98 protein-coding genes, 4 pseudogenes, 3 riboswitches and 1 other annotated feature (1 of these 106 running past the window's edge) are annotated in these 115343 nt (G+C 27.2%); of the genes and pseudogenes, 10 read left to right on the forward strand and 92 right to left on the reverse strand.

Annotated features, from left to right (window positions below; all coding sequences use genetic code 11):
* Together EGD97_RS05235 and EGD97_RS05240 are read right to left on the reverse strand one after the other, a co-directional pair.
* Positions 1-1596, reverse strand: a pseudogene (locus EGD97_RS05235) (iron-containing alcohol dehydrogenase); the annotation flags it as partial.
* A 493-nt stretch (positions 1597-2089) separates the two neighbouring features.
* A complete protein-coding gene (locus tag EGD97_RS05240; RefSeq protein WP_078681170.1) occupies positions 2090-2584 on the reverse strand; it encodes a hypothetical protein in 495 nt (164 codons plus the stop codon).
* Positions 2585-2791: 207 nt separating this feature from the next.
* Between EGD97_RS05240 and greA the strand changes: the two genes are divergently transcribed.
* Positions 2792-3265 carry a transcription elongation factor GreA gene (gene greA / locus EGD97_RS05245; RefSeq protein WP_127836667.1) on the forward strand — a complete coding sequence of 158 codons (474 nt, stop codon included), beginning with the start codon at positions 2792-2794 and terminating at the stop codon, positions 3263-3265.
* Positions 3266-3537: 272 nt separating this feature from the next.
* A complete protein-coding gene (rocF, locus tag EGD97_RS05250; RefSeq protein WP_127836668.1) occupies positions 3538-4437 on the forward strand; it encodes an arginase in 900 nt (299 codons plus the stop codon).
* Positions 4438-4793: 356 nt separating this feature from the next.
* Here the strand turns inward: rocF and EGD97_RS05255 are convergent, their stop codons facing one another.
* Positions 4794-6203, reverse strand: a complete 1410-nt coding sequence (locus EGD97_RS05255) for a hypothetical protein (protein WP_180376929.1) — start codon at positions 6201-6203, stop codon at positions 4794-4796.
* Between the two features lie 160 nt (positions 6204-6363).
* Between EGD97_RS05255 and EGD97_RS05260 the strand changes: the two genes are divergently transcribed.
* The 3 genes from EGD97_RS05260 to EGD97_RS05270 are packed head-to-tail and all read left to right on the forward strand — an operon-like array spanning position 6364 to position 8874.
* Positions 6364-7191, forward strand: a complete 828-nt coding sequence (locus EGD97_RS05260; protein ID WP_078681173.1) for a 5'-methylthioadenosine/S-adenosylhomocysteine nucleosidase family protein — start codon at positions 6364-6366, stop codon at positions 7189-7191.
* Positions 7163-8176 carry an SPL family radical SAM protein gene (locus EGD97_RS05265; protein ID WP_127836669.1) on the forward strand — a complete coding sequence of 338 codons (1014 nt, stop codon included), beginning with the start codon at positions 7163-7165 and terminating at the stop codon, positions 8174-8176. Before EGD97_RS05260 ends, EGD97_RS05265 begins: the two co-directional genes overlap by 29 nt.
* Positions 8173-8874 carry an SDR family oxidoreductase gene (locus EGD97_RS05270; protein WP_078681175.1) on the forward strand — a complete coding sequence of 234 codons (702 nt, stop codon included), beginning with the start codon at positions 8173-8175 and terminating at the stop codon, positions 8872-8874. Before EGD97_RS05265 ends, EGD97_RS05270 begins: the two co-directional genes overlap by 4 nt.
* 7 nt (positions 8875-8881) lie before the next feature.
* Here EGD97_RS05270 and EGD97_RS05275 read toward each other — a convergent pair whose 3' ends face one another.
* The 24 genes and pseudogenes from EGD97_RS05275 to EGD97_RS05390 all read right to left on the reverse strand — a co-directional run bounded on the left by EGD97_RS05275 (position 8882) and on the right by EGD97_RS05390 (position 33381).
* On the reverse strand, positions 8882-9277 hold the full coding sequence (locus EGD97_RS05275) for a hypothetical protein (protein WP_127836670.1): 396 nt from the start codon (positions 9275-9277) through the stop codon (positions 8882-8884).
* Between the two features lie 231 nt (positions 9278-9508).
* Positions 9509-10864, reverse strand: coding sequence for an APC family permease (locus tag EGD97_RS05280; RefSeq protein ID WP_127836671.1), 1356 nt, complete (start codon positions 10862-10864; stop codon positions 9509-9511).
* Between the two features lie 31 nt (positions 10865-10895).
* Entirely contained in the window at positions 10896-11468 is a 573-nt protein-coding gene (locus EGD97_RS05285) for a class I SAM-dependent methyltransferase (protein ID WP_164850162.1), read from the reverse strand.
* Between the two features lie 79 nt (positions 11469-11547).
* A complete protein-coding gene (locus tag EGD97_RS05290) occupies positions 11548-11922 on the reverse strand; it encodes a zinc ribbon domain-containing protein (RefSeq protein ID WP_127836672.1) in 375 nt (124 codons plus the stop codon).
* Positions 11923-11953: 31 nt separating this feature from the next.
* Positions 11954-13495 carry a TFIIB-type zinc finger domain-containing protein gene (locus tag EGD97_RS05295; protein ID WP_127836673.1) on the reverse strand — a complete coding sequence of 514 codons (1542 nt, stop codon included), beginning with the start codon at positions 13493-13495 and terminating at the stop codon, positions 11954-11956.
* Positions 13496-13591: 96 nt separating this feature from the next.
* Positions 13592-14656 carry a magnesium/cobalt transporter CorA gene (corA, locus tag EGD97_RS05300; RefSeq protein WP_127836674.1) on the reverse strand — a complete coding sequence of 355 codons (1065 nt, stop codon included), beginning with the start codon at positions 14654-14656 and terminating at the stop codon, positions 13592-13594.
* 143 nt (positions 14657-14799) lie between these two features.
* Positions 14800-15030, reverse strand: a complete 231-nt coding sequence (locus tag EGD97_RS05305) for a DUF3892 domain-containing protein (protein ID WP_127836675.1) — start codon at positions 15028-15030, stop codon at positions 14800-14802.
* 81 nt (positions 15031-15111) lie between these two features.
* Positions 15112-15660 (reverse strand): phosphodiesterase, encoded by a 549-nt coding sequence (gene yfcE, locus EGD97_RS05310; protein WP_078681183.1) that lies wholly within the window; start codon positions 15658-15660, stop codon positions 15112-15114.
* Between the two features lie 101 nt (positions 15661-15761).
* Positions 15762-17780 carry a glucose PTS transporter subunit IIA gene (locus tag EGD97_RS05315; RefSeq protein ID WP_078681184.1) on the reverse strand — a complete coding sequence of 673 codons (2019 nt, stop codon included), beginning with the start codon at positions 17778-17780 and terminating at the stop codon, positions 15762-15764.
* Positions 17781-17950: 170 nt separating this feature from the next.
* A complete protein-coding gene (locus tag EGD97_RS05320) occupies positions 17951-18775 on the reverse strand; it encodes a PRD domain-containing protein (protein ID WP_078681185.1) in 825 nt (274 codons plus the stop codon).
* A 166-nt stretch (positions 18776-18941) separates the two neighbouring features.
* Positions 18942-19856, reverse strand: coding sequence for an aldo/keto reductase (locus EGD97_RS05325; RefSeq protein WP_078681186.1), 915 nt, complete (start codon positions 19854-19856; stop codon positions 18942-18944).
* Between the two features lie 96 nt (positions 19857-19952).
* A pseudogene (locus EGD97_RS05330) lies at positions 19953-20176 on the reverse strand (MBL fold metallo-hydrolase); the annotation flags it as partial.
* A gap of 93 nt (positions 20177-20269) precedes the next feature.
* Positions 20270-20884, reverse strand: coding sequence for a V-type ATP synthase subunit D (locus EGD97_RS05335; RefSeq protein WP_127836676.1), 615 nt, complete (start codon positions 20882-20884; stop codon positions 20270-20272).
* Position 20885: 1 nt separating this feature from the next.
* Complete coding sequence (locus tag EGD97_RS05340; RefSeq protein ID WP_127836677.1) at positions 20886-22268, reverse strand: V-type ATP synthase subunit B; 1383 nt, start codon at positions 22266-22268, stop codon at positions 20886-20888.
* A gap of 5 nt (positions 22269-22273) precedes the next feature.
* Positions 22274-24034 (reverse strand): V-type ATP synthase subunit A, encoded by a 1761-nt coding sequence (locus EGD97_RS05345; protein WP_127836678.1) that lies wholly within the window; start codon positions 24032-24034, stop codon positions 22274-22276.
* A 12-nt stretch (positions 24035-24046) separates the two neighbouring features.
* Positions 24047-24658 carry a V-type ATP synthase subunit E gene (locus EGD97_RS05350; protein ID WP_127836679.1) on the reverse strand — a complete coding sequence of 204 codons (612 nt, stop codon included), beginning with the start codon at positions 24656-24658 and terminating at the stop codon, positions 24047-24049.
* A 67-nt stretch (positions 24659-24725) separates the two neighbouring features.
* A complete protein-coding gene (locus tag EGD97_RS05355; RefSeq protein WP_127836680.1) occupies positions 24726-25034 on the reverse strand; it encodes a V-type ATP synthase subunit F in 309 nt (102 codons plus the stop codon).
* Between the two features lie 18 nt (positions 25035-25052).
* Positions 25053-25478, reverse strand: coding sequence for an ATP synthase subunit C (locus EGD97_RS05360; RefSeq protein ID WP_127836681.1), 426 nt, complete (start codon positions 25476-25478; stop codon positions 25053-25055).
* Between the two features lie 25 nt (positions 25479-25503).
* Positions 25504-27471 (reverse strand): V-type ATP synthase subunit I, encoded by a 1968-nt coding sequence (locus tag EGD97_RS05365; RefSeq protein WP_127836682.1) that lies wholly within the window; start codon positions 27469-27471, stop codon positions 25504-25506.
* 24 nt (positions 27472-27495) lie between these two features.
* Positions 27496-28518, reverse strand: a complete 1023-nt coding sequence (locus EGD97_RS05370) for a V-type ATPase subunit (protein ID WP_127836683.1) — start codon at positions 28516-28518, stop codon at positions 27496-27498.
* Positions 28519-28530: 12 nt separating this feature from the next.
* A complete protein-coding gene (locus tag EGD97_RS05375) occupies positions 28531-28845 on the reverse strand; it encodes a hypothetical protein (protein WP_127836684.1) in 315 nt (104 codons plus the stop codon).
* Positions 28846-29078: 233 nt separating this feature from the next.
* Complete coding sequence (locus EGD97_RS05380; RefSeq protein ID WP_127836685.1) at positions 29079-30917, reverse strand: ABC transporter ATP-binding protein; 1839 nt, start codon at positions 30915-30917, stop codon at positions 29079-29081.
* A 1-nt stretch (position 30918) separates the two neighbouring features.
* Positions 30919-32646 (reverse strand): ABC transporter ATP-binding protein, encoded by a 1728-nt coding sequence (locus EGD97_RS05385; protein ID WP_127836686.1) that lies wholly within the window; start codon positions 32644-32646, stop codon positions 30919-30921.
* 168 nt (positions 32647-32814) lie between these two features.
* Complete coding sequence (locus EGD97_RS05390; protein ID WP_127836687.1) at positions 32815-33381, reverse strand: DUF4231 domain-containing protein; 567 nt, start codon at positions 33379-33381, stop codon at positions 32815-32817.
* Positions 33382-33535: 154 nt separating this feature from the next.
* Between EGD97_RS05390 and cax the strand changes: the two genes are divergently transcribed.
* Entirely contained in the window at positions 33536-34582 is a 1047-nt protein-coding gene (gene cax, locus EGD97_RS05395; RefSeq protein ID WP_127836688.1) for a calcium/proton exchanger, read from the forward strand.
* A 218-nt stretch (positions 34583-34800) separates the two neighbouring features.
* On the opposite strand, the gene zupT is transcribed toward cax, so the two are convergent.
* The 6 genes from zupT to EGD97_RS05425 all read right to left on the reverse strand — a co-directional run bounded on the left by zupT (position 34801) and on the right by EGD97_RS05425 (position 43308).
* Positions 34801-35601, reverse strand: coding sequence for a zinc transporter ZupT (zupT, locus tag EGD97_RS05400; RefSeq protein ID WP_078681200.1), 801 nt, complete (start codon positions 35599-35601; stop codon positions 34801-34803).
* A 217-nt stretch (positions 35602-35818) separates the two neighbouring features.
* A complete protein-coding gene (locus EGD97_RS05405; RefSeq protein WP_127836689.1) occupies positions 35819-37030 on the reverse strand; it encodes an MFS transporter in 1212 nt (403 codons plus the stop codon).
* A gap of 86 nt (positions 37031-37116) precedes the next feature.
* A complete protein-coding gene (locus tag EGD97_RS05410; RefSeq protein ID WP_127836690.1) occupies positions 37117-37974 on the reverse strand; it encodes a DUF368 domain-containing protein in 858 nt (285 codons plus the stop codon).
* A gap of 280 nt (positions 37975-38254) precedes the next feature.
* Positions 38255-39904, reverse strand: coding sequence for a hydroxylamine reductase (gene hcp, locus EGD97_RS05415; RefSeq protein ID WP_078681203.1), 1650 nt, complete (start codon positions 39902-39904; stop codon positions 38255-38257).
* 337 nt (positions 39905-40241) lie between these two features.
* Entirely contained in the window at positions 40242-41537 is a 1296-nt protein-coding gene (gene lysA, locus EGD97_RS05420) for a diaminopimelate decarboxylase (protein WP_127836691.1), read from the reverse strand.
* A 232-nt stretch (positions 41538-41769) separates the two neighbouring features.
* Positions 41770-41940: riboswitch (Lysine riboswitch) on the reverse strand.
* Positions 41941-42006: 66 nt separating this feature from the next.
* Positions 42007-43308, reverse strand: a complete 1302-nt coding sequence (locus tag EGD97_RS05425; protein ID WP_127836692.1) for a M18 family aminopeptidase — start codon at positions 43306-43308, stop codon at positions 42007-42009.
* A 338-nt stretch (positions 43309-43646) separates the two neighbouring features.
* Between EGD97_RS05425 and EGD97_RS05430 the strand changes: the two genes are divergently transcribed.
* Positions 43647-44831, forward strand: a complete 1185-nt coding sequence (locus EGD97_RS05430; protein ID WP_078681206.1) for a cation diffusion facilitator family transporter — start codon at positions 43647-43649, stop codon at positions 44829-44831.
* A 117-nt stretch (positions 44832-44948) separates the two neighbouring features.
* Here the strand turns inward: EGD97_RS05430 and xylB are convergent, their stop codons facing one another.
* The 4 genes from xylB to EGD97_RS05450 form a co-directional block, all read right to left on the reverse strand.
* A complete protein-coding gene (xylB, locus tag EGD97_RS05435; RefSeq protein WP_127836693.1) occupies positions 44949-46448 on the reverse strand; it encodes a xylulokinase in 1500 nt (499 codons plus the stop codon).
* A 33-nt stretch (positions 46449-46481) separates the two neighbouring features.
* Positions 46482-47633, reverse strand: coding sequence for an ROK family transcriptional regulator (locus tag EGD97_RS05440; RefSeq protein WP_127836694.1), 1152 nt, complete (start codon positions 47631-47633; stop codon positions 46482-46484).
* Between the two features lie 62 nt (positions 47634-47695).
* A complete protein-coding gene (xylA, locus tag EGD97_RS05445) occupies positions 47696-49015 on the reverse strand; it encodes a xylose isomerase (RefSeq protein ID WP_127836695.1) in 1320 nt (439 codons plus the stop codon).
* Positions 49016-49254: 239 nt separating this feature from the next.
* On the reverse strand, positions 49255-50433 hold the full coding sequence (locus tag EGD97_RS05450) for an iron-containing alcohol dehydrogenase (protein ID WP_127836696.1): 1179 nt from the start codon (positions 50431-50433) through the stop codon (positions 49255-49257).
* Positions 50434-50700: 267 nt separating this feature from the next.
* On the opposite strand from EGD97_RS05450, the gene EGD97_RS05455 reads away from it, so the two are divergent.
* On the forward strand, positions 50701-51801 hold the full coding sequence (locus EGD97_RS05455) for a PRK06851 family protein (RefSeq protein WP_127836697.1): 1101 nt from the start codon (positions 50701-50703) through the stop codon (positions 51799-51801).
* A gap of 171 nt (positions 51802-51972) precedes the next feature.
* Here the strand turns inward: EGD97_RS05455 and EGD97_RS05460 are convergent, their stop codons facing one another.
* The 18 genes and pseudogenes from EGD97_RS05460 to EGD97_RS05545 all read right to left on the reverse strand — a co-directional run bounded on the left by EGD97_RS05460 (position 51973) and on the right by EGD97_RS05545 (position 70589).
* A complete protein-coding gene (locus tag EGD97_RS05460; RefSeq protein ID WP_127836698.1) occupies positions 51973-53757 on the reverse strand; it encodes a methyl-accepting chemotaxis protein in 1785 nt (594 codons plus the stop codon).
* A 408-nt stretch (positions 53758-54165) separates the two neighbouring features.
* Entirely contained in the window at positions 54166-54384 is a 219-nt protein-coding gene (locus EGD97_RS05465) for a hypothetical protein (protein WP_127836699.1), read from the reverse strand.
* A 4-nt stretch (positions 54385-54388) separates the two neighbouring features.
* Positions 54389-54565 carry a YjfB family protein gene (locus tag EGD97_RS05470; protein WP_127836700.1) on the reverse strand — a complete coding sequence of 59 codons (177 nt, stop codon included), beginning with the start codon at positions 54563-54565 and terminating at the stop codon, positions 54389-54391.
* 11 nt (positions 54566-54576) lie between these two features.
* Positions 54577-55144 (reverse strand): annotated as a pseudogene (locus EGD97_RS05475) (dTDP-glucose 4,6-dehydratase); the annotation flags it as partial.
* A 66-nt stretch (positions 55145-55210) separates the two neighbouring features.
* A pseudogene (gene rfbA, locus EGD97_RS05480) lies at positions 55211-56089 on the reverse strand (glucose-1-phosphate thymidylyltransferase RfbA).
* 100 nt (positions 56090-56189) lie between these two features.
* On the reverse strand, positions 56190-57323 hold the full coding sequence (rffA, locus tag EGD97_RS05485) for a dTDP-4-amino-4,6-dideoxygalactose transaminase (protein WP_127836701.1): 1134 nt from the start codon (positions 57321-57323) through the stop codon (positions 56190-56192).
* A gap of 64 nt (positions 57324-57387) precedes the next feature.
* Entirely contained in the window at positions 57388-58173 is a 786-nt protein-coding gene (locus EGD97_RS05490) for a class I SAM-dependent methyltransferase (protein ID WP_127836702.1), read from the reverse strand.
* Between the two features lie 63 nt (positions 58174-58236).
* Positions 58237-60369: a glycosyltransferase gene (locus tag EGD97_RS05495; protein WP_127836703.1), complete on the reverse strand. Its 2133-nt coding sequence runs from the start codon at positions 60367-60369 to the stop codon at positions 58237-58239.
* Positions 60370-60412: 43 nt separating this feature from the next.
* On the reverse strand, positions 60413-61528 hold the full coding sequence (locus EGD97_RS05500) for a LegC family aminotransferase (RefSeq protein WP_127836704.1): 1116 nt from the start codon (positions 61526-61528) through the stop codon (positions 60413-60415).
* Positions 61529-61553: 25 nt separating this feature from the next.
* Positions 61554-62546 (reverse strand): NAD-dependent 4,6-dehydratase LegB, encoded by a 993-nt coding sequence (locus EGD97_RS05505; RefSeq protein WP_127836705.1) that lies wholly within the window; start codon positions 62544-62546, stop codon positions 61554-61556.
* A gap of 14 nt (positions 62547-62560) precedes the next feature.
* The gene (locus EGD97_RS05510) at positions 62561-63202 is read right to left on the reverse strand and encodes an acetyltransferase (protein WP_127836706.1); all 642 of its coding nucleotides are present in this window, start codon (positions 63200-63202) and stop codon (positions 62561-62563) included.
* Positions 63203-63215: 13 nt separating this feature from the next.
* Positions 63216-64367 (reverse strand): UDP-N-acetylglucosamine 2-epimerase, encoded by a 1152-nt coding sequence (neuC, locus tag EGD97_RS05515; RefSeq protein WP_127836707.1) that lies wholly within the window; start codon positions 64365-64367, stop codon positions 63216-63218.
* 8 nt (positions 64368-64375) lie between these two features.
* Entirely contained in the window at positions 64376-65401 is a 1026-nt protein-coding gene (neuB, locus tag EGD97_RS05520) for an N-acetylneuraminate synthase (RefSeq protein WP_127836708.1), read from the reverse strand.
* On the reverse strand, positions 65385-66107 hold the full coding sequence (locus EGD97_RS05525) for an acylneuraminate cytidylyltransferase family protein (protein ID WP_127836709.1): 723 nt from the start codon (positions 66105-66107) through the stop codon (positions 65385-65387). The genes neuB and EGD97_RS05525 overlap by 17 nt, the downstream gene beginning before the upstream one ends.
* 16 nt (positions 66108-66123) lie before the next feature.
* The gene (locus EGD97_RS05530; RefSeq protein ID WP_127836710.1) at positions 66124-67173 is read right to left on the reverse strand and encodes a nucleotidyltransferase family protein; all 1050 of its coding nucleotides are present in this window, start codon (positions 67171-67173) and stop codon (positions 66124-66126) included.
* Between the two features lie 22 nt (positions 67174-67195).
* Positions 67196-67549, reverse strand: a complete 354-nt coding sequence (locus EGD97_RS05535; protein ID WP_127836711.1) for a hypothetical protein — start codon at positions 67547-67549, stop codon at positions 67196-67198.
* Entirely contained in the window at positions 67546-69267 is a 1722-nt protein-coding gene (locus tag EGD97_RS05540) for a motility associated factor glycosyltransferase family protein (RefSeq protein WP_127836712.1), read from the reverse strand. The genes EGD97_RS05535 and EGD97_RS05540 overlap by 4 nt, the downstream gene beginning before the upstream one ends.
* A 65-nt stretch (positions 69268-69332) precedes the next feature.
* Positions 69333-70589, reverse strand: a complete 1257-nt coding sequence (locus EGD97_RS05545; RefSeq protein ID WP_127836713.1) for a flagellin N-terminal helical domain-containing protein — start codon at positions 70587-70589, stop codon at positions 69333-69335.
* 244 nt (positions 70590-70833) lie between these two features.
* A riboswitch (cyclic di-AMP (ydaO/yuaA leader) is annotated at positions 70834-70956 on the forward strand.
* A gap of 3 nt (positions 70957-70959) precedes the next feature.
* Between EGD97_RS05545 and EGD97_RS05550 the strand changes: the two genes are divergently transcribed.
* On the forward strand, positions 70960-72015 hold the full coding sequence (locus tag EGD97_RS05550; RefSeq protein WP_127836714.1) for a M23 family metallopeptidase: 1056 nt from the start codon (positions 70960-70962) through the stop codon (positions 72013-72015).
* Between the two features lie 107 nt (positions 72016-72122).
* Here the strand turns inward: EGD97_RS05550 and EGD97_RS05555 are convergent, their stop codons facing one another.
* The 34 genes from EGD97_RS05555 to EGD97_RS05715 all read right to left on the reverse strand — a co-directional run bounded on the left by EGD97_RS05555 (position 72123) and on the right by EGD97_RS05715 (position 111251).
* Complete coding sequence (locus EGD97_RS05555) at positions 72123-72827, reverse strand: ABC transporter ATP-binding protein (RefSeq protein WP_078681218.1); 705 nt, start codon at positions 72825-72827, stop codon at positions 72123-72125.
* A 50-nt stretch (positions 72828-72877) separates the two neighbouring features.
* Positions 72878-73693, reverse strand: a complete 816-nt coding sequence (locus EGD97_RS05560; protein WP_127836715.1) for an ABC transporter ATP-binding protein — start codon at positions 73691-73693, stop codon at positions 72878-72880.
* Entirely contained in the window at positions 73671-74624 is a 954-nt protein-coding gene (locus EGD97_RS05565; RefSeq protein ID WP_127836716.1) for a branched-chain amino acid ABC transporter permease, read from the reverse strand. Before EGD97_RS05565 ends, EGD97_RS05560 begins: the two co-directional genes overlap by 23 nt.
* 11 nt (positions 74625-74635) lie before the next feature.
* On the reverse strand, positions 74636-75520 hold the full coding sequence (locus tag EGD97_RS05570; protein WP_078681221.1) for a branched-chain amino acid ABC transporter permease: 885 nt from the start codon (positions 75518-75520) through the stop codon (positions 74636-74638).
* Between the two features lie 100 nt (positions 75521-75620).
* Positions 75621-76775 (reverse strand): ABC transporter substrate-binding protein, encoded by a 1155-nt coding sequence (locus tag EGD97_RS05575; protein ID WP_078681222.1) that lies wholly within the window; start codon positions 76773-76775, stop codon positions 75621-75623.
* A gap of 147 nt (positions 76776-76922) precedes the next feature.
* Positions 76923-77180, reverse strand: a binding site (T-box leader).
* 194 nt (positions 77181-77374) lie between these two features.
* Positions 77375-78229: a 4-hydroxy-3-methylbut-2-enyl diphosphate reductase gene (gene ispH, locus EGD97_RS05580; protein WP_127836717.1), complete on the reverse strand. Its 855-nt coding sequence runs from the start codon at positions 78227-78229 to the stop codon at positions 77375-77377.
* Between the two features lie 106 nt (positions 78230-78335).
* Positions 78336-78917 (reverse strand): 5-formyltetrahydrofolate cyclo-ligase, encoded by a 582-nt coding sequence (locus EGD97_RS05585; RefSeq protein WP_164850164.1) that lies wholly within the window; start codon positions 78915-78917, stop codon positions 78336-78338.
* A 62-nt stretch (positions 78918-78979) separates the two neighbouring features.
* Complete coding sequence (locus tag EGD97_RS05590; RefSeq protein WP_127836719.1) at positions 78980-79996, reverse strand: SDR family oxidoreductase; 1017 nt, start codon at positions 79994-79996, stop codon at positions 78980-78982.
* A gap of 205 nt (positions 79997-80201) precedes the next feature.
* Positions 80202-80354, reverse strand: coding sequence for a hypothetical protein (locus tag EGD97_RS12370; protein WP_164850165.1), 153 nt, complete (start codon positions 80352-80354; stop codon positions 80202-80204).
* Positions 80355-80395: 41 nt separating this feature from the next.
* Positions 80396-81655, reverse strand: coding sequence for a phosphoribosylamine--glycine ligase (purD, locus tag EGD97_RS05595; RefSeq protein WP_127836720.1), 1260 nt, complete (start codon positions 81653-81655; stop codon positions 80396-80398).
* A gap of 24 nt (positions 81656-81679) precedes the next feature.
* Positions 81680-83179 (reverse strand): bifunctional phosphoribosylaminoimidazolecarboxamide formyltransferase/IMP cyclohydrolase, encoded by a 1500-nt coding sequence (purH, locus tag EGD97_RS05600; protein WP_127836721.1) that lies wholly within the window; start codon positions 83177-83179, stop codon positions 81680-81682.
* Positions 83180-83337: 158 nt separating this feature from the next.
* Positions 83338-83946 carry a phosphoribosylglycinamide formyltransferase gene (gene purN / locus EGD97_RS05605; protein WP_127836722.1) on the reverse strand — a complete coding sequence of 203 codons (609 nt, stop codon included), beginning with the start codon at positions 83944-83946 and terminating at the stop codon, positions 83338-83340.
* The gene (gene purM / locus EGD97_RS05610; protein ID WP_127836723.1) at positions 83934-84929 is read right to left on the reverse strand and encodes a phosphoribosylformylglycinamidine cyclo-ligase; all 996 of its coding nucleotides are present in this window, start codon (positions 84927-84929) and stop codon (positions 83934-83936) included. The genes purN and purM overlap by 13 nt, the downstream gene beginning before the upstream one ends.
* A 65-nt stretch (positions 84930-84994) precedes the next feature.
* Positions 84995-86416, reverse strand: a complete 1422-nt coding sequence (gene purF / locus EGD97_RS05615) for an amidophosphoribosyltransferase (protein WP_323052676.1) — start codon at positions 86414-86416, stop codon at positions 84995-84997.
* Between the two features lie 26 nt (positions 86417-86442).
* Positions 86443-87156 (reverse strand): phosphoribosylaminoimidazolesuccinocarboxamide synthase, encoded by a 714-nt coding sequence (purC, locus tag EGD97_RS05620; protein ID WP_127836725.1) that lies wholly within the window; start codon positions 87154-87156, stop codon positions 86443-86445.
* On the reverse strand, positions 87156-87635 hold the full coding sequence (purE, locus tag EGD97_RS05625; RefSeq protein WP_127836726.1) for a 5-(carboxyamino)imidazole ribonucleotide mutase: 480 nt from the start codon (positions 87633-87635) through the stop codon (positions 87156-87158). Before purE ends, purC begins: the two co-directional genes overlap by 1 nt.
* Positions 87636-87646: 11 nt before the next feature.
* Positions 87647-91411 (reverse strand): phosphoribosylformylglycinamidine synthase, encoded by a 3765-nt coding sequence (locus EGD97_RS05630; RefSeq protein ID WP_127836727.1) that lies wholly within the window; start codon positions 91409-91411, stop codon positions 87647-87649.
* A 96-nt stretch (positions 91412-91507) separates the two neighbouring features.
* Positions 91508-91609: riboswitch (purine riboswitch) on the reverse strand.
* A gap of 105 nt (positions 91610-91714) precedes the next feature.
* The gene (locus EGD97_RS05635) at positions 91715-93862 is read right to left on the reverse strand and encodes a heavy metal translocating P-type ATPase (protein WP_127836728.1); all 2148 of its coding nucleotides are present in this window, start codon (positions 93860-93862) and stop codon (positions 91715-91717) included.
* 313 nt (positions 93863-94175) lie between these two features.
* Positions 94176-95666 carry a UxaA family hydrolase gene (locus tag EGD97_RS05640; RefSeq protein WP_127836729.1) on the reverse strand — a complete coding sequence of 497 codons (1491 nt, stop codon included), beginning with the start codon at positions 95664-95666 and terminating at the stop codon, positions 94176-94178.
* Between the two features lie 15 nt (positions 95667-95681).
* Positions 95682-97130, reverse strand: a complete 1449-nt coding sequence (locus tag EGD97_RS05645) for a tagaturonate reductase (protein WP_127836730.1) — start codon at positions 97128-97130, stop codon at positions 95682-95684.
* A 2-nt stretch (positions 97131-97132) separates the two neighbouring features.
* On the reverse strand, positions 97133-98707 hold the full coding sequence (locus EGD97_RS05650; RefSeq protein ID WP_127836731.1) for a glycoside hydrolase family 28 protein: 1575 nt from the start codon (positions 98705-98707) through the stop codon (positions 97133-97135).
* Positions 98708-98729: 22 nt separating this feature from the next.
* Complete coding sequence (locus EGD97_RS05655) at positions 98730-99635, reverse strand: carbohydrate ABC transporter permease (RefSeq protein ID WP_127836732.1); 906 nt, start codon at positions 99633-99635, stop codon at positions 98730-98732.
* A complete protein-coding gene (locus EGD97_RS05660) occupies positions 99632-100516 on the reverse strand; it encodes a carbohydrate ABC transporter permease (RefSeq protein ID WP_127836733.1) in 885 nt (294 codons plus the stop codon). The genes EGD97_RS05655 and EGD97_RS05660 overlap by 4 nt, the downstream gene beginning before the upstream one ends.
* Before the next feature lie 97 nt (positions 100517-100613).
* Positions 100614-101927 carry an ABC transporter substrate-binding protein gene (locus EGD97_RS05665; RefSeq protein ID WP_127836734.1) on the reverse strand — a complete coding sequence of 438 codons (1314 nt, stop codon included), beginning with the start codon at positions 101925-101927 and terminating at the stop codon, positions 100614-100616.
* Positions 101928-102023: 96 nt separating this feature from the next.
* Entirely contained in the window at positions 102024-103103 is a 1080-nt protein-coding gene (locus tag EGD97_RS05670) for a glycoside hydrolase family 88/105 protein (protein WP_127836735.1), read from the reverse strand.
* Between the two features lie 84 nt (positions 103104-103187).
* A complete protein-coding gene (locus EGD97_RS05675; RefSeq protein WP_127836736.1) occupies positions 103188-104186 on the reverse strand; it encodes a LacI family DNA-binding transcriptional regulator in 999 nt (332 codons plus the stop codon).
* Positions 104183-105598, reverse strand: coding sequence for a glucuronate isomerase (uxaC, locus tag EGD97_RS05680; protein ID WP_127836737.1), 1416 nt, complete (start codon positions 105596-105598; stop codon positions 104183-104185). The genes EGD97_RS05675 and uxaC overlap by 4 nt, the downstream gene beginning before the upstream one ends.
* 298 nt (positions 105599-105896) lie before the next feature.
* The gene (gene kduD, locus EGD97_RS05685; RefSeq protein ID WP_078681243.1) at positions 105897-106679 is read right to left on the reverse strand and encodes a 2-dehydro-3-deoxy-D-gluconate 5-dehydrogenase KduD; all 783 of its coding nucleotides are present in this window, start codon (positions 106677-106679) and stop codon (positions 105897-105899) included.
* Between the two features lie 18 nt (positions 106680-106697).
* A complete protein-coding gene (gene kduI, locus EGD97_RS05690; protein ID WP_127836738.1) occupies positions 106698-107528 on the reverse strand; it encodes a 5-dehydro-4-deoxy-D-glucuronate isomerase in 831 nt (276 codons plus the stop codon).
* A 156-nt stretch (positions 107529-107684) separates the two neighbouring features.
* Entirely contained in the window at positions 107685-108674 is a 990-nt protein-coding gene (locus EGD97_RS05695; protein WP_127836739.1) for a LacI family DNA-binding transcriptional regulator, read from the reverse strand.
* Positions 108675-108701: 27 nt separating this feature from the next.
* Positions 108702-109247 (reverse strand): phosphatase PAP2 family protein, encoded by a 546-nt coding sequence (locus tag EGD97_RS05700; RefSeq protein ID WP_127836817.1) that lies wholly within the window; start codon positions 109245-109247, stop codon positions 108702-108704.
* The gene (locus EGD97_RS05705) at positions 109222-109902 is read right to left on the reverse strand and encodes a DedA family protein (protein WP_127836740.1); all 681 of its coding nucleotides are present in this window, start codon (positions 109900-109902) and stop codon (positions 109222-109224) included. The genes EGD97_RS05700 and EGD97_RS05705 overlap by 26 nt, the downstream gene beginning before the upstream one ends.
* Positions 109903-110155: 253 nt before the next feature.
* Positions 110156-110572, reverse strand: a complete 417-nt coding sequence (locus tag EGD97_RS05710) for an EamA family transporter (protein WP_127836741.1) — start codon at positions 110570-110572, stop codon at positions 110156-110158.
* A gap of 103 nt (positions 110573-110675) precedes the next feature.
* On the reverse strand, positions 110676-111251 hold the full coding sequence (locus EGD97_RS05715; protein WP_127836742.1) for a phosphatase PAP2 family protein: 576 nt from the start codon (positions 111249-111251) through the stop codon (positions 110676-110678).
* 371 nt (positions 111252-111622) lie between these two features.
* Between EGD97_RS05715 and EGD97_RS05720 the strand changes: the two genes are divergently transcribed.
* The gene (locus EGD97_RS05720; protein ID WP_127836818.1) at positions 111623-112777 is read left to right on the forward strand and encodes an MGDG synthase family glycosyltransferase; all 1155 of its coding nucleotides are present in this window, start codon (positions 111623-111625) and stop codon (positions 112775-112777) included.
* 197 nt (positions 112778-112974) lie between these two features.
* Here the strand turns inward: EGD97_RS05720 and EGD97_RS05725 are convergent, their stop codons facing one another.
* The 3 genes in view from EGD97_RS05725 to EGD97_RS05735 are tightly spaced (at most 2 nt apart) and all read right to left on the reverse strand, a layout consistent with a single transcriptional unit that may run on beyond the window.
* On the reverse strand, positions 112975-113649 hold the full coding sequence (locus EGD97_RS05725; RefSeq protein WP_127836743.1) for a LysE family translocator: 675 nt from the start codon (positions 113647-113649) through the stop codon (positions 112975-112977).
* A gap of 2 nt (positions 113650-113651) precedes the next feature.
* Complete coding sequence (locus tag EGD97_RS05730; protein WP_127836744.1) at positions 113652-115028, reverse strand: sensor histidine kinase; 1377 nt, start codon at positions 115026-115028, stop codon at positions 113652-113654.
* Positions 115029-115030: 2 nt separating this feature from the next.
* A protein-coding gene (locus EGD97_RS05735) for a response regulator transcription factor (RefSeq protein WP_127836745.1) crosses the window boundary here: on the reverse strand, positions 115031-115343 show its final stretch. The gene runs 368 nt beyond the window's last position; 313 of the gene's 681 nt are visible here — the last part of the coding sequence; its start codon lies off the right edge, out of view; its stop codon occupies positions 115031-115033.

Below are 115343 nucleotides of genomic sequence, written 5' to 3' on the forward strand. Positions count from 1 at the left end.
CTTCAAATCTTACTTCTGGATGTTCATATAATACCCACATTATTTTTGCTGCATCCATTGGTGAGCCACCGCCTACTGCTATTATTGTATCTGGCTTAAAGCTCTTCATTTCTTCAGCACCTTTTCTAGCAATTCCTAATGTTGGATCTGGTGCAACATCAGAGAATATCTTAAAGTCTATACCATTTTCTTCAAGAACTTTTGTAACTATATCTACAAATCCTAATTCATAAAGAACTTTATCTGTTACTATAAATGCCTTTTTCTTACCCATATCTTTTAATTCTTTTAATGCTACAGGAAGGCATCCATATTTAAAATAAACTTTTTCAGGAACTCTAAACCAAAGCATATTTTCTCTCCTCTCAGCTACACTCTTAATATTTAATAAGTGTTTAACTCCTACATTTTCTGATACAGAGTTACCTCCCCAGCTTCCGCAGCCAAGAGTTAGAGATGGAGCTAACTTAAAGTTATATATATCTCCTATAGCACCTTGTGATGAAGGCATATTTATTATAGTTCTNGTCTTGCAGCCTTTTGTAATGCTTCATCAAAGCTATAAACTCTATACATTCCAAGAACTGGAGATAACTTTTCGCGTGAGAATGGCTCATCAAGTTCTACTGATTCAACCTCTCCTATAAGAACTTTAGTATTTTCAGGAACATTAACTCCAGCAAGTTCAGCTATTTTTGTTGCAGGTTGTCCAACTATTTCTGAATTTAAAGCTCCATTTTTGAATATAGTTTTTCTTACCTTATCCAGTTCTTCTCCTTGTAAGAAGTAAGCTCCTCTTTCAATAAATTCTTCTTTAACTTCATCATAAACCTCATCCATTACTATAACTGTTTGTTCTGATGCACATATAACACCATTATCAAAAGTTTTTGAAAGAAGTATAGAACTTACAGCCATCTTTATGTGTGCTGTTTCATCTATAATTGCTGGAGTGTTACCAGCTCCAACTCCTATAGCAGGTTTACCTGAAGAATATGCAGCTTTAACCATTCCTGGACCGCCAGTTGCAAGTATTATATCTGCCTCACTCATAACCATTTGAGAAAGCTGTACTGTTGGTTCATCAATCCATCCTATAATTCCTTCTGGAGCTCCAGCTTTAACAGCAGCTTCTAAAACTATTTTAGCAGCTTCTATTGTAGATTTTTTTGCTCTTGGATGTGGTGAAAATATTATTCCATTTCTTGTTTTTAAAGCAATTAGAGCTTTAAATATTGCTGTTGATGTTGGATTTGTAGTTGGAACTATAGCTGCAATAACTCCTATAGGTTCTGCTACTTTTACTATACCAAATGATTCATCTTTTTCTATAACTCCACAAGTCTTTTCATCTTTATATTGATTATATATATATTCGGATGCAAAATGGTTTTTTATAACCTTATCCTCGACTATACCCATACCAGTCTCTTCAACTGCCATCTTGGCTAAATATATTCTTGCATTATTAGCTGCCATAGCTGCTTGTCTAAAAATTTCATCTACTTGTTCTTGTGTATAATTTGCAAATTTTCTTTGTGCTTCTTTAATTTCTTGAATTTTTATTTTTAGTTCTTCCATATTAGTAACTTTCATAGTACAGCCTCCTTTTTATTTAAATTAATTTATTTTTTATAGGCTTCTATATTAAACTTAACTTATTTTATTTATTAAAAATTTTAAATTTTGCAATTTAAAATTTTTAATAAGTCAAGTTGTCATAAAGAAATCCTATATATGATTTACAATATAATTTGTTAAAGTTTTAACTACATTCACATTATATATTTATTTTAATAAAAAAGCAATAGAATTAATAAAAAAAATATAAAGTTTTTATTGTATTATTCTTTAATATATTATCATTTTTATGAAAACGTTATATGTTTTTGTTTGATTTTTCATTTTAATTATTGTGTTTTTTTTAACAATCATTTTCTGAATTTAATATTTAAATAACTAAAACATACCTATAAATAGCAAAAAAACAGCTATATTTTAGCGATTTAAGCTGTTTTTTTTGCATATATTAATTAGAAAAATTTCTTATTTGAATTTATTTTTAACAAATAAATTATTTGTCTGTAAATTAAAAAATATTAAAATTTTTTAATTTAATTGGAAATTTTATTACATCGCCTGGGTTATCATCTACAAGTTTATAAAAATTTTCATTTTCTGGTGAAGGATAATAATAACTTAAATTTTCACCATTATTAACATATTCAATTACTCCAAACACTGCTGGTTTAAATCCTATATCTATTAATTTTTCAAATATATTTTCTTTTATTATAATTTCTACAGAGTCTGGTGTAAAACTTTTATTCCAAAGCTTAAGCCAGCTCTCTTCAAAATCAAATTCAGAAATTGTTTCATAATTTAATTTTTCACAGCCTTCTACCATACCATAAATTTCACTAACTTTTATTTTCCCAAAACTTTTTATTACATAATTATACTTAAACTTCCCTTTTAATTTATAATAAAATTTATCTTTTTCTTCTACGTTCCACCCACCTTTTATAAGCTGAGCATGTGTATATGCAAAACTCATATTAACTTTAAAATACACTATCTTCATTTGATTTTCTCCTTAAATATAAAAATTTATATAAAATAATAACTTATACAATTATAGCAAAAATAAAAAAATTTTTTAATATAAATTTACCAAATAGATTTAATGTAATAGCACTTTGTTATATATGGAAATTTTTCACTTATTATGTTACTATGATGTAAAATAAATAATAAGTATTTTTATAATTTAAAAGAAAGAGGGATTATTTTGCATAATAAACTTACTTTAGATGCTATAAATAAACTTAAAGAAGAGATTGAATATAGAAAAGTTGTTGTAAGAAAAAAAATAAATGAAGATCTTAAAGAGGCAAGAGCTCAAGGAGATTTAAGCGAAAATTTTGAATACAAGGCAGCCAAAAGAGACAGAGCAAGAAATGAAAGCAGAATTCGTTATCTTGAAAGAATGATTAAAACAGCTGTAATTATATCAGATGATACTTTAGAAGATGAAGTTGGTATAGGTAAAAAAGTAACTGTAAAATTTCTTAAGGAGGATGAAATAGAAGAATTTAAAATAGTAACAACAGTAGAAGCAGATCCTCTTAAAAATATGATAAGTATAGAATCTCCTCTTGGAAAAGTTTTATATAAACATAAAGTTGGTGAAATTTTAAAAGTAAACTCTCCTGAAGGAGAATACACTATAAAAATTGAAAAAATTGAAACTAATAATAAATAATAAATTTTAAATAATAAATCTTAATAAATATAAACAACTTATTATATTATATTTATAATATTCAACATAAAAATAAATATAGTCTATAAAAATATTAATATTATTTTATAAATTACAAATAATATTAATATAATTTCAGATAAAAGTATTTTTATTGAAAATTAATCAATATATTTTAATTTTTAAACACTTTAATTTATATAGTAAAAATCAATTTACAGCTTATTTTAATTAAAATATGAATTTTATAAAATAATAAGGTGGTATTAAATATGGATGTTGCTATAATAGGGGTTCCTATTTTTTATGGGGCAGATAAACATGGACCGGAATATGGTCCTGATAAATTACGCGAAAAAAAAGTTGTAGAAATAATAGGAAGACATAATCATAGAGTCTTTGATTTTGGAAATCTTTTTATTCCTAATGTTAAAGAATGTAATAAGTTTTTTTCTCATCCCAATATGAAATATCTTGATCCTATAATACAAGTTAATAATAACCTTGCACATATTGTGTATTCTTCTATTAAAGGTAATAGTTTCCCTTTTGTAATTGGGGGAGATCATTCTTTAGGACTTGGAAGTGTAGCAGGATCAAGCAGAGCTTATAATAATTCTGCAGTTGTTTGGATAGATGCTCATGGAGATATAAACACACAAGAAACTAGTGAAAGCGGTAATATACACGGAATGTCTTTAGCTAAAGCAATGGGACTTGGATATAAAGATTTAGTTGATGTTTATTATAAAGGTCCAAAAGTAAAAAATGAAAATGTTTTTATAATTGGTGCAAGAGATTTAGACAAAGGTGAATATGAATTAATAAAAAAGGAAAATCTTCATGTATATACTGCGAAAAGAATTCATGAATATGGTATTGAGTATGTAGTTAATGAAATTATTAAAGATATTAAAAGCAGAAATATATCTTCAATTCATTTAAGTTTTGATTTAGATTTTATTGATGCAAAATTTGTTCCTGGAACTGGTACCCCAGTATCTAATGGTATGTCTATAGATGAAACAAAAACTCTTTTGAAAATGTTTGCTAAATCAAATCTTGTAAAATCTATGGATTTTGTTGAACTTAATCCTCTTTTAGATAAAAATGATGTTACATCTAATATAGCTATAAATTTAATTGATTGGACTTTTGAATATTTAAATTAAATAAGGACTGTTGCAAAATATATTCTAATCCTATGAAGCTTCTTAAGCAATAACATTTAGTTTACTGCATTGTAACTTCAAACTATCTTTCATTTTGCTACAGCCCTTTATTTTTATAAAAGATTTTTGAGATTATATAATAATATTATCTCAAAAAGTATTTTTGTTAAATATTGATACCTATATAGATATAATATAAATTTAGAAACATTATAAGATTACAACCAAAATAGGTGAATCTGCAGATAATTCTATAGAAAATCCTTATACAAAAGCACCTGCATCCATAATAACTTGATCTTCATAATAAATTATATAGTGGAAATTAATTTATAATTTATTATGGTTTAATCATATTAAAGAATAAATATAGCTGTAATAGTGGTAACTATAAGTCCTATAATTACCGGTTTTATATTTTTTTTCGCAAGTTCAAAAGCATCTACACCGCAAATAGCAGCTACAGGTATTACTGCCCAAGGAACTATTGTTCCTCCACCTACCCATATACCAGCTATTTGTCCTAAAGCCGTAAGAGTTGCTACTCCTTTACCTAACGCAGCTGAAAATATTTTAGCAACAGAACCTACTAAAGATATGCCAGAAAAGCCTGACCCATCAATTCCTGTAATGGCACCCACAACTGTAAGTGTGCTTGCCGAAATAACTGAATTAAGGGGAACTATATTTGCAAGAGCAGCACCTAAATCATTAACAATACCATTGGAGTTTTGCGGAAGTACATTACCGAATATATTAGTAAAAGCCGAATCTCCTAAATAAAAGAAAGCTGCTATAGGTATAACAATACCAAATATTTTAAAAGCAAATTGCAATCCTTTAACTAAATCATCTGTAATTTTTTCTAAGGCCTTTTTTCTATAAGCTAATATTGAAATTATGCTTAATATAAATACAGCAGTACCACCTATAAGAGCTGTAGCATCTCCTCCTTGAAGTTTTGATTTATACATTATAAAAATATCCAATGCAAATAATATAACTATGAATAAAGCTAAAATTTTTCTAAGTTTTTTAGAAGTAATTAACATTCTTTCTTCTAAATTATTTTCAGTTACCTCTTCAATTTTATACTCTTTATACTCACTTGATAATATACCTTGTTTTATATCCTTTCTAATAATATAAAAACCTGCTGTAGTAGTTACAATCCCCATTACAATTACAAGAGGAACACTTGCCGATATAACATCAGCTGCAGGTATCCCGGCAGCATCTCCAGTAATTTTAGGTGCAGCTTGAATTATATAATCACTAGATAAAGCTATGCCATGTCCAAAAAGATTCATAGACACAGCAACTCCCATAGCTGGAAGGCCAGCCTTTTTTGCTATAGGAATAAATAATGCTCCAATAAGTGCCACAGCTGGTGATGGCCAAAAGAACCAAGATAAAATCATCATAACTATACCTATAACCCAATAAGCAATCCAATAATTTTTAATAATTCTTTTAAATGGCGATATCATCTCATCGTTTATACCTGAAACTATTATGGTATTGCTCATAGCAGTTATGACAGATATTATAAATATTGTAGGCATGAGTTCTTTTGCTGCATAAACAAAACTGTTAAATATACCCATTGCTGATTTATAAACCGAACCTGTAGCAAAAATACCCAATACAAAAATGCCTATAATACAAATAAGTGATATATCTTTCTTCCTTATCATAGATACTATTATTACAATAATAAAGATAAGATATATATAGTGAAGTGATGTTAATGTTACATTAATCATATACTCCTCCAATTAAAATTACTATATTATTAAATTATGAAAAAATACATACTTAGTTACTAAATATTAAGTAATAATTTATTTCTTTATTTATAAAAATTTTACACACATAAATACCTTTGTTATAATTTATCTATAATTTTATAAGGAGGTTTTAACTGTGATTTTCATTATAACTGCACTAATGGCAGAAGCTGCTCCTATTATTGAGCATTTTAAATTAAAAAAAGATATAACTAATAATACATATCAATTATATAGAAATTATGATATTGTACTAATAATAAGCGGAGTTGGAAAAATAAAAAGTGCTATGGCAGCTACATATCTATTTTCTACTTATAATTCTAAAGAAAGAAATTTTTTAATAAATATAGGTTTTTGTGGAACAAACAGTAGCAAATATAGACTTGGCACCCCTTTATTAATACATAAAATTACAGATGTTGATACTAATTATGATTATTATCCTGATATATTTATTGACAGTACTTTGCCTAGAGAAGCTTTATACTGCTATTCAAAGCCAGTAAAAAAAGAGAATATTAATACTAAAGAAGATATTTTTTGTGATATGGAATCTTCTGGAATTATGGAAGTTTCTAAAAAATTTACTTATTCTCACGAAGTAGTAATAATAAAAATAATTTCAGATTATTTAAGTATAGAAAATTTAAATCACGAAATTTTGAAAAATTATATTAAAGATAATATATTATATATAGAACAAATTATAAAACAATTAAAATCATTAAATTACAGCTTTAATGAACTTTTTATGGAAGAAGAAGAAAATTTCCTTGATATTATTTCAGACAATTTAAGATTTACTACTTCTATGAAACAAATACTTTTAAAAAAAATAAAAAAAGCAAAATTAGAACATAAAGAACCTTTAAAAGTACTTAAATTGTTTACGGAAATAAATGTTAATTCAAAAATAGAAGGGAAGAAGATTTTTGAACAGATTATCGATAAACTCAAATAAAAAACTATTTAACACTATTTACGTTGAAGAAGAAGCTTATAAATATCCTCTTACAAAACAAATACTTAATAAATATAAAGATTCTTTTGTAATTACCATAAAACATTACAAAGATGTTTTTAATCGTACAAATCAAAATTTTAATATTCAAAAGCAAAATCAATCTTTAATTTTAGCAGTAAAAAATGTTCCATTTTTATATAATGGTCCAAATATATGCCAGAATTTTGGATATTCTAAATTTTATTATACTTCTTTTTTATTAAATTGTATTTTTGACTGTAAATATTGTTATCTTCAAGGCATGTATCCATCTGCAAATATAGTGGCTTTTGTAAATATAGAAGATTTTAAAAATGCAATTTTAAATATATCTAAAGATGACTCTATTTATTTAGCAGCTTCTTATGATACTGATTTAATTGCTTTTCATAATATTATCCCTTATTTAGATTATTTTTATGATTTTTTAAAAACCCAAGGTAATATTTTTACTGAAGTTCGCACTAAAAGTGCTAATACAACATTTTATAAAAATCATGAACCTTTTAATAATTTAATAATTGCTTTTACACTTGCACCAGAAGAAATTATAAAAAAATATGAAAATTATACTCCATCTTTAAAATCACGTATTGAAGCAATTAAAACGGCGATATCTCAAGGATTTAATATAAGAATTTGTTTTGATCCTATATTTATTAATACTGAAACAGATTCTTGTTATGAAGCATTTTATGATGAAGTTTTCAGTGAAATAAACCCAGATAAAATAATAGATATAGGATATGGATTTTTTAGAATGTCTAAAGAATTTTTTAAAAGAATTGAAAAACATAGAAATGATTGTTCACTTTTTTTAGAAGATTATTCTGTAAGTAATAATGTAGTATCTTATGATGAAAAGCTCCAAAAAAATATAAAAGAAAAACATTTTAAAATTTTAACAAAATACATAGAAAAGGAGAAAATATTTACGTTATGAAAACTGCAATTTTAACAGGTGCATCAAAAGGAATTGGTTTATCTATAACTAAAAAATTAATTTTATTAAACTATAAAGTGTATGGAATATCCCGTTCATTTAAAAATACATATTTTTCTCACGAAAATTTTATTCCATTAGAATGTGATATTTTAGATACAGCTAAACTTATTAATACAATCAATTTTATAAAATCTAAAGAAAAAGAAATAAATCTTTTAGTAAATAATGCAGGAGTTGGATATTTCGGCCCTCATGAAACTTTAAAGGTAAAAGATATTCAAACTATGATTCGAACAAATTTAGAGGCTCCATTAATTCTTTCTAATATTCTTATTAGAGATTTAAAAAAAAGTAAAGGAAACATTATATCAATTTCTTCAGTTACTGCAAAAAAAATAAGTACACACGGGTGTGCTTATGGAGCTTCAAAAGCTGGACTTTCGCATTTTTTTGAAAGTCTTTTTGAAGAAATCAGAAAATCAGGTGTAAAAATTACAACTATACATCCAGATATTACAAAAAGCAATTTTTATGATAATCTTGATTTTACATACGAAGATGAAAATGATACAGTTTTACTATCTGATCAAATAGCTGATGCTGTAGAATATATTTTAACAAGGGCAGATAACCTTGTAGTAAATGATATTACTCTTCGTCCGCAAAAGAACAGAATTAAGCGAAAAAAAGTTTAATATTTTATTATACTAAAAGTGAGCCAGTAATAGATGAGTCCCATTGTGCACTAGGAGTTTTTGGAGCAGATATACCTTGTGCTTTAAGTGAAACTTCAATAATAAGAGCTAAATAAGATAAAATTCCAGAAATAAGACCTATAGATGAACTTATTACCTTAAGCTCATTAGCTAAAGTAGTAACACCAGGTGCAATCTGCTGCTCACTTGCTTCTTTTAATGCTGCTTCTTTAAATAGAAAATTTGTTATAAGACCTATAGTACCTGCTACAACATAAATATCATCTCGTTTTGCTGTAGCTGTATTTAAATTATTTATTATAGAGGAAATTAAAACTAGAAAACTGGCTGCTGCTGCTATATCTTGTGAACTTAATGTTTGATTAGCTGTATCTTTTTTCAAGGTAAATACCTCTTTTTATTGCTTATATTTCATTATATTTATAAATTACTTTCTTTGTTCCATTTTTATTTATAAATCATAATTTTATTTATAAGTATTAAACCATAATAAGCTATAAATTAATTCCATTATACATTATACAATTTATAGTGTTTATACTATTATGTTCATATGATATATATGGCTTAATTTTTAATAAAAATAATTTTTACAGTATAATCATTTTATTTATTATAATTCTTTCTTTTTTAAATAAAAATAAATTGGAAGCCCTATTAAAGTTATAATTATACCATAAACTGCATTAAATGTATCTGTTATAAAAGTACTTATTAATATATAAAAACCACCTAATATACCAATTAAAGGAGTAACCGGATAAAAAGGTACTTTATATGGTCTTTCTAAATTACTATGCTTTTTCCTTAATATAAAAACACCTGCTACAGACATAATAAAAAATATCCACATTACAAAAACAACTAAATTAGTAAGCGTATCAAAAGAACCACTTAATATATATAATATTGATAATATTGATTCTAAAACAATTATATTAGCTGGAGTTTCAAATTTTTTATTTATTCTTTTAAAAATTGTAGCAAAAGGAAAAATATTATCTTGTGACATAGCAAAAGGTATTCTAACTCCTGTCATTAAATATCCATTTAATGTTCCAAAAATAGATATAATTATTCCTATTGTTATTAAAGCTGCCCCTTTTTTGCCAAATAATATAGTAGCTGCATCAGAAGCTGCCTTAGAGGATTCTATTACACTTTTTACAGGCATTATATTTATAATAGCAACATTTACCAAAATATAAACAGTAATAATAACTAACATACCTATTATTATAGATTTAGGCAGATCTTTTTGAGGATTTTTAAGCTCTCCAGCCATATTCCCTATTCCTGCCCATCCATCATATGCCCATAAAGTTGCTAAAATAGCAGAACCAAATCCTGCAATACCTGTCGTTGATACCGTTGCATTTGTATTATGTACAGTTAAACTATGTGCATCTCCATTTATTAATCCAAATACAACAATAACAAATATAGGTATAAGCTTAGCAATTGTAATAACTAACTGCATTTTACTTCCAAGCTTTGTAGATATCATATTTATACTAGCTATAAATAATAGTACTACTATCGCTAATAATTTTTGCTGTAAAATTGTCATATCTTCTATAAAATACGTTAATTGAGTTACAAAAATTATAGCTAATGCTGCTGTAACTCCAGGTACATAAATTATTGCCTGCATCCATCCAAATAAAAAAGCCCACTTTTCACCATATAATTCTTTAATATATACAAAGATTCCACCTGTTTTAGGAATTGCTGCTGCAACTTCTGCAACAGTTAAAGCAGAAGCCATTGTTATTAATCCTCCCACAATCCAAGCTAGTATTCCAAGTGCTGGAGAACCTGCACTTTTAAATACTGAGGAGGCTTTAAAAAATATTCCAGAGCCTATTACTACTCCTATTACTACAGTAATAGCTTCAGATAATCCTATTTCTTTTTTTAGTTCTTTATTTATTATGTCATCTCCATTTTGTAACTTTTGTACTTCCATTAACTCCATCTCTCCAATTCAATACATTTTATTAATTGCATATTTTTTCTATACATATAAGTTCCGGTGGATTATTAATTTGATTAGTAAAAGAAATATTAACCACTGTATATTCTTTTTGATTTAAATTTAATGTAAATTCATCTAAAGCCTTTTTTTCCTCCATTCCATTTTCATGTCCTTTATATACAACAAGCAATATTATACCATTTAATTCAAGTAAATTTAAACTCTTTTTTAATGCTTTAATTGTAGTTTCTTTTTTAGTAGTTATTTCATGATTTCCTTTAGGAAGATATCCTAAATTAAATATAATAAGTTTAACTTTTTCTTTTATATATTTATCAATATTTTCATGACCATCAAGTATTAATTTTGCTCTATTAAATAAATTTAATTCTTTAAGTTTATTGGTAGTATTAATAACAGCACTTTCTTGAATATCAAATGCATAGACCATACCATTTTCTCCAACTAAACTGCATAAAAACGCAGTATCATTTCCATTTCCCATGGTGCAATCTATTGCTTTATCTCCTTTTTGTAATTTTAATTTACATATTCTTTTTGATATTTCTACTGCATTTGTAAAAAATTTATCCATTATTTTGCCTCTCTTTAAATGATTATTTTAAATTGCTCTAACAAAAATTAAATTTTAAAATAAATTAAAATTAATATTATTATTTTAAAGGTGAAGCACATTTAGGACAATATTGAAAATTTTCTTGAGTTTCAAATCCACAATTAGGACATCTCTTTACAAAATTAACTGTTCCATTTTTAATTAAATGTAAATCTTGATCTTTTAAAAATATATTTTCTCCACTTTCAATTCTTTTCCCAATTTCTTCATCAATTGAATAAATACTACCACAGCAACTACTTACAGCATAATATTTTTTATTCCATTTTAAAATTGGAATAAAAAACAAATTTAAATATTCATATCTCATAATTATTTCATAATGACCGTATTTACCACAATTAGGACAAATAATTGTTTGATTAAAATCTAACTTTTTTTCTTTTGAAGATATTCCTCCTATAAAAATCATATAATCAGCTCCATTTTATATAATTTTATATTTAAGATATATACATTTTGTAATTTGGAGAATCTTCCCCAATTATTCTATCTAATTTCCAATAATATCCTTTTGAATTATCATATACTAAATAATAAAAAGCTATTAAATTAATAGTTTTTAAATCTTTCCCATCATTATAAGCAATGCTTCCATATACATATTTTATATTTCTTAATCCTTTAGGAGAAGATATTTTATTAGTTTTAAAAGTTTTTGATTCTTCAGTTGTTATTTTGTGTTTATTGTAATACCAAAAAAATAAATTATTTCCTTCTATCTCTGCCCCTTCAATAGTAGATGTTACAAAATCTTTTGATATTTCATTTACATTAATACTATCAACTGTAGTTTTAGATTTTTTTAACAACTCTATATTATTAAAATATAACTTAAATACATAATCTGTTGATAATACTGATTTTAATTCTCCTGATAAATTCTGCCTTTTTGCAGTAACATTAAGATTTTGATTCTGTGGATTAAAATCTTTATTCTCTATATTAATACTTTTTGTAAATGTATCATTTATATAAAATCCCTTCCCGCCAAATATATCAGGATGAGTTACCATCTGATTTTGTGTATCTTTTTTTATAATTTCAATAATTTTATCTTCAGAAAAAGATGGTGATAAAACTAATTTAAAATCTTCATCGCTATTTTTTTCAATAGAAACAATTTTCCATAATTCATCTTCAAAAATTAGATTAACCTTTATCTTACCTGAAGATGAAATAATACCACTATCTATATTTGTATCTACTAAAACTTCTTCTTTAAAATTATTAAAATCTGGTTTTCTTGAAATTATCTCTAATTTTTTAACATCATTATCACTTAATGATTTTGAAATATTGAATATAAGAATATTAGTTTTTTTCACTTCATTTAAAATCTGATTTTCATCCATTCCTACTAAAGGTTTTACAACAGTATTTCCATACAATTGTACTTTATCATTTATCTTCCATACATTATTCCCAGTATATACATATTGTAATAATAATAAAGTATTTACTTCAATAATTCCATTGTTTAATGTAATTTCAACTTTTATATCATCTTTTTCTTTCTTTTTAGTATTTCTTTCTTTTATGCTAAGACTTTTAATATATCCTTCTTTAATGTCAAATTTTGTTCCTTTAGGAAGTGTTATTGTTTTATTTATTATATCTTCTTTTATTTTACCTTCATCTACAGGTCTTCCTACAAGAAATATGTATCCAAATCCTCCTATAGATATAAGAAAAAATATAGTTAATATAGTTATTATTACTTTTGATTTCTTTAACAACTTAAATTTTTTTTCTTTTTTATATTTATTTATTTGCTTATCTGTTATAACAGGCATAGGTAAAGTATCATATTTGTTTTTATTATTTATATCATAAACTGTTTCTTTTTTTTCTTCATTATTATAATTTTCTTTAATTTGTTCACCATTAGATTCAATAGTTTCTTCTATGTTTGTTCCACAGTATGGACAATATTTTAATCCATCAATAATTTCAAATTCATTTTTACATATATTACAAATCATCAATGTCCTCCAAAAAATTTATCTAAATATATGTTTTAAAGTCAATATTATAAGAACATTGTAACATATTATCTACTATCTTGAGAATAATTAAATTTATAACCATTTTTTATTTTTAAAATATTTTATCATTGTTATAATAATAATAATAGTTACTACCCAGAATGCTGGATAAGCCCAAACAAAATTAAGTTCAGGAAAATATTTAAAGTTCATGCCGTAAATCCCCGCTAAAAAAGTTAAAGGAATAAAAATACTTGAAAATATAGTTAATATTTTCATAACTTCATTAGTTTTATTACTTATACTTGATAAATACGTATCAAGCATTCCAGAAAATATATCTCTATAAGATTCTATAATATCAACAATTTGTATTATATGATCATGTACATCTCTTAAATATACTTTGGTATTTTCTTTTATAAGAATAGAATCTGTTCTAGTTAAGTTACCAACAACTTCTCTTAATGGCCATATAGAATTACTTAAATATATCATTTCTCTTTTTAAATCATATATATTATGAAGTACTTCTTTTTTAGGATTTTCCATAAGCTGTATTTCAATCTTTTCAGAATAATCACCAATTTCTTCTAATATAAAAAAATAGCTATCAACAATAGAATCAATAAGAGAATAAAGTAAGTAATCTACACCTTGCTTTCTTATATTCCCTTTAGCAGTTTTTATTCTTTCTCTTACTTCATCAAACACATCTCCTTCAAATTCTTGAAAAGAAAAAATATAATTATCTATAAGTACAAAGCTTACTTGCTCAGTTACAATTTCCCTTATATGTTCATTGTAATAAACCATTTTAATTATGACTAAAATATAATTTTCATAATCATCTATCTTAGGTCTTTGACTAACATTTACTATATCCTCAAGCATTAAAGGATGAAGACTAAATTTAGTTCCTATTTCCTGTATAATACTTACATCGTGAAGTCCTTCAATATTTACCCATTTTATATATTCTTTATTGTTATCATCAAAACATTCCTTAATATCATTTAAATCTATTTTTTCATAAAAATCTTTATTGTATTTAATCATTGTAAGTTTAATTTCATCTGTTTTATATTCCCCATTGTATACTAATGTACCTGGAGATTCTCCAATTTTTTTAAAAGATTTTTTTATAAATTTACTCACTATTATCACCTGCTTTTATAAATATATAAAAATTATATACCTAAACTCCATTATTCATAAATTATTTTTTATTATATTATTTAATTTAATTATAAAAAAAATTTTAAAGCCGTACCTTATAAAATGGTACGGCTTTAAGTTTATTAAAATATAGGAAGATTATCTAAATTATCTCCTTCTTTATCGTTTGGATTACTTCTTAAATATTCTCTTCCATTTTTAGATTTTCCAACATTTACCCCTTCAATTAAACCATCTTTAGCCATTGTTATAGCCTCATTTATAGAATATACATTACCATTTTCAAGCATTACATCTGTTATATCGCCTTCAGGATTTTTCTTAATCTTTTGTATTCTTAATTTATTATCCATATTTTATCCCCTCTTTTTTATATTTTTGATTTTATAGTATTATTTGCTATATTATCTTTTTTATACTATTAATAAAATGTATTAGCAATTTTTTACTATAATTTCTTCCCCATTTCTTATATCTATAAATTTTACTTTACCATTTTCATATAAAGCTATAGATGGTATATCATCTCCCTTAGGAACAGATATACTTCCCGGATTTATATATATAGTTTTACCATCTATGTCTAACTCTCTTATATGGGTATGTCCGCTTATTATAACATCTGCTTTATAGTTATTAGCTATTTCTTTAAGTCTTATTTTATCAGTATTATGTCCGTGAGTAACTATAAAACGAACATTATCTTTTTCAAAAAATATATATTCTGAGATAATTGTTGATTTAAGTACCATTAAATCAACATCAGCATCACAATTCCCACGTGCAAAAAGAATTGGAATAGAATTTTTTTCAATTTCTTCAATAAGCTTTTGAGGATTATAACCTTCTAAAATTGGATTTCTTGGTCCATGATAAAGTATGTCTCCTGCACAAAGTATCATTTCACAATCCTTAAAAAAAGAAAGAGCTTTATTAAATTTTTCAGGATATCCATGTATATCACTTAATATTCCTATTTTCATATATTATTACCTCCCTTAATTTATCTTTAAAATATATTCTACTATTATTTTAATAAAAAACAAAGCCAGATTTAAATTTTTATAAATCTGGCTTTGTTTTTTTACTTAATTGTAACTTCAGCTACTTTATCTCCATTATTTTTTATACCTGTTTCTACATTTATTTTTTCAACTTTATCCATATTAGTTATTATAACTGGAGAAATAACACTTTTAGCTTTTTCTTTAAGGAAATCTAAATCTAATGTTAAAAGTAAATCACCTTTTTTTACTTTATCTCCTTGTGCAACATGAGCTGTAAATCCTTCACCATTTAAGCTTACAGTATCTACTCCAATATGGACTAAAACTTCAAGTCCTGCTTCTGTAGTTATAGCTACAGCATGTTTTGTTGGGAAAAGCACAGTAATTTCTCCATCTATAGGGGAATATACTTTGTTCCCTTTTGGCACCACAGCAAAACCATCTCCAAGCATTTTACTTGAAAAAACTTCATCTGGAACTTTTGAAAGTTCTACTATCTCTCCATCAATTGGACTTGATAATATATAAGTACCAGATTTTATATCTTTATTTTCATCTACTTTAGCCTGTTCTTCTTTAGGAGCATCAGAATCTTCAAATTCAATATTTTCATCTAAAGCACCGCTTGCGATTATAGCTTTTATATCTTCTTTAATTCTTTCAGCTTCTGTTCCAAAAATTACTTGAACGCTATTTCCTGCAACTAAAATTCCTGCAGCTCCAAGTGCTTTAAGAGTAGATTGTTGTACTTTTGAAACATCTTTTAAAGTAAGTCTTAATCTAGTAACACAAGCATCTAAAACTTCTATATTTTCTTTTCCACCTATAGCCATTAATACTCTGCGTGCTTTTTCACTGCCTTTAACATTTATAGGCATTGGTGCATCAGCATCTTCATCTTCTCTTCCTGGAGTTTTTATATTAAGTGCTTTTATAACTGAATAAAAAACTACAAAATATAAAGCAAAGAAAGCTAATCCAACAGGCCATATAAGCCATGGATTTCCAGCATATTTAAAACCTAATAAATAATCAATAAATGAAGCTGAAAAAGTATAACCTAATCTAATTTTTAAAATACTTGTAATAATTCCTGATAAAAATGCTGCTAACACATGGAATACAAATAACATAGGTGCTACAAATATAAATGAAAATTCAATTGGTTCTGTAATACCAGTTAAGAAAGCAACAAAAGCTGCAGAAATCATCATACCAGAAACTTTTTTTCTATTTTCTTTTTTAGCTGCTGCAATCATAGCAAGTGCTGCTCCTGGAAGTCCAAACATTAAAATTGGATATTCAGAAGCCATAAATACTCCGGCAGTTGGATCTCCTTGGAAATATCTCGCAGAATCTCCAAAATATTTTACGCCATTAGAAACATACTCCCCAAATTGATACAAAAATGGTGGATAATACATATGATGAAGTCCAACTGGAATTAAAAGTCTCTTACCAGCTGCATAAAATGCTGGTCCAAAAATAGAATTACTTGCCCATTGTGCAGCAACATTTATTCCATTTTGAATTGGTGCCCAAATTGTAACTCCAATTATACCAAAAGCAAGTGCTGCAACAGAAGTTATTATAGGTACAAATCTTCTTCCTCCAAAAAAACCAAGAACTTGTGGAAGTTTTATATCATGAAATTTATTAAAAAGATACCCAGCTATAAGACCTATAGCAATACCTCCAAAAACGCCCATATTTATGGTAGTTTTTGAAACTATATCTGAATAAGCTGGAGTAGCCATAAAATCTTTTAATGCCATATTTTGAGCTGCAGCAGTTTTTTGAGCAAGTGCTGTTGCTGCATTACTACTTGCAACTTTTATAACAGCTTGTAGTATAAACTGACCAACTACAGCAGCTAATGCCGCTACTCCTTCTCCTCCTGAAAATCCTATGGCTACACCAACTGCAAATATCATAGGAAGATTACTAAATATAGCATCTCCTGCTTGAGCCATATATGGTATGTTTAATAAATCTGGCTGCCCAAATCTTAGCAAAAGACCAGCTGCAGGTAAAACCGAAACAGGAAGCATTAAGGATTTACCTATTTTTTGAAGTGTTGCGAATAATTTCTTCATAGAAAGTCCTCCTTTTTTAGTATTTATAAAATATTAAATTTTTTATATTTGTTTTCTATTATTCCTTTTATGCTTAATATAAATTCAAAAAAATAAAGCACAAGCAAAAAATAACTACAAATAATATAGTAGTCATTTTAAGCTCGTGCCTAATTTAATAGTAACACTGCTTATATTTCTGAAAGCCTCCTAATATGGAGTGCAATATAACCAATTTCATCTTCAGGAATTTTTATAGAAAACAAATTTTCAATTTTTAAAGCAATCTTAATTGCTAAATCATACTCATTATACATTTCTTTTTTTATGCTGTCAAGAAGATAATTTTTAATAGTTTTTTTCTTTATAACTCTTTGAAGCATAAAGTTTATATGTGTAACAGTCCTTAAATATTCTATTGAATTTTTATCAAAATCTTTTTTTAAAAGTTTTGATATAAGTTCCATAACTTCTCCTATTTTTTTTGTATATGATAAAGCACTGCTTACCTCTTTATTATTTAGAGCAGCATTTATATGCATACATATAAAACCTATTTCAGTTTCTGGAAGATTAACATCAAGTCTTTTATTTATCATATCTATAGCTTTTTTAGCTAAACTATATTCCTTAGGATAAAGTGCCATTAACTCATGTAAAAATGGGTTCTCTATTTTTATACCTTGTTTTATTCTATTAATAGCAAAATTTATATGATCTGGAAGAGATACATGTATAGCTTCAGTAAATTTTGCTTTTAATTCATTTTCACAAAAAGAAATTATTTCTTCTGAAATACCCACTATTTTATTATCAACACTTTCTAAAATCTTGTTGAAATTATTTTCTTCCTCTGTCTGTTTCACAAATATGCTTTCAATTTTATCTTCTGAAATTTTGGAGCCTTTTCTTGAATTAAATCCAATAGCTTTTCCTACTAAAATAAATTGCTTTTTATCTTTTTCTGCTACTACTACATTGTTATTTAGTACTTTTTTTATTGTATACTCTTCCATAAATTCCTCCTAATTGTGAAGTTAACATAGCCTAAAATATAAGACTTTATGCTTATTTCACACAGGCTTAATTTAGTATGATAGTTATACCTTTATATTATACTAAATTATATTAACTAAAATTTTTATCTAAGTAAAAATAAAAATTTTATCTAAATAAAAAATTTTAAGGGAGCCTGTTTCCTGCTGCTTTATATATTTCATACCATTCTTCTCTTGTAATCTCTACATTAGAAGCCTTACATATATCTTTTAAACGCTCACTATTTGTTGTACCTACTATTGTTTGTATTTTAGCAGGATGCCTTAATATCCATGCAACTGCAATAGCACTATTTGATACTCCTTTATTTTTTGCAATTTCATCTATTTTTTTATTAAGCTCTGAAAATTTTTCATTATCTAAAAATACACCTTCAAAGAATCCATACTGAAAAGGCGACCAAGCTTGAATTGTTATATCTTTTAATCTGCAGTATTCTAATACACTTCCATCTCTATCTATAGAAGAATCTACTTTCATATTTACATTAATTCCAGAATCTATCATGCCAGTATGCATTATACCAAATTGAAGCTGATTTATTATAATTTTTTGATTTAAATATTTACTTAAAAGTTCAATTTGCATTGGATTTTGATTGCTCACTCCAAAATATTTAACCTTACCACTTCTATGCAATAAATCAAAAGCTTCTGCTACTTCTTCTGGTTCCATTAATGTATCTGGTCTATGAAGAAGTAATATATCTATATAATCAGTTTTTAATCTTTTTAAACTTCCATCTACAGAATTTAATATATGTTCCTTTGAAAAATCATAAAATCCCTTTCTTATTCCGCATTTCGTTTGAATTATAAGTTTTTCTCTTATATTTGAATTCATGCCTAAAGCATCAGCAAAAATTTCTTCTGATTTGCCACCACCATAAATATCTGCATGATCAAAAAAATTTATTCCTTCCTCTAAAGCAGTATTAATAAGTTTAGCTGCTTCATTTTTAGAAAGCTCTGCAATTCTCATACATCCTAATGAAATTTCTGGAGCCTTTAATATTCCTCCAATATTTATATTTTTCATATAGCCACCTCTTTTTATGTATTTATATATTTATTTTACCATATTAATTTATAACCGGTTAACTTATGGAATTCTTTTTTTATTTTTTAATATTTCTTCATTTAAAATCTTTGGAAGTGCTCCACTATGAGCCATATGAGCATGACTTAGTATAATTGCATCTAATCCGCCAATTTCTTGAATAGTCCTAAAATTGGGAAGTATATCCTTAGAATTTCCTTGTCTTATACCACAATCTAAAATTATTTTTTATCTTGAATTTTTAAAAGTATACAACTTGCTCCTACTTCTTTTGCCCCTCCTAAAAAACTTATGTTCATTTAATTCACCTAATTTCTATTATATAAACTTATCAAAATATTAATCCTTATAATAAATAATTTGCAATAACTTATTATAGCACAAAATATTAATTATTTTTTATATTTCTTCTTTACTACTTTTAACCTGAAAAAATCTTCTCTTTCCTTTTCTTCAAGAACTTCAGTAACAAATTTTACTATTTCCTCAAATTTAGGTATTTGAATATTTGAAAGTGCATTAGTTCTTTTTTGAGTTTTCTTAACTTCCATAGCAAGTCTATATACTGCATTTTCTACTTCTGTCAATTCATAAGTTAAATATTTTACTTTATTAAATTCAACCATAGCCTCATCTATAGCAGCATTAGTCCTATAAAAGCCATATCTAGGTTCTATTTCTTTTTCTTTAAAAATTACTTTTGGTACTTCTACTCCCATAACGCTTTTAAATAAAATATCATAATCATTACTTTCTTCTATAGTCATAGCTATATCTTCTACATTAATAATTCCTGTAGTTATATTAGCATTTTCTAAAGCCTTATAAGCTTTAGAAAATGTTATAAAAATTTCTTTCTGAAGCTTATATGCCTTTGATACATAAGACATCATTTCTTTTATAAGTACATTTCTTTTTTTATCTAAAAGTTCATATCCTTTTTTAGAAAATTCTAAAGAACTTTTTGCTGATAATAAAGTAGATTTGGTTGGTGCTATATTATCCATATCATTTCACCGCTTCATTATAATATTTATCTAATATTTCTTTAGATATTCTATCTAACTCATTTTTAGGCAATATACTTAAAATATCCCAAGCTAAATCTAAAGTTTCATTTATATTTCTATTTTCATCATAAGACTGTTTTAAAAATTTTTCATCAAACGCTCTTCCAAATTGTAAATATATTTTATCTATATTTGATAGTTCATCTTCACCTATAACTTGAGAAAGTGCCAATACTTCTTGCACTCTAGAATATGCCGCAAATATTTGATTTGAAACTTCAGCATGATCTTCTCTTGTAAAACCTTCACCAATTCCATCTTTCATAAGTCTTGAAAGAGAAGGAAGTATATTTACTGGAGGATAAATTCCTTTTTGTTCTATTCCTCTGCTTAAAACTATCTGTCCCTCTGTTATAAAACCTGTTAAATCTGGCACGGGATGAGTTATATCATCATTAGGCATAGTAAGTATAGGTATTTGAGTTATGCTACCTTCTTTTTTATGCATCATTCCTGCTCTTTCATAAAGAGAAGCTAAATCTGAATATAAATATCCTGGATATCCTTTTCTGCTTGGAACCTCTTCTTTTAATGAAGATAATTCTCTTAATGCTTCACAATAGCTTGTCATGTCAGTAAGTATAACTAACACATGCATTCCTTCTTCAAAGGCTAAATATTCTGCAGCAGTCAATGCACATCTTGGAGTTATAATTCTTTCAACTATTGGATCATCTGCCAAATTTGTAAACATTACAACCTTTTCTAATGCGCCTGCTTCTTCAAAGCTCTTTTTAAAAAAGTTGTAATCATCATATTTAATTCCCATGGCTCCAAATACTATGCAAAACTTTTCTTCCTCATCTCCTGAAATTTTTGCTTGCCTTATAATTTGTGCAGTTAATTCATTATGGGACATACCACTTCCAGAAAATATAGGAAGTTTTTGTCCTCTAATTAATGTAGAAAGACAATCTATAGAAGATATTCCTGTTTGTATATAGTTCCTTGGATATTTTCTAGCTACAGGATTTATTGGTCTTCCATTTACATCATATTTTTTTAAAGAATAAACTTCTCCTCCATTATCTCTTGGTTCACCTATACCATTAAATTCTCTTCCTAAAATATCTTTACAAAGAGGTATTTTAAAAGGTTCTCCTCTAAATTGTACAGAAGTATTATTTACAGACATTCCAGTAGTAGATTCAAAAACCTGAATTATAGCCTTATCTTTATATATTTGAACAACTTTACCCTTTTTTCTTATATTTTCATCTACAATTATATCTACAATTTCATCATAAGCAGCATTTTCAACATCAGAAAGTATAATCAAAGGTCCTTGTACTTTATCTAGCATTAAATATTCTTTTTTCATTTAGATCACTTCCTATATTTTTCTATAAGTTTGTCAAAAAACTCTGCTATATCTTTCTTTAAATCATCTATAAGAGAAAAATCATTATTAGGAACGTTATATTTCATTTTATAAATTTTTTCTAATATATCTTTGTTAGCTACAACTGAAATTGGAACACCAATCTTTACAGCTTCACTTCCTTTATCATAAAAACTTTCAATAACTTTAAGCATTTTATATTGTTTATTTAAAGGTACATAAGTATCCAAGTCATTATAAGCATTTTGCTGAAGAAAAGCTGATTTTAAACATTTAGCTGTTTCTATAATAAGTCTTTGATCATCTGGTAAAACATCTTCTCCTACAAGCTTAACTATTTCTAAAAGTTGGTTTTCTTCATATAAAAGCTTTAACATTTTTTCTCTTAAAATAATTACATCTTCAGCCACATTTTCTTCATACCACTCTTTTAAAAGAGGTAAATAGCTACTATAACTTGAAAGCCAATTTATAGCAGGATAGTGCCTAGCATAAGCTAAATTTTTATCTAACCCTAAAAATGCAGAAACAAATCTTTTAGTATTTTGAGTAACAGGTTCTGAAAAATCGCCACCTGCTGGAGAAACTGCACCAATTACAGTAACAGAGCCTTCTGTACCATTTAAATTTGTAGAGTAGCCTGCTCTTTCATAAAATTCAGCAATTCTTGAAGGAAGATACGCAGGATATCCTTCTTCTGCTGGCATTTCTTCAAGTCTTCCTGAAATTTCTCTAAGTGCTTCTGCCCATCTTGAAGTTGAATCTGCCATTATAGCCACATGATATCCCATATCTCTAAAATATTCAGCAATAGTTATACCTGTATAAATACTTGCTTCTCTTGCAGCAACTGGCATATTTGATGTATTAGCTATAAGAACAGTTCTGTTCATAAGCGGCATATTAGTTCTAGGATCTATAAGTTTTGGAAAATCTTCAAGAACTTCTGTCATTTCATTTCCTCTTTCTCCACATCCTATGTAAACTATAATATCCGCATCAGACCATTTCGCAAGTTGATGCTGAGTCATTGTTTTTCCTGTCCCAAATCCCCCTGGAATGGCACAAGTTCCACCTTTAGCTAATGGAAAAAATATATCTATTATTCTCTGTCCAGTAACAAGAGGCTTAAATATACTTTTCTTTTCTTTTACAGGTCTTGGATTTCTTACAGGCCAATATTGATAAAGCTTAAGCTCATAAATTTTATTTTCTTGTTTTAAAGTAACTATTGTTGTTTCTATATTATAAAAACCACTTTCTTTTACATCAATTACAGTACCAAATACATTTGGAGGAACCATTATTTTATGGACTATTGCATTAGTCTCTTGAACACTTGCATAAATATCTCCTTCTTTAAGTTCGTCTCCAATATTAACTTTAATTTCTACATTCCAAAGTTTTTCTTCATCTAAAGAAATAAGACCTATACCTTCAGGTATGAAGCCATAAGATATTTCATTAATTTTTTTTAGAGGTCTTTCAATTCCATCAAATATTCCTCCAAGTATTCCAGGACCAAGTTTTAAAGAAAGAGGACTGCCCGTAGAAACTATAGGTTCTCCTATTTTAAGCCCACTCGTTTCTTCATAAACTTGAATTGTGGCAAAATCGCCTTCTAATATTATTATTTCTCCTATGAGTTTTTTAAAGCCAACCATAACCATTTCCCTCATCTTAAAGCCCTGCATATGCAGAGCTTTAATAACAGGGCCGTTTATTAAAACTATTTTTCCTTCCATGCTTCTATCCCCCTAAGCAAGCATTTCCATAACTATAATACCAACTAATTCTTCGCTTTCTTTTAATTTTTTCGCTATACTGTAATCTATTTTAAATTTACCTTCTGCATCTTTTAAAATTATTCCACCAATAAAATCATCTTCAGATATAACTAGATTTATTTTTTTATTTTTGTAATTAGAAATTATATCTTCAATGTTATTTTTAAATTTTTCATAATCATCTTTTAAAACTGTAATATAATAGCTCCCATCTTCAATATCTTCTAAAACTTTTTCTAAAGTATCAAAAAGATAATTTTTGTATTCTTCTTTTGTTGTATAAATCTTTAACTTTTTCTTAACTTCTTCCATAGTAAATTTTACAAGATTGTCTTTAAGAGTTAAAATTTCTCTTTGTTTATTAATTTTCTCTTTTGCAATTATTTCGTTTGCTTTTATATTAGCTTTTTTAGTAGTCTCTATTATAGTATTTTTCTTAATTTCTTCTAATTTTTCTTTTTCTTTATTTATTTTATTTAATGCCTCATTTTCATAAGCTTTAAGTCTTTCTTCTTTTTCTTCATTTAATTTATCATATATTATCTTAGAAAATAAGTTTATCTTATCTTCAATAGTTGTCATATAAACCTCTCCTTATATAATAAGTTTATAGTTAAATTGCCTCTACAAACTTAAAACTTATTTATTTCTAAATTTTAAGACCTATGGATTCTTTAACATACTTAACTATATAGTCCCCTTCTTTTATTGAACCATGTCTATCTGGTATTTCAACTAAAAGAGGTCTTTCCTTAGAAAGCTTAATTTGCCTTACTTCATCTTCTATTAAAAGTCCTATTTTTTCTGTAATTATTATTATTCCTATATTTTTATCTTTTTTTAATTCATCTATTTTTTTTAACACATCTTCCTTTTTATGAAGAACTATTCCATTAATTCCTGCCATCTTCATACCTACATAAGTATCTATATTATCACTTATCAAGTAACTAATCATAAATTTTCTCCTTTTATTTTAAATTCTTGAAAGTATCATTATAGATATTATAAGACCATATATAGCAATACCTTCTCCAAGCCCAACAAATATAAGTGTTTTTCCAAGTATTTTAGGATCTTCAGATACAGCTCCTAAAGCCGCCGAACCAACAGCACCAACAGCATATCCTGCTCCAATAGTTGCAAGACCAGTTGAAAGTCCTGCTGCTATATATCCAAGTCCTGCTGCTGGATTAGAAACAGCTTCTCCTGCAGCTTTTGCCACAGTTGGAATATTCATTATTAGCCCTATTGTTATAACAGGCACAAATGTTCCTAAATTTATCTTTAAAGCTTTTTTTACCTTCTCTTTCCCTAATATTTCTTCTTTTGCTCTTTGAGTAAATCCATAAGTTAAAGTAATTATAACAATACAAAAAGTTAACGCTAAAATTATAACCATATTAACACTCCTCTATTTTAATTTATTAATAAATATTGATTTTTACGGGTTCAAAAGGGATACCCATTCCCTCATAATATTTGCTGAATAATTCATAATATTGAAGTCTTAATCCTTGAATAAAAACTATTAATCCTTCAAGTCCTATAATTATCAAATTACCAAGTATTAATATAAAAACTGAAGCACTCTCATTTTGGCTCATATTTGCCATAGCTGAAAAAGCAACAAATAATCCAACATGATTTAAAGCAAAGGCTCCTACTCTTATAAAAGAAAGAGTATTTGAAAACATAGATAGTATAGTTTCTACTACTTCAAAACCAGACTCTATAAAATAATCTTTAGGACCTTCATCAAAAAGAACTTTTTTACCTAATATAATATTAGCTAAAGGCTGTTTTAAAAGAATAATAATTAAAAAGAAAATTAAATATACTATCCATAAACTTACAGGCATTATTTTTTTATCAAAAGCTATAGAAGCTACTAAAGTTAATGCTCCAATGTAGAACATAAATCCTGCCAAACCTTCTTTTCCAAAAAGTCCTCTCTCTAAATCTTTTCTTCTTAAACTATTTATAATTCCAAGTATAAATCCTAAAATCATAAATACACAACCAAAAACTACAGCTCCAATTAATACATCATTTATATCTTCCATAGGTCTTATAAGTATGGCTCCTATTAAATCTTCAAATCCAAATACACTCCCATATAAAAATCCAAATATTACAGAACTTATGCCTAATCTTTCTAATACTCCCCCTAAATTAATTCTACGCATTTTATGATTTAATAAAAAACCAGCTAAGAAAAGTACAGCTCCTTGTCCTACATCACCAAACATAGCACCAAACATTAATGTATAAGTTATAGCTAAAAAAGCTGTAGGATCTATTTCGTTATAACTTGGTATACCATACATCCCAACCAAACTTTGAAATGGTTTAAAAAGTTTATTATTTTTTAAAAGCGTTGGTGGAACTATAGATTTATTTACTATTTCATCTGGATTTTTATAAATAAAAATAATTCTATCTTCAAAATTTTTAATAATTTTTTCAAGCTTTTTAATAAAATTTTGAGGGACCCACCCTGAAATATAAAAAAAATCATTAGTATACGCTGCTGTCTTTTTAATTTCTTCTGCTTTTTCTTCTAATTTATAACTATTATATAGTATTTGTATAGATTTAGAATTTTTTATTAAAAAATCTTTGATTTCTATAGTAACTTCTTCAATAGAATTATGTATTTTATCAATTTCTTCTTTAATAAATTTTAAAACTTCTTTTGGAGTACCTTTATAATTATTAGGAAGCATTACATATTCACAATTTGCAGATTTAAAAATTTTTTCTGTTTCTCCAATTAAAAGCATAGGCGTAAAAGATATAAATATTACAAAATCTTTTTCTTTATATACGATTTGTATAACTGAAGGTATATTTTCATAATTAGCCTTTAATTTAATCATATTTTCTTTAGATACTTTATAAATTTCTGTTTTAAAATTTTTCATACATTGTATATCTTCTATATTAATAGATATATCTTTTATAAATTGCAAAGCTTCATAAGCATTTTTTAGCTGCATTTTTGTTTCATTTAAATTTTCAAGATTTTTGTTTAAAGTTTTATATTCTTTATAAATTAAAGATAAATTTTCTTCCATTATATTAAAATCAAAAATTATATCTTTTATATTTTCTTTAGGTATTCCAAAACTTTTTTGAGCTTTTATAAGCTTTTCAATGTGCTTTATACTTAAACTATAATCTCTATTTGAAGTATAAGGTCTTATAAAATTTACATCCATTAAAGCTTCAATATTATCTTTAGATGTTTTTAGCATAAAATTTGAAGAATTTATTTCCTGAAGAGCACTAACAGGCTGCATAATCCCCTCTAATGCTATAAGTTTTGTAAGCTTATCAAAATCATAAAAATCTCCAACTAAATTAACCATATTCATTTTTTCTATGGCCACATCGTCACCCCCATAAAGTATAGATTAAACTATACTTTTACTCATATCTATAATGTATCTTTTTTGCTCTAATATAGATATGATATCTTTTATTTCTATACCATATAAAATAAAGTAACTCATTACTACACTTAAATTATTTTTATTTTCTTTAATGATTCTGGAAAAATATTCTCTTTCAAATTCTCTTTCTCTTTTTTCAATAAAACTTAAATTGTCATTTTGATATATAAATGAATATTTACTATCTTTCAAAAGTTTTTGAAACTCTTCATTACTATTTACATAACAAAGATTTTTTATAGTATCTTTTGAAAGTTTAAAACTATCATATATAGTATAATTAAATAATTCCTCAGGAGGTATTTTGTAAAAAAATTTTCCTCTATATATCCAGTTTAAATTTAATAAATCTGCCTCTATACCTATTATTGAATAAACAGCCTCTTTATTTTCTTTGTCAAGATGCTTAATTTCTTTTCTTATAGAAGAAAAATAAAGAAAATCAAGTTCTGTTTCCAATCTAAATAATCCTTTTTTATCTATATCTTTAACTAAATTTTTAAGGGGCTTATAATAAATAGTTTCTTTTAAAGCTTCCAAAATTTCTTCTGCATCTTTTAAAGGCAGAAGATAATCATAATTTATGGTATTTAAATTACTATTTGCTATTAATCTATTTTCTATTTCATCTCTGCTCTTTTTTAAATACTTTCCACGTATAATTATTTTTAAATCTTCTATTTCCCATCTTAAAAATAAATTTTTTATAATTTTTCTATACTCACCGCTGAAATAATTTAAAAACTTACTATAAATATTTATATAATATCTATCTAAAATAATTTCTAAATCTTCTCTATGGATAGTATCTAAATTATAATCACTTAAAATTCTGCCATAATATGTTTCTTCTTTTAAAACATTTACAGCATCTTTAAAATTTTTACTCTGCTGAAGTTTTAAATATTGTTCTTTGTTTAGCATTTTACCCTTCAAAGCTTTAACTTTAGAATTTACAGCACTAAATTTAACAATGCTTCCCATAATAATTTTCTCCTAAACAACTCCTATTATTTTTTCAAATACTTCATTTATTATTTTTTCTTTGCTGCTTTCATATTTGTTATTAATTTGGTTTATTTGTAATTCTTTTTCTTTTCTAATTTCTTTAGCTCTTTCTTCTGCTTCTTTTAACTTAGATTTTAATATATTTTCTTTTAACATTTTTATTTCATTTTGATAAGTATTCCTTAATTCATCTATTTTTTCTTCTGTATATTTTTGCTTTTCTTGAAGTAATATATCAATACTTTTTCTATAATTTTCAGCATCTTTATCAATGCTCATTATTTTATTAATTACAAACTCCACATATATCCCCCCAATACTCATTTATAAATACTTTATAAATTTTCTAAATATTCTTTAATTATAATCCTAAAATTTTATATTGTCTAAATCTGTTTTTGCTTATTAACAAACACTTATTCTAAATTTTGTTATTTTTTAAATTGTTTTCTTGTTTTACTTTATATTTATTAATTATATTAAGCTATACTTAAAAATATTTTTTAATGGCAAAAAAATATTAAAGCAGCAGGAACTTAAAATTCTTGCTGCATTTCAATATTTTTAAATTGACTATAATACATATTATAATAAACTCCTTTTTTCTTAATAAGGCTTTGGTGATTTCCTTTTTCTACTATTTTACCTTTATCTATAACCATAATTATGTCTGAATCTTTTATAGTACTTAATCTATGAGCTATAATAAAGCTAGTTCTTCCTTTCATTAATTTTAGCATAGCTTCTTGAATATGAAGTTCTGTTCGAGTATCAACGCTGCTTGTTGCTTCATCCAAAATCAATATAGAAGGGTTAGCAAGTATTGCTCGGGCGATAGCTAAAAGTTGTCTCTGTCCCTGGCTTAAATTACTCCCGCTTTCTGTAAGAATAGTTTCATATCCTTTAGGAAGTTTTTTTATAAATGCATCTGCATTTGACATTTTAGCTGCTTCTTCTATTTCTTTATCGGAAGCTTCCAATCTTCCATATCTTATATTTTCTTTTATAGTTCCAGAAAAAAGATAAGTATCTTGAAGTACTATTCCAAAACATTTCCTTAAATAATCTCTTTCATAATTTCTGATATCGCAGCCGTCTAACAAAATTCTACCTTCTGTTACATCATAAAATCTAGTAAGTAAATTTACAATAGTAGTTTTACCAGACCCTGTAGGGCCAACAAGGGCAATACTTTCTCCAGCTTTCACTTCAAAATTTATATTTTTAAGCACAGGTATATCTTTATTATAACCAAAACTTACATTTTGGAAAACTACATGTCCTTTTGGATTTTTTAATGTTTTAGCATTATCAATGTCTTCTGCTTCTTCTTCTTCATCTAACACTTCAAAAACTCTTTCAGCTCCTGCAATAGCTGATTGAAGTGTGTTAAATATAGTTGCAACTTCATTTAACGGCCTTGAAAACTGCCTTGAATAACTTATAAAACTTGCTATTGTACCTACTGTTATTAAATCTTTTACCGCTAAAATTCCTCCAACTCCTGCTACAGCTGCAAATCCTATATTATTTATAACATTCATAAGTGGCATCATATATCCTGATAAAATTTGAGCCTTAATTCCTACTTCTTTAAGTTTAGAATTTGTTTGTTCAAAATCTTTTATAATTTTATCCTCACGATTAAAAGCTTTAATAATTTGAATACCTGAAATAGTTTCTTCTATCTGACCATTAAGCTCTCCAAGAACAGCCTGCTGCTTTTTAAAAAGTGGCTTTGTTTTTTTAGCTATACCTTTTGTAAGAATAAAAACCATAGGTATTGTAATTACACTAGCCAATGTTAATATAGGACTTTTTATAAGCATCATAATAAAAGAACCTGTTATCATTATAATATTTGACATCAATTGAGTTGTAGATTGAGATATAGTAGAACTTATATTATCTATATCATTAGACAATCTGCTCATTATATCTCCATGTGTATGAGTATCAAAAAAAGAAATTGGAAGTTTTTGAAGCTTACCAAATAATGAACTTCTAATATTTTTAACTATTCTTTGCGATACTCCTGCCATAAAATATCCTTGAAGAAAAACTATAAAAGCATCTACAATATAAGATACTAAAAGTACTACAACAACTACATTTAGTGCGTAAAAATTAACTTTTGATTTATTTAATGACATTGTATCTATAGCTTTTCCTATAAGTAAAGGTACAATTAAAGCAATAATATTGCTTATAATAAGAAAAATAAAAATGATACTAATCATTCTCTTTTCATTCTTAAAATACTTCCAAAGTCTTTTTATAGTTTTTTTAAAATCTTTAGGCTTTGCAACAGGAGCAAATCTATGCATTCCTCCTGGCATTTTATTAGCCCCTTGACCAAATTTTTTATTTTCCATGCTACATAAACTCCTTTCCCATTTGGGAAGCAAAAATATCTTGATAAATCTTACATTTTTTCATAAGATTGTCGTGAGTATCAACTGCTGCAACCTTCCCATTATCTAAAACTATAATTTTATCTGCTCTCATTACAGAAGTTATTCTTTGAGCTATTATAATAGTTGTAAGATTCATTGAATATTTTTTTAAACCTTCTCTAATTTTAGCTTCTGTATTTACATCTACCGCACTGGTGCTATCATCTAAAATAAGTATTTCAGGTTTCTTAACAAGTGCTCTGGCTATAGCTATTCTTTGTTTTTGTCCTCCAGAAAGATTTACTCCTCCTTGACCAAGCTCTGTATTATAACCTTCTTTAAAATTAACTATAAACTCATGAGCCATAGAAATTTTAGATGCAAAAATAACTTCTTCTAAAGTTGCATCTTCTTTTCCCCATTTAATATTATCTAAAATAGTTCCTGAAAAAAGGACAGATTTTTGAGGTACAATAGCTATTTTTTCTCTTAATTTCTTAATATTATATTCTTTTACGTCTATTCCATCTACTTTTATTTTTCCAGATAAAGTATCATAAAACCTAAGTATTAAATTTACCAATGTACTTTTACCTGAACCCGTAGCTCCTATAATCCCTACGGTTTCTGAAGGATTAATAACTAAATTTATATCTTTAAGTACGGGCTCACTACTTTCATTATTATAAGAAAAACTTACATTCTCAAATTCTATACTTCCTTTTGTATTAAAATTGTCTATGTATTTTCCCGAAGATTTAATAGTATTTTCTTCTAAGAATATAGAACTAATTCTTTCTGCAGAAGCTTTTGCTCTTATAAACATCATAAAAACATTTGAAATAGTCATTAATGAGAATAAAATTTGAGTCATATAATTGACAAAGGCTATAATCTGACCTACTTGTACTTCTCCTTTGTTTACTTTTATTCCTCCAAGCCATAAAACAGCTGCTATTCCAATATTTACGACAAATGTTATAAAAGGATTAAATAATGCCATAACTCTCATAGCCTTTATGTTTTGATCTGCAAGTTCTTTATTTTTCTCTTCAAAGCGGTCAGTTTCATAATTAAATCTATTAAAAGCTTTAACTACCCTTACTCCAGATAAATACTCTCTCATAACTTCATTTAATTTATCTAACGCTTTTTGAACTTTTGTAAAATATGGATATCCAGTTTTCATACTAAAATAAATAATTATACTAACTATAGGTACAACTATAAAAAGTATTACAGCCATTTTGGGATTAAGAATTGAAGCCATTACAATGCTTCCAACACATACTATAGGTGATTTAACAAATACTCTCATCATGCCATGCACAAATCCTTGAATTTGTGTAACATCATTAGTAAGTCTAGTTATAATAGAGGCAGGTTCAAGTTTATCTATATTTTCAAAAGAAAGGCTTTGAACTTTTTTAAAAAGATCTAATCTTAAATCTGAACCAAAACTTTGTGATACATTGCTTGATATTATATTTCTTCCAACAGCCCCAATTGCCCCAATTGCAGTTATTATAAGCATTAAACTTCCATATTTAATAACATTGTCCATATTTTTGTAATATACACCATCATCTATAAGTTTAGACATTATAGTAGGCTGCATTAAATCAGCAAAAGCCTCAATTACTAAAAAGCATAAAGCTATTAAAAAAGGCTTCCAATATTTTTTTATATATTTTTTAAATGCATACATAACTTTTTACATTCCTCCAATAACATAAAAATAAAATGGATAAAAAATTTATCCACTTTATTTATTATATCACCAAATATTTATAACAACTAATAATTAACATAATTATAATTTTCATTTTGGAAATTTATACATAAAACGATTTACCTTCATGTTTAATATAATTTCTTAATTATTATTTTCACTACTTGTCTCTTTATTTAATATTTTTTTATTTCTAAAACTATTTACATCTATATTTAATTGGTCTGCATTTTCAGAATTTGAAGTTTGTTTATTTTGTTCTGTAGAATCTACCTTTTGCCTTATTCTAAGCCATTGCTTTATATCATCTTTTAATATTTGCTGCATTTTATTTAAATACTCATCTAATTTAGTTTGTGAAATATCATTACTTTCAGAACCTGCAGCATAAAAATCTAATTCTCTTTTAAGTTCCCTAAGTCTAGCTAATGTTACTGTATTTTTTACCCATAAAGCACCAAAATTATAAAATGCATCTATGGCATTTATTATAGTAACCACTGCCCCTAATAAAATTGCAATCATTCTAAAAGTTTCTGCTAAATCGCCGCTATTTAAACCTAAAACTACAGTAATAAGAGCACTAAAAGTTACAGATGTAAATTTAACAGTATTAGCCCTTTTTTTAGTTTTCTTCTGTTTCTTTTCAAAATAATCTATTGTGCAAGCAAGCTCATTTCTTAAAGTATTAAGTTTAAGCTTTAAATCCATTCTTCCTTCCCCTTAATAATACTTTTTACTATTAACTATTATATGAAATTAATTTTTAAACTGATACTAATTAGCATATACTTTTATTCCGTAACATTTTATTATTTTTTGAATAATCTATTAAAGAGATTAATAATAACAAGGTGTAGTTTATATGAAAAAATTTTATATTTTTATATCAATATCATTAATTTTTACTATAATTAAAACTTCCTCAATTTTATTAAATTCTTTATTATATTCCATAGCTATAATTTTAATTGCTATTTTACTTGGTGATTTTACTTATGATATATCTGAATTAATAGGAGAAAAAAAAGGAGGACTTTTAACAGCTACTATTGGAAATCTTCCTGAACTTATGATGGGACTTCTTTCTATTCAATATGGAATGATTCCAATGGTAAAATCATCTGTTATTGGTTCAATAATAGGAAATATACTTCTTGTTTTAGGGATTTCTATATTTTTTGGAGGGATTAAATATAAAGAACAAGTATTTAATAAATTAACAGCTAGGACAAATTTTAATATGCTTCTTCTTGCTATGTCTGCTATAATAGTCATGACTTCATTAAATAAATATAGTACATTAACAATAACATCTGCATCTAAAATAAGCGTAAAGGTAGCAATAGTACTTATATTAGTCTATATTTTAGGTCTTATATTTTCACTTTATACACATAGCAATTTATTTATAGTTAGTGACACAAAAGAAATTAAAGAAACAAAAAAAGGCAAAAATATAAAGATATTATTTTTAGGTATAATAATAGAATCTATACTACTTTATATAATAAGTGAAAAACTTATTGTAAATGTTAAATATATAGTTAACACCTATAATATTTCTCAAGAATTTTTAGGAATTATACTTATACCTATACTTGGAAATATTGGTGAAAATATTTCTGCAATAATGAGTTCTCTTAAAAATAAAATAAATTTAAGTTTAGAGATAGCCATAGGTTCCAGCATACAAATGGCTCTTTTTGTAACTCCAGTATTAGTTATATATGCTTTTTTTACTGCAGTACCTATTACACTTATATTTACTACATTTCAAATTATTATTGCACTTATTGCAGTAGGTATGTCTTATTTTGTATTCCAAGATGGAAAAACTTATTGGTTAGAAGGTGCTATACTTATTGCCATTTATATTATGATTACACTTGCATATTATCATATTTCATAATTAATTATTAATGTGAACTTACCTAACCTAAAAGTAAATTGGGCTTAACAGATATTGCGTCTATTTTTTTAGACATTCATGTTGATTTTTAATGCCATTTAAAACTATACATTCAAAATTAAAAGTTAGTGTAATATTAAGTTAGGGGAGTATAGAACTCCCCTAACTTAAAAAATTTACATTCTCGACCACAATGGTATGAAGTTTTACAATCTAAATTATAAAATTATTAAACTTATTGCCATAACAATCATTCCTGATATAACTCCATATATAGATAAATGATGCTCTCCATATTTTTCTGCTGCTGGTAAAAGTTCGTCTAATGATATATAAACCATAATTCCAGCCACCATTGCAAAAACAATTCCTAAAGTAAAATCATTGAAAAATCTCATAAATATTAAAAACCCTACTAAAGCTCCTATAGGTTCTGAAAGTCCTGAAATAAAAGAATATAAAAATGCCTTTTTTCTATTACCTGTAGCATAATAAATAGGAATAGAAACAGCTATACCTTCTGGTATATTATGAATAGCTATAGCAGCTGCAATTGGTATACCAAGACTTGGATCTTTTAATGATGCTGTAAATGTTGCCAATCCTTCTGGAAAATTATGAATTCCAATAGCAAGTGCAGACATAACTCCCATTCTTAATAAATTATTATTTTTTTGTATATCTTCTAAATCTTCTACACTTTGCATAGAATGTGGGTTTTCAAAATCTGGAACTAATTTATCTATAATTGCAATAATAAACATACCACCAAAAAAAGCAAGTACAGTATAAATATTTCCTATTTTTTCTCCTGCTTGCATTGATAAAGATTTTTGAGCTGTAGAAAAAATTTCAACAAATGAAACATAAATCATAACTCCTGCTGAAAATCCTAATGCTATTGATAAAAATTTTGTATTTGTTTTTTTAGCAACGAAAGCTATTAAACTTCCAATCCCCGTAGATAACCCTGCTAAAAGAGTTGTAGCAAAAGCAAATAAAATAGTTTGTGTTGACATATATTCCCTCCTTTATATATTATATAAATATCCAGCATATAAACTAAATATAACAAAATGATAATTCTATAATACTATGAGTTTGTTTTTAAAAATAATTTTATTTATATATAATATATTTGATAATAATTATTGTTAAATATATTATACTTTATATTTATAAAAAAATAAACTTCCTATAAATTTAATAATTAAATTTATAGGAAGTTTATATAATTTATTTTTTATTTATTTTTTCGCATTGATGTATACATTTACCATATAAAACATGTTTTAATTTAGATAAAAAGTATCCAGATATCAAAGGAAGTATACATATAAATACTAAATATATTCTAAGTACAGATATATTCTTAAATATAATTAAAAGTACTATTAATATTACAGCACTAATAGCTCTGCCACTGTTTATAGCAATATCTTTATTAATCATATATTCTATTCTCATATCTTCATCATGATTACTATTTATAACATTAAAAGTTGAAGAAGATAGCTGTATTAAAAAAAATGGAAGAAAAAATGCATCCATAATAACATAAAAGAACAAAGTACTATAAGTTATCTTAAAAGTTATACCTAAAACTGATATAAAAGATCCAATAGTGCCTAAGAATATAGCAAATTTTCTTTTAGGCGGCTTTATTATCTTTTGTACAAGTATATAAGATGCTGAAGTTAAAAGTGAAGCAATAAAAGTAAGTTTTCCAAGAGAAAGTTCACTTTTTGTTGTTTCTATTATTAATATATTCACTATAAAAGCTATTATAACATCTCTAAATCCCCAAAAAAAAGTAGATTTTCTTATTATATTCCATTCTTCACAATTTCGTGAAAAAGCTTTTTTCATATTAAGTTTATCGCCATAACTTTTACATTTTAAAGTAAAGCTAATAAATATTAATATTATAAATAATGATAATGTACATATAAATACAAAATTATACCCTTTTGTACCATTAAATCTGCTTATAATATAAGCAGCAGTTATAGGAGCTACAGCTGCAGCTGCTCCTGTACAACTCCCATTGAAACCATTAAAAGTATCTCTATTATCCATGCAAGTAAAATCAAAACTTAATGTATTAAAAGCAAGCCAATAAAATCCTGCTGCCATACCTAAAAGCATGCCTACAAGATAAATATAAATGCCGCCGTTTTTACCTAAAAATAAAATAAATGCATAAGAAACAGCATATATAAAAAGGCCTATCCTTAAACACCAAATGCCATTTTTCTTTTTAGCTATAATTCCTCCTGCAATAAAAGCAAAAGGTGTTAAAATATACTGTATTAAATTAAATAATACAATAATTATAAAATTTGATGTTTGTTTCCAAAAAAATACATTAACAAATATAGATGATAATCCTATAGCAAAGGTAAATAGAGTACTTACAACTAGTAGTATCTTTGCTTCTTTACACATAGTTCCTCCTATTTAGTTGGATCAATATTATTTTTTAATCTATATAAGTTAATATATCTTACTTTTTAAATATTATACTTAAATTTTTATTTTTCTTCTATTTCCTTTTTACTTAACCAAGTTATTGATAAAAATCCTATTATTAAAACCCCAAGAGAAATTATTAAACTAAATATGCCTTGCTTTAAAGCTTCAATTGAAGTATTCATATTTAAAATTTCTTTAGGAATGCCAGGAAATACAGGAATTAGTGAACCAATTACAAATCCCAATATAAGCATATATGTTTTTCCTGGATATTTAATAAGAAGTTTCTCTATGGCTCTTGCAGTTGCCAAAGTTCCTACAACTACTCCTATACCAAGAGGGACTAAAAAAGGTATATTCCTATTATTAATAGCACTTAATGTAATATTATATAAATTTAAACTTAAAAGCATAAAAGATGCACTTATTCCAGGCAGAATTAAAGCTATTGCTATAATAATTCCTCCAATTAATAAAAAAACAATACTTAAAAATCCTTTAGATGTAGCCAGTGCAGTTGTTGTTTCAGAATCTCCAGACATAATTAAAACAATTATAAATCCTAATATTAAGAAAATAAAATCCTTCCAATCATTTTTTTGTTCTGTTGCTTTTTTATATAATACAGGCAGACCTCCACATATTATACCTATGAACAAAAATCCCATAATTTCAGGATACTTTTCTATAACATTTTCTAATAATCTACTAAAAAGTAAAAGTGCTAAAAGAGCTCCTAACCCTACTTCAAATAAAAAAATTGTATGCTTTTTTATATCTTTGAAAAAAGAAGCAACAGCATGTATTAAATCATCATATATACCTAATACTATCGCCATTGTTCCTCCACTAACACCAGGTACTAATGTAGCTATTCCTACAACTATACCTTTAAAAAAATTTACTATATGTTTCATTTTCAACTCCTCCAAAACTTATATTTAAATAATACATATAAAAATTATAAAGGTATAAATTTTATTTGTAAAGCTTGTATACTAATTATATACTAATACTTTTACTTTATAAGTATGTTCATATATTAATTACACTTATCTATATATTAATCAATATATAAAAATATAGTTAATATTTTGCTATAAGATAATGTTAAGTTATTAAATTGTATTTTAATAAACATACAAAAAAAACGATTAAAGCAATATAAATTAACTTTAACCGTCTTTTTTAAATTATTTATTCACCCATAAACATTTTAATATCATCTTCAACATTTGTTATTCCAGCAATTCCAAAGTTTTCAACTAAAACTTTAGTTACATTTGGAGATAAAAATCCTGGTAATGTTGGGCCTAAATGGATGTTCTTTACTCCCAAATATAAAAGTGCTAAAAGTACTATAACAGCTTTTTGTTCATACCAAGCAATATTATAGGATATTGGAAGTTCATTTACGTCATCAAGTCCAAATACTTCTTTAAGCTTTAATGCTATAATAGCTAAAGAATAAGAGTCGTTACATTGACCAGCATCTAATACTCTTGGTATTCCATTTATATCTCCAAGATTTAATTTATTGTATCTATATTTTGCACATCCAGCTGTTAATATTACTGTATCTTTAGGAAGATTTTCAGCAAATTCTGTATAGTAATTTCTGCTCTTCATTCTTCCATCACATCCAGCCATAACAAAGAATCTTTTTATAGCACCAGTTTTAACTGCCTCTACAATTTTATCTGCAAGTTGTAAAACTTGAGCGTGAGCAAAACCACCTACTATTTCTCCGCTTTCAATTTCTGTTGGAGCTGGTAATGTTTTTGCAAGTTTAATAAGCTCTGAAAAGTCTTTTGTTCCATCTTCTCTCTTTTCTATATGTTTAACTCCAGAAACTCCTGTTGCACCAGTTGTAAACATTCTATTAATATATGAAGCTTTTGGAGGCACTATACAGTTAGTAGTCATTAATATAACGCCGTTAAAACTTTCAAATTCCTTATCTTGATTCCACCAAGCATTACCATAATTACCTGCAAAGTGTGAATATTTTTTGAATTTTGGATAATAATGAGCTGGAAGCATTTCTGAGTGAGTGTATACATCTACTCCAGTTCCTTCTGTTTGCTCAAGTAGCATTTCTAAATCTTTTAAATCGTGTCCACTTACAAGTATTCCTGGATTATTTCTAACTCCTATATTAACTTTAGTTATTTCTGGATTTCCATAAGTAGAAGTATTAGCTTTATCTAAAAGTGCCATAGTATCTACTCCATACTTGCCGCACTCTAATACCATAGATACATATTCATTAACACCTAAATTGTCATCAGTTGTTGCTGCAAGTCCTCTTTGCATAAATTCATATATATTTTTATCTTCAAATCCTAAATTAAATGCATGTTCTGCATAAGCAGCCATACCTTTTATTCCGTAAGTTAAAAGTTCTCTTAAACTTCTTATATCCTCATCTTTTGTTTGAAGAATACTTACATCTCCTGATTCAGCTTTAGCTTCTAATTCTGCATCTGTTTCTCCAGTCCAAGTTAAACCTTCATAGTTACTTTCTATAACTCCTCCTGCACTTTTAACTGCAGCTATTATTTCATCTCTTAATTTAATACCTTCTCTAATTTCATTTAAAAATCTTGACTTATCCCAATTTGCATTTGTAATAGTCATAAACAATCCATTAAACACAAACTTATCTGTAAAAGGTTTATTAACTCCAAGCTCTCTTGCTTTTACATTGGCAACAGATATACCTTTTAATATATACATTAATAAATCCTGCATATTTGCTAAATCTGAAGTTTTACCGCAAACTCCTTTAAATGTACAGCCCTTTCCTCCAGCTGTTTCTTGACATTGATAACAAAACATACTCATTTTTATCTCCTCCTCATATTTATGTAATAAAATTTTTAACCTTTAAATAATTTCTGTAACTTACATAATATAATATTATCAAATAGCTAAAAATTTATCCGTAACATATATTACAGATTTTATATTTTTATATAAATATTTTTAAAATTAATATTAACAATATGATTAATCTGCAATAAGCTGTAAATTAATTTCCACCATGCAATTTATAATGTTTCTAAATTTGCATTATTTTATATATAGTAGTCAGCATTTAATAAAAAGGCCTTTTGTAAGATAATCACAATATAGTAAAATAATAATTTTACATAAAAAAAGACAAGGTATTTCCTTGCCTTTATAATAATTCATTATTTATTATATCTTCATAGCTTTGTCTTTTGCAGACTAATTTAGATTTCCCATCTTTTACAAATACTACTGCTGCTTTTGGTATTTTATTATAGTTACTTGACATAGAATATCCATAAGCACCTGTAGATAAAACTGCAAGAATATCTCCACTTTTTACTTTTGGTATATTAACATCATTTAATAATATGTCTCCAGATTCACAGCATTTGCCTGAAATTGTTACCTTTTCTTTTAAATCATCTTCAACTCTATTTGCTATAATACATTCATATTCTGCTTTGTAAAGAGCTGGTCTTATATTATCAGTCATACCTCCGTCTACTGAAACATATTTTCTTATTTGAGGGATTTCCTTTATAGAACCTACTGTATACAAAGTAGTTCCTGCCTTACCTATTATAGATCTTCCTGGTTCTATAGTTAAAATAGGAATATTAATATTTAAATTTTCAGCCATTTCATCTACTTTATTTATTATTGCTGAGCAAAAATCTTCTATGCTTTTTGGATTATCACCGCTTCTGTAATGAATTCCAAAACCTCCACCTAAATCTAATTCTTTAAGTTCATAGCCTAACTCTTTTTTTATGTTTGATATTAAAGACATCATTATTTCTGCTGCATCTTCATAAGGCTTTATATCAAAAATTTGAGAACCTATATGACAATGAAGGCCTACAAGTTCTATATTAGGAAGCTCAATTGATTTCTTTACTGCATTTAAAGTATTATCATTTAAAATAGTAAACCCAAACTTTGAATCTATTTGTCCTGTTTTTATATACTCGTGAGTATGAGCTTCAATTCCTGGAGTAACTCTAAGAAGTATTTTTTGTACTTTATTATATTTAGCTGCAATTTCATTTATTTTTTCTATTTCATAAAAATTATCTACAACAAATCTGCCTACTCCATTTTTTATTCCCATATCAATTTCTTCTAATGTTTTATTATTACCATGGAAATAAACCTTAGAAAGTGGAAAACCTGCTTTAATTGCAGTATAAAGCTCTCCTCCAGATACTACATCAAGGCAAAGTCCTTCCTCATTTATAAGCTGACACATAGCCAATATTAAAAAAGCCTTACCTGCGTAAGCAACTCTATTACCTCTTTCCTTAACTTTAAAAGATTTAAAATATCTTTGACATTTTCTTCTTACAAAAGCTTCATCTATAACATAAAGCGGTGTACCATATTTTTTCGCAAGTTCAACTGTACTTATTCCGCCTATATAAAGCTCATTATTTTTTATTTCACTAGTTCCAAAAAGTTCCATAAATATTACCTCTCCTATATTTAAATTTTTATATAAGTATGATTAACCCACAATAAGCTGTAAATTAATTTTTACTATTTATAATGTTTTTAAATTTCTATTACATCCATATATAATAGGTAAATCTTTAATAAAAAGATTTTTATAATATAATCATTTATAATTAAATATATTATAAATGCAGCAAAGGGACACCTTTGCTGCATAAAAGTATTTATACGCAACCTTTTGTGTACCTTGTAGCTCTCCATCATTTTCATGATGACAGCATTGTATATATTTTATACAATGCCAGGGAAAACTCTTGCAGATATTTTCCCTTCGGCTGTAGCTCCTTTCCCTATGCTTCTTTGCCCGCCAGCTCAGCATAGATACTATTAGTTACAGCACCTCTACCCTAGGTAAAGCTATAAACTTTATTAAATTAAAGTAAGTTTAACACAATATAATAAATATTTCAATAATTTTTTTATAATTTATAAAATTCTTCAAAAGATTTAGATACATAAGTGTGATCTAAAACTCCTCCTAATTCTCTTATAGAATGCATAGCAAGTATAGGTGTTCCCATATCCACACAACGAAGGTTTATATGTGTCGAAGATATTGGACCTATAGTTGATCCTCCCCGAGCATCAGAACGATTTACAAATTTTTGAACAGGAATTTCTGCCTTTTTACAAATTTGCTCATAAACTGCTAATGAATCAGCATCAGTAGTATAACTTTGATTGGCAGCTAACTTTATAACTGGTCCTTTATTTATAATTGGTTTATTTATAGGATCAGCTTTTTCTCCTGCATTGGGATGAACAGCGTGGGCTAAATCAGAAGATATCATAAAACTTCTTGCAATTGTTCTAAAAAAGTCCTCTCTGTCTCCTCCTAAATTTAAAACTATTCTCTCTAAAATATTGGCAAGAATTTCTGAATTTGCTCCCTGCTTTGTTGAGCTTCCTACTTCTTCGTTATCAAAACAAGCAAGCACATTAAAATTTTGACTCTCTTTAGTATTTACAAATGCATAAAGAGCAGCATGAACCATAGCTAAATCGTCTAATCTTGAACTTGATATAAATTCATCATTTGGTCCTATAATTTTTCCTTTTTCATATTCATATAAGAAAATATCAAAATCTAAAATATCTTCTACATTTATTTTAAGCTCAGATGCTATAATATTTAATAAATAATTTTCTTTTTCAAGCTCATTATTTATAACTGAAACAAGAGGAAGTGTGTCCTTTTGAGTATTAATTTCCATACCCTTATTAACATCTTTATTCATATGTATTGCAAGATTAGGAATTATTAAAATTGGTTTATTTATATTAACAAGCTTTGTCTTTGGATAAAATATATTTTCTCCCTTTACTATAACTCTTCCAGCAATAGATAAAGGTCTATCAAACCAAGTATTTAATATAGGTCCTCCATAAACTTCTGTGTTAAGCTTTATATATGCATTTTCTGAAATAATCTCTGGATTAGGTTTTATTCTAAAGCTTGGAGAGTCTGTATGTGCTCCTATAATTCTAAAGCCTTTTTTAGTAATACTTCCACTTCCAAGTATAAAGGCAAATAAAGCAGAATCATTTTTAGTTACAAAATATTTTCCATTCTTCTCAAACTTCCATCTTTCTTCTTCTTTAAGTTCTTTAAAACCATTATCTAAAAGAACTTTTTTTACACTTTCTACAGCATGAAAAGCAGTTGGACTTTCATAAATAAAGTCTATTAAATTTTGTGCAAATTTTATTTCATTTGTCATATATTTTTCCTCCTGATATAGTGAATATAAAATAACTTAATTTATACTTTAGCACATTTATAGATTAAATTGTTTTAATATTATTAATTACACATTAAAATACATTAAAGCATTTAATATTATAAAAACTTTTTATAATATTATTTTACTAATCTATATTTAGTTTTAATTATTAATATCTAAAAGTTATTCAATTACATATAATACATATAAATAATAAAATACATTTAAAGTATATCAAAATTCCATAATATTTTTCCAGTATTTTGTTTAATAATATTGAAATATTTGTATTATATGATATATTAAAAATATTATAATTTTTAGGAGTGTTAAAAATGCTGTCTCAATTTTTAGTATCAAAATACATTAAAGATTATAAAAATACAAAAGATGAAAAAGTTAGAACTGCCTATGCTTATTTAGGTGGAATAATAGGCATTATAGTTAATGTTATTTTATTTACTATAAAGCTTTCAGTAGGTATTATTTCTAAAAGTATAGCTGTAACTGCTGATGCTTTTAATAACCTTTCTGATGCTGCATCTTCAGTTATAACTATAGTTGGTTTTAAACTTGCAAATAAACCTGCTGATCAAGAGCATCCTTTTGGCCATGGAAGAATTGAATATTTATCTGCACTTATAGTTTCTTTTATGGTAATGCTTGTTGGTTTTCAATTTATTAAATCTTCCTTTGATAGAATAATTAATCCTAGTTATGTAAAATTTGAGTTAATTCCTTTTATACTTATACTAATATCTATATTAGGTAAAATATGGTTAAGTAAATTTAATAAATTTATAGGTAAAGCTATTAATTCTGGAGCTCTTGAAGCATCTTCTTTGGATGCTCTTGGAGATGTTTTTACTTCTAGCTGTGTAGCTTTTTCTCTTTTAATATCCAAATGGACTACTTTACCTATTGATGGCTATATAGGAATTTTAGTTGCTTTATTTATACTATATTCAGGTTTTTCACTTACTAAAAATACTTTAAATCCTTTACTTGGAGAAGCACCAGATCCAGAACTTGTTGAAAATATAAAAAAAGGAGTTTTAAGTTATAATCACATAAGTGGTGTTCATGATTTAGTTATACACAACTATGGTCCAGGACGCTGTATGGCTTCTATTCATGCAGAAGTACCTTGTAATATTTCTATAGTTGAAATACACGAAATAATAGATAAAGCTGAAAAGGAGCTCTCTAAAAAACTTAACATATTTTTAGTTATACACATGGATCCTATAAATACAAATAGTGAAGAAATAAATAAAGCTAAAGAAGAATTAGAAAATATAATTAAAAAAATTCCTATGGTTAAATCTCTTCATGATTTTAGAGTAGTTGGAGATGGTGATTATAAAAATTTAATTTTTGATGTTGTTGTACAGCATACAAAAGGTTTTAAAGATGAAGATGAAGAAAATATTAAAAATAAAATAAATTCAGAACTAAAAAAAATTCATCCAAAATATAATGCATTAATAACTATTGATAAAGAATTTACTGTATTATAAATACGCACTAAATAAAGCCTCTATAATATATTATAGAGGCTTTATTTATATTATTGAAGTTTTAACCAATCATCAAGATAAAAAAATTTTATTTGAATTATAGAGGCTTTATTTATATTATTGAACCTTACTTATTTCTTTAAAAGATTCTTTTAATGATGGATATAGTTTTTTATATATATCATAATATTTATTATATTTTTCAACATTTTCTAAAATTGGATCTATTGAGTCTGTAACTTTAATAAGTTTTTCACAGGCTTCATCTACTGTAGAGTACAATCCACAGCCAACTGCTGCTAATATAGCTGCCCCATAAGCTGGACCTTCTTTAGAACTTATAAGTTGAACCTTTACACCAAATATATCAGCTAAAATTTGTCTCCATAAAGGACTTTTTGCTCCTCCTCCACTTACTCTAACAGCTTCAATTGGAACATTTAAGCTTTTTAATATTTCAAGAGAATCTCTAAGTCCAAAACAAACTCCCTCTAAAACTGCTCTTGTCATATCTCCTCTAGTGTTTGTCATATTAAGTCCAAAGAAAACTCCCTTAGCATCAGGATCGCTATATGGAGTTCTTTCTCCCATTAAATACGGAAGGAAAATAACTCCATTACTTCCAACTGGTGATTTTTCAGCTTCATTTAAAAGGTTATCAAAAGAATCACTTTCTAATTTTTTATTTATGTTTTCTATCCACCATTTCAAGCAAGAAGCTGCTGAAAGCATAACTCCCATTTGATGCCATTTCCCATTTGAATGGCAAAAAGAATGTAATCTATTTTCATCATCTACTTCGTAATTATCACTGCTTGCAAATACTACTCCAGAAGTCCCAAGAGTAATTAATAAATTCCCGCTTTTTACAACTCCAGTTCCTACTGCACCTGCTGCATTATCCCCAGCTCCAGCAACTACTATAGTATCCTCTGTAAGCCCAGTATATTCTGCTACTTCCTTAGTAATATTACCTGTAGGTTCCCAAGATTCGTAAACTTTAGGAAGAACTTCTTCTTTTATTCCAAGTATGTCAAGCATTTCTTTTGACCATTTTCTTTCTTTTACATCAAGCATAAGCATTCCTGATGCATCTGATGCATCTGTTGCAAATTGTCCTGTTAATTTATATCTTATATAATCTTTAGGTAATAGTATATGTGCTATCTTATTAAATATCTCTTTTTCATGTTTTTTTACCCACAAAAGCTTTGGTGCAGTAAAACCTGTTAAAGCTTTATTACCCGTATAAAGAGATATATTTTTTTGACCAATTTCATAATTTAAATAATCACATTCTTCTTGTGTTCTTTGATCACACCAAAGAATAGCTGGTCTTAATACATTCCCATATTTGTCCAAAAGTACAAGTCCATGCATTTGTCCGCTGAAACCTATTCCTTTAATACTATCCCCATCTGTATTTGAATTTTTAATAACCTCTCTTATTCCATCTTTTGTAGCATTCCACCAGTCTTCTGGCCTTTGTTCAGCCCAGCCTACCTTTTTATAAATTACATCATAATCTTTTGAAACTGATGCTGTTACTTGACCTTGTTCATTCATAATAACTATTTTAACCGATGAAGTTCCTAAATCTATTCCTAAAAAATTCATAATTAACCTCCACCTAATATAATTTAATTTATATTAAAAACCAAATTTATCCAAAATAGGTATAAGTGCTGCTCCTAATATATTTGAATCATCTCCTAAAGAAGAAAATAATATATTTACATCTCCTTCTTTATAAAATTCATTGCTATTAAAAACTTTATTTGAAATTTTTTTACTAAAGATATCTGAATACTTGCTAATTTCTCCTCCGATTACTATATAATCTGGATTAAATATAAAAATAAGATTTTGTATTCCCTCTGCTAAATTATCTATATATTCTTCTATTACATAAATAGCATTTTCTTCTCCAAGATTATATCTTTTAATTATTTCATTTATACTTTTTACAGTTTCACTTGATTTTTTATTATAGTCTTTTATTAAAGCACGATTAGATGCATAAGTTTCCCAACATCCTTTTCTTCCACAGTTGCATTGCCTTCCATTTTTAATAATACACATATGTCCAATTTCGCCAGCTCTTTTATCTTTACCTTTATACATACCATTATCTATAAATATACCTCCGCCAACTCCTTCGGTAATAGATACGTATATAAGATTTTTAAGATCTTTTGCTATACCAAGCTTAGATTCTGCAATAGCTCCTGCATTTGCTTCATTTTCTAAAAATATTGGAATATTAAAATAGGAATTAAGCTCTTTAAATGATATATTTTTAAGTCTAAAATTAGTTGCAACTTCAAGCGTAAGTTCATCTTCATTTATAATACCAGGCAAAGAAATTCCTATACCTAAAAGCTTATCTTTTATATCTTCTTTAAAATTCATTAAGTGTTCTATTAACATTTTAATAATGTCTAAAATTTCATTTTCTGTAAGTACAGTTAACTCTTTTTTTGTTTCCTCAATTATTTTGCTATCTAAATTAGTAAGAACAGCTCTTATATAGTCTTTTTCTAAATTTATACCAATACTATATCTTGAATTAGGTAAAAATCTTATTATAACAGGTTTTCTTCCGCCTGTAGATGTTGCAACTCCAGCTTCTTCTACAATGCCTTCTTCTATAAGTTCTCCTACAATAGTTGTTACAGTTGGAACACTTATATCTAATTTCCTTGAAATATCAAGTTTTGTAAGTTCTCTTTCTTTTGATAAGAGATTTATTATTCTTTTTTTATTGTTTGTTTTAATATCACTATGATCTAAAGCTATCATCTCATCACCACTTATAAATATAATGTAGAGACACTTTTGCCTCTACATTATATTATACTATTTTATTCATTTAATATATATTGATTTAATTTAGATTCTAAAAATTCTTGTCTTCCAGATTTATTCTTAATAACAGGATTACTTAATGCATATTTTTCTAATGACTCAAAATCAGCTTTTCCTTCAATAATATCTTTACCAATTCCTTCACTAAAGCTTTTATATCTTTCTTTAACTGTATTTTCAAATTCACCTTCTGATAACATTTTATAGGCAATTTTTAAACCTTTAGCTAAAGTATCCATACCTGCGATATATCCAAAGAATAAATCTTCTACTTCAAATGAAGCTCTTCTAACTTTAGCGTCAAAGTTTAATCCACCTGGAGCTATACCACCATTTTTCAAAACTTCATACATAAGTAAAGTTGCATCATAAATATTAGTTGGGAACTGGTCTGTATCCCATCCTAAATTTGGATCTCCTTGATTTATATCTAAGCTTCCAAGCATTCCATTTATTCTTGCTAAAGCTACTTCATGCTGGAAAGTATGCCCTGCTAATGTAGCATGGTTAGCTTCTATATTTACTTTAAAATATTTATCTAAATCATATTTTTGTAAGAAAGACATTACAGTAGCTACATCAAAATCATATTGATGTTTTGTTGGTTCCTTTGGTTTTGGTTCTATTAAGAACTGTCCAGTAAATCCTATCTTTTTAGCATAATCTACAGCCATATGGAAAAATCTAGCCAAATTATCTTGTTCAAGTTTTAAATCAGTATTTAATAAAGTTTCGTAACCTTCTCTTCCTCCCCAGAATACATAGTTTTCTCCACCAAGTTCTTTAGTTACTTCTAAAGCTTTTTTAACTTGAGCTGCTGCATAAGCATAAACATCAGCATTACAAGTTGTAGCAGCACCATGTACAAATCTTGGATTAGTAAACATGTTTGCAGTTCCCCATAGAAGTTTTTTATTATTTTTTGCCATTAATTCTTTGCAATATGCAACTATTTCATCTAAATTTGCATTAGTTTCAGCTAAATCTTTTCCTTCTGGAGCAATATCTCTATCATGAAAAGCAAAATAATCTATGCCTAGTTTATTCATAAATTCAAAAGCAGCTTCCATTCTCATTTTAGCTACTTTCATTGGGTCAGTTTCTCCATCCCAAGGTTTTTCGTAAGTTCCTACTCCAAATGGATCTGATCCATTTGCAGTTAAAGTATGCCAATAAGACATTGTAAACCTTAAATGCTCTCTCATAGTCTTTCCACCCACAACTTCTTCTGGGTTGTAATATTTAAAAGCAAAAGGATTTTTAGAATCTTTCCCTTCGTATTTTATTGTAGGTACATTTTTAAAATATTCGTTCATGTTTAAACCCTCCATATCGTAATTTGAAATTGTTTTCATTCTTTATGTTTTTATATTACTATATTTTAATTATTTTTTCAATAGTTTTTAAAAATATTTTTAAAAGTATTTTTAAAAATATTTTTAAAAAATTAAAATAGCCGCAAATATTAATGTTTTTCCTTTGTTTAAATCTTTAGTAATTTTAAGGAAAACATTTCATTTGTGGCTACTTTAAATAATATAATGCTGAAATAAAATTATTTATATGCTTTGGTCATAATTTCTATAGTTTCTTCTAATGATAATTTATATGGATCTATTTCAAATAATCCTCCCATAGTACTACGTGCATTTTCAGCTAAATTAGCAATTTCATCTTTTGAAATATCATAATCAGACATTTTAATATTTTCTACTTTGCAGTCTTTTTGAAGCTTAACTAATGCTTTTACAAATGCCATTGGACGGTCTTCTTCTTTAATAGCATCTACATCAACACCCATAGCTTTTGCCATATTAATAAATCTTTCAGGAACTTTAGATGCAAAAAATGTATAATATGATTCAGATAACATAATAAGCCCTGCGCCATGAGGAAGATTAGGATGATTTGCACTAAGAGCATGTTCCATAGAATGCTCAGATGTACAGCTTGATATTGACTCTACCAAACCAGATAAAGTATTAGCTAAAGCTACTTGAGTACGTGCTTCAATATTATTACCGTCTCTTACACATATAGGAAGATATTTTGCTATTAATTCTATACTTTTAAGAGCAAAAGCATCACTAATTGGATTAGCTATTTTTGCAATATATCCTTCTGTGGAATGAAAAAGAGCATCAAACCCTTGATAAGCTGTAAGATGACTTGGAACTGTAAGCATAAGTTCTGGATCTACTACTGATAATGTTGGGAAAGTACTTGGTATACCAAAACCTATTTTCTCATTTGTATCTTCTTTTGTTATAACGGTCCAAGGATCTGCCTCAGTACCTGTTCCAGCTGTTGTTGTTATTGCAACAATAGGAAGTACCTCATTTTTTACAGGAAGTCCTTTCCCTGAACCTCCACTTACATAATCCCAATAATCTCCTGGATTTTTTACCATAACAGCTATACTCTTTGCTGAATCAATACTACTGCCTCCTCCAAGTCCTATTACAAAATCGCAATTTTCTTTTTTAGCAATTTCTGCACCTTCCATAACATGACTTTTGATAGGATTAGGTAATATTTTATCAAAAATAACATATTCAATTCCTTTTTTATTTAATATTTGTACTAAACGATCAAGATATCCATTTTTCTTCATAGAATTTCCTGAAGAAATAACTATTAAAGCTTTTCTTCCAGGGAGTGTTTCTTTTTCAAGTTCATTTAATTTTCCAGGACCAAATAGTATTTTTGTTGGTATATAATAATTAAAATTCATAAAAATTGCCTCCTTTAGTATTTAACTTTTATTTATCAGAAAAATCATTCCTATTTTTTATTAAACGAATACAATCAAGGAAAAACTTTCCACAGTTTTATTATACTTATTGTTTTTTATTTATTCAATATTTTTATATAATTTTTTAAATAAGTTTTAAAATTAATTTAAAAAATACATTATTTATTAATATTGAAAATTTTTCCATGCACACTTTTTTCATATATTCATATAATATAATGATTTGATTTTTAGGAGTGTGATTTTATGAAAGGTAAAACTGTTGATTATTTTGCAGGAGGCAACACTTCCCAGGGTTTTTATTCTTTTTACAGGTATATACTAAGCCAAGAAGAAGCTAGAAGAATTATATGTATAAAAGGTGGTCCAGGTACAGGTAAATCTTCACTTATGAAAAAACTTGCAGCTTATTTTAATGAAAAAGGATATGATATAGAATTACATCATTGTTCTTCAGACAATAATTCTTTAGATGGAGTTGTTGTTAAAGGCTTAAATGTAGCAATATTAGATGGAACTTCTCCTCATGTAGTAGATCCAATAAACCCTGGTGCAGTAGATGAAATACTTAATATGGGACAATATTGGAACGAAGAAGGTTTTAAAAAATATAGAAATAATATTATAGAAATAAATAAAGAAATTGGGAAAAAATTTAAAAGAGCTTATAGATTTATAGCTGCTGCAAAATCAGTTCATGATGATTGGACTGCATTTAATAATGAGGCTTTAAATATTGTTAAACTTAATAAACTTACAGATGAACTTAAAGATAAAATTTTTACAGATTCAAAAGATGGATATGGTTTTGATAGACATTTATTTATAACAGCATTTACTCCTAATGGTATAGTAACTTACATTGATACTATATTAGAATATTACAAGAATATTTATGTTTTAAATGGAGGCCCTGGAACTGGGAAAACCAAAGTACTTGATTTTATTTCTAAAGAAGCATTAAAAAGAGGTTATGATGTTCAATTTTTACACGATCCTCTTATTCCTGAAAGAATTGAACATATATTTATTCCTGATCTTAGTACAGCAGTTGTAACATCAAACGAAATAAATAACAAAAAGCTCGAAGGACATCAAATATATATGGATAATTACTTAAATTCAACAGTATTAATTAATAACAAAAATGAAATAAAAGAAGTTTCAGATACATTTTATGAACTTCTTAATAAAGGTCTAAAAATAATATCTTCTGCAAAAGTTCTTCATGATGAGATGGAAAAATACTATATTCCTAATATGGATTTTGATAAACTTAATAAACTTACAGATGAAATGATAAATAAATTTTTATCTTACGAAAAAGACTATTTAAATCAAAAATAAATATCTTTTACCTATTTATTTTAATGATTTTTATTATTTTTTAAATATTATATAATAAAAAAAGGAGAACAATAAATAAATTGCTCTCCTTTTATTATAAGCAAAATTCTAATCATTGAATTTAAAGGCTTTCAAATACTGTAACACCATTTTGCAATAGTCTATTATAAATTAGTCTAGTTTAAATTCATTAATAAGTTTATTTAATGTATCAGACATTTCAGCTTGATTTATAGCTGTTTTAGATATTTCATTTAAAGCTTTTGCAGTTTCTGAAATGCTTGAAGATATAAGCTCTGAATTTTTCAAATCTTCTTCAGTAGTAGATGAAACATTTTGCATAGCATTTCCTATTTGTTCTATTGATAAAGCAATTTCAGAAGCTGATTTTGCAATTTCATTAGATACATTACTTATAAGTTCAGCATCTTTAGCATATTGATTACTTGAATTTACAAATAACTTATAATCTGTCATTATATCCTCTGTTATATATTTTAATATATCATTTGAAGCATTAGCCAAATTATCAAATGCACTTTGAACTCTTTCAACTATACTTTGAATTTGAATAACAGTTTTAGAGGATTGATCTGCAAGCTTTCTAACCTCATCAGCTACTACTGCAAATCCTTTCCCTTGTTCTCCTGCACGAGCTGCTTCTATAGCTGCATTTAATGATAATAAATTAGTTTGTTTTGCAATCTGTCCTATGGTATCTGCCATCATCTTAACTTCACTAACTATTTTACCTTCATTAATAGCATCTATTATTTTTTGTTGATTTACTTTATATAAGTTATCTGCAACATTTAAAGATTCATTTGTCTTTTCTTTAATATCTATTGCTCTTTTTTCAATATCTTTAGATATTTTGTTTCCAAGCTGTGATTTTTCAGATAATTTATTTATAATTTCTTTAGATTCTAAAGTTGATGCAGTTACTTCTTCTGTTAAAGCATTTAGTTCCTCAGAACCTTTTACTATTGTTTGAGTATTTATATTTATTTCATCCATTTTAGAAGTTATTTCCTCAATTGTTGCTGATAATTCTTCGCTTGAAGCCCCCATCTCTTGAGAAGTAGTAATAACATTTTCTATAATATCTTTAATACTTTTCTTAGTTTCTAATAAGGCTTCTAAAATTTTTGAAAATTCATCTTTACCATTAATTTCAATGTCTTTGCTTAAATCCTTTTCTTTTAATACATTAGCAAAATTTAAAGTCTTTTTAAGCTGTGAATTAATGTTATTTGAAATAACAATTAATATAACAATTAATAATATTATTGATCCAAATAGTACTATAAAAGATACTCTTATTACATTATTATAAATTTCATTATTATATTTATTAGCTTCATCCGCCTGCTTTTGATTGTAATTTATTATACTTTCTAATGTTAAGTCTACCTGATTTGCATAATTTTTTAATATTGATACTTTTACAGCATTACTATCACTATTTTTACAGTTTTCAATAAATTCTTTTTTACTTTCTTTATATGGTCTAAAACTTTCAATAAGTAAATTTAATAATTTCTTATTTGACTCATCTTCTGAAAGAATTTGAATCTCTTTTATAAGTTCATCTAACTTTTCTTCGCTTTTCTTTAATTTATCTATATTCATATCACTTGCATATATAACTAAATTATCCATTACACTTAAATCTAAAAAAATACTTTCTCTTATGCTGTGTAATATATCAATACTTTTTAAATTCTTTTCATACATTTTTTTTGACTGCATATTTATTTTATTAATATTTGATATACCTATAGAATTTATTATAATGCTGCAGATTATAGATATTGCAAAAGCTGTATAAAGCTTTGACTTTAAAGTCATAGAATTTATGCCTTTAAATTTAAATTTTTTAAAATTTAAATGAGTTTTAGATTTTGTTTTAGTTTTAGCTTTATTGTTTTTTTGCTTAAAAATCTTTATGCTCACTGTTCCTTCCCCCTAAATAGTAAATTTGACACTTTTAAGTCATTTTATTTTGCAAACATTTACTTTATTTATAATTCGACACATATTCTTAAAAACCTTTTTATATTTTAAATTTTTAATTTAATTTTTTATAAAGTAGCATAGCCATTACCTCAACATCCGTCTATATCAAAAAAATATTTTATTCACAAAAATATTTTAACATAAATTTTAAAAATTAAATAAAATTTTCCCTTATTATATTCTATACATCCACCCATTTTCCTTCTTTTGCTAACACTTTTTTGCATCATATTCCCCTCGCATCCAAGTAAATTTCTGCTACAAAAACAAAAACCCTGATTTCTCAAGGCTTCTATCTATCGTATCAATATGTTGTTCAAATTTGGTGGAGACGAGTGGGATTTATTATACTTCCCTACTTTCCTCATCTAATGCGTTTATCTCATTAACTAACTTTTCTATCCTTTGATTTATTTCTCTTATTTCATTTTCATTAAATTTATTATCTCTTGCAATTTCAGCTAATTGCCTCATAATTAATAGTCGTTCCTCTATCATATCAAGGATTTGTATTCTATATTTTACTCTTTGAAGCTCTTGTATTAATTCTTCTTTTTCATCCATATATTCACACACTTACATCTATTATCTTTCCTAAGTTTGGGTCTATGCTCTCTTCTATCATCTTTACAGTTTCATTTGCTGTTTGTTTACCTGTATCCATCGCAAGCTTCATTACTGCAAGGCTTGTTTCTTGAGCTACTTTTGCTTGATTTAGGTTAATTGATAGGGCAGCTATGTCCATGGTAATGGCTGATATAGCCCATAGTTATTTGAACATCTTGATATTGTTACATGTAGTTTGTAGGTTCTGTAATAGGCTAAAACTAATAGGTCGGCTGCCGCCTTTGACGCTGAATATGGTGATGATGTATGCAATGGTGTTTCTTCTGTAAAGAATAGTTCTGGCCTATCAAGTGGAAGATCCCCATATACTTCGTCTGTTGATACCTGATGATACCTTTTTACTCCAAACTCCCTTGATGAATCCATCAACACTTGTGTACCTATTACATTTTACATTTGTTTTTAAAAATATTCCTGGGTCTTCTATTGACCTGTCGACATGTGATTCTGCAGCAAAATTTACAACTATATCAAATTTTTCTTCTTTAAATAAGTTAAATAAAACATCTCTATCTGCTATATCACCTTTAACAAATCTAAAATTTGGTTTTTCCATTGCCTTTTTAAAAGTTGACAAGTTTCCTGCATAGGTAAGTTTATCTAATCAAACTATTCTATAATCACTATATTTATTTAGCATATAATATACAAAGTTACTTCCTATAAACCCTGCTTCACCTGTAATTAAAATATTCATTATTTCCCTCCACTTTACAAACAAAATTATAATCAATATAATTTAAACTTTATTAAATCCATACCTTTAATATCTAATTTTATCTTCTATAACATTTAATAAATGTTTTCCATACAATGAATTTCTATATCTTTTAGCTGATTTTATCAAATCAGCTTTTGAAATCCAATTATTAATAAATGCAATTTCTTCTGGTGCTGATATTACTATGCCTTGTCTTTTTTGAATTGTTTTTACAAACTCAGTTGCTTCGACAAGGGAATCTACTGTTCCTGTATCAATCCACGCATATCCACGCCCAAGAAGTTTTACATCAATTTTACCCATTTCCAAATATATTCTATTTAAATCTGTTATTTAAAGTTCTCCCCTATCACTTGGTTTTAGAGATTTTGCATATTTTACAACATTTGTATCATAAAAATATAATCCAGTTACAACATAATTTGATTTTGGCACTTTAGGTTTTTCTTCTATAGAAATTACTTTTCCCTTATCGTCAATTTCTATTACTCCAAACCTTTCTGTGTCATAAACATAATAACCCAATACAGTTGCTCTATCTTTATTATTTACTGCTTCTTTTAAAACTTTTGTAAAGTTATTACCATAGAATATGTTATCACCTAATATCAAGACACATTCATGATTTTCTAAAAAGTCTTCCCCTATAATAAATGTTTGAGCTATTCCATCTGGTGAAGGCTGTATGGCGTAACTTAAATTTATTCCAAATTGGCCCCCATTCCCTAAAAGTCTTTTTAAATTTGGTAAATCATGTGAAGTAGATATTATTAATATTTCTCTTATACCTGCTAACATTAATGTTGAAAGTGGACAATATATCATATGTTTATCATATATTGGTAATAATTGTTTGCTTGTAGCAAGTGTAAGTGGATAAAGTCTAGTGCCTGAACCACCTGCAAGTATTATACCTTTCATATTTTATACACAGCCTTTTTATTTTTAAAAATGAAACCGATTATATATATTGATTATTTCATTATTAATTTATATTAAATTATAACCATATTTCTTTAAATTACTTTATTAGAATATCAAATATGCTTTGTATTATGTAATTTATTTCTTTTTCCTTTAACTCTACATACAAAGGTAACCTTAATATTCTCTTACTTAAGTCTTCTGTTTTCGGCAAATCTCCGTATCTATAACCAATTTTTAATCCAATAGGTGAAGTATGAAGAGGTATATAATGAAATACTGCAGATATACCCTTTTCTTTTAATTTGTACATCAACAAATCTCTTTCTTTTTCAGAATTAAGAATAATATAAAACATATGATAATTACTATTACAATTTTTAGGTATAAAAGGAAGCCTTAAATATCCTCTTTTTTCTAATTCTTTTAAGCCCTCATAATAGCAATAGTATATTTTTTCTCTGGCATTTTGTATTTCATCTAACTTTTCAAATTGTGCATACAACATAGCTGACAAAATATCCGAAGGTAAATAACTTGAACCTATATCTACCCAAGTATATTTATCTACCTCTCCTCTAAAAAATTGACTTCTATTGGTTCCTTTTTCTCTTATAATTTCTGCGCGTTTTGCTAATTCTTCGTCTCCATTAATTAAAATTGCTCCTCCTTCTCCACAAGTATAATTTTTAGTCTCGTGGAAACTGTAACAACCTATATCACCAATAGTACCTAAATATTTACCATTATATTTAGAATTAACTGCTTGAGCTGCATCCTCTACAACTTTAATAGCATATTTCTTAGCAATACTCATAATACTATCCATATCACATGATACTCCTGCATAATGCACTGGAAAAATTGCTTTTGTCTTATCTGTAATTTTGTTTTCTATATCTTTAGGATCAATATTTAATGTATCTTCACATATGTCTGCAAAAATAGGCTTAGCTCCTCTAAGAACCACAGCATTTGCTGTAGATACAAATGTATAAGAAGGAAGGATTACTTCGTCTCCTTCCTTCAAATCTAAAAGGATTGCAGCTATATCAAGTGCAGAGCTTCCTGAAGTTGTTAATAAAACTTGTTTTGCTTCAAATTTATTTTCCATAAATTGAGATACAAGCTTTGTATAATAACCATCACCGTGAATATGTTTTTTACTTAAGCAATTGCTTATATACTGAATTTCTTTTTCCGTAATATATGGTTTATTAAATGGTATCATAGATAACATTTTCTCCTTTGTATATTATTAAAAATAATAATAAAACAATATTCTTATATTTTAATTATTTAAAAATTATATATGCTTGCTGAATTCCAAAACCTCCACCTGAATATTCTTTTTCTAGATTATAAAAATATTCATTTATTGGATTGGAGTATCCTGGATATTTATTAACATCTGTTATCAATTCCCTTAAGAACCTTGAACCTAAATAATATACTGATGAGAAATCCTCATTTATATATTTAAGTTCTAATTCATTTAAATATTTTTCTAAATTACTTTTTCTTAAATATCTATTAAAATCATGTTCAACTAGTGGATCTAATTTTGTTAAAATTCTAATTGAATTAAGTAACATCAATGGCTCCCAAAATGCTTCAGAAAAAATAATTTTTCCTCCTTTTTTAGCAACTCTTATACATTCATTTATACCTTTTTTCTGTTCATCCCAATTAGGTAAATTAATCAATACTCTTGTTGTATAGACAATATCAAATGTATTATCATCAAATGGTAAATTCCTAATATCAGCTTTAATAAAACTTATATCTTCATTGTTTATCATCAAATTCTCTTTATTTTTTTGAGCATGCTCAATCATGTTATCAGAATAATCTACTCCAGTTATTTTAATACTCTTATTTTTCTCCCATTGTTTTATAGTAGAATATCCATTAGCACATCCAACATCAAGTACCTTGTCTTCATTTTTTATATTTTTACTTATATTATCAATTTCTAAATTAATAGCAAATTTATCTCCCCAAGATGCTTCATATGATGTTTTGAATTTTTTAGCATTTTCATCCCAAACCTTTTTAATATAATCTACCATTTTTTTCATCCTTCCTAATTAAATTTATATTCATTAATCACAGTCAATTTATAAAATAACAACTTATTATTCTTACATAGTGCTATTATTTAATTCATTAAATATATTTTTGATAAATAATTTTGTATCAGTTAAAAATAGAGCTATTTCTTTCGCTATAATACCCTGTTTTATATAAAAATCTTTGTTAAAATAATATTCTTTAATTAAATCATACATTTCTTCATAACTATCACAACAAAATTCTCTACCAACATTTTTTGCAACATCTCCAAAATTTAATGTAACTACGGGTTTACCTTTATATAATGCATAAATAGCAGAAGTTCCTCCACCTTTTCTTTTGGGATTTACAAATAAATCTATATGTTCCATTATGGCTAATAAATCCTCTTGATATCCCATATTTTTATAATTATTATATAAATACTCATATCGTTTTTTTTGATTACTATTAAATGTAAAATTATTAATAAAAACTACATAAGCATTTAATTGTTTACAGCATCTGTCTAATATATTTAAAAAATCATCATCTATTTCACAATTCAATCTATTGCCAACTATTGATAAAATAAACTTATTATATGGTATACCTATTTGTTTCTTTTCATATCTTTTAACCTGCTCTTTTATTTCAAATGCAAATTTTGATATTATAATATTTTTTTCTTTCAAGTTATAAAGTTGTATATACTCTTCTTTTTCTTGCATATCATTTACAACACAAAAATCTGATCTTGAATATTCATACATTCCTAATGGCAAAGTAACAGCAGGAACGATATTAGAAGCTATGTCTCCAATTAATGATTGACCTATATTAATTATTAAATATGGTTTATATTTTTTTACCATATTTAATATGTTATCTATTTCATCATCATTTGGCATGTGAACATCAGGTTGATAAAATGGTATACTTACATCTTTATAATTTATACTATTTATTGAATAATACTCCTCAATGACATTTGCACTTGCTACATTAATCATAGGAATTAAACCTTTTAAAGTTAGACATTCTTTAATATTTATTAAAATAACATTTTTATTGAAATGTTTGATTAAATTATAACAAGTGTCCATTGCTAATTTTGTTGGTGCATGATGTTCACTTAAAAATTGACTTGTAAAAACAAATATTAGCTGTTTATTCCTTTTATATCTTTGTATTTTTTTTAAAGATTTTTTTACTAAATATTCTTCACATATATTATCGTATAATAACTTAAAAAGTTTATATATTTCTTTATCTTCTATATTATTAATAAAATTATATCTTTTTAATTGATAATAACAAAAAAATTTATTCTCTTTACTTAAAGTTTTACTATTGACTAATGTTTTGGCTATAAATTCTATATATATTTTTTTATTGTATAAATAAAGTAATGCAGATCCTAAAAATATTTTTAATATATCATTTTTTCCTATTTCAAACAGTTCCTTCTCCATTTTAAATTTTACAAGTTCCTTTTCATATGAATTTATATTATCTAAAATACTTTTAAATTTCTCAAAAAAACTTTGAATATATCCAATATTTTTAGCAAATTCATTTATCGAAGTGTTAGAGTAATATTCTATTTCATTTAAAAAATTATCCACATAATTCAAATCATAATGAAAAGTATATATATTATTTTTACAAAAATCTGAGCTATTTACTTTTATGATATTTGTTTTCAAATTAGATTTAATTGAAAAAATATGATTTTCTCCATTTATACTATAAATTTCATTTTCAAAATTAATGTCAAATTTATCTGTTTCAAAATCTTTATTAAAAATATTATAGTTTTTAAAAATACCACTTTCATCTTTTATTAAATAAAAGTTTTTAGCGTCTATATTGCTTATCATTTCTTTTAATATTAATGTATATATATTATCTGTCTCTATATGTTGAACATTGTTATTTAAATATAAAAAACCTTTTATCCATTGTTTATATAGAATATATTCAATCATTATAAATTCCTTAACATTACTAGCAAGATAAATTTCATAATTATCAACATTTTTATCAAATAAAGCATTTAATAAATAAAACAAATTATCAAAATTCAAATTATTTTCATCTACATCATTAAAAAGATGTATTTCAAACTTTTTTGAATCTAAATATTCTAAAATCCCCATATCTTCTTTTAAAATATTTCCTTTATAAAAACATAACAAAGCCTTTTTTTGTGTATTCATTAAATAACCTCCATATAAATCCATTATTAATAAAAAATTATTATCAATTACCCATACTAAAACTCTTTACTTTTATAACCACACAAACCTTCTCAATATCTTCCTGCTTTAATGATACAGAACTTGGCAAATTAATACCTTTTGAACTCACTTCTTGTGTTACACTTAAATCTCCACATCTGCAGTTTAAATATGGTGGCATCGTGTGGACAGGTGTAAAAAATGGTCTTGTTTCAATTCCTGCTTCATACATTATTTTTATAAGTTCATCCCTTGAAACTGAAAATCCATCCTCAATCAAAATTGAATATAACCAAAATACATTTTTAGTTTCTGGTTTTTCAATTTGTAAAGTTATGTTTTTAATATCTTTGAGCAACTCATTATAAATAAATGCATTTTTTCTTTTAATTTCTATATATTCTTCAATATTTTCAAGCTGTGCACATCCCATAGCTGCCAAAATATTAGGCATTCTAAAGTTAAATCCTATATCTGTGTGATAAAATCCTTTATTTTCCAATGTTACTTTAGCTTGTGTTGATAAGAATTTAGCTCTTTCACTTAATTCCTTATCATTTGTTACCAACATTCCACCTGCACCAGTTGTTATAAGTTTGTTACCATTGAAACTAAAGCATCCAAAATGTCCAATAGTTCCTGTATTTTTTCCTTTATATAAAGAACCTAAACTTTCTGTGGCATCCTCTATAACATACAAATTGTATTTACTTGCAATTTCCATAACCTTGTCCATATCTACAATATTACCATAGATATGAACAGGTAGAATGGCTTTTGTTTTTGGAGTTATAAGTTCTTCTATTTTTTCTGCATCCATAACAAATGTATCTCTGCATATATCTACAAAAACAGGTTCTGCCCCTACATACTTTACTGCATTAACAGGTGCAATAAATGTCATAGAAGGAACGATAACCTCATCTCCTTCTTCTATTCCAAGAACTTTTAGTGCTAAATGAAGTGCTGATGTACCATTTACAGTTACAACTGCACTATTAGCACCAACAAATTTTGCAAAATCCCTTTCAAATTTGTCTACATAACTTCCAACAGAAGAAACCCAATTTGTATCTAAACATTCTTTTATATATTTCCATTCATTTCCTTTTATCTCTGGTACACAAAGAGGAATCAATTTATTCATCTCCTTATAAAATTTATTAAACATTATATATATTTGTCTTATATAAATGTAGATTATCTTTTAACCACTCAACCGTTTCCTTTAATCCTTCGTCTAAAGTATATCTTGGTAACCAACCTGTTAGCTCCTTTATCTTTGTATTATCAGCCCAAAGCCTGTTAACTTCGCTTTTTTCTGGCCTTATTCTTTCTTCATCACATACAATCTGTACTTCTCTTCCAATTATATTAATTATTTTCTTTACTAAATCTCCAATTGAAATCTCATAGTTTGAACCTGCATTTATAACCTCTCCAATTGTATTATCACATTCTGCAACCTTTATAAAAGTCTCAACTGTATCCTTTACATAATTAAAATCCCTTGTTGGTGTTAAACTTCCAAGCTTAATTTCATTAACACCAGATAATATTTGAGTTATTATAGTCGGAATAACTGCCCTTGCAGATTGTCTTGGACCGTAGGTATTAAATGGTCTTAATGTTACAACTGGCAAGTTATAACTTCTATAATAACTTTCCACTATTTTATCTGCACCAATTTTTGATGCAGAGTATGGAGATTGCCCTTGAAGAGGGTGTTTTTCATCAATTGGTACATATAATGCTGTACCATAGGTTTCTGAAGTAGATGTATGAACAACCTTCTGTACACCATATTCTCTGCAAGCTTCTAATACATTAGTTGTACCTTCTACATTAGTTTTTACATAAGCCATAGGGGATATATAAGAATACGGTATCGCAATAAGTGCAGCAAGATGAAAAACCACTTCTTGCCCCTTAATAATCTTCTTCATACCATCATATTCCCTTATATCCCCTAAAACCACATTTATATTGTCTTTTACATTTTTATCAAAGGTTTCAATCCAACCCCAATTATTAAAGGAATTATATTGCACAAGAGCTGTTACAACAGCCCCTAATTCAACTAATCTTTCTGTTAAATGGCTGCCTATAAACCCTTCTGCTCCTGTTACTAAAACTTTTTTACCCTTTAAGTCCATCTATATCTTCTCCTTCATACCTTTGTTTTTATAATCTTAGCAGGAACTCCAACAGCGACCTTATTATCACCAATGTTATCAATCACTACAGCCCCTGCACCAATGGTAGTATTTTCACCAATATTGATACCCTGTATAACTGTTGCTCCAATACCTATATGTACATTATCATCAATTTTACAATTACCTCCTAATTTTGCACCAGGGGATATATGACAATTATGTCCAATAATACAATCGTGTTCTATTATAGAAGAAGTATTTATTATTGAATTTTTGCCTATATATGCATTAGCATTAACCACTGCATTTGCCATTACACAAACTCCTTCTTCAATTGTAGTATATGGTGAAACTATTGCATTTTTGTGTATAAGTGTTGGAATTTTGAATCCTATTTGTTTAAGTTTTTTATATAATTCATATCTAAATATTAAATTATCTATTGAACCAACTGAAACAAAGGCATACTCTACACCTTTCTTAAATAAATCCTGTAAAACTTCATCACTACCTATTATAGGTATTCCAAGCAAATTACCACCTATATTTAATTTATCTGTAATACCAGCAATCTCAAATTCTTTATTACTATTAATAATATCTATAATAACTTTACAGTGTCCACCTGCACCTACTAAAACAATTTTTTTCATAATAATCACCATATTAAAAGGTTAATTTTTTTTGTAAAAAACCTTTATCTAACTTCATATTTTTTAATATATCAACAATTTTTATACTTGTTGTACCATCTCCAAAAATATTATTAACATAATCAAGATTTTTTTTAAATTTATCATCATAAAGTGCAGTATTAATTGCATTTTGTATATCTGTTGTTGAATAATTACAATCTATTACATTGCCACATCTTAATCTACCCTTTTGTCTATTCCCTATATTAATAACAGGTTTTTTAAATATGGGTGTTTCTATAATACCGCTTGATGAATTGCCTATTACTAAGTCAGAATTTTTCAATAAACTTAAATATTTTTTTTGCCCTAAACTATAAAAAATATATGCATTTCTTTGATTTTTAACAAACTCATTTATTTTATCTATAATTATTTTGCTTCCAAAATCAGCATTAGGATATGTAAATATATAATTAGCATCAAACTTTTGTATTGCTTTTAGTAAATTATCTATTTGCTCTTCTGTATTTTCTACTTCAAGTGTTACAGGATGATATGTTATTAAAAATGTTAACTTATCTAAATTAACATTTAATTCTTTTTCCAAATCACTTTTTTCTAATAAATTCATTCTCATAATATTTTCTACTCCTGATTGCCCAACATTAAATACTCTCCACTCTTCTTCACCCATTTTTATTATTCTTTCTTTATAATATTCTGCTCCTGCAAAATGAATATGTGCCATCTTTGTTATTGCATGTCTTATTTGTTCATCAATAGCACCTTCTGTTGATTCTCCCCCATTCATATGAGCAATAGGAACGTTCATCATCATTGCACAAGTTGCTGCTATAAATGTTTCATATCTATCTCCGAGTATTAATAAAATATCTGGTTTTAATCTATCAAAAGCCTGAGCCATTTGTATGAGTTCTAATCCCATAGACTTTACTATAGCACTTTTATTTTTAGAACTTATGAGCATATCTATTTCTTCATCTATCTTAAACCCATCTTTTTTTATTTGCTCAACTGTATATCCATACTGTGGGCAAAGATGATTTCCTGTAACTATAAGTTGAAGCTTTAAATCTTCATCTTCCTGTATCCTCTTCATAGTCCAATATAATAATCCATATTCTGACCTTGTCCCTGTTACAACAAGTATTTTTCTCATATACTCACCTACTTAATCATATCAAATGTAATTACCTCATCCTTTTTTATATTTTTAGCTGTTATTTTATCTACTACCATATCTATATATAAAGGACTCAGGCCCTTTTCCGGTCTTTTAAATGTCAAATTTTCAAGACTAAATTTTTCTCCAGCTTCTATTTCTCTTTTTGCAACTATGGATTTTCTTGCTGAAAATCTTGTGTTTTCCTCATTTATATTGCATCTTTTTATTCCATCTCCCATTGCCTTTTCAATGTTTCTTATACTTTGCACCATGTCCTTTAGCTCTTTTGGATTTAATGATGCCCTGTGGTCTGGTCCTTCCATGTTCTTATCAAGTGTAAAATGTTTTTCAATGACAACTGCACCTAAAGAAGCTGCAGCAATAGGCACTTCTATTCCTATTGTATGGTCTGAATATCCAACTGGTAATTTAAAAGCATTTTTCAACGTAATCATTGCTCTTAAATTCACATCTTCATAATCTGTTGGATAGTTTGATGTACAATGTAATAAAATTATTTTATCATTCCCTTCTTGTTTTACAACATTAACTGCACATTCAACCTCTGCTAAATTGGCCATACCTGTTGAAATTATCATTGGCTTATTAAGTTTTGCTATATATCTTAAAAGAGGAATATTAGTTAAATCTCCTGAACTAATTTTATATAATTTTACATCTACATTTTCCAACAAATCAACACTTTCAAAGTCAAATGGAGTAGAAATGAATATTAATCCCTTTTCCTCTGCATATTTTTTTAAAATAATGTGGTCCTCAACTGAAAGTTCCAACTTCTTTAGCATATCATATTGTGTACCACTTCCTGTAGTATTTACTTGATAATTTGCCTTAGGTGCATCCTTTGTAACCAAGTTTTCCGCCTTAAATGTTTGGAATTTTACAGCATCTACTCCTGCTTCCTTTGCAACATCTATTAATTTTTTTGCTATTCCCAAATTTCCATTATGGTTTACTCCTGCTTCTGCAATAATAAAACATTTATTTTGCTTAAATAATATTTCCATAGTTATCTACTCCTTGATTTAATAAAAACTCAGCAAATTTAAAATCTATTTCATCATCAATGTCAATTGATGTAAACTTATCCATAACAATTGGAATTGTATTGTTTGTATACCAATTTTTATTATTTAATATTATTTCTACTTTTGCTATATATATTGCTCCATTTAATCTATAAACAACTGGCAGGTCTTGTCGCCTTGCATAAAATTTATTATCACTCAAGTAATCAACCATCTTCCCATTTTTTATAACCTTCATCCAATATGGATTAACTTCGCTTTCACATACACTAACAGCTGAATATGCATCTTTTGTATATATATCATATATTCCCTGGTCTATCTGCTTTGAATTCCTTAAAGGTGATGTACATTGAAGACACATCACATAATCAAAATTATAATTTTCATCATATAATAAATAATTTATAGCATGAATTATTGGCTCTATTCCAGGTGTATCATCCTGCGCAAGCTCCTTTGGTCTAAGAAAAGGAACTTCTGCACCAAAAGTCTTGGAAATTTCTGCTATTTCTAAGTCTTCAGTTGATAAAATTACTCTATCTACATATTTACTATTTAATGCTTCTTCTATTGTATAGGCAATAAGTGGTTTACCATTCAAGTTCTTTATATTTTTTCTTGGAATGCCTTTTGAACCACCCCTTGCTGGTATTATAGCAACAACTCTTTTACCTTCTATCAAAGTTAATTTGCTCCTTTCATTCTTCTATATTAAGACGTCTTAACATATCCTGAAGATTATCCATTTGTCCCATATCCATCCATGAACCTTCACTTATAGGATATACCCCTACCTTTTCACCTTTTTTTAAATAATATTCATAAAGGCTTGGAAGGTCAAAAAACTCATTTTCTGGAACATCATATATAGTTTCTGGTTCTAAAACATAAAAACCAGTATTTACTAAATATGTGTGTTTTGGCTTTTCAACTACTTTTTGAACTCTACCGCTATCATCAAGTTGTATAACTCCATAAGGAACTTCAAAAACCTTAATCGATGTAACCATAGTTATTTTATTTTTATCTTCTCTATGTTTTTTTATAATATCATTGTAATCAGCTTCAACTAAAATATCGCAGTTGGAAACAAAAAAAGTTGTATTAATTTTATCCTTTAAAAGATATAGACTTCCTCCAGTACCTAAAGGTTTTTCTTCTTCTATATATGTCATTTCATAATTTTTTTCTATTTCTCCAAAATATGATTTTATCATGTTTTTCTTATAATTAACAGTTACATAAAACTTTGTGCATCCAAACCGATTGAAATTATTTATAATCCTTTCTATTATAGGAGTGTCTCCTATTGGAATTAATGGTTTAGGCAAAATCTTAGTATAAGGATGAAGCCTTGTTCCTTGTCCACCTGCCATTATTACAACAGGTATATCTATTTTTTCTCTTTTTTTGAATTTTTCATTTTTTAACTCATTCCAAAAAACAACTGATTTTAATATACCATTATCATCAACAAGAGGAATTGCTTCAATATTATGTTTTAGCATTAAATTCAATGCTTTATGTTTATGTTTTATATTTAAAGTTATTGGGGTTTTATTCATAACTTTTTCTACTTTTTCATTCAAATCCCCATTTTTAAGTATCCATCTTCTAATATCTCCATCTGTTAAAACTCCAGAAAGTCTATCATCTTCTACAACTAATAGAATTTTTTTTGCACTTACATCTAATTTTCTCATAGCTTCTAGTATTGTATCAATTCTATTTATCATTAAATCATTCATATAAAAACACCTTCATATTATATTATGATATAACATTATAAATATCTTTTTTAAAATTCTCAAATATATCCTCTAAAATCGGCAAAATTTCATATTCAAAAACGTCTCTTATTAGATAATAATCCGTATTTTTAATTCCTTCAAATAAAAATTCTAATTTACTATTTAATATGTCCATCTTAGAAAAATCGTTACTAATGTTATTATAATGTTTTATCATATTATCTATATCATCAAGAACTTTAAACATCATTTGGTTTGCAAGCTCTATTTTTCTTTTTAATACGAGTTCTAAATAAACTTGTATACTATTATAGGCACTTTGGCAAAAATAACTAAACTTTTTATATGATTCTATTTTAACCTCATTAATCACAAAGACTCCTCCATTTTTTCAATAGTTTGTACTATAATAGGTTTGCTAAATTCAAACATTTCTTTAAATTTATTATATAACCATTTACCTTTTTCTGAAATTATTATAATTTTATCTGTCTCACTTTCACATTTTGATATTTCTTTGTCTTCAAATTCTTGAGACAATTCATAATTTATAACTTCTACAAGTGATTCAAAAATATACATAACTTCTTTGTTATTTTTAAAATAGCTATCAATTTCATCAAGTCTTTTTAGTGCCTTATTATATTTGTTTCTGCCATCTACATATAAATACTTCAATTGTGAATTAATTTTTATTGATTCATTGCATAAAGAAATCATATTATCTATTTCATTATATATATTCTTTAATTTTCCCAATAATTTATTTATATCCAGATTTATTCTATTATCTTTTTTAATTAAATTTTTATCTATAGATGTATTAAACTCATCTATAGTTTCCTTTAAAGTCTTAATTTCAGTTCCTTCTATATGTGCTCCACCCTCTGTACAATTTATAAAAGTTGTGTCACTATAAATTCTAATCATTGTTTCTAATCTTTCTCTAAACATATTCAAATCATGATTAGTAAGCACCTTTTCTTCAACAACACCTTTAATGTAAATTCCTGTATCTTTTATATCATTGTTTTCTCCTTCTATAACTGCATTATCAGCGTGTAACTTGTTATTAGTATATGCCAAATCTTGCCCTATAAAAATTATTGGGTCGCATCCAAGAAGTTTAGCAAAACTTGTACAAGTATGTGCAACTGAACCACCTTGAAATAACAAATCCATTTTAAAATCTAATAAATATCTACTTGCATTAATAAAATCTTTAGAATTAAACAATATTTTCTTTCCTTTATATTTTCTTATAATTTCAGTATTTCCAGTGTCGATAGTTAGTAATGGAACTTCACTATCTAAAGAATGCTTAAAAACATCATACATTTCTTTTGATGAATCTATAATACAAGTAAAATCTGCATTTATTCCCTCTTTAATCAAGGTATTTAAAGTTCTTGCACCTGTAATTATAATAAATTTATCTTCATTTCCCTTTAAATATTTTAAATTCTTCTCAAGTGATGGCCCAGCTGATACAACTATAGCAGGTTTACCTTTAAAAATATTTTTATAACTATCAACTCTTTCAAAATCATTAATATATGTTAAATTATTTAAAAAATTAACGAACCAATCTTCAACAAAATATTTTTGGGTATTTTCCATAAGTTTTTTATCATTATACATAAAAATAACTTTATCTAAAAACTCTTTAAATTGCTCTTTAAATACTATGTCATAATTTGAAAAAACTAATATTTCAAAACTATTTTTAGAAACTGATGATAACAAATTTTGATAAAAATTTTCATCCTCCATACAAACAACTCTAACTATATTATTTTTTATATTGAATTTATTACTTATTAATTTGTTAAAAAGTTCTTTATTAGGTTCTACAATTACTATTTCTTTAGATTCAGTAATATAGTCAATATCATTTACCCAAACTCCATTTGCTCCACCAAAAACTACAATTGATTTGCTTGTTGAAGTATTTTTAATTGTATTTTGAATAATATCAATTTCTTTTTTCATGTTGTATAAACTTCCTATATAATTCAACTTTCCATCAATATTTACCCTTAAAATCGGAAAGTTATCTAAACTCCAATCTAAATAAAATGAATTTAACATACACTTCACCCTTTATTCTTATTTTAAAAAAGGACCAAGGTCCCCCTTGATCCTTTTTATAATTATTATCTTAATAATTGTAAAACACCTTGTGGTTGTTGATTAGCTTGTGCAAGCATTGCTTGTGCAGCTTGAGCAAGTATATTGTTCTTGCTAAATTGCATCATTTCTTTAGCCATATCAACATCTCTAACTCTTGATTCTGCTGCAGTTAGATTTTCTGCTGATGTTCCAAGGTTAGCTATTGTGTGCTCTAATCTATTTTGGTATGCACCAAGTTTAGCTCTTTCCTTTGAAACAGTTTCAATAGCAGTATTTATTGATGTAATACTTCCCATTGCAGTATCTCTTGTTGAAGCATCAACACCATTGATTGTAAAGGATTTTCCTGAAGTAATTGCAGCTGTTGATATACCAAGATTAGTATTTGCTACTGATAACTTAGAACCATCTGCTTGATTGATAAACAACTTACCACCAGAAACCCTACCAACTATTGAATTATCCTTTAAAATATTTCCACCAGCCTTAATTTCATAAGTTCCAGGTGACATTGATTTTGCATTACCTGCTACTGCGCCTTTTATACTAAACTTACTTCCGCTTTCAGAGATAGTTATATAGCTTCCTGTTTCAAGAACATCATCATTACCAGCAGCTAAAACTGATGTACCTCCAGTAAATATTTTGTTTGCACTAACTTTACCAACTACATTACTACTGCTATCATACACATTATTACCCGATACCTTGTAAGTTCCATCAGCTAGTTTAGCACTAATAGTTGAACCACTTGACATTGTAATGCTTGATGTTAATCCTAAGCTTGCTGTATCCATTTTATTGATTGATAGTGTAAGCTTTTGTTTTTCATTAGCACCTATTTGAAATTCCTTGCTTGAGAATGAACCATTTAATAGGTTTTGTGTGTTGAATTCTGTTGTTGTAGCTATTCTATCTATTTCTTTTGTTAACTGATTTAACTCATCTTGTATAGCAGTTCTATCAGCAGAAACATTTGTATCATTTGATGCTTGTACAGCAAGTTCCCTCATTCTTTGAAGTATTGAGTGAGTTTCACTTAATGCACCTTCTGCTGTTTGAATAAGTGATATACCATCTTGAGCATTTCTTGATGCTTGATCAAGACCTCTAATTTGTCCTCTCATTTTTTCTGAGATTGCAAGTCCTGCAGCATCATCACCAGCTCTATTTATTCTAAGACCTGATGAAAGTTTTTCCATTGACTTTCCAGCATTTGCATTGTTAACTCCCAACTGACGGTGAGCATTCATTGCATTAATATTGTGGTTAATTATCATTTTATTTACCTCCCTTTAATCCTTTATGAACTTCCTTGTTCATTTTTTTATTAAATTGTTTTCTACTTCATTTATCGGAGAGTTTTTTTAATACTTTATATATTTTAAAAAATTTTTTTAATTTTTTATAGTTAATTGTATTAAATCTGCTTTGGTAATAAATTTTATTTGTATAAATTTACAAATATAAAAAATTGAAAACTTTTTGTTTGCATAAAAGTAAATATTAATTTATAATATATAATGTTTATATTTGCTGAATCTACTTATTTGTAGAACGGGGGATAAAATTTGGGGTGAATCTTAATGAAGGGAACTCTATGCCCTAACCCGTCAACTAACCTCGTAAGCATAATAGAGGAGGATTTTTATGTTTAACAAAAGAGTATATAAGTATACAGCACTTTCTGCAGCTGTAATTGTGCTTGTTACGGCGACTGCAATAACAAGCAGTAAAAATAAAATTTCAAATACTTCAGTAAATAATGTTGTACTAACTGATAAAAAATCAGAAGAAAAAGATACCGCAAATAAAGAAAATAATTCAAATGTAAATAATAATGTTTCATCTGATGTTTTAGATACTTCAAATACAGAAGAATTAAAAAAAGACACTGAAGTTAAAATTAACACATATACTGTTAAATCTGGAGATACATTAGATAGTATTGCAGCTATTTATAATGTAAAAGTTAACACTATAAGTGAATCAAATGGTTTGTCTTTAAATGCTTCACTTAAAGATGGACAAGTTTTGGAAATTCCTTCTATAGACGGAGTATTATACAAAATAAAAGAAGGCGAAACATTATGGGATTTGGCTTTATTAAATAAAGTTGATATAAATAAAATAATAAAAGTAAATAATTTAGAAAATCCTGAAAAATTAAAATTAAATCAAAAGATAATAATACCAGATATTAGTAGTGTAAAATCCCCAGCTTTAAATGCTTCTTTAGAAAAAAGCTCATCTTCTAATGTAAGCAAAAAAACTGTAAATCGTGGAGGTTCAGGATTATCTTCGGTAAGCTTAAGTTCTTCTTCAACTAATAATAGCTCATTTAAAGGTTCCCTTCCTGTAAGTGGATCAATTAGTTCAAAATTTGGTGAACGTTGGGGAAAATTTCATAAAGGTATAGATATTGCTGCTTCAACTGGAACTAATGTTTATGCATTTGCAGATGGAAAAGTTATTTTCAGTGGCTCACAAAATTCATATGGTAACCTTTTAATAATAGATCACGGTAACGGTTTTAAAACTTATTATGCACATAATTCAAAACTTTTAGTTTCTGAGGGGCAAGTTGTTGGAAAAGGTGAGCATATTGCAGAGGTAGGAAATACAGGAAATTCTACTGGTTCTCATTGTCATTTTGAAATCAGAAAAAATGATTCACCTGTAAATCCTTTAAATTATATAAAGTAAAACACATATAAAATACATAAAAACTATTTTATATATAAATATTTTGATAAATAAAAAAGCCAAGCATAAATTATGGAAAAATACTTTTTATGCTTGGCTTTTTTATTTTATCCTCCTAAATATGCATTTTTTATTTCTTCATTCTGCATTAAGTCTTCTGCCTTTCCTTCCATTTCTATTTCTCCATTTCTAATAATATAAGCTCTATCTGCAGCTTGAAGTGCCATGTATGCATTTTGTTCTACTAGTAATATAGTTGTTCCTTCTTTATTAATATCTTTAATAATTGAAAAAATTTCTTTAACAATAATAGGTGCAAGTCCCATAGATGGTTCGTCTAAAAGAAGAAGCTTTGGTTTTGACATAAGAGCCCTTCCTATTGCAAGCATCTGCTGCTCTCCACCTGAAAGAGTTCCAGCTAATTGTTCTTTTCTCTCTAAAAGTCTTGGAAAAATAGAAAAAACTTTATCATAATCTTTCTTTACTTCAGCTTTATCTTTTCTTGTATAAGCTCCAAGCTCAAGATTTTCCATAACAGTCATAGAGGAAAAAATTCTTCTGCCTTCTGGGACATGTGATACTCCAAGTTTTACAATTTGCTCTGCTTGTAAAGCAGTAATATCTTTATCATATAATTTTATTTTACCGCTTTTTATTTTTTCTATTCCTGATATAGCTTTTAATGTACTGCTTTTACCTGCACCATTAGCTCCAATAAGAGTAACTATTTCTCCTTCTTCTACTTTAAGGCTTATATTTTTTAAAGCGTGGATACCTCCATAAAATAAATTAACACCATTTAACTCTAACATTATTTCTCCTCTCCTATATTCCGTATAATATTCCAAAGTAAACTTAATTTTTATTTAGCAATTTCTATTTTTTCATCATTTGCGCTGTCATCTAAATTAGTATCCCCTAAATAAGCCTTAATTACTTTTTCATTATTTTGTATTTCTTCAGGTGTTCCTCTTGCAATTAATTTTCCATAATCAAATACAAATATATTTTCACAAATCCCCATAACAAGAGACATATCGTGTTCTATAAGAATAATTGTTAAATTAAAAGTTTCTCTAATCCATTTAATCATTTCTGTAAGTTCTTTAGTTTCATTTGGATTCATACCTGCAGCTGGTTCATCTAAAAGTAAAAGTTTTGGTTTAGAAGCTAATGCTCTTGCAATTTCAACTCTTCTTTGATCTCCATAAGAAAGATTTTTAGCAAGTTCATCTTTTTTATCTGATAAATTAAATTTATCAAGAAGCATTAAGGCTTCTTCATAAACTTTTTTTTCTTCTTTATAAAAAGAAGGAAGTCTGAATAATGATGATATAATTCCATATTTTAAGCTGTTATGAAATCCAAGAAGAACATTGTCAAGTACTGACATATTTTGAAAAAGCCTTATATTTTGAAAGGTTCTTGCAACACCGTAATGTGCCATTTTAGATGGTTTTAAATTTTTAGAAGTAACTTTTTTATTTAGTTCATAAATAATTTCTCCTGAAGTGGGAGTATATATACCTGTTAAAAGATTAAAAAAAGTAGTCTTACCAGCACCATTAGGACCAATTACTCCAACAATTTGTCCATCTTCTACAGTTAAACTTATATCTGTAACAGCTTTTATACCACCAAATGATTTTGAAAGATTATTTACTTTCAGAATTGACATAAGCCTTCCCTCCTTTTTTCTTAAAGAATTTAAATCCTTGATTTCCGAAAAGCCCTTGAGGCCTATAAACCATTATTACAAATAAAATTATAGCATAAATTACCATTCTAAGTTCAGGTATTTGTTGAAGGAATACTGAAATAAGAGATAATAACACTGCTCCTGCTATGGATCCTCCTATACTTCCAATACCTCCAAAAACCACAATAACTAAAATATCTATGGATTTCATAAATCCAAAAGAATCTGGTTTTATAAAATAAAAATAGTTAGCATATAAAGCTCCCGCAATGCCTGCAAAAAATGCCCCTAATGCAAAGGCAAGCACCTTATAATATGTTGTATTAACTCCTATTGCCTCTGATGCTATTTCATCTTCTCTAATTGAAATACAAGCTCTTCCATGATAGGACTTAGTAAAATTTTTTATAATTATAACTGTTGCTGTTGTCATAAGAAAAAGCCAAGTCCAATTTGTGTACTGTGGAATATCATTAAATCCAGTAGCACCACCTATATAATCTATATTTAACCCAACAATACTTATAATTTCTCCAAATCCAAGAGTTGCTATTGCAAGATAATCTCCTTTAAGCCTAAGAGTAGGAATACCAATAAAAATTCCTGCTACTGCAGCAAAACAGCCTGCACATAATAAGGCTATTATAAATGGATATCCAAACTTTGCTGTAACAATAGCTGAAGTATAAGCACCAATTGACATAAAAGCAGCATGCCCCAATGAAAACTGCCCTGTAAAACCTGTAATTAAATTTAAACTTACAGCCAATATAATATTAATTCCTATAAGTACAATATTTAAAAATATATATGAGTCAATAACCCCCGAATTTACCATTAATTGTACTAAAATATAAACTATTATTAAGACAATAAAACTTATTATATTTTTTTTATTGATAAGCTTCATGGCATATCCTCCTATACTTTTTCCTGGATCTTTTTGCCCAAAATTCCATTAGGTCTTATTAGTAGAACAATTATGAGTATAGCAAATGCAACTGCATCTTTAAACATTGAACCTCCAAGAGCACTAACAACTGTTTCTATCATTCCTAAGAAAAATCCACCAATTACTGCTCCTGGTATTATCCCTATTCCACCTATAACAGCTGCAACAAAAGCCTTTATTCCTGGAGTAACTCCCATAAGTGGGTTTATAGAATTATAATATATTCCAACAAGTACTCCAGCTGCTCCTGCTAAAGCTGAACCTATTGCAAAAGTATAGGATATAGTTTTATTAACATTTATTCCCATAAGCTGTGCAGCCTCTTTATCTATTGATACAGCTCTCATAGATTTACCTATTTTTGTTTTACTAACTACATATTGAAGTAAAATCATCAAAACTATAGTAATTATAATTATATATATATTTTTAGAATCCATAACTACTTTTCCATTAAAAAAAGTTACACTTTTCTCTGGCAGTACATTAGGAAAAGTTCTTGTATCAGGTTTAACAAAGTACACCATTATATATTCTAAAAATAAAGATACACTTATTGCTGTAATAAGTGCTGCAATTCTTGTAGAATTTCTTACAGGTTTATATGCAATCTTTTCAATAATTACACCTAAAATACCACAAGCAATCATTGATATAAGTAAAGAAGGAAAAAAGCCTAAGTGTAAAAATGTAGTCATTGCAAAGCCTACATATGCCCCCATCATATAAATATCGCCATGTGCGAAATTTATTAAATTTATAATTCCATATACCATCGTATAACCTAAAGCAATCAATGCATATATACTGCCAAGTGATATTCCGTTAATTAGCTGCTGAAATAACTGCTCCATTTATTTTCCCCTTTCTACTTATATATAAATTTATTATATTATAGACAGCCATCTACTTTTTAGAGGCTGTCTTTTTATTTTAAATATATTTAATTTAATATTAAGGATTTAATTTCTTTAAGAATGTTGCTTCTCCATTTTTCATTTCTATTATAGTTACTGATTTTATTGGATTATGATTTTTGTCCATTGAAAAAGTTCCTGTAATACCAGTGAAATTTTTAGTAGATGCAAGTGCATCTTTTAATTTTTCTCTATCAGCTTCTCCTGCTCTCTTTAATCCATCTGCAAGGAAGTATCCTAAATCATACCCTAATGCACCAAAAGCATCTGGCTCTTTTCCGTATTTTTCTTTATATGCATTTATAAATTTAACAACATTTGGATCTTTTGAAGAATAGTGAGTTGTATAGTAAACATTGTTTAAAGCTTCTTTACCAGCTATTTCAGTAAGCTTTGGAGATTCATATCCATCACCGCCGAGAATAGGTATATTTAATCCAAGTTCTCTTGCCTGTCTTATAATAAGCCCAACTTCTTCATAATAACCTGGTACATATAAAACTTCAGGATTTTTAGCTTTTATGCTTGTTAAAACACTCTTAAAATCTGTATCCTTTGCCTTATATGATTCTTCTATTATAACTTTTCCACCTAATTTTGTATAATTTTCTTTAAAACTATTAGCAAGACCTTTACTATAATCACTTGCAGTATCAGTTAATATTGCTGCATTTTTTAATCCTAAGTCATTGTAAGCAAAATTAGACATCATAATACCTTGGAAAGAATCACTAAAACAAGTTTTAAATATATATTCTCTAACCTTTCCGTTACTATCTACTGTTACATCATCTGCAGTAGCAGAACCTGAAATTAAAGGAACTTTATTTTGAGTTGCTGCAGGAACAGCAGCTTTTGTATTTCCAGATGTTGCCGCTCCAAGTATTGCAACAACTTTATCTCTTGTTATAAGTTTAGTAGCAACATTGGCTGATTCAGCATTTTCTGATTTATTATCTGCTTTAACTACTTTTAATTGTTTTCCAAGAACTCCACCATTTTTATTTATTTCTTCAATAGCAAGCTCTGCTCCATTTGAAAGGCTTGTTCCATAAGATGCTACATTACCTGAAAGCTCATAATTTAAACCTACTTTAATATAATCTTTGTCACTGCCGCTAGATGAAGAACATCCTGCTAAAGCACTTAAACCTAATAAAGAAACTAATAATAAAGATATTTTTTTATTCATATTTTACACCCCTTTTTAAGTACTTGTTTTTAGCTGAAAATAATTTATATGTAGTGGTAAATTTATTTTGTTTAATTATAAATTTTATTAAAAGTCCCCCTTTTTATAAAAATTTATATTAAAAAAGCCTCTATATGTAAAACTACATATAGAGGCGTATAATAACGCTTTACCACTCTATTTTATAATTATCTCGCGATAATTAACTCAATAGGTTCATAGGATTTGATTAAAAATCCAATTTTAAACCTTGGCTTTTTAACGCAGCCTAACGATATGACCTACTAAAGTTCAGCCATACAGCTCCGAAGCGATCGTTTATTATCAAGCCAATACCGGTTCCCAGCTTTCCCGGCTCTCTGCAATTGACTTTATTGATAATTAACTCTTCATCATAGCTTTTATATCAACAATGTTTAACTGATTAATAATATATCACGGTGCAGTATCATTGTCAATATATTTTTGCAAGTTTTTATTATATTATTGCAATTTAAGTTATATTATTGCAATTTAATATATTATTGAAAATAACAAACTTGTAAGCTAATACAACCTAAAAAACGGCTGTTTTCCTAAGCAATACTACTACACCAAGTTTATTCAAAAGACAGTAATTTATCAATAACTTCATTAATAATCCAATCTGGTGTAGATGCACCTGCTGTTATGCCTATTTTTTTAATATTGTTATTTTTAAATATCCAATCTGGTATTTCACTACTGTTTTCTACGAAAATACTATTTTCACAATTTTTTTTAGATATTTCATATAATTTAGTAGTGTTAGAACTGCTTTTACTTCCTACAACTATCATTACGTCAACTATTTTAGCAGTTTCTTCTGCACTTTTTTGTCTCTCTTTTGTAGCATTGCAGATAGTATTAAAAATTACTGCATTATCACATAATTTTGTAACTATATCTTGAACTTTATCTAGATTAGCTTTCTTTTCTGTAGTTTGTGCAACAATACATATTTTATTATGTAAATTTTTAATGTTGCTTCCATCTTTAGTTATAATTGCAGAATTATTGCAATATCCATTACTTCCAATTACTTCTGGATGATTTTCATCTCCAACAATTATAATTTGATATCCAAGTTCATAGTATTTTTTTATTTTTTTGTGAATGGCTGAAACATAAGGACATGTAGCATCTACAATATTTGCTCCTGTTTTTTCTATAAGTTTCATAATATTTGGAGATACTCCATGAGATCTTATTATAACTGTATCTCCTTTTTTTAATTTATCTAAAGTAGAAGTATCAACCTCATTTATTCCCTTTTCTTTTAAAAAATTAGTTACATCTTTATTGTGAACTAAAGGTCCAAAAGTATAAATATTTGACTTGTTATCTTTATTATTAATATTTATAGTAGTATCAACTGCTCTTTTTACTCCAAAACAAAATCCAGCATTCTCTGCCATTATTATTTCTTTTCCCATATTTTCACCAACCTTAAAACTGCTATTATAGATTATTATATAGTAATCTATAATAGCAGACAAGTTAATATAAAGTGGCAGACTTTATTATTTTATATTTTAAAACTTAATTTTTATTTATTAATATAATATCTTCTTCTGTAATAATACCATCTACTCTTACATCATTTTTATCTTCAGGAACTTTATCTATTACTTGAAACTTATAAGCTAAAGCTATTTTATTTATATCTTTTTTCATAGAGCTTAAAAACCTATCATAAAATCCTGCCCCATACCCTATTCTTCCTCCATATTTATCAAAAGCTACTCCAGGCATAAGTATTAAATCTATATTATCCCTGCAAGCTATCTTGCATTCTTCAACTGGTTCTAATATACCAAAATATCCTTTTTTTAAGTTATTAAATCCTTCTATTTTAAAAATCTCCATTTCCTTTTGTTTTGATTTAACTTTTGGTACATAAATTGTTTTTCCATCATTAAGTGCATATTTAATTATTTTGTGAGTATCTACTTCACTTTTAAAACTTACAAAAGAAAATATAGTATTGGAATATTTATAAAATTTACTATTAATAAAATTATTGAATATATTTTCATCCCATTTTTCTTTAATATCTATACTTAATGAGTCCCTATATTTTATCATTTCTTCTCTTATAGATTTTTTTATTTCATTTATCATTATTATTACTCCATATTAAGATTATAAATATTCAATATGAAAACTAAACATAAAATTAATACCTACATATTTTTGAATAATTCTATTGCTTTTTCTTGAGCTTCAATTATATTATCACAGAACTTATCAAATTCTTCATCAAGAATTTGAAGTTTAGGATTAGATAATATATATTCAGCACAAATTTTAACTCCTTCATCAAATCTTATAGTTGCATTAAAATCTGGCACAAGTCTTTTTATCTTACTATTATCAAATACTGCACAATTAGACTTATCTCCTAAAAGAGGTCCCTTAAAATCTGGTTTGCATTTAATAATAAAATCTGAAGATATATGCACTTTTTTTACCTCAACACCAAAAGCTTCTCCTATACAATCATAAATTTTATTCCAAGTTAAAGCTTCATCAGAAGTAATGTGTATAGTTTCTCCTATAGCAGCACTATTCCCCATTATTCCAACAAAAGCCTTTGCAAAATCTAAATTATAAGTCAGTGTCCATAAAGAAGTACCATCTCCTGGAATTATGACAGGTTTACCTTTTCTAATACGATCAATAACCTGCCAGCTTCCTTTTTCTCCATGAATAGCAACTGGAATTTTTTCTTTACTATAAGTATGACTAGGGCGAATTATAGTAATAGGAAAATTATTATTTCTATATTCTTTCATTAAAATATCTTCACATGCTATTTTATTTCTTGAATAATCCCAATAAGGATTAATTAAAGGTGTACTTTCGTTAATTTTATAATATAAAAGTGGTTTTTGATACGCTGATGCTGAACTAATAAAAATAAATTGTTTTGTATTTTTAGAAAATAATCTTATATCACGTTCAATATGTGATGGTACAAATGCAATAAAGTCAGCAACTACATCAAATTTCATTCCTTTAATAAGCTCTGCAACAGTTTTTTCATCATTAATATCTGCAGTTATAATATTTGCTCCTTTTGGTATACTATCTTTTTTATTTCCTCTATTAAGTAAATATAATTCCCATCCTTTTTCAACTGCAAGTTTTGATACAGCAGAACTTATAGTTCCTGTCCCTCCAATAAATAGTGCTTTCATTTTAATTCCTCCATTTATAAAAATTTATATTAATAACTTTTATATTTATTATAATATTTTATAGATTATTTTTCCAATGAAATCCTTTTTATTTTAAAAATATTTACAAGGTCCATGTAGATGTAAAATTAGGTAAATAAAATTAGGGCTTTTGCATAAATAGATATTTTATTATGCAAAGCCCCTATTATTATTTAATTAAAATTCAATCTTTGTCTTCAAGTTTTCTTTTAGCTTTATTTATATTTCTTTCATCAAGACCTGTAGTATTTGAAATTTCAGCCATACCTATACCTTTGTCAAGCATCTCTTTAGCATGCTCCATAGCAGTTTCATGTTTAAATTTTTTATTTTTCATAAACTTTAACCACCTTTCCTTACAAGGATAGTTTTCCCTTTTTAGATGGTTTTATTCTGCTTACCTATATCCTTTCTATAATATATTTTTTCAAAACTGATTTTATTAATTTCCTTATAAGCTTTATCTCTTGCCTCTTCTAAACTATCTCCTAATGATGTAACTGCAAGAACTCTTCCTCCTGATGTTATAAATTTATTTCCATCATATTCTGCTCCAGCAATAAAAGCTTTATCTTCAAGTTTTTCTAATCCATAAATTGTAAAACCAGTCTCATATTTTAAAGGATATCCTCCTGATGCAGCTACAACAGTACAAGCATGCTTATTTTTCCAGAGAATTTCATTCCCTTCCAGTTTTTTATCTAAAGCTTTTAAAATAATATCCATAAAGTCACTTTCCATTAAAGGAAGTACTGCTTGAGTTTCAGGATCTCCCATCCTAACATTATACTCAAGATTGTAAACTCCTTTTTTAGTTATCATAATTCCAAAAAATATAACTCCTATATAATCCATTTCTTCGCTAATTATACCTTTTAAAGTAGGAAACATTATATCTTTTTTAAATTCTTCTAAAATCTCTTTTGTGCAGTAAGGATTAGGAGAAACTACTCCCATTCCACCTGTGTTAGGCCCTTTATTATCTTCATAAATAGTTTTATGATCTTTAGCTGATAAAAGAGGAATTATAGTTTTTCCATCAGTAATAGTTAATATTGAAGCTTCAACACCATCTAAATATTCTTCTATTACTATTTTTTTACCAGCTCCTTTAAATATATCACCTATCATAAAACTTTCTATACATTTTTTAGCTTCTTCAAAGTTTTCACATATAGATACGCCCTTACCTGCTGCTAATCCATCTGCTTTTATTACTACTGGATAAGAACATTTATATAAATATTCTATGGCCTTTTCTGGTACTTCAAAAACTTCATAAGCTGCTGTTTTTACTTTATATTTTTTCATAAAATCTTTAGCAAATGATTTACTTCCTTCAAGTACAGCCGCTTTTTTTGAAGGTCCGAATATTTTTAATCCTTCAGCTTTAAATTTATCTGCAATTCCATCAACTAAAGGTATTTCTGGACCAACTACAGTTACATCAATATTATTTTCTTTTGCAAAAGATACAAGTTCATCTATTTTTGATAGGTTAACATTTTCACATTTATGTTCAGAACTTGTTCCTCCATTGCCTGGAGCACAATATATTTTATCTACTAAACTGCTTTGTGATAGTTTCCATGCTATGGCATGCTCTCTACCGCCATTTCCTATAACTAAAACTTTCATTTGTTCACCACCAACACAATGTATTTAATGTTTAAAATGTCTTATACCTGTAAATACCATAGATATTCCATTCTTGTTACATTCTTCTATAGATTCTTCGTCTCTTATAGATCCACCTGGTTGAATAATTGCTTTTATATTATGTTTAGCAGCTTCTTCTACTACATCTTTAAATGGGAAAAATGCATCTGATGCCAAAACGACTCCATCTTTTGCTCTATCTAAAGCTTGTACTGCTGCCCAGATTCTATTTGTCTGTCCTCCAGCTATTCCTTTAGCCATACCATCTCTTACTACTACAATAGCATTAGATTTAACATATTTAACAACTTTCATTCCAAACAATAAATCTTTAAGTTCATCTTCGCTAGGTTTTTTTTCTGTTACATAATTAAGTTCACCTATAAGTTTATTGTCTCTGCTTTGTATAAGTACTCCGCCATCTACAGAAACAAACTCAAATTTATCTTGTGGACTTACTTCTCCTTTTATAACTCTCAAATTTTTCTTCTTCTTTAAAATTTCTAAAGCTTCTTCTTCAAAATCAGGAGCTATTACTATTTCTAAGAATATCTTTGTAAGTTCTTCAGCGGTATATTTATCTAATTTTTTATTAAAAGCAACTATTCCTCCAAAAATAGACATAGGATCACAATCATAAGCTTTTTTATAAACTTCTAAAAGATTTTCTCCTACAGCTACTCCACAAGGAGTATTATGTTTAAGAGCACAACAAGCTGTTTCTTCAAATTCATTAACAACTTTCCATGCTATATCCATATCTTTTATATTATTATAAGAAAGTTCTTTTCCATTTAGCTGAACAAAGTTTTTCATGGCACCTTTACCATGTGCTGCTGTATAATAAGCTGCACTTTGATGAGGATTTTCTCCATATCTTAAATTTATATTCTTTTTATAAGAAAAAGTTAAATATTCAGGATAATCTTCTTCAAGTAAGAAATTACTTATAGCTCCATCATAAGCTGACATAAGATTAAATACTTTTCCTGCAAGATATTTTCTTGTACTTATATCAACTTCACCATTATTTTGCAATTGATTTATCACATTTTCATAGTCTTTAACATCAGATAATACAATTACATCTTTAAAGTTTTTAGCTGCAGCTCTAAGCATTGTTGGTCCGCCTATATCTATAAATTCTATCTTTTCTTCAAAGGATAAATCTTCATCAACCTTTTGAAAAAATGGATATAAATTTACTACTACCATATCAATAGTATCTATACCTTTTCTTTTTATTGTTTCCATATGTTCTTTGTTATCTCTTATAGCTAATATTCCTCCATGAATAACAGGATGAAGTGTTTTTACTCTTCCATCTAATATTTCTTCAAAACCAGTAACATCAGAAACTTCAGTAACACTTATTCCATTTTCTTTTAAATATTTAAAAGTGCCTCCAGTTGATAATATTTCTACATCTTTACTTTTTAAAAATTTTGCAAGTTCAAGCAAACCTGTTTTATCATAAACACTTATTAATGCTCTTTTTAACATTTCAAATACCTCCTAAATTTTTTATAAACATATGTAATTACATATGTTTATAAAAATTGACGTTTATATATTTACTTTATCATAGTAAATTAATAAATCAAGTATTTCAATAATTGTTATACCAATTAAAATATACAATATTTTTTAGGCTATAATTTTTATAGAATAATAACTTTTCTTCCATCTACTTTTATTCTTTTTTCAGCTATAAGTTTAATTACTTCAGGCAAAAGCTTATGCTCTTCTAAAAGTACTCTTTGCTGAAGAATATCTGCAGTATCTTCAGGATAAACAGGAACTACTCTTTGTGCAATAATAGCTCCTGTATCTGTTCCTTCATCTACAAAATGTACAGTGCATCCTGAATATTTAACTCCATATTCAACAGCCTTTTCATGAACTTTAATTCCATACATTTTAGGACCGCAAAAAGCTGGAATAAGTGAAGGATGAATATTTATTATTTTATTTCTAAAACATTCAATAAAATTTTTATCTAAAATTGATAAAAATCCTGCAAGTACTATTAAATCAACTTTTCCTAAAGTTAAATCCAAAATTTTACTAGAAAGAGTATTTTTATATATTTTTCTATCTACAACATAAGTTTTTATTCCTTTTATTTTTGCTCTTTCAATACCAAATATTCCTTCTCTATCACTTATTACCATTTCTATACTGCAATTTAAATAACCACTTTCTATGCTATCTATAATTGCTTGAAGGTTTGTGCCATTACCTGAAACTAAAACTGCTATTTTAAGCAAACTCCTGCACCTCCAGCTTCTACATAACCTATCTCATAAGCTTTCTCTCCTAAATTTTCTAAAGCTTTTATTATATTTTCACTATCTTTTTTACTTACACAAAGAACAAATCCTATTCCCATATTAAATGTATTAAACATATGTTCTTCTGCAATTCCTAAAGACATAATATATTTAAAAATTTCTGGAGTTTCGAAACTATTTTTATTTATTACAGCAGTAAAATTGTTTTTAAACATTCTTGGAATATTTTCATAAAATCCTCCACCTGTTATATGCGCCATTCCTTTTATATCAAAACTTTCTAAAAGCTTCAATATAGGCTTTACATATATCTTTGTTGGCGTTAAAAGAACTTCTCCAATAGTTTTACCTTTAAAATCCATATTTAAGTCTGTTATAAGCTTTCTGACTAAAGAATAACCATTGCTGTGTATTCCAGAAGATTTAATACCTATAAGGATATCTCCTTCTTCAATATTTCCTCCGTCTATTATTTTATCTTTTTCTACTATTCCAACTGAAAATCCAGCTATATCATATTCACCATCTCTATAAAATCCAGGCATCTCTGCAGTTTCTCCTCCAATTAATGCACAGCCTGCTTGTATACATCCATTTGATACTCCCTTAACTAAACTTTCTGCTACCTCTGCTTCAAGCTTCCCACAAGCTAAATAGTCTAAGAAAAAAAGAGGCTTAGCTCCATGGCATAAAATATCATTAACACACATAGCTACACAGTCTATTCCAACAGTATCATATTTTTTCATTTTAAAAGCTATATCAAGCTTTGTACCTACTCCATCTGTTCCAGATACTAAAACTGGATTTTTATAATTTCCTATTTCAAACATACCTGCAAAACTTCCTATATTATTTATAACTCCTGGTATGAATGTTTTTTTAGCATGTTCTTTAATTAAATTAACAGATTTATAACCTTCTTCTATATTAACTCCAGAATCTTTATAAGTTATCATTTAATTTTCTCCTTTCACAAAGCACTAGGCAGTTTAAATTTATTATTATCCACTTTATTTTTTTATTAAATACCATCTAAGTTTTTAATTTCTAAATGATTTTTGTTTGTTTCCATAGGAGCAGCTACAGGATATATACCATTAAAACACCCTAAGCAAAATTTATTAACTGATCCTAAAGTTTTAAGCAAACCCTTTAAACTTAGATAAGCTAAGCTATCTGCCGCTATTTCTTCCTTTATGCTTTCTATATCAAGCTGTGCTCCTATAAGTTCTTTTCTGTAGGGAGTATCTATTCCAAAATAGCATGGATATTTTACTACTGGAGAAGCTACCCTAAAATGTACTTCTAATGCTCCTGCTTTTTTCAAAGATTCTACAAGTTTTCTACTTGTAGTTCCTCTAACTATAGAATCATCTATAAGAATTACTCTTTTATTTTCTACATTTATTTTAAGTGGATTTAGTTTTACTGTAACTGCCTTTTCTCTAAGTTCTTGAGAAGGAGTTATAAAAGTTCTCCCTACATATTTATTTTTTATAAATCCTAAACTATAAGGTATACCTGAAGCTTTAGAATATCCCATAGCCGCTGCTATCCCAGAATCTGGAACGCCTATTACTATATCTGCATCTACAGGACTCTCTTTAAAAAGTTCTTCTCCAGCTTTAAACCTTGCTTCATATACATTTATCCCATCGATTATACTATCAGGTCTTGCAAAATAAATATATTCAAATGAACATATCTCATGTTTTGCTCTTTCATTGAAATCTATAGATTTTAGTCCATTATTATCTATAATAACTATCTCTCCTGGCCTTACATCTCTTATAAATTCTGCACCTACAGCGTCTAAAGCACAACTTTCAGAACACAAAATAAAATTTTCATCTAACTTTCCTATACAAAGTGGTCTTATTCCATTTGGATCTCTTACTCCAATAAGTTTATCTTCAGTTAATATAACTATTGCATAAGAACCTTTAATTGCAGAAATAGCATCTACAACTGCACTCTCTATTCCTCTTTTTGCACCTCTTGCAATTAAATTTAATATTACTTCGGAATCACTAGAAGTTTGAAATATACATCCTCCATCTTCTAAAAGTTCTCTTATAATATCTGCATTTACTAAATTACCATTATGCGCTATTGCAATATTCCCTAATTTATATTTCCCTAAAATAGGCTGTGCATTATTTATATCGCTAGATCCTGTAGTAGAATATCTTACATGTCCAATACCTATGTTCCCTTTTAAAGAAATTAAATCATTTTTTTGAAATACTTCAGATACTAGTCCCATATCCTTATAATAATTAATTTCTTTGCCATTAGAAACTGCTATACCTGCACTTTCTTGACCTCTATGCTGAAGAGCATAAAGGCCATAATAAATTATTGAAGCTGCATTATCATAATTATTAGTAAAAATTCCAAAAACTCCACATTCTTCTTTTAATTTATCATTTCCTATATCCACGCTGTTTCCCCTTCCTGTTTTTAACCTTATACTCCTTTGCTTATTCTGTTTAATATTTCTTCATAAGCTTCTTTTACACTTCCTAAATCTCTTCTAAATCTATCCTTATCAAGTTTTTCGTTAGTTGTAGCATCCCAAAATCTACAAGTATCTGGAGATATTTCGTCTGCTAGTACTATTTCTCCATCCTTTGTCTTTCCAAACTCTAATTTGAAATCTATAAGTTTAATATTTTGCTTTATGAAAAAATCTTTTAATATGTTATTAATTTCAGCGGTCATGCTGTATATAGTTTTTAATTCATCGAAAGTAGCAGCACCTATTGCAACTGCATGATAATCATTTATTAAAGGATCTCCTAATTCATCATTTTTATAGCTTAACTCAAAAACTGTTGTTTGAAGTTTATATCCTTCCTCAAGTCCAAGCCTTTTTGCCATACTTCCAGCAGCAACATTTCTTACAATAACCTCTAGTGGAATTATTTCAACTTTTTTGCAAAGTTGTTCTCTTTCATTAAGCTTTTTTATAAAATGAGTTTTAACCTGACGGCTTTCAAGAAGCTCAAAGATATAAGAAGCAATAGTGTTATTTAAAACTCCTTTATCTGCTATTTCTCCTTTTTTCTCTCCATTAAAAGCAGTAGCGTCATCTTTATAGTATATAATTACCTTATCACTATCTTCTGTTTTGTAAATTTTTTTAGCTTTTCCTTCATATAGCATTTCAAGTTTTTCCATTAAAAATTCACTCCTTCATTATTTTCTTTTATAAATTTATCTTTCATATTTTGTCTATAATTTTTTAATTTTTCTTTAAGTTCTGGATATTTTAAAGATAACATTTCAACAGCTAAAATCCCAGCGTTATAACTATTATTTATAGCAACTGCAGCAACAGGTATAGATTTTGGCATTTGAACAATTGAAAAAAGTGAATCTAATCCATTTAATGCTGCATTTATAGGAACACCTATAACAGGGAGGATTGTATGTGATGCAATCACTCCAGGAAGATGTGCAGCAAGTCCTGCTCCTGCAATTATGCAATCATATTCCTGCTCTTCTAATTCTTTTATAACTTCCATAAGCTTTTCTGGAACTCTATGAGCTGAAAGTATATATGCTTTATGCTCTACATTAAATTCTTTTAAAGCTTCTGAAGCTCCTTTCATAACTTGTATATCGGATTTACTTCCAAAAATAATAGCAACTTTCATTTTAATTCCTCCTACCTAAAATAATTAACTCCTGCTTCAAATATTTTTTGGTCTTTTTCGCCTTCTATATTTTTTGCTACACCTAATCCAATTCTTTCACTGTGAGCCATTTTGCCTAAAATTCTTCCATCTGGGCTTGTAATTGCTTCAACAGCATAAAATGAACCATTAGGATTGTATCTTATGTCATAAGTAGCATTACCTTCAAAATCTACATATTGGCAAGCTACTTGACCATTTGAAATAAGTTTTTTCATTTCTTCTTCACTACATACAAATCTTCCTTCTCCATGAGATACAGGTACAGTATATATATCTCCTAATGAAGCATTATTAAACCAAGGAGAAAGTTTAGATACAACTTTTGTCCTTACCATACAGGATACATGTCTTCCTATTCTGTTATAAGTTAGCGTAGGAGAAGTTTCTTCTAAGTCTCTTATTTCTCCATAAGGAACCAGTCCTAATTTTATAAGTGCTTGAAAGCCATTGCATATTCCAAGCATAAGACCATCTCTATTATTTAAAAGATCCATAATTGCTTCTTTTATTTTTTCATTTCTAAATACAGCAGCTATAAATTTTCCTGAGCCTTCTGGTTCATCTCCTGCACTAAATCCTCCTGGAATCATAACTATTTGAGAATTTTTTATATTTTTTACCATTTCTTCTATGGAATCTTCAATAGCACTTTTATTTAAATTTTTAAATACTAAAGTGTTTACCTGCCCTCCAGCTTTTTCAAAAGCTCTTTGAGAATCATATTCGCAATTTGTGCCTGGAAATATAGGTATGAAAATTCTAGGTTTTGCAATATGAACTGAAGGTGTTTTTGTACATTTCCCTTCAAATTTTATATTTACAATATTTTCTTTAATTTCTTCTGTTTTTGTAGGAAATACTCCTTCTAAAGGCTTTTCATATCTTGAGTAAGCTTCTTCTAATGAAATATTTACATCATTTATTTCTATATATTGATTTTCTGTAGTATATCCTAAAATTTCATATTCAATTTCATTTAGTAATTCTTCTAAATTTTCACTATCTTTCATTTCTATAATCACTGAACCATAATCAGATTTAAATAAATCTTCATTGTTAAATTTTTTAATAAATTTCATACCTATTTTGTTGCCAAAACACATTTTGCTTATTGCTTCTCCTATTCCACCTAATTTAATAGATGAAGCTGCAAGTATTTTACCTTTTTTTACAAGTTCATTTATTTTGCTAAAATTTTTCTTTAATTTATTAAAATCAGGAATTTCTCTTTCATCTTTAGCTGCTTTTATTAAAACTACCTTACTTCCTGCTTTTTTAAACTCAACAGATATAATATCATCTATATTAGTAGTAGTAACAGCAAAAGCTACAACTGTAGGAGGCACGCTTAATTCTTTAAAGCTTCCAGACATACTGTCTTTACCTCCAATAGCTGGTATTTCTAACTCTTTTTGAACTTTAAGTGCACCTAAAAGAGCTGCAAATGGTTTACCCCATTTTTCTTTATCGTTTCCTAATTTTTCAAAATATTCTTGAAGAGATAATCTTATATTTTTATAATCTCCTCCCATAGCTACAACTTTTGTAACTGCTTCAACTACAGAATATATTGCCCCATGGAATGGACTCCATTTACCTATCTTAGGATTATATCCAAAAGTCATTATTGAAGCTGTTTTTGTATCTCCATTAAGAACTGGTATTTTAGCTGCCATACCTTCCTCTAAAGATGCTTGATATTTCCCTCCAAAAGGCATTAAAACAGTTCCTGCTCCGATTGTACTATCAAATCGTTCAACCAATCCTTTTTGAGAGCATACATTTAATTGTTCTAAATTACAAAGCCAAGCTTCTTTTAAATCATTAGTTTTAAATTCAGGCATATTTTTAAAATAATTATCTTCTAGTGAAGGAGCATTAACTTTTACACTGGCAAACTGCTTTACTCCATTGGTATCTAAAAATTCTCTGCTTAAATCAACTATTACCTTTTCTCTCCATGTCATCTTAAGTCTTTTCTCTTCTGTAACTTCAGCAACCACAGAAGCTTCTAAGTTTTCTTCCTTTGCAAAATTTATAAAATCTTTGATATTTTCTTTTGCAATAACTACTGCCATACGTTCTTGAGATTCTGATATAGCAAGTTCTGTTCCGTCTAATCCTTCATATTTTTTTGGAACTAAATCTAAATTTATATTAAGACCTGAAGCAAGCTCTCCTATGGCTACAGAAACTCCTCCAGCTCCAAAATCATTACATCTTTTTATAATTGTGCTTACTTTAGGATTTCTAAATAATCTTTGAATTTTTCTTTCTGTAACAGGATTTCCCTTTTGTACTTCTGCGCCACAATTTAATATAGAAGTTTCATCATGTTCTTTAGAAGAACCAGTAGCACCACCACATCCATCTCTTCCTGTTCTTCCTCCTACAAGTATAACTACATCTCCAGGCTTTGGAGTTTCTCGAACAACATTAGAAGCTGGAGCAGCTCCGATTACTGCACCTAATTCCATTCTTTTAGCTATAAATCCTTCATCGTAAATTTCAGCTACCTGACCAGTTGCTAATCCTATTTGATTCCCATAAGAGCTATAACCTTGAGCCGCTCCTAAAGTTATTTTCCTTTGAGGAAGTTTTCCTTTTAGAGTATCCTTTATGCTAGTTCTTGGATCTCCACTACCCGTAACACGCATAGCTTGATATACATAGCTTCTTCCTGATAGTGGATCTCTTATAGCTCCTCCAAGACAAGTAGCTGCACCACCAAAAGGTTCTATCTCTGTAGGATGATTATGTGTTTCATTTTTAAACATTAAAAGCCATTTTTCAATTTTACCATTTACATCTACATCAATTTTTATACTGCATGCATTTATTTCTTCAGATGCGTCTAAATCTTCTAAAAGTCCTCTTTTTTTAAGTTCTTTCATACCAATTGTTGCAATATCCATAAGACATATATCTTTTTCCTTATCCTCATAAACATAATTTCTACTATTTAAATAATCTTTATAAGCTTCTTCAATTGGCTCTGAAAATTCACTCTTTTCTATATCTACTTTTTCTATATTTGTCATAAAAGTAGTATGCCTACAGTGATCTGACCAATAAGTATCTATAACTTTTATTTCTGTTATTGTAGGATTCCTTTTTTCTATATTTTTGAAATAATCTCTGCAAAATTTTAAATCTTCTAAAGTCATAGCTAAATTGTTTTTATTTAAAAAATTTATTAATCCTTCTTCACTGTAATCAATAAAATTTTCTACATATTCTATATCTTGGGGATGATTCATTTCTTTTAAAAGTGTTTTAGGCTTTTCAAGGCATGCTTCTCTAGAATCCACAGTATTTATGCAATAATTTTTTATTTTATTAAAATCATCATCATTGATTTTTCCTTGAACTACTATTACCTTTGCATAATTTACAATTACATCATCATTTTCAGTTAAGATGTGTATACATTGGCAGGCAGAATCAGCCCTTTGGTCATATTGCCCGGGCAAATATTCAACAGCAAAAACATAACTATCTTCAAAAACAGGCAGATTTTCTTCATAGATTTTATCTACAGTTTTTTCAGAAAATATTAAATCTCTTACTTTGTCATAATCTTCTTCTTTTATTCCAGTAAAATCATACCTGTTTATAATTTTTATATTATCAATATTTTCTATACCTAAATTATACTTCAAATCATAAAACAAGCCTTTAGATTCTACATTAAAGTCAGGTTTTTTTTCTACGAACAATCTTTTTATATTCATTTTCCTTCTCCTTTAATATAAAATTTTTAAAAATCATATATAAAAAATTCCACCAAAAGCCTTAGGTAAGCTTTTGGTGGAATTTGAGGGATGACAAAAACACCATTGCTCACCCATAGACAGAAAATTTACGGTTTCCTCGTAGAGACTCCCGAACCATATTATCGGGATTATATGGATGATACTTATTCGGTTTAATTATATATTTATATTATCACTATTAATTTAAAATATCAACATATTTTAAAAAATAATATTATATTGTTCGTGTTAATACAAATATTTATTTTATTTATTGTTTTATTATTCGTATTTAACTTTAAGGGCTCTAATAGAATTTAGTACAGCTATCAATGCTACCCCTACATCTGCAAATACAGCTTCCCACATTGTTGCCATACCAAAGGCACCTAATATTAGTATTATTATTTTAACTGCTAAAGCAAAAATTATATTTTCCATAACAATTTTTCTTGTATTTTTAGCAATTTTTATTGCTTTAGCAATTTTAGAAGGTTCATCTGTCATTATAACTACATCGGCAGCTTCTATTGCCGCATCAGATCCAATTCCTCCCATAGCTATACCTATATCAGCTCTTGCAAGAACTGGAGCATCATTAATACCATCACCTGCAAAAATTAATTTCCCTTTTGAAGATTGCTTATTTTGAAGTTCTTCAAATTTATTAACTTTTTCATGTGGAAGAAGTTCTCCATAAAATTCATCTATTTTAAGTATTTGAGCTACCTTTTGAGCTGTATTTTTATTATCTCCTGTAAGCATTACTATATTTTTTATTCCAAGATTTTTTAAAGAATTTATAGCTTTAAAGGAGTCTTCTTTTATTTCATCAGAAATTACAATATATCCCGCATATTTATAATCAATAGCTATATAAACTACAGTTCCCATATCATCTGTTTTTGTATATTTAATGTTTTCCATATCCATAAGTTTATTATTACCAATTAATATTTTTTTATCATTTATTTTAGCTTTAATACCACAACCAGCTATTTCACTATAATCAGTTACTGCACTTTTATCTATATTATTACCATAGGCATTCACTATTGATAAAGCTATAGGATGATTTGAAAAACTTTCTGCAAAAGCTGCATATTTTAATAACTCTTCTTTAGTTATCCATTCCTCAGAATTTACTTTAGTAACTTTAAAAACTCCTTTTGTTAATGTTCCTGTTTTGTCAAATACTACGGTTTCAACATTGTTAAGAGCCTCTAAATAATTGCCACCTTTAACTAAAATTCCATTTTTAGAAGCCCCGCCTATTCCTCCAAAGAAACTTAAAGGAATAGATATAACTAATGCACAAGGGCAAGAAACTACTAAAAATACAAGAGCTCTATAAATCCATTTAGATATATCTGCTCCTTCTATAAATAAAGGAGGTATAAAAGCTAATGAAATTGCTGAAAAAACTACTATTGGAGTATAATATCTTGCAAATTTTGTAATAAAATTTTCTGCTTTAGCTTTTTTATTATTTGCATTTTGAACTAAATCTAATATTTTAGAAACAGTAGAATCTTGAAATTCTTTAGAAACTTCAATAGTTAAAATACCATTTTTATTTATAAAACCTCCAAGTACATTATCTCCTGCCTTTACCTCTCTAGGCACAGACTCACCAGTAAGAGCAGAAGTATCAACCATAGATTGTCCATCAATAATTTTACCATCTAGAGGTATCTTTTCTCCTGGTTTTACTACTATTAAATCTAAAACTTTGACTTCATTTGGATAAACTTTTTTTATTTCATTTCCAAATTTTAAGTTTGCATAATCCGGCCTTATATCCATAAGATCTGAAATTGATTTTCTTGAACGATTAACTGCCATATCCTGAAAAAGCTCTCCAATTTGATAAAAAAGCATAACTGCAACAGCTTCAGGATATTCCCCTATAGCAAAAGCTCCAATTGTTGCTATGCTCATTAAAAAATTTTCATCAAATATTTGTCCTTTTATTATATTTTTTAGTGCACTAATAAGCACATCTTTACCTATTATTATATAAGCTAAAATAAATAGACTTAATTTTATAGGTAATGAAGACTTAAATGTAATACCCAAAAGATACAAAATTGTTCCTATAATAAGTTTTATAATTTCGTTTTTATTGTCTTCTTTAAAATGACTATGCGAATGTGTTTCATGATTGTGATTATGAAAATGTTCATTTTGAAGATTTTTCTCTTTAAGTACGACATTAGCTTCTATACTTTTTATAATATCTTTTATTTTTATTATTAAAGACTCTATATTGCTTTCTTTTTTAATTTCCATGCTTAAAGTCTTAGTTACAAAATTAATAGAAACATTTGAAACTTCATCTAATTCATTTATTTTCTTTTCCATTTTAGCAGCACAATTTGCACAGCCTAATCCTTCTAATATAAATTCTTTTTTTATAAAATTACTCATATATATTTACCTCCCTGTGCATACAATAAATATATGAACAACTATTCATATATTTATTGTATGCTTCCCCTATTAAATTGTCAACATAAAAATAGGATTTTAATTAAAAAATAATATTAAACTACTGTTTATAAAAACAGTTAAAAAAAATAACTTAATTATAAAAAAAATAATCCAATAAAAAGCATTTTTGCTTTCTATTGGATTTATTTAACTAAAATATAATTGTAATCAAGTATATAATTTCCTATAATTTATACAAGTCTTGTTACATTAAAAATACTCAACATAAAAATATATAATTTTACATTACTTATAAAGTTACTCCCGTCTTAAATATAGCTAATTCTCTAAAATTATTTTTTTCATTATTAACTAATTGTCCACTTGCAACATTTATAATAAATTTTATAAATTTTTCTACTACACTTTCTATTGACTCATCTTCAATGATACTTCCTGCATTAAAATCTATCCAATGTGGTTTTAAATTATATAATTGAGTATTAGTTGATATTTTAACTGTAGGTACAAAAGTACCAAATGGAGTTCCTCTTCCAGTTGTAAATAATACCATATGACAACCTGCTGCAGCTAGTGCTGAAGATGCTACCATATCATTCCCTGGTGCACTTAAAAGATTAAGTCCTTTCTTTTTTAATGTTTCTCCATAATTAAGTACATCAATAACTGGAGCTGTACCTGCCTTTTGTGTACATCCAAGAGATTTATCCTCAAGAGTTGTTATTCCCCCTGCTTTATTCCCAGGTGAAGGATTTTCATATACAGGTTGATTATATTCCATAAAATATTTTTTAAAATTATTTATAAGATCTACCACTTTATCAAATACTTCTTTATCTATTGCTCTTTCCATTAACAAAGTTTCAGCTCCAAACATCTCAGGAACTTCTGTTAATACAGTAGTAGCTCCTTGAGCAATCATAAAATCTGAAAATTTGCCAAGTAAAGGGTTCGCAGTTATTCCTGAAAGTCCATCAGAACCACCGCATTTAAGTCCAATTTTCAATTCTGATAAAGGTATTTCCTCTCTTACATCTTGTTTCATATTTTCATAAAGAATATTCAATATTTTGCTACCTTCTTCTATTTCATCAGAAACTTCCTGACACACCATAAATTTTATTCTTTTTTCATTATAGTCACCCAATGATTTTATAAAATCATTCATATTATTATTTTCACAACCTAAACCAAGTACAAGTACTCCACCTGCATTAGGGTGTTTAACTATATCTCCAAGAATTGTTCTAGTATTTATATGGTCATCTCCAAGTTGAGAGCATCCATAATTATGTTTTATAACATTAATGCAAATATCTTCTGATAAATTTAAAGTAGTAGATCTAAATCTATCTACTATTTTGTCTGCTATACCATTAACGCAACCAACTGTAGGTACAATCCAAATCTCATTTCTAATTCCAATTTTTCCATCTTCTCTTCTATACCCATTAAATGTTAATTTTCTATTTGAATATATGTTTTGTGATAAATTTTGTTTAAATTCATAATTCGCTATACCGCTAAGATTTGTAGAAACATTATGCACATGAACATGTTCTCCAGATGTAATATCTTTAAGCGCATACCCTATTGGGAAACCATATTTGATTACATTACTTCCTTGATTAATATCGCATACAGCAATTTTATGACCTCTTTTTATATTTTCTTTAAGTTTTATCTTTTTTGAATCAACTAATATGATTTCATCCTTAGTAAAGTCCCTGAGTGCTACAACTACATTGTCATGTTCATTAATTTTTATAATATCTTTCATGTAATCCCCTCTTTTTTACAGAACTTTTTTAACAGCTTCTTGTATCCCTAATCTTTCAATGTCACTAAGATAATTTGTTACCGCATCAGTTAATCCTTTTACTTTATTTAAATCCATCTTCCAGTTTTTTTCATAACCAAGTACAGCAGCTACTACATTTCTTAATCCTTCTAAAGTTCCATTATAACTTCCCCATACATTTTTATATAAATTTAAAATATCTTCATTATCAACAATATCAATATCTTCTTCTCCTCTTTTCCCTTTATAAAACTCTATTAAAGCCGCTAATGAAAATACCATTTTTTTTGGTATCTCACCTTTCCTATTTATATACTCTATCAAAGAAGGCAAAACTCTTGTTTCAAATTTTGACATAGAATTTAGAGCTATGCTCATTAAATAATGATTTACAAACGGATTTTTAAATCTTTCAAGTACTGAAGATGCAAAATATTTTAACTCCTCTTCAGGTAAATCAAGTGTAGGAATTATTTCATCATATATAATACCTTTTATAAATTCTCCAACAACTTCATGTTCTACTGCCTGCTTTACAGTATCAAGACCATAAAGATATGCTACTGGAACTAAAGATGTATGTGCACCATTTAAAATTCTAACTTTTCTAGTTCTATACGGAGTAATATCATCAACAATTTTAACATTAAGTCCTGCTTTTTCAAAAGGAAGTTCATTTTTTATCCACTGCGGACCTTCGATTACCCATAAGTGAAACTGTTCTCCTACATCCACTAGATTATCTTCATATCCTAATTCTTCTGTTATTTCTTTTATTGTATCTCGTGGATAACCTGTTACTATTCTATCTACAAGGCTACAACAAAAGGTGTTTGAATTGTTTATCCATGAAATAAAATTTTCTTCTAAATTCCATAGCTTAGCATACTTCAATATTACATCTTTTAGTTTTTCACCATTTCTATCTATTAGTTCACATGGTATTATAATTAACCCTTTGTCCTTTTGTCCGCTAAAAGCCTTATATCTATGATATAAAAATGCTGTCAACTTCCCAGGAAAACTCTTTTGAGGCCTATCCTCTAATTTATCTTCTTCTAAAAAAGTAATTCCAGCTTCTGTAGTATTTGATATTACAAATCTTAGTTCTGGATTTTCTGCTACTTTTAAATACTCATCATATTGATTATATGGATTCAATCCTCTGCTAATGCTATTTATTATAGAATGTTCTCTAACTGCTTTGCCGTCTTTTATTCCTTGAAGATAAAGAGTATAAAGCCCATCTTGTTCATTTATTTTATCAACCAACCCAAATTCAATAGGTTGAACTACTACAACGCTACCATTAAAATTAGCTTCTTTATTAAGTTTATCAATTTGCCAATCTACAAATGCTCTTAAAAAATTTCCTTCCCCAAATTGAATTACTTTCTCTGGATATCTTTTAAAATCTTTATAAAGTTCAGCAGATAATTTCATTTTTATTCCCCCTTGATTATTTCTTGTGTATCAATATTATCTTTTATAAATGGCTCCGTAACCTCATTTTCAAGAGTTACATTTTTTAATTTCAAGTGCTTAATATTATTAAAATAAAAACCATTTTTACACATAGGTTCTATAAAACTTAACATTTCAGCATAATTTGGTTTTGCATTTTCTGAAAAATGGACATGAACATTTTCTAGATTTACACTTTCTATCTTTTTTTCAGGTAGGCCATATATAAAACCTGCAGCAACCTCCGCATTTTCACAATTTATATCTTTAAAATAAATATTACCTACATATGGTGTTCTTTCATCAATAGGTAGCTTTTCTTTGCTCCATACATACTCTGTTTTACCATCAATATCACAAAAATAAAAACAATTGATAGTAAATGGAGTTAAAACTTTATTCATTTTTATTTTTGAAGCATAAATTTCATCTATTATACCTTTACTTCCCCTGCCTCTTCGTGTTTTTATTCTTATCCCTCTGTCAGTACTATTAAATATACACTTTTCTATAAATACATTTTTTACTCCACAAGACATTTCGCTACCTATTACCACAGCTCCATGTCCATATTCCATAATGCAATTTCTAATGTGAATATTTTCAGATGGTATAGAATATTTTTTACTAATGCTAAATTTCCCAGATTTTATAGCAATACAATCATCTCCAACAGAAAATTTTGTTCCAAGTATCAAAACATCTTTACATGACTCAGGATCAAGACCATCTGTATTTGGAGCTTCTTTAGGATTTTTTATATTTAAATTAATAAATTTAAGTCCTTCACTCATTAATGGGTGTATAGTCCAAGATGGAGAATTTTTTATTGTAATACCTTCAACAAGAATATTCTTACAACCATTTAAAAATAAAGTTCTTGGCCTCCATGCAATTTTTTTCGTTTTTGCTTTGTACCACCATGTATTAAAATTTGCATTTCCATCAATAGTACCTTCTCCAATAATATTAACATTATTGACATTAATTCCTGTTATAAGGCTTGCAAAACTATCTGCTGCTTCTCCTTCCCAAGAAGCTATATAATAATCTTTATCATCTAAATTTGATTTTAATAACCCAGGAAGAATTGGATATTTTTCTCTTTCATCTAATCCAAGTAAAATAGCATCTTTATCAAATTCTAGTGTTATATCACTTTTTAAAAAAATAGGTCCTGTTAAATATTTACCTTTTGGAAAAAATATTCTTCCATTTTTAGGGCATATTTCTATTGCAGCTTGTATATATGCTGTATCTATCACTTTACCATTGCCTTTAGCCCCAACATTTTTTACATTAATAAGACTAGTTTCATCTTTTGTTCTAACAATAATTTTTTCGCTAGTTTCTTTAGTTTTACTATCTTCAAGTAAAATACTATACTCTGACATAGGATTTAGATTTTTAATAGTAAACACATTAGTATTAATTTCATCTATTTTATCATTGTTTAAGTAAATATTAATATTGTTTTCTGTATAAAAATATTTATCATTTTCAATTTCAAAAGAAATACTTCTAGAAGTAATTGAAATTATACTTAATTTAATCATAACTATTCCTTTCCTTGTATTTCTATCCCTTTAAGCCGCTAGTTGCTATACCTTCAATAAAGTATTTTTGTGCTGAAAAGAAAAGTATAATTGAAGGTAATAATCCTATTAATGACATTGCAATAATCTGATTCCATTCAAATGTGCCTGATGTTGTATCCATAGCCATTTTTAATGCAATTGCAACAGGATATTTATTAACACTTGATATATAAATCAATGGTCCCATAAAATCATTCATAGACCACATAAATTGAAATAGTCCTACTGAAATAATTGCTGGCTTTAAAACAGGAATTAAAATTCTTAATAAAATCATAAATGAGTTACATCCATCAACTTTTGCAGCTTCATCCAATTCTCTTGGAATACCTCTAAAAAACTGAATAAGCATAAATACAAAGAAAGTATCAATTGCAAAAGCCGAACCAACAAAAAGAGGTGCAAATGTATCTAATAAATGTAACTTTTTCCAAAATAAATATAAAGGTATTTTAGTAACTACTTGTGGAAGAAACAATGTAGCTATCAAAAGTCCAAATAATATTTTTTTAAAAGGAAAATCAAAGCGTGCAAATCCATAAGCAGTTAATACTGCAGAAATAATAGTTAATATAACTTTAGGAATTACATATTTAAATGTATTTAAAAAATATGTCCCAAAGGTATATTGGGTTCCTGTTTTCCATCCGTTAATATATGGAGTAAAATCAATCTTTTTAGGAATAAAACCTACAGAGCTAAATATTTCACTATTGCTTTTAAAAGATGCTCCTATAAGCCAAATAATAGGATAAAGCATAACAAATGCAACTAACGTTAATAAAGTATATCGTATAGCTAAATTAATTTTTCTTTTTCTAGCTCTCTTTCTGTAGTTTTTATCTTTCATTAAATTTGAATAATTATTATTTTTTATACCAATCATTTGCTATCTTCACCCGCCTCATCAGAATAGAATACCCAGTATCTAGATGACTTAAATACAAATGCTGTAAATATCATAATAATTATAAATAAAATCCAAGATATAGCACTTGCATAACCCATATTAAAGAACTTAAATGCATTATCATAAATCATCATAGACATTAAATAAGTCTTATACAAAGGTCCTCCATTTGTAATCATATATGGTCCATTAAATTCTTGAAAAGCCTGAATTAATTGCATAACTAAATTAAAGAATATTATTGGTGTAAGTAAAGGAATAGTTACATTAAAAAATATTCTGATTTTCCCTGCTCCATCTACTTCAGCTGCCTCATAAAGCTCTTGTGGTATATCTTTTAATGCAGCAAGGAATATTACCATTGCAGAACCAAATTCCCATATTCTTAATAAACTTATAGTAATCATTGCTCCTAATCCTGATGAAAACCAAGGTATTGGATTTATTCCAAATATTCCTACAAATTGATTAATTAAACCATCGGTAGCAAATAAAAATCTCCATAAAACAGCAATAGCAATATTTCCTCCTAAAATTGATGGTATATAATAAGCAGTCCTAAAAAAATTTATACCTTTTAATTTAAAATTTAGAATAAATGCTATAAATAATGCGAAAGCTAATTTAAATGGTACTGTAATAAATGCATATTCAAATGTAGCAAAAACAGAATTCCAAAACGATTCATCATTAAACATATTTATATAGTTTTTAATGCCAATAAATTTAGGTGCAGAAATCATATTATAGTCTGTAAAACTTAAAATAAAGGATGATACAAAAGGATATATAGTAAATACTAACAAGCCAATAAGCCACGGTGTTATATATAGTAACCCTATTTTTTGTTTTTTCATCTTCTTCCTCCTAGTATTAAATATTAAACATGAGTTTATATTTATTTAATAAGAACTGTAAATTTTAAGGTTTACAGTTCTTATTAATATTCATAAACTACTTAACTATTTGGGATAAAACTTTTTGTACATTATCATACATATATTTAGCAGCATCATCTATGCTAAGTTTGTTATATGATAATTGTTCTATTGTTTGACAATATACTGATTGGAGTTTTGCATCTTCTAGATATGGGCTAATTGGAACACCAGGATATGTTTCTAAATATTTAAGGCCTTCATACTCAAGTCCTGAAACTTTTCCTTCAGCCTTTAAAGTTTCTAAAGCAATCTTACTAACAGGTATACCTCTATTAGTTCCCATTAATTTTACGCCTTCTGGATCATTTAATATATAATTTAAGAAAGTAGCTGCTTCTTTTGGATATTTACAATTCTTATTAATTGCAAACATCATAGATGGCTTTACTATTGCTCCTGAATTCTTAGCTCCCTCTAATATTGGTAATCCTCCAAAAACCATCTCCATATTCTTTTCTTTTAATGGAGATGCACATTTGCTTACAGCACTGGTCCATTCAAATATTCCTGCAAATTTACCAGATAAAAAGCTTGGAAGTTGAGCTATTGTCGCAGTTCCTTTACCACCTTCAGCAGTTATAACTTGTATAGGTGTAGCAGCTTTTTTATCTAAAAGTTCTTTATAAAATTGTAATCCTGTTTTAATATCATCTTGAGTAAATACTAACTTCCCATCATTACTTATAAATTGTTTTCCTGTAACTTGCTCTGCATAAGTCATTGCTAAAAGCCATGAATCGTATGAACCAATAATAATTGGATATGAACCATCTTTAAATTTTTGTCCTGCATTCATAAGGTCATCCCAAGTTTTTGGTAATTCTACTCCATTTTTATCATAAGTTGTTTTGTTAAAATAAAATACTCTGCCAGTTAATGCTACAGGTATAGCATTTAATTTTCCTTTTACAGTTCCTGTTTCAAGTATATCTTTTGAATAATTTTCTTCTAATCCAAGTTCTTTAGATAAACTATTTAAATCATAAAAGCCATTACCATCATTCGAAAATATTGGGAGCCAATTCCAATTAATTTGCATAATATCTGCTGCAGTACCACCAGCCATCTGAGTAGTTTGCTTATCTTGATAGCCATCCCATCCTGCATATTCTGCTTGAATTTTGATATTTGGATATTTAGTTTCAAATTGTTTTATTGCTTCAAGTGTAGCTTTATGTCTTGAATCATCTCCCCACCATGAAAATCTTAATGTAACCTGCTTATTACCTGAAGAATCATTGGCATTATTAGAAGATTTACTGCCGCATGCAGTTAATGTAGTAAGAGCCAAAGAAGCTGTTAAAAATATTGATAGAAATTTTTTCATAAATTTTCCCCCTTGAATTAATTTATTTACTTAATTTTATAAAAATATATTGTTATACAATTTTAAAATTATAGTAATACTTTATACCCCAAAAATTTATTTTAACCTTAGCATTTCACCGTAAGCCATTAAAAAAGCTCCTACACCTTTTGGATCATTCGAAACAACTTTTTCTGATATATAGTATTCATAGCTTCCATCCCTATACGGATTATTACCTAATCCAGCAACAGAACAAATTCCTCCTAAACTATATTTCCCTTCTAATTTAATAAAATATTTTTTTAAAGTTCCATTAAAAGCTTTTATTCCATAATCCTTATATGATAATGGCAAATATCCTAATCTAGCTCCTTTGAGGATACTGTATGCAATCATACATGTGGCAGAAGTTTCAACATAGTTTCCTTGTTTTCCTCCCTTATCTAATATCTGATACCACATTCCTGTTTCAATGTCCTGATATTTTAAAAGTGCATCTATAGCTTCTTTAAACATATTCTTAAGTTCTTCGTATTGTTTGAAAAATTCTTCATCCATTTCTTCAATCACATCAACAAGTGCCATAACAAACCAACCTTCAGCTCTTCCCCAAAAATTAGGTGATACACCTGTTTCCTTATTTGCCCAAAGTTCTTGCCTTTTTTCATCATATCCATGATAATAAAGACCTTTTTTAACATTTCTCATATGTTTTTGAACATTTATAAATTGAGAATAAATATCTAAAATATTTTTCTTATCACCAAATTCATTTATATACTTAATGTAAAAAGGCATTACCATGTATAATCCATCTAGCCAAACTTGATATGGATAAATATTCTTATGCCAAAAATTTCCCTCATCTGTTCTTGGCTGCTCTTTTACTTGTTTATATAAATGTTCTATAGCTTTTTTATATTTTTCATCTTTTGTCATTTCATATAAATCAAATAAAACTTTCCCTGAATTTATATCATCTAAATTATAATTTTTATAATTATAGCCTTTTATATTCCCATCTTTGTCAATGTATAAATTCATATACTTTAATATAAAAGATTTATACTTTTCTTCTTGAGTTATTTTATATAAATCTAAAGCACCTTTTAAAACACATCCATCTTCGTAATTCCAATTTTCTTTATAATTTTTATAATTTTCAATGTAAGCATCAATAAATTCTTCTATCATGTTTTACCCCCATTATGTTTCTATAAAACGTTGTCATAAACGTTAATATTTAAAAACTTTTAAAGTGATTAATAATATTTTTTATTAAATACTCCTTACAGAATCTCTTATAATAAATTCTGTATTTATATATATCCTTTCTTTCTTAACCTCTTCGCCATCAATTATTTTTAATAACTTTTCCGCACCTATTGTGCAAAATTCTTTAGTAGGTTTTTTTATAGTAGTTAAAGCAGGAGTTACATATTTACAAACAATACTATTATCAAAACCTATTATTGATATATCATCAGGTATTTTTAGCCCTGAATCAATAATAGCTTTCATTGCTCCAACAGCTGTATTATCATTTGAGCAAAACACAGCTGTTGGAATTTTAGGTAATGATAAAAGTTTTTTCATTCCTTCATATCCACTTTCAATATTGTATTCTCCTGGAACTATATATTCATTATTAATTTGTATTTTATTATCTATAAGTGCATTAATAAACCCTTCTTTTCTATCTATGCTGGATTTAAATCCTTTTTTACCTTCAATAATGGCTATATCTTTATGCCCATTATGAATTAAATATTTTACAGCATTATATACACCCTGATAATCTGCAGAAAGAATATTTACAACAGAATTATTTTCTATTTCTCTATTTACAACTACTATTGGTATCTCCTTTTGTAAAACATGATGTATAAATATATTGTCTTCCTCTCTTTGACTTACAAGAATAATACCATCAAATCTTTTTTTATCTATTATCATAAAATTCTCATATTCATTAGTATCACTTATAATCAAATTATATTTTTTCTTTATCACACTATTTATTGCATTTACTGCCTCGTAAAAAAAGTCAGGTGATGTTCCTTGGTTTATTGTAGAGAAAAATACACCAATATTATAAGATCTTTGAAGCACTAAACTTTTTGCACTATAATTAGGTACATAATTAAGCTGCTTAGCAATATGCAAAATTTTATTTTTAGTTTCTTCTTTTATATATGGACTATTATTAAGTGCTCTAGATACCGTCGTATGTGATACATTTGCATATTTTGCAATATCTTTTATAGTAACACTCATATTTGTTTCAATCCCATTTCAAAATAATTAAACGCATTATAGTAACTTATATTTTCTACCATTTTACCTATAAGTTCCATATCATTAGGAACTATACCATTTTCAACCCATTCTCCAAGCATATTGCATAATATTCTTCTAAAATACTCATGCCTTGTATAAGATAAAAAGCTTCGTGAATCAGTGAGCATTCCAATAAAAGTACTTAAAGTTCCTACATTAGCTAAAGTTTTCATTTGATCAAGCATTCCATACATATTATCGTTATACCACCAAGCAGCACCTAGTTGTACCTTGCCGAATATACCATTCCCTTGGAAAGATCCAGCAATTGTAGCTAGTACATAATTATCTTTCGGATTTAAACTATATAAAATAGTTTTCGGTAGAGAATTATCTATTTCAAGAGAATCTAAAAGTTTTGAAAGAGGACTAGCTATATTATTATCGTTTATTGAATCAAAACCGGTATCAGGTCCCATTTTATCAAACATTCTCTTATTGTTATTTCTAAATGCATTAATATGAAGCTGCATTACCCAATTAAGCTTTGCATATTGTTTTGCAAAAAATCTCAAAGTATATGTTTTATATTTAGTTTCTTCCTCAAAACTAATAGTTTCTCCATTTAATGCTTTAGAAAATATCAAAGATACTTCTTCAATTGAAGTTTCAGCATATGGAACATAATCCAATGCGTGATCTGATACTTTGCATCCTACTGAATTAAAGAAATTTATTCTACTTTCAAGTGCAATTAAAAATTTATTATAATCTTTAATTACACTTTGTGAAATCTGCTCTAATTTTTTAACCCATTGGAGAAAACCTTTATTATTAATTTCAAGTGCTTTATCAGGTCTAAAGGCAGGTAAAACATTTACATCAAACGATTTATCCTCTTTAAGTTTTATATGATATTCAAGACTATCTGTAGGATCATCGGTAGTGCAAATAATTTTTACATTAGATTTTTTTATAATATCTCTAACTCTTAATCCCTCACTGGAAAGTAAAGAATTGGTTTTTTCCCATATAAAAGGAGCTGTTTTTTCATTTAATACATCATATATTCCAAAATATCTTTGGAGTTCTAAATGATTCCAGTGATATATAGGATTGCCTAAAGAAAGAGGAACAGTTTTTGCCCAAGCCATAAATTTATCATAATCATTTGAATCTCCAGTTATATATTTTTCATCAATTCCTACTGCTCTCATAGCTCTCCATTTATAATGGTCTCCATAAAGCCAAGCTTCAGTTATATTTTTAAACTGCTTATTTTCATAAATTTCTTTTGGATTTATATGACAGTGATAATCAATTATAGGCATATCTTTAGCATAATTGTGGTATAAATTTTCAGCTGTAGTATTTGTTAATAAAAAATTTTCATCCATAAATCTTTTCATAGCCATTCCCCGATTCCCATAAAAATTTTGTTAACGTTAACAATTCTTTATATTTTTATTATAATTGATAGTTAATAAAAAATCAAGCACTTTTTCGTTAACGATAACATTTTTTATAACATTTAAATAAATCATTTTTAATATAGTTTTTACTGAAAATTTATATAGTCATTGACATTATTTTAATAGTTAATTTATTTTCTTTTTTAATTTTCCCTTTAAATTAACTAATGTTATATAAAAATACAGTCCGCAATTATTATATGTATTTAATAAGCAGACTGCATTTTAAATAACTTTATCTTGTTAGCCAGCCTCCATCAACAGCAAGAATATGGCCATTTATATAATCTGAAGCTCTACCTGCTAAAAATACTACTGCTCCCATCACATCAAGAGGATGTCCCCATCTTCCAGCAGGAATTCTAGATAATATTTCTTCACTTCTTTCTTCATCAGCTCTGATTGGTGCAGTGTTATTTGTTTCTATATAACCAGGGGCTACAGCATTAGTTTGTATATTTAAACTTGCAAGTTCATTTGCAAAAGCCTTAGTAATACCTGCAACACCATGTTTAGCAGCTGTATAAGAAGGTACAAACTTTCCTCCTTGGAAAGAAAGCATTGAACAAACGTTTATTATTTTCCCTCCTCCTTGTTTTGCCATAACTTTTGCCGCTTCATGGCTAAGATAGTAAACTGCATTTAAATTTACATCTATAACAGCACGCCAATCCTCATCTTTATAATCTAAAAGAGGTGTTCTTTTTATTATTCCGGCATTGTTTACAAGTATATCTATTTTTCCGTAAGTATCTAAGCATTTTTCTATAACTTTATCTATATTATCTCTTACTGATAAGTCTGCTTGAAGAAATTCAACTCTTCTTCCTTCAGCTTCAATAAGTTTTTTTGTTTCATCCCAATTTGTATTATAAGTTACTATAAATAAATCTGCTCCTGCTTTAGCAAGAGCAACAGCATATCCTTGTCCAAGTCCAGTATTTCCTCCAGTAACTATTGCAACTTTACCATCTAATCTAAAAAAGTCCATTGAAAAGTTTGATATTGAAAAATCCATATAGATTTCCTCCTTTAATTATCTTAAATCTTTAGTTTGTATTGTATCCATATCATCAAAAGTTTGATTTTCTCCAACCATTCCCCAGATAAAAGTATAATTTTTAGTTCCAACACCTGAATGTATTGACCAGCTTGGTGATATCACTGCTTGCTCATTTCTCATAACTATATGTCTTGTTTCATCAGGTGTTCCCATTAAATGAAATACTACACTATCTTCATCCATATCAAAATATAAATAAACTTCCATTCTTCTGTCATGTGTATGACATGGCATTGTATTCCATATGCTTCCCGGTTCAAGTATAGTCATACCCATAACTAATTGACAGCTTTTACAAACTGCAGGATGAATATATTGATTTATTGTTCTTTTATTACATTCTTTATCGCTTCCCGCTTTAACTTTATTAGCCTTTTCTAGATCAATTTTTACAGTAGGGTAACTTTTATGAGCTGTTCCACTATTTAAATAAAATTTAGCAGGATTATTTTTATCTATACTTTCAAAACTTACTTCTTTAACTCCCATTCCAACGTAAAGTCCATCTCTTGAATTTAATTCATATTTTTGTCCATCTAATGTTACTACACCAGCACCACCTATATTTATAACTCCAAGTTCTCTTCTTTCAAGAAAATAATTACAACCTAATTCTTTACTTGCTTGTAAATATAATGCTTTATCAGTAGGTACAACCCCTGCAATAATTATTCTGTCTACATGACTGTATACCATCTTAATTTCACCTGGTACAAAGAGATCTTCAATTAAAAAGTGTTTTCTCAGTTCAGATGTATCATACTTTTTTACATCTTCAAAATGATTTGCGTATCTAACATCCATAGTAAACCCTCCCATTATATAAAAAATATTAACAGCACCACTTCGTTAACGTTAACAAAAATTTCTTAAAAAAATAAACTTTTTATATCATCTTTTTTCGTTAACGTTAACATAATTAAATTATATACTTACTTGAGTAATCAGTCAACACTTTTGCTAATTTTCTCCACAAGATTTTCTTATAACTAGTTTAGGCTTAAGTATTACTTCTTTAATATTGGCCTCTTTATTTTTTATTTGATTTATAAGTATCTGTGCAGCTGTTTTCCCTAATAGATAATCATTTTGATCAACCGTAGTAAGTGGTATAGGCAGCATAGATGATTGCTCAATATTATCATAACCTGCAACTCCTAAATCTTTTGGAACACTTATATTATTTATGTAACAATATTTCATTACTCCCATAGCAACTGTATCATTTATAGCAAATATACTATCTACATTTTTATTTATAAGTTGCCCTGCTAAATTAAAACCATCTTCAAAAGTAGCTTTACTATTTGTAATTATGTTTTCATCAAATTCAATATTATACTTTTTTAAAACATCTTTATAAGCTCTAAATCTTTCATTAGATGCAGTAGACTTTTTATCTCCAAGTATAGCACCTATTCTTCTATATCCTTGATTTACCATATGTTCAATTATTTTAGTTCCGCCATAATAATTATCATTTCCAACAAAGCTGACTTTTAGGCCTTTGGCAATGTTATCTGCCATAACAACTGGGATTTCTGAAACAATATCAATATAGTCTTCTTTACATGGTTCGACAGGTAATATTATTATTCCGTCTACCCTTCCTTCAGAAAGAAAATTTAAATATCTCTTTTCGTTAGATTTTTTTCTATCACTATTACACAATATAAGTCCGCAATCTTCAGACTCTAAATAAGAACTTACACCTTTACTCACATTTGCATAATATTGATTTGTTACATCTGGTATTATAAGACCAATCATATTTGTTTTTTTTGTAATTAAACTTTTCGCTGCCCAATTTGGTTTATAACCAAGTTCTTCACAGGCCTTTAAAATCTTTTCTTTTGTCGACTTAGATATTTCTGTACTGTTATTTAAAGCTCTAGAAACCGTCATAGCAGAAACTCCACAATACTTTGCTATATCTTTTATATTTACCATTCTAAATCCTCCTTCTATTTAATCTTTTTATATTTCAGAATAATCTTTTAAATAGTTTTTCCTCATAATTATCAGCACTATTTTTGAACATAATAATCCTAAAATAATACCTGCCATAACATCTGTAGGATAATGTACATACAAATATAATCTTGAAAATGCTATAATTGCTGCCAATGAAAAAAATCCTATTGAATATTTTTTAAAATATTTGGATAAAACTCCTGCTACTGCAAAAGAAGATGTTGTATGTCCAGAAGGAAATGAGTATGATAAAGGTTTTGTTATTAAAAGCTTAGCTGCTGGTATATCTGCCGATGGTCTTACACGCTGAATTACATGTTTTAAAATACCTTCTCCTAAAATTGTACTTAAAACTAAAGCACATAAAGAGATAAAACCTATATTTCTGTATTTTTTATTTATAATTAAAATAACTGATATAATAATCCATATAGCTCCTCCATTACCTAGAGATGTAAATAAAATCATAGCTCTATCCATAATAGAGCTATGCATATTATATTTTATATAAAGCAATATAGAATTATCCAACCTCTGTATTAAAGACATCATCTTCACCGTCGCCGCCTTTTTTTATTTTTTCTTTTATAAACACTATTACTCCTGGAAGTAATGATATAACTATTATTGCAATTAACACATAAGAAAAATGTTCTTTTATAAAAGGCAGATTGCCAAAGAAATATCCCATACCTAAAAATAAGCTTACCCAAAGCCCCCCGCCAATCATATTGTAAGGTATAAATTTAGAGTAATTCATTTTTCCAATACCTGCTACAAAAGGCGCAAAAGTTCTTATTATAGGAATAAATCTTGCTATTACTATAGCTAATGAACCATATTTTTCATAGAATGTTTGAGCCTTTTTTAAATACTCTTTATTAACAAATTTCACTTCTTCTTTTTCTAATATTTTATTTCCTATTTTCTTACCAATGTAATAATTTAAAGTATCGCCAAGTACTGCAGCAGCATATGCTACAACTAAAAGAGTAAATATATTCATTGCTCCTATAGCTGCAATTGCTGCAGCTGCAAATAGCATTGAATCACCTGGTAAAAAAGGTGTAACTACCAACCCTGTTTCCAAAAAAATAATTAAAAATAAAATAGCATATGTCAGCATTCCATACTGCTGAACTATTAAACTTAAATAGCTATCAATATGCAATATCATATCAATAAAATTACCTAAAATGCTCATATTTTTCTCCTTTCGTTATTAAATAAATTAAATTTTTATTTTTTATTTACTATATATGATTATTATCCCACAAAAGTATTTTTTCTTAGAATTTACTACTATATGTTGAAGTAAATCAATAATAAACATACTACTCATTATATAGTGGAAATTTATTTACAATTTATTGCGGTTTAATCACTATATTTATTATTATAAATATTATAAATTAAATTTAAATTAAAATGTTTTTAGATTTACATTAAAATTTTATTTACTTCCATATCATTACAAAAGTTCCTGCAGTTATAAGCAAACCTGCAATTAAAGTCTTTGCTGTAAATTGTTCTCCTAATATTAAATAAGATAAAATCAGTGTAAGTACTATACTTGATTTATCAATAGGTGCAACTTGTGATACATTTCCTAAAGATATAGCCTTATAATAAAATAACCACGATAAACCAGTTGCTAATCCTGATAAAATTAAAAAAATCCAACTTTTTTTAGTTAAACTTGCTATCCCACTTTGTGCTCCTGTTGCGAATACTATATTCCACGCTAATATTGTTATAACAACAGTTCTAATTGCTGTAGCCAAATTAGAGTCTACTCCTTTTATACCTATTTTGGCAAGAATTGATGTTAATGCCGCAAACACTGCTGATAATATAGCAAATAATTTCCACATATTTTTGCCCCCCTCATAAAAAATATTTATTTATTATCTATTTTACTATGTAAGCCTTAAATTTACAGTTCATATATAAGTATTACAATAAAAAATTTTAAATTTATTTAATATGTTGATATAAGAAAATAATTTGTCCTAAATAACCTTTTCCTATAATTATCAATACTATTTTTGAACATAATAAGCCTAAAATAATTCCTGCTAAAACATCTGTAGGATAATGTACATATAGATATAATCTTGATAATGCTATTAAGAATGCTATTACAATAAATAATAATTCATATTCATGAAAATATATAGATAATACTTTTGCAACAGCAAAGGAAGATAATGTATGTCCTGAAGGAAAAGAATATGATAAAGGTTTTGTAATTAAAACCATATTATTACATACTATATTACATGGCCTAACCCTTTTTACAATATGTTTTATTATCCCTTCTCCTATTGTGGTGCTTATAATCAGTGTTAATATTACTAAATTTACAGTAGTTTTGTATGGACTATTTAATGATAAAACAATAGCTATTATAACCCATATAGTTCCTAAATTTCCCATAATAGTAATAACAGGCATTAATATATCTAAATATTTGTTTTTTAAATATTTGTTTATAATAAATAATACATAATTGTCTAAAGTATTTATTTTTCTTGAAATATTTAAATACATACAAACACCTTCCTTAGTTAAATAAAAACAATTTTATTATACTTTAATTTATTAAAATAACTAAATATTGCTAAAACTATTTTCATTAAAGTATATTTTCATTATAAATGTTGCAAATTAAAATTAGATTAAAATAGTTTTAGATTTATATTAAGATTTAACATATTTATAAAACCACTTCAAAAAATTTACATCTATAACTTATAGAAATATATTATATATTTAATGTAATTTTAATTTAACTTTAATTATTATTTAAACTTAATTATATAAAATAATAATTAAGTTTTTAATAAAAAATGTACAAGTTTTATAAAAATCCGATGCTGAGCTTAGCTTGTTCAAATAAACTTAGAGAAAGGAATAAAAATATGATTAAAAATATACTTATTATTTCATCAAATTTTACAGGTAATGGACACAAAAGTATTGCAGAATCTTTATCCGAAAAACTCTCTGAAAATAAAAATATTGAATTTCATATCATAGACGGATTTTCACTTGGTGGAAACATATTGATAAAAGCAGGAAAATCATATGGTCCAATTACAAGAAAATCTGAAAGTCTATGGGAACTAATATGGGATATATCAACTAATAAACCATCACTAATTAATGAAATATTTGAATTTAAAATAAAAGATAATCTTTTAAAGTTATTAAAAAAGATTAATCCAGACTTAATTTTAACATTGCATCCTAATTTCAATGGTTCAATTATAAATATACTAGAAAAAAATAATTTAAAAATACCTGTAGTTACACTTATTGCTGATTTAATAAATATATCTCCACTATGGGCAGATCCTAGAGCTTACTATATTATAAGCCCTACTGAAGAAGCTCGAGATAAATGCATTTCTTTTGGTGTTTCTCCTGAAAACATAAAAGTTCTAGGTTTCCCTGTGCGTTCAAGGTTTTATAATTCTTCTTATATTTATGAAGAAAAGGTTGTATATAATAAAAATAAACCTTTTAGCTGCTTAATAATGAGTGGTGGAGAAGGTGTCGGTAATATGAAAAATATAGCTCAAATTCTTCTTGATAATTTTAATTGTACAGTAAAAATTGTGGCAGGACGTAACTATTCATTAAAGAATAAATTACAAAAATCTTTAAAATTCAAATATAATGACAGAATTGAAATATATGGTTTTACTGAAAATATACAAGAATTAATGCAGTCTAGTGATATTGCATTTACTCGTGCAAGTCCTAACGTTATGATGGAAGCTATAGCTTGTAATGTACCATTAGTTTTAACTGGTGCACTACCAGGACAAGAAAAAGACAACCCCTTGTTTGCTGAAAAATATAATCTTGGAGTTATGTGTACAAATTTAGAAAATATTAAAACTACCGTAAATAATTTAATTGCAAATAATGGTGAAAAGCTAAAAGATATAAAAAATTCGCAAAAAATTTATAATAACCCTCATATAGCTGAAATTATTGTAAACTTTGTTTTAAATATAGATACTTATCAATACAAAATTCAAAATAAATCTTCTATTTTTGTTTATTAAAAATATATTAAAGCATAAAATTTAATAAATAATCTTTACTTGAGCTTTATAAAAAACCTAAAATTTATATTTTAAAGCTCAAGTAATTAGTTAGACTAAAAAATATTCAAGCAAATTTTTAAAAGGTATTCAATTGTAAAAAGCTTTGTAAGATAATCTGATTAATACTCTCAAACAATGATTTGTAGTTTGCTATCTTATTTTACTAAAAAATAAGATAATTTATATAATCCATTTACTATAAACCCTATCCCAAATAATACTATGACATAAGAAAGTATATTTTCAAATTTACCTGAAACCTTAGGTGTAGTAAACTTCTTACCATGAGATGCTAAAAAATTAATAGTAAATAAGCTTATGAACATACCACATAACATAAATAGAGCAAATATAAAATAAACAAATTTCCCATAACTTCTCCATATTCTTATTACAGTACTACTCAAAGTTAACCAAAAAAAATGAGTCATGGGATTTGAGAAATTTACTATAAACCCTGTAAATAAAGCACGTGAATTTGAATTTTTTTCAACTAATACTTGTTCTTCTTTTTGGGGCTTGCTTCCTTTACTTTTCTTTAAGGCTTTATATCCAATTAAAAATATTATAATTCCAGAAATTATCCAAAAAGATACTTCTAGTATTTTATTTGTTTCAATTAACTCAAGAAGACCAAAGTTAATGAGTATAACATCAATCGCATCTGCAATTAAAGATCCTGCTGCTACCTTAACTCCTTGTTTAAAACCTTTTGAAATAGTCCATCTAACAGATTCAAAACCTGCAGGTCCCATAGGTATTGCAATTGCTATACCAGTTAATAAACCTGTATAAATCGCTCTTATAATTAATATATTGTTTATATCCATTACTACCACCTCTCTAGAATTACAGATATAGTTGTTCCTTTGCCTTCTTCACTTTCAACTTCTATAATTCCGTTATGCATATCAGTAATCCATTTTGCTATAGAAAGTCCTAATCCTGTTCCACCTTTTTCTTTAGATCTTGATTTATCTACAGTATAAAATCTATCAAATATATTTTTAATTTCATCTTTAGGTATACCTATGCCATTATCACTAACAGTAATTTTTATACTTTTATTATATAGTTTTGAACTTATATCAATTTTACTTTTATCTTTAGTAAATTTTATACTATTATCAATAAATATCCTTATCATTTGCTTTATCATTTTATAATCTGCATACACTTTTACTGGATCATTAAAACTATTTGTTATTATTCTATTTGGAGCTATTAGTTTACTTTCTGATACTACTTCATTAATAAGATCATTAAGCCAAAATTCTTTTTTATCTATTTTTTGATTTCCGCTATCACCCTTTGCAAGAAATAAAAGTTTTTCAACTAAACTTGCCATATTGTCTGTTTCCAGTTTAATAGCATAAATTGATTTTTCTAAAGCTTCTTTATCATTTTTACCCCATCTATCTAAAAGATTAGCATATCCTTGAATAACAGCTATAGGAGTTCTAAGCTCATGAGATGCATCAGATACAAATTGAACCTGCCTATTAAAAGATTCTTGAAGTCTATCTATCATTTTGTTAAAAGTATCTGCAAGTCTTTTTAATTCATCTTCTGGACCTTTTACCTCAATTCTTTCTTTTAAGTTATTTATACTAATATTTTCAGCAGTTTTAGTTATGTAATCTATTGGTTTTAGCATTTTTTTACTTACTATGTATCCTAATATAATGGAAACAATTATACCCATAAAATCTGCTATAGCCATTATTATAAACAAAATCTTCATAAAATCATATTCATTGTCCATATCTTTTACTATTTGAATATAAAATGTACCATTAGCATTACTATTTATTTCAACATTTTCATACAATAAATGTTTCCCTTTTGTTTCTATCTTAATTATTTTATTATAAGGTTCTCTTAATCTAATTTTATAGTTAAATCTATCTGAAGAATTAATTATTTTACCGTTATAATCTGTTATTTTTATATGTATATTCTCTGTTATAGGTACTTCCGAAATAATTTCTTCATTTGATAAGTCTATATATTGATTTTCAGCTGTAACCTTACTTACTATTATAGATTTAATATCAATTAACTGTTTATTAGCTTGACTGTATAAATAATATTTTATACCATATAAAATTGAAGCATTTAGTAATAATAACACTAAAGAAAACATAAAAGCATATATTAATGTAAGTTTTACTGAAATTTTAGCATTTTTAATAATTTTCAAATTCATCATTAATCACCTTTAATAACATATCCTACTCCTCTTATAGTAGTTATGAGTTTATCTTCAAAGCCATCATCAATTTTACTTCGTAAATATCTTATAAAAACATCTACAACATTAGTATCTCCCGTATAGTCATATCCCCAAATCTTCTCAATTAGCTGTTCTCTAGTTAAAACTACATTTTTATTTATTAAAAGCATTTCTAAAAGATCATATTCTTTTTTAGTAAGCTCAATATCTTTTCCGTTTCTTTTAACCTGATGTGTTCTATTATTCATAACTACATCTTTAACTCTGATTTCATCATTTTTATTTACT

It is taken from the genome of Clostridium prolinivorans (genome assembly GCF_004011155.1).
In the GTDB taxonomy this organism is placed as follows: domain Bacteria; phylum Bacillota; class Clostridia; order Clostridiales; family Clostridiaceae; genus Clostridium_AT; species Clostridium_AT prolinivorans.

Excerpts from the sequence above, each read along its gene's own strand:
- EGD97_RS05240 (WP_078681170.1), bottom strand. The coding sequence starts at position 2,584 with ATGAAGATAGTGTATTTTAAAGTTAATATGAGTTTTGCATATACACAT.
- rocF (WP_127836668.1), top strand. The coding sequence starts at position 3,538 with ATGGATGTTGCTATAATAGGGGTTCCTATTTTTTATGGGGCAGATAAA.
- EGD97_RS05255 (WP_180376929.1), bottom strand. The coding sequence starts at position 6,203 with ATGATTAATGTAACATTAACATCACTTCACTATATATATCTTATCTTT.
- EGD97_RS05270 (WP_078681175.1), top strand. The coding sequence starts at position 8,173 with ATGAAAACTGCAATTTTAACAGGTGCATCAAAAGGAATTGGTTTATCT.
- EGD97_RS05280 (WP_127836671.1), bottom strand. The coding sequence starts at position 10,864 with ATGGAAGTACAAAAGTTACAAAATGGAGATGACATAATAAATAAAGAA.
- EGD97_RS05285 (WP_164850162.1), bottom strand. The coding sequence starts at position 11,468 with ATGGATAAATTTTTTACAAATGCAGTAGAAATATCAAAAAGAATATGT.
- EGD97_RS05290 (WP_127836672.1), bottom strand. The coding sequence starts at position 11,922 with ATGATTTTTATAGGAGGAATATCTTCAAAAGAAAAAAAGTTAGATTTT.
- EGD97_RS05295 (WP_127836673.1), bottom strand. The coding sequence starts at position 13,495 with ATGATTTGTAATATATGTAAAAATGAATTTGAAATTATTGATGGATTA.
- EGD97_RS05305 (WP_127836675.1), bottom strand. The coding sequence starts at position 15,030 with ATGGATAATAAATTAAGAATACAAAAGATTAAGAAAAATCCTGAAGGC.
- yfcE (WP_078681183.1), bottom strand. The coding sequence starts at position 15,660 with ATGAAAATAGGAATATTAAGTGATATACATGGATATCCTGAAAAATTT.
- EGD97_RS05315 (WP_078681184.1), bottom strand. The coding sequence starts at position 17,780 with ATGAAGAAATTATTCGCAACACTTCAAAAAATAGGTAAATCCTTAATG.
- EGD97_RS05320 (WP_078681185.1), bottom strand. The coding sequence starts at position 18,775 with ATGGAAGAGTATACAATAAAAAAAGTACTAAATAACAATGTAGTAGTA.
- EGD97_RS05325 (WP_078681186.1), bottom strand. The coding sequence starts at position 19,856 with ATGAAAAATATAAATATTGGAGGAATATTAAAGGCTCCAGAAATTTCA.
- EGD97_RS05335 (WP_127836676.1), bottom strand. The coding sequence starts at position 20,884 with ATGGATAATATAGCACCAACCAAATCTACTTTATTATCAGCAAAAAGT.
- EGD97_RS05340 (WP_127836677.1), bottom strand. The coding sequence starts at position 22,268 with ATGAAAAAAGAATATTTAATGCTAGATAAAGTACAAGGACCTTTGATT.
- EGD97_RS05345 (WP_127836678.1), bottom strand. The coding sequence starts at position 24,034 with ATGGAAGGAAAAATAGTTTTAATAAACGGCCCTGTTATTAAAGCTCTG.
- EGD97_RS05350 (WP_127836679.1), bottom strand. The coding sequence starts at position 24,658 with ATGACAACTATTGAAGATAAGATAAACTTATTTTCTAAGATAATATAT.
- EGD97_RS05355 (WP_127836680.1), bottom strand. The coding sequence starts at position 25,034 with ATGATTAGTTACTTGATAAGTGATAATATAGATACTTATGTAGGTATG.
- EGD97_RS05360 (WP_127836681.1), bottom strand. The coding sequence starts at position 25,478 with ATGGTTATAATTTTAGCGTTAACTTTTTGTATTGTTATAATTACTTTA.
- EGD97_RS05370 (WP_127836683.1), bottom strand. The coding sequence starts at position 28,518 with ATGGGAAGCATTGTTAAATTTAGTGCTGTAAATTCTAAAGTTAAAGCT.
- EGD97_RS05380 (WP_127836685.1), bottom strand. The coding sequence starts at position 30,917 with ATGGAAAATAAAAAATTTGGTCAAGGGGCTAATAAAATGCCAGGAGGA.
- EGD97_RS05385 (WP_127836686.1), bottom strand. The coding sequence starts at position 32,646 with ATGTATGCATTTAAAAAATATATAAAAAAATATTGGAAGCCTTTTTTA.
- EGD97_RS05390 (WP_127836687.1), bottom strand. The coding sequence starts at position 33,381 with ATGGATTTAAAGCTTAAACTTAATACTTTAAGAAATGAGCTTGCTTGC.
- cax (WP_127836688.1), top strand. The coding sequence starts at position 33,536 with ATGAAAAAATTTTATATTTTTATATCAATATCATTAATTTTTACTATA.
- zupT (WP_078681200.1), bottom strand. The coding sequence starts at position 35,601 with ATGTCAACACAAACTATTTTATTTGCTTTTGCTACAACTCTTTTAGCA.
- EGD97_RS05405 (WP_127836689.1), bottom strand. The coding sequence starts at position 37,030 with ATGTGTAAAGAAGCAAAGATACTACTAGTTGTAAGTACTCTATTTACC.
- EGD97_RS05410 (WP_127836690.1), bottom strand. The coding sequence starts at position 37,974 with ATGAAACATATAGTAAATTTTTTTAAAGGTATAGTTGTAGGAATAGCT.
- hcp (WP_078681203.1), bottom strand. The coding sequence starts at position 39,904 with ATGAGTATGTTTTGTTATCAATGTCAAGAAACAGCTGGAGGAAAGGGC.
- lysA (WP_127836691.1), bottom strand. The coding sequence starts at position 41,537 with ATGGAACTTTTTGGAACTAGTGAAATAAAAAATAATGAGCTTTATATA.
- EGD97_RS05425 (WP_127836692.1), bottom strand. The coding sequence starts at position 43,308 with ATGACAAATGAAATAAAATTTGCACAAAATTTAATAGACTTTATTTAT.
- EGD97_RS05430 (WP_078681206.1), top strand. The coding sequence starts at position 43,647 with ATGCTGTCTCAATTTTTAGTATCAAAATACATTAAAGATTATAAAAAT.
- xylB (WP_127836693.1), bottom strand. The coding sequence starts at position 46,448 with ATGAATTTTTTAGGAATAGATTTAGGAACTTCATCGGTTAAAATAGTT.
- EGD97_RS05440 (WP_127836694.1), bottom strand. The coding sequence starts at position 47,633 with ATGATAGCTTTAGATCATAGTGATATTAAAACAAACAATAAAAAAAGA.
- xylA (WP_127836695.1), bottom strand. The coding sequence starts at position 49,015 with ATGAACGAATATTTTAAAAATGTACCTACAATAAAATACGAAGGGAAA.
- EGD97_RS05450 (WP_127836696.1), bottom strand. The coding sequence starts at position 50,433 with ATGAATTTTAATTATTATATACCAACAAAAATACTATTTGGTCCTGGA.
- EGD97_RS05455 (WP_127836697.1), top strand. The coding sequence starts at position 50,701 with ATGAAAGGTAAAACTGTTGATTATTTTGCAGGAGGCAACACTTCCCAG.
- EGD97_RS05465 (WP_127836699.1), bottom strand. The coding sequence starts at position 54,384 with ATGGATGAAAAAGAAGAATTAATACAAGAGCTTCAAAGAGTAAAATAT.
- EGD97_RS05470 (WP_127836700.1), bottom strand. The coding sequence starts at position 54,565 with ATGGACATAGCTGCCCTATCAATTAACCTAAATCAAGCAAAAGTAGCT.
- rffA (WP_127836701.1), bottom strand. The coding sequence starts at position 57,323 with ATGATACCATTTAATAAACCATATATTACGGAAAAAGAAATTCAGTAT.
- EGD97_RS05490 (WP_127836702.1), bottom strand. The coding sequence starts at position 58,173 with ATGAAAAAAATGGTAGATTATATTAAAAAGGTTTGGGATGAAAATGCT.
- EGD97_RS05495 (WP_127836703.1), bottom strand. The coding sequence starts at position 60,369 with ATGAATACACAAAAAAAGGCTTTGTTATGTTTTTATAAAGGAAATATT.
- EGD97_RS05505 (WP_127836705.1), bottom strand. The coding sequence starts at position 62,546 with ATGGACTTAAAGGGTAAAAAAGTTTTAGTAACAGGAGCAGAAGGGTTT.
- EGD97_RS05510 (WP_127836706.1), bottom strand. The coding sequence starts at position 63,202 with ATGAAAAAAATTGTTTTAGTAGGTGCAGGTGGACACTGTAAAGTTATT.
- neuC (WP_127836707.1), bottom strand. The coding sequence starts at position 64,367 with ATGAGAAAAATACTTGTTGTAACAGGGACAAGGTCAGAATATGGATTA.
- neuB (WP_127836708.1), bottom strand. The coding sequence starts at position 65,401 with ATGGAAATATTATTTAAGCAAAATAAATGTTTTATTATTGCAGAAGCA.
- EGD97_RS05530 (WP_127836710.1), bottom strand. The coding sequence starts at position 67,173 with ATGAATGATTTAATGATAAATAGAATTGATACAATACTAGAAGCTATG.
- EGD97_RS05540 (WP_127836712.1), bottom strand. The coding sequence starts at position 69,267 with ATGTTAAATTCATTTTATTTAGATTGGAGTTTAGATAACTTTCCGATT.
- EGD97_RS05545 (WP_127836713.1), bottom strand. The coding sequence starts at position 70,589 with ATGATAATTAACCACAATATTAATGCAATGAATGCTCACCGTCAGTTG.
- EGD97_RS05550 (WP_127836714.1), top strand. The coding sequence starts at position 70,960 with ATGTTTAACAAAAGAGTATATAAGTATACAGCACTTTCTGCAGCTGTA.
- EGD97_RS05555 (WP_078681218.1), bottom strand. The coding sequence starts at position 72,827 with ATGTTAGAGTTAAATGGTGTTAATTTATTTTATGGAGGTATCCACGCT.
- EGD97_RS05560 (WP_127836715.1), bottom strand. The coding sequence starts at position 73,693 with ATGTCAATTCTGAAAGTAAATAATCTTTCAAAATCATTTGGTGGTATA.
- EGD97_RS05565 (WP_127836716.1), bottom strand. The coding sequence starts at position 74,624 with ATGAAGCTTATCAATAAAAAAAATATAATAAGTTTTATTGTCTTAATA.
- EGD97_RS05570 (WP_078681221.1), bottom strand. The coding sequence starts at position 75,520 with ATGGAGCAGTTATTTCAGCAGCTAATTAACGGAATATCACTTGGCAGT.
- EGD97_RS05575 (WP_078681222.1), bottom strand. The coding sequence starts at position 76,775 with ATGAATAAAAAAATATCTTTATTATTAGTTTCTTTATTAGGTTTAAGT.
- ispH (WP_127836717.1), bottom strand. The coding sequence starts at position 78,229 with ATGGGAAAAGAAATAATAATGGCAGAGAATGCTGGATTTTGTTTTGGA.
- EGD97_RS05585 (WP_164850164.1), bottom strand. The coding sequence starts at position 78,917 with ATGATAAATGAAATAAAAAAATCTATAAGAGAAGAAATGATAAAATAT.
- EGD97_RS05590 (WP_127836719.1), bottom strand. The coding sequence starts at position 79,996 with ATGAAAGCACTATTTATTGGAGGGACAGGAACTATAAGTTCTGCTGTA.
- EGD97_RS12370 (WP_164850165.1), bottom strand. The coding sequence starts at position 80,354 with ATGAAAAATAAAAAATTTAAACATGAAACTGCTATGGAGCATGCTAAA.
- purD (WP_127836720.1), bottom strand. The coding sequence starts at position 81,655 with ATGAAAGTTTTAGTTATAGGAAATGGCGGTAGAGAGCATGCCATAGCA.
- purH (WP_127836721.1), bottom strand. The coding sequence starts at position 83,179 with ATGTTAAAAAGAGCATTAATAAGTGTTTATGATAAAACAGGTTTGCTT.
- purM (WP_127836723.1), bottom strand. The coding sequence starts at position 84,929 with ATGATAACTTATAAAGATTCTGGAGTTAATATAGAAGAAGGTTATAAA.
- purC (WP_127836725.1), bottom strand. The coding sequence starts at position 87,156 with ATGGAAAAACTTGAAATGCTATATGAAGGAAAAGCTAAAAAAATTTAC.
- purE (WP_127836726.1), bottom strand. The coding sequence starts at position 87,635 with ATGAAAGTTGCTATTATTTTTGGAAGTAAATCCGATATACAAGTTATG.
- EGD97_RS05630 (WP_127836727.1), bottom strand. The coding sequence starts at position 91,411 with ATGAATATAAAAAGATTGTTCGTAGAAAAAAAACCTGACTTTAATGTA.
- EGD97_RS05635 (WP_127836728.1), bottom strand. The coding sequence starts at position 93,862 with ATGAGTAATTTTATAAAAAAAGAATTTATATTAGAAGGATTAGGCTGT.
- EGD97_RS05640 (WP_127836729.1), bottom strand. The coding sequence starts at position 95,666 with ATGAAAGATATTATAAAAATTAATGAACATGACAATGTAGTTGTAGCA.
- EGD97_RS05645 (WP_127836730.1), bottom strand. The coding sequence starts at position 97,130 with ATGAAATTATCTGCTGAACTTTATAAAGATTTTAAAAGATATCCAGAG.
- EGD97_RS05650 (WP_127836731.1), bottom strand. The coding sequence starts at position 98,707 with ATGATTAAATTAAGTATAATTTCAATTACTTCTAGAAGTATTTCTTTT.
- EGD97_RS05655 (WP_127836732.1), bottom strand. The coding sequence starts at position 99,635 with ATGATTGGTATAAAAAATAATAATTATTCAAATTTAATGAAAGATAAA.
- EGD97_RS05660 (WP_127836733.1), bottom strand. The coding sequence starts at position 100,516 with ATGAAAAAACAAAAAATAGGGTTACTATATATAACACCGTGGCTTATT.
- EGD97_RS05665 (WP_127836734.1), bottom strand. The coding sequence starts at position 101,927 with ATGAAAAAATTTCTATCAATATTTTTAACAGCTTCTTTGGCTCTTACT.
- EGD97_RS05670 (WP_127836735.1), bottom strand. The coding sequence starts at position 103,103 with ATGATAGAAGAATTTATTGATGCTTACATTGAAAATTATAAAAATTAT.
- EGD97_RS05675 (WP_127836736.1), bottom strand. The coding sequence starts at position 104,186 with ATGAGTGTTACTATAAAAGATATTGCAAAATATGCAAATGTATCACAT.
- uxaC (WP_127836737.1), bottom strand. The coding sequence starts at position 105,598 with ATGAAAAGATTTATGGATGAAAATTTTTTATTAACAAATACTACAGCT.
- kduD (WP_078681243.1), bottom strand. The coding sequence starts at position 106,679 with ATGGATTTTTCAATATCAAACTTTTCAATGGACTTTTTTAGATTAGAT.
- kduI (WP_127836738.1), bottom strand. The coding sequence starts at position 107,528 with ATGGATGTTAGATACGCAAATCATTTTGAAGATGTAAAAAAGTATGAT.
- EGD97_RS05695 (WP_127836739.1), bottom strand. The coding sequence starts at position 108,674 with ATGGTAAATATAAAAGATATAGCAAAGTATTGTGGAGTTTCTGCTATG.
- EGD97_RS05700 (WP_127836817.1), bottom strand. The coding sequence starts at position 109,247 with ATGTCTTTAATACAGAGGTTGGATAATTCTATATTGCTTTATATAAAA.
- EGD97_RS05705 (WP_127836740.1), bottom strand. The coding sequence starts at position 109,902 with ATGAGCATTTTAGGTAATTTTATTGATATGATATTGCATATTGATAGC.
- EGD97_RS05710 (WP_127836741.1), bottom strand. The coding sequence starts at position 110,572 with ATGTGGAAATTATTTGCTATATTATCAGCAGTGTTTGCGGCATTAACA.
- EGD97_RS05715 (WP_127836742.1), bottom strand. The coding sequence starts at position 111,251 with ATGTATTTAAATATTTCAAGAAAAATAAATACTTTAGACAATTATGTA.
- EGD97_RS05720 (WP_127836818.1), top strand. The coding sequence starts at position 111,623 with ATGATTAAAAATATACTTATTATTTCATCAAATTTTACAGGTAATGGA.
- EGD97_RS05725 (WP_127836743.1), bottom strand. The coding sequence starts at position 113,649 with ATGGATATAAACAATATATTAATTATAAGAGCGATTTATACAGGTTTA.
- EGD97_RS05730 (WP_127836744.1), bottom strand. The coding sequence starts at position 115,028 with ATGAATTTGAAAATTATTAAAAATGCTAAAATTTCAGTAAAACTTACA.